General features: G+C 68.5%; 101 protein-coding genes, 2 tRNA genes and 1 other RNA gene (2 of these 104 cut by a window edge). 58 read left to right on the top strand and 46 right to left on the bottom strand.

Translation table 11 applies throughout. The features are described 5' to 3' along the window. Positions 1-1,747, bottom strand: partial view of an MMPL family transporter gene (locus IEY60_RS23665; RefSeq protein ID WP_189032232.1) — the 5' portion only. Its footprint begins 542 nt before the window's first position; 1,747 of the gene's 2,289 nt are visible here — the first part of the coding sequence; the start codon lies at positions 1,745-1,747; its stop codon lies beyond the left edge, outside the window. A gap of 180 nt (positions 1,748-1,927) precedes the next feature. Then, a complete protein-coding gene (locus IEY60_RS23670) occupies positions 1,928-4,222 on the bottom strand; it encodes an MMPL family transporter (protein ID WP_189032234.1) in 2,295 nt (764 codons plus the stop codon). 204 nt (positions 4,223-4,426) lie between these two features. Between IEY60_RS23670 and IEY60_RS23675 the strand changes: the two genes are divergently transcribed. From IEY60_RS23675 to tgt, 5 genes are all read left to right on the top strand, one after another. After that, positions 4,427-5,020, top strand: coding sequence for a TetR/AcrR family transcriptional regulator (locus tag IEY60_RS23675; RefSeq protein ID WP_189032236.1), 594 nt, complete (start codon positions 4,427-4,429; stop codon positions 5,018-5,020). 10 nt (positions 5,021-5,030) lie between these two features. Beyond that, positions 5,031-5,507, top strand: coding sequence for an RrF2 family transcriptional regulator (locus IEY60_RS23680; RefSeq protein WP_189032238.1), 477 nt, complete (start codon positions 5,031-5,033; stop codon positions 5,505-5,507). An 84-nt stretch (positions 5,508-5,591) separates the two neighbouring features. Continuing rightward, positions 5,592-7,325, top strand: a complete 1,734-nt coding sequence (locus IEY60_RS23685; RefSeq protein ID WP_189032240.1) for an ABC transporter ATP-binding protein — start codon at positions 5,592-5,594, stop codon at positions 7,323-7,325. Further along, complete coding sequence (locus IEY60_RS23690) at positions 7,322-9,229, top strand: ABC transporter ATP-binding protein (RefSeq protein WP_189032242.1); 1,908 nt, start codon at positions 7,322-7,324, stop codon at positions 9,227-9,229. The genes IEY60_RS23685 and IEY60_RS23690 overlap by 4 nt, the downstream gene beginning before the upstream one ends. Positions 9,230-9,277: 48 nt before the next feature. After that, positions 9,278-10,531, top strand: a complete 1,254-nt coding sequence (tgt, locus tag IEY60_RS23695; RefSeq protein ID WP_189032244.1) for a tRNA guanosine(34) transglycosylase Tgt — start codon at positions 9,278-9,280, stop codon at positions 10,529-10,531. Between the two features lie 164 nt (positions 10,532-10,695). Here the strand turns inward: tgt and IEY60_RS23700 are convergent, their stop codons facing one another. Beyond that, positions 10,696-11,469: a queuosine precursor transporter gene (locus tag IEY60_RS23700; protein ID WP_373291753.1), complete on the bottom strand. Its 774-nt coding sequence runs from the start codon at positions 11,467-11,469 to the stop codon at positions 10,696-10,698. A gap of 62 nt (positions 11,470-11,531) precedes the next feature. Here IEY60_RS23700 and IEY60_RS23705 point away from each other — a divergent pair, with 62 nt between their 5' ends. Then, a complete protein-coding gene (locus IEY60_RS23705; protein ID WP_189032246.1) occupies positions 11,532-12,092 on the top strand; it encodes a DUF4190 domain-containing protein in 561 nt (186 codons plus the stop codon). A 69-nt stretch (positions 12,093-12,161) separates the two neighbouring features. Here the strand turns inward: IEY60_RS23705 and IEY60_RS23710 are convergent, their stop codons facing one another. The 3 genes from IEY60_RS23710 to IEY60_RS23720 are packed head-to-tail and all read right to left on the bottom strand — an operon-like array spanning position 12,162 to position 14,309. Beyond that, a complete protein-coding gene (locus IEY60_RS23710; RefSeq protein WP_189032248.1) occupies positions 12,162-12,845 on the bottom strand; it encodes an RDD family protein in 684 nt (227 codons plus the stop codon). 42 nt (positions 12,846-12,887) lie between these two features. Beyond that, positions 12,888-13,817 (bottom strand): tRNA glutamyl-Q(34) synthetase GluQRS, encoded by a 930-nt coding sequence (gluQRS, locus tag IEY60_RS23715; RefSeq protein ID WP_189032250.1) that lies wholly within the window; start codon positions 13,815-13,817, stop codon positions 12,888-12,890. A 6-nt stretch (positions 13,818-13,823) separates the two neighbouring features. After that, on the bottom strand, positions 13,824-14,309 hold the full coding sequence (locus IEY60_RS23720) for a DUF309 domain-containing protein (RefSeq protein WP_189032252.1): 486 nt from the start codon (positions 14,307-14,309) through the stop codon (positions 13,824-13,826). A 419-nt stretch (positions 14,310-14,728) separates the two neighbouring features. On the opposite strand from IEY60_RS23720, the gene IEY60_RS23725 reads away from it, so the two are divergent. Next, entirely contained in the window at positions 14,729-14,938 is a 210-nt protein-coding gene (locus IEY60_RS23725) for a DUF397 domain-containing protein (protein WP_189032254.1), read from the top strand. Between the two features lie 85 nt (positions 14,939-15,023). Next, a complete protein-coding gene (locus IEY60_RS23730; protein WP_189032256.1) occupies positions 15,024-16,448 on the top strand; it encodes a WS/DGAT/MGAT family O-acyltransferase in 1,425 nt (474 codons plus the stop codon). On the opposite strand, the gene IEY60_RS23735 is transcribed toward IEY60_RS23730, so the two are convergent. Continuing rightward, positions 16,445-16,909 carry a helix-turn-helix domain-containing protein gene (locus IEY60_RS23735; RefSeq protein ID WP_189032258.1) on the bottom strand — a complete coding sequence of 155 codons (465 nt, stop codon included), beginning with the start codon at positions 16,907-16,909 and terminating at the stop codon, positions 16,445-16,447. The two genes, IEY60_RS23730 and IEY60_RS23735, sit on opposite strands and share 4 nt — an antisense overlap. A 266-nt stretch (positions 16,910-17,175) precedes the next feature. Beyond that, positions 17,176-17,820 carry a helix-turn-helix domain-containing protein gene (locus IEY60_RS23740; RefSeq protein ID WP_189032260.1) on the bottom strand — a complete coding sequence of 215 codons (645 nt, stop codon included), beginning with the start codon at positions 17,818-17,820 and terminating at the stop codon, positions 17,176-17,178. Between the two features lie 129 nt (positions 17,821-17,949). Here IEY60_RS23740 and IEY60_RS36270 point away from each other — a divergent pair, with 129 nt between their 5' ends. Further along, positions 17,950-18,081, top strand: a complete 132-nt coding sequence (locus IEY60_RS36270; RefSeq protein WP_268241490.1) for a hypothetical protein — start codon at positions 17,950-17,952, stop codon at positions 18,079-18,081. An 85-nt stretch (positions 18,082-18,166) separates the two neighbouring features. Then, a complete protein-coding gene (locus IEY60_RS23745; RefSeq protein ID WP_189032262.1) occupies positions 18,167-19,615 on the top strand; it encodes a threonine/serine exporter family protein in 1,449 nt (482 codons plus the stop codon). Between the two features lies 1 nt (position 19,616). Here IEY60_RS23745 and IEY60_RS23750 read toward each other — a convergent pair whose 3' ends face one another. After that, positions 19,617-20,042 carry a DUF5994 family protein gene (locus tag IEY60_RS23750; protein ID WP_189032264.1) on the bottom strand — a complete coding sequence of 142 codons (426 nt, stop codon included), beginning with the start codon at positions 20,040-20,042 and terminating at the stop codon, positions 19,617-19,619. A 266-nt stretch (positions 20,043-20,308) separates the two neighbouring features. Then, positions 20,309-20,396, bottom strand: a tRNA-Ser gene (locus IEY60_RS23755). Between the two features lie 135 nt (positions 20,397-20,531). Here IEY60_RS23755 and IEY60_RS23760 point away from each other — a divergent pair. From IEY60_RS23760 to IEY60_RS23770, 3 genes are all read left to right on the top strand, one after another. After that, positions 20,532-21,104 carry a TetR/AcrR family transcriptional regulator gene (locus tag IEY60_RS23760; RefSeq protein WP_189032266.1) on the top strand — a complete coding sequence of 191 codons (573 nt, stop codon included), beginning with the start codon at positions 20,532-20,534 and terminating at the stop codon, positions 21,102-21,104. A 26-nt stretch (positions 21,105-21,130) separates the two neighbouring features. Then, positions 21,131-21,225, top strand: an RNA gene (ffs, locus tag IEY60_RS23765) — signal recognition particle sRNA small type. 168 nt (positions 21,226-21,393) lie between these two features. Then, positions 21,394-22,683, top strand: coding sequence for an aspartate aminotransferase type Ic (locus tag IEY60_RS23770; protein ID WP_189032275.1), 1,290 nt, complete (start codon positions 21,394-21,396; stop codon positions 22,681-22,683). Positions 22,684-22,865: 182 nt separating this feature from the next. On the opposite strand, the gene IEY60_RS23775 is transcribed toward IEY60_RS23770, so the two are convergent. Further along, positions 22,866-23,708 (bottom strand): methyltransferase domain-containing protein, encoded by an 843-nt coding sequence (locus tag IEY60_RS23775; protein ID WP_373291754.1) that lies wholly within the window; start codon positions 23,706-23,708, stop codon positions 22,866-22,868. Positions 23,709-23,748: 40 nt separating this feature from the next. Here IEY60_RS23775 and IEY60_RS23780 point away from each other — a divergent pair, with 40 nt between their 5' ends. The 3 genes from IEY60_RS23780 (at position 23,749) to IEY60_RS23790 (ending at position 26,766) form a co-directional block, all read left to right on the top strand. Continuing rightward, the gene (locus IEY60_RS23780) at positions 23,749-24,336 is read left to right on the top strand and encodes an HhH-GPD-type base excision DNA repair protein (RefSeq protein WP_189032277.1); all 588 of its coding nucleotides are present in this window, start codon (positions 23,749-23,751) and stop codon (positions 24,334-24,336) included. 97 nt (positions 24,337-24,433) lie between these two features. Next, positions 24,434-25,144: a DUF8020 domain-containing protein gene (locus tag IEY60_RS23785; RefSeq protein ID WP_189032279.1), complete on the top strand. Its 711-nt coding sequence runs from the start codon at positions 24,434-24,436 to the stop codon at positions 25,142-25,144. Positions 25,145-25,485: 341 nt separating this feature from the next. Continuing rightward, positions 25,486-26,766 carry an ROK family transcriptional regulator gene (locus IEY60_RS23790; protein ID WP_189032281.1) on the top strand — a complete coding sequence of 427 codons (1,281 nt, stop codon included), beginning with the start codon at positions 25,486-25,488 and terminating at the stop codon, positions 26,764-26,766. A 43-nt stretch (positions 26,767-26,809) separates the two neighbouring features. On the opposite strand, the gene IEY60_RS23795 is transcribed toward IEY60_RS23790, so the two are convergent. Further along, positions 26,810-28,435 carry a DUF2207 family protein gene (locus IEY60_RS23795; RefSeq protein ID WP_189032283.1) on the bottom strand — a complete coding sequence of 542 codons (1,626 nt, stop codon included), beginning with the start codon at positions 28,433-28,435 and terminating at the stop codon, positions 26,810-26,812. A gap of 278 nt (positions 28,436-28,713) precedes the next feature. Between IEY60_RS23795 and IEY60_RS23800 the strand changes: the two genes are divergently transcribed. Next, entirely contained in the window at positions 28,714-29,625 is a 912-nt protein-coding gene (locus tag IEY60_RS23800) for a neutral zinc metallopeptidase (protein ID WP_189032285.1), read from the top strand. Between the two features lie 3 nt (positions 29,626-29,628). Here the strand turns inward: IEY60_RS23800 and IEY60_RS23805 are convergent, their stop codons facing one another. After that, the gene (locus tag IEY60_RS23805; protein WP_189032287.1) at positions 29,629-30,909 is read right to left on the bottom strand and encodes an ammonium transporter; all 1,281 of its coding nucleotides are present in this window, start codon (positions 30,907-30,909) and stop codon (positions 29,629-29,631) included. Between the two features lie 77 nt (positions 30,910-30,986). Beyond that, entirely contained in the window at positions 30,987-31,811 is an 825-nt protein-coding gene (locus IEY60_RS23810) for a hypothetical protein (protein WP_189032289.1), read from the bottom strand. A gap of 440 nt (positions 31,812-32,251) precedes the next feature. On the opposite strand from IEY60_RS23810, the gene IEY60_RS23815 reads away from it, so the two are divergent. The 3 genes from IEY60_RS23815 to IEY60_RS23825 all read left to right on the top strand — a co-directional run bounded on the left by IEY60_RS23815 (position 32,252) and on the right by IEY60_RS23825 (position 38,554). Beyond that, positions 32,252-34,954 (top strand): DNA polymerase III subunit gamma and tau, encoded by a 2,703-nt coding sequence (locus IEY60_RS23815; RefSeq protein WP_189032291.1) that lies wholly within the window; start codon positions 32,252-32,254, stop codon positions 34,952-34,954. Positions 34,955-35,143: 189 nt separating this feature from the next. Continuing rightward, positions 35,144-36,358 carry an acetyl-CoA C-acetyltransferase gene (locus IEY60_RS23820; RefSeq protein ID WP_189032293.1) on the top strand — a complete coding sequence of 405 codons (1,215 nt, stop codon included), beginning with the start codon at positions 35,144-35,146 and terminating at the stop codon, positions 36,356-36,358. A gap of 39 nt (positions 36,359-36,397) precedes the next feature. After that, the gene (locus IEY60_RS23825; RefSeq protein ID WP_189032295.1) at positions 36,398-38,554 is read left to right on the top strand and encodes a 3-hydroxyacyl-CoA dehydrogenase NAD-binding domain-containing protein; all 2,157 of its coding nucleotides are present in this window, start codon (positions 36,398-36,400) and stop codon (positions 38,552-38,554) included. 68 nt (positions 38,555-38,622) lie between these two features. On the opposite strand, the gene IEY60_RS23830 is transcribed toward IEY60_RS23825, so the two are convergent. Then, a complete protein-coding gene (locus tag IEY60_RS23830; RefSeq protein ID WP_189032304.1) occupies positions 38,623-39,987 on the bottom strand; it encodes an aminotransferase-like domain-containing protein in 1,365 nt (454 codons plus the stop codon). Positions 39,988-40,097: 110 nt separating this feature from the next. Between IEY60_RS23830 and IEY60_RS23835 the strand changes: the two genes are divergently transcribed. The 8 genes from IEY60_RS23835 (at position 40,098) to IEY60_RS23870 (ending at position 51,545) form a co-directional block, all read left to right on the top strand. Beyond that, the gene (locus tag IEY60_RS23835) at positions 40,098-40,946 is read left to right on the top strand and encodes a nitrilase-related carbon-nitrogen hydrolase (RefSeq protein ID WP_189032306.1); all 849 of its coding nucleotides are present in this window, start codon (positions 40,098-40,100) and stop codon (positions 40,944-40,946) included. Between the two features lie 16 nt (positions 40,947-40,962). Then, positions 40,963-42,384 (top strand): dihydropyrimidinase, encoded by a 1,422-nt coding sequence (hydA, locus tag IEY60_RS23840; RefSeq protein WP_189032308.1) that lies wholly within the window; start codon positions 40,963-40,965, stop codon positions 42,382-42,384. A gap of 9 nt (positions 42,385-42,393) precedes the next feature. Continuing rightward, positions 42,394-43,419, top strand: a complete 1,026-nt coding sequence (locus IEY60_RS23845; protein ID WP_189032310.1) for a TIGR03842 family LLM class F420-dependent oxidoreductase — start codon at positions 42,394-42,396, stop codon at positions 43,417-43,419. Next, positions 43,416-44,744 carry an aspartate aminotransferase family protein gene (locus IEY60_RS23850; RefSeq protein WP_189032312.1) on the top strand — a complete coding sequence of 443 codons (1,329 nt, stop codon included), beginning with the start codon at positions 43,416-43,418 and terminating at the stop codon, positions 44,742-44,744. Before IEY60_RS23845 ends, IEY60_RS23850 begins: the two co-directional genes overlap by 4 nt. Further along, on the top strand, positions 44,741-46,243 hold the full coding sequence (locus tag IEY60_RS23855) for a CoA-acylating methylmalonate-semialdehyde dehydrogenase (protein WP_189032314.1): 1,503 nt from the start codon (positions 44,741-44,743) through the stop codon (positions 46,241-46,243). The genes IEY60_RS23850 and IEY60_RS23855 overlap by 4 nt, the downstream gene beginning before the upstream one ends. 26 nt (positions 46,244-46,269) lie before the next feature. Then, positions 46,270-47,718 carry an NCS1 family nucleobase:cation symporter-1 gene (locus tag IEY60_RS23860; RefSeq protein WP_189032316.1) on the top strand — a complete coding sequence of 483 codons (1,449 nt, stop codon included), beginning with the start codon at positions 46,270-46,272 and terminating at the stop codon, positions 47,716-47,718. Positions 47,719-47,743: 25 nt separating this feature from the next. Beyond that, positions 47,744-47,851 (top strand): esterase-like activity of phytase family protein, encoded by a 108-nt coding sequence (locus IEY60_RS23865; RefSeq protein ID WP_229740063.1) that lies wholly within the window; start codon positions 47,744-47,746, stop codon positions 47,849-47,851. 145 nt (positions 47,852-47,996) lie between these two features. After that, a complete protein-coding gene (locus IEY60_RS23870) occupies positions 47,997-51,545 on the top strand; it encodes a serine/threonine-protein kinase (RefSeq protein ID WP_189032324.1) in 3,549 nt (1,182 codons plus the stop codon). A 35-nt stretch (positions 51,546-51,580) separates the two neighbouring features. On the opposite strand, the gene IEY60_RS23875 is transcribed toward IEY60_RS23870, so the two are convergent. Both IEY60_RS23875 and IEY60_RS23880 read right to left on the bottom strand, forming a co-directional pair. Further along, the gene (locus tag IEY60_RS23875) at positions 51,581-52,897 is read right to left on the bottom strand and encodes a class I SAM-dependent methyltransferase (protein WP_189032333.1); all 1,317 of its coding nucleotides are present in this window, start codon (positions 52,895-52,897) and stop codon (positions 51,581-51,583) included. After that, positions 52,894-54,330: an FAD-binding oxidoreductase gene (locus tag IEY60_RS23880; RefSeq protein ID WP_189032558.1), complete on the bottom strand. Its 1,437-nt coding sequence runs from the start codon at positions 54,328-54,330 to the stop codon at positions 52,894-52,896. The genes IEY60_RS23875 and IEY60_RS23880 overlap by 4 nt, the downstream gene beginning before the upstream one ends. Before the next feature lie 175 nt (positions 54,331-54,505). Here IEY60_RS23880 and IEY60_RS23885 point away from each other — a divergent pair, with 175 nt between their 5' ends. After that, positions 54,506-54,940 (top strand): SRPBCC family protein, encoded by a 435-nt coding sequence (locus IEY60_RS23885; protein ID WP_189032335.1) that lies wholly within the window; start codon positions 54,506-54,508, stop codon positions 54,938-54,940. A gap of 3 nt (positions 54,941-54,943) precedes the next feature. Here IEY60_RS23885 and IEY60_RS23890 read toward each other — a convergent pair whose 3' ends face one another. Genes IEY60_RS23890 through IEY60_RS23900 form a run of 3 tightly spaced genes read right to left on the bottom strand, consistent with a single transcriptional unit; the run spans position 54,944 to position 56,730 of the window. Continuing rightward, the gene (locus IEY60_RS23890) at positions 54,944-55,297 is read right to left on the bottom strand and encodes a VOC family protein (RefSeq protein ID WP_189032337.1); all 354 of its coding nucleotides are present in this window, start codon (positions 55,295-55,297) and stop codon (positions 54,944-54,946) included. Next, positions 55,294-56,124, bottom strand: coding sequence for a MerR family transcriptional regulator (locus tag IEY60_RS23895; RefSeq protein WP_189032339.1), 831 nt, complete (start codon positions 56,122-56,124; stop codon positions 55,294-55,296). Before IEY60_RS23895 ends, IEY60_RS23890 begins: the two co-directional genes overlap by 4 nt. Before the next feature lie 45 nt (positions 56,125-56,169). Continuing rightward, positions 56,170-56,730, bottom strand: coding sequence for a hypothetical protein (locus tag IEY60_RS23900; RefSeq protein ID WP_189032341.1), 561 nt, complete (start codon positions 56,728-56,730; stop codon positions 56,170-56,172). Positions 56,731-56,954: 224 nt separating this feature from the next. On the opposite strand from IEY60_RS23900, the gene IEY60_RS23905 reads away from it, so the two are divergent. After that, a complete protein-coding gene (locus IEY60_RS23905; RefSeq protein ID WP_189032343.1) occupies positions 56,955-57,299 on the top strand; it encodes a YbaB/EbfC family nucleoid-associated protein in 345 nt (114 codons plus the stop codon). Further along, positions 57,299-57,907, top strand: coding sequence for a recombination mediator RecR (recR, locus tag IEY60_RS23910; protein ID WP_189032345.1), 609 nt, complete (start codon positions 57,299-57,301; stop codon positions 57,905-57,907). The genes IEY60_RS23905 and recR overlap by 1 nt, the downstream gene beginning before the upstream one ends. Here recR and IEY60_RS23915 read toward each other — a convergent pair. Beyond that, positions 57,904-58,545: a hypothetical protein gene (locus IEY60_RS23915; protein ID WP_189032347.1), complete on the bottom strand. Its 642-nt coding sequence runs from the start codon at positions 58,543-58,545 to the stop codon at positions 57,904-57,906. The two genes, recR and IEY60_RS23915, sit on opposite strands and share 4 nt — an antisense overlap. A gap of 137 nt (positions 58,546-58,682) precedes the next feature. Here IEY60_RS23915 and IEY60_RS23920 point away from each other — a divergent pair, with 137 nt between their 5' ends. The 7 genes from IEY60_RS23920 to IEY60_RS23950 all read left to right on the top strand — a co-directional run bounded on the left by IEY60_RS23920 (position 58,683) and on the right by IEY60_RS23950 (position 69,093). Continuing rightward, positions 58,683-62,339 carry a transglutaminase family protein gene (locus tag IEY60_RS23920; RefSeq protein ID WP_189032349.1) on the top strand — a complete coding sequence of 1,219 codons (3,657 nt, stop codon included), beginning with the start codon at positions 58,683-58,685 and terminating at the stop codon, positions 62,337-62,339. A gap of 27 nt (positions 62,340-62,366) precedes the next feature. Next, positions 62,367-65,456: a circularly permuted type 2 ATP-grasp protein gene (locus tag IEY60_RS23925; protein WP_189032352.1), complete on the top strand. Its 3,090-nt coding sequence runs from the start codon at positions 62,367-62,369 to the stop codon at positions 65,454-65,456. Then, positions 65,453-66,349 carry a transglutaminase family protein gene (locus tag IEY60_RS23930; RefSeq protein ID WP_189032354.1) on the top strand — a complete coding sequence of 299 codons (897 nt, stop codon included), beginning with the start codon at positions 65,453-65,455 and terminating at the stop codon, positions 66,347-66,349. Before IEY60_RS23925 ends, IEY60_RS23930 begins: the two co-directional genes overlap by 4 nt. A 4-nt stretch (positions 66,350-66,353) precedes the next feature. Continuing rightward, on the top strand, positions 66,354-67,421 hold the full coding sequence (locus IEY60_RS23935) for a zinc-binding metallopeptidase family protein (RefSeq protein ID WP_189032358.1): 1,068 nt from the start codon (positions 66,354-66,356) through the stop codon (positions 67,419-67,421). 104 nt (positions 67,422-67,525) lie between these two features. Next, the gene (locus IEY60_RS23940; protein WP_189032362.1) at positions 67,526-68,410 is read left to right on the top strand and encodes a bile acid:sodium symporter family protein; all 885 of its coding nucleotides are present in this window, start codon (positions 67,526-67,528) and stop codon (positions 68,408-68,410) included. A 60-nt stretch (positions 68,411-68,470) separates the two neighbouring features. After that, complete coding sequence (locus IEY60_RS23945) at positions 68,471-68,722, top strand: type II toxin-antitoxin system Phd/YefM family antitoxin (protein WP_189032364.1); 252 nt, start codon at positions 68,471-68,473, stop codon at positions 68,720-68,722. Then, on the top strand, positions 68,719-69,093 hold the full coding sequence (locus IEY60_RS23950; RefSeq protein ID WP_189032366.1) for a type II toxin-antitoxin system VapC family toxin: 375 nt from the start codon (positions 68,719-68,721) through the stop codon (positions 69,091-69,093). Before IEY60_RS23945 ends, IEY60_RS23950 begins: the two co-directional genes overlap by 4 nt. A 7-nt stretch (positions 69,094-69,100) precedes the next feature. Here IEY60_RS23950 and IEY60_RS23955 read toward each other — a convergent pair whose 3' ends face one another. The 5 genes from IEY60_RS23955 to IEY60_RS23975 form a co-directional block, all read right to left on the bottom strand. After that, the gene (locus tag IEY60_RS23955; RefSeq protein ID WP_189032370.1) at positions 69,101-69,817 is read right to left on the bottom strand and encodes a type 1 glutamine amidotransferase; all 717 of its coding nucleotides are present in this window, start codon (positions 69,815-69,817) and stop codon (positions 69,101-69,103) included. Continuing rightward, positions 69,814-71,049: a MurT ligase domain-containing protein gene (locus IEY60_RS23960; protein ID WP_189032372.1), complete on the bottom strand. Its 1,236-nt coding sequence runs from the start codon at positions 71,047-71,049 to the stop codon at positions 69,814-69,816. The genes IEY60_RS23955 and IEY60_RS23960 overlap by 4 nt, the downstream gene beginning before the upstream one ends. 228 nt (positions 71,050-71,277) lie before the next feature. After that, positions 71,278-71,904, bottom strand: coding sequence for a hypothetical protein (locus tag IEY60_RS23965; protein WP_189032374.1), 627 nt, complete (start codon positions 71,902-71,904; stop codon positions 71,278-71,280). 99 nt (positions 71,905-72,003) lie between these two features. Continuing rightward, complete coding sequence (locus IEY60_RS23970) at positions 72,004-73,761, bottom strand: hydroxysqualene dehydroxylase (protein ID WP_229740065.1); 1,758 nt, start codon at positions 73,759-73,761, stop codon at positions 72,004-72,006. 189 nt (positions 73,762-73,950) lie between these two features. Beyond that, positions 73,951-74,871, bottom strand: a complete 921-nt coding sequence (locus IEY60_RS23975; RefSeq protein ID WP_189032377.1) for an EamA family transporter — start codon at positions 74,869-74,871, stop codon at positions 73,951-73,953. Between the two features lie 71 nt (positions 74,872-74,942). Between IEY60_RS23975 and IEY60_RS23980 the strand changes: the two genes are divergently transcribed. Next, a complete protein-coding gene (locus IEY60_RS23980) occupies positions 74,943-75,842 on the top strand; it encodes a LysR family transcriptional regulator (protein ID WP_189032380.1) in 900 nt (299 codons plus the stop codon). 65 nt (positions 75,843-75,907) lie between these two features. Here the strand turns inward: IEY60_RS23980 and IEY60_RS23985 are convergent, their stop codons facing one another. After that, positions 75,908-77,545 carry a MinD/ParA family ATP-binding protein gene (locus tag IEY60_RS23985; protein ID WP_189032561.1) on the bottom strand — a complete coding sequence of 546 codons (1,638 nt, stop codon included), beginning with the start codon at positions 77,543-77,545 and terminating at the stop codon, positions 75,908-75,910. A 348-nt stretch (positions 77,546-77,893) separates the two neighbouring features. Beyond that, a complete protein-coding gene (leuA, locus tag IEY60_RS23990; protein ID WP_189032382.1) occupies positions 77,894-79,693 on the bottom strand; it encodes a 2-isopropylmalate synthase in 1,800 nt (599 codons plus the stop codon). 273 nt (positions 79,694-79,966) lie between these two features. Between leuA and IEY60_RS23995 the strand changes: the two genes are divergently transcribed. The 3 genes from IEY60_RS23995 to IEY60_RS24005 all read left to right on the top strand — a co-directional run bounded on the left by IEY60_RS23995 (position 79,967) and on the right by IEY60_RS24005 (position 83,410). Then, a complete protein-coding gene (locus IEY60_RS23995) occupies positions 79,967-80,737 on the top strand; it encodes a sulfite exporter TauE/SafE family protein (RefSeq protein WP_189032383.1) in 771 nt (256 codons plus the stop codon). Between the two features lie 126 nt (positions 80,738-80,863). Next, positions 80,864-82,480, top strand: a complete 1,617-nt coding sequence (locus tag IEY60_RS24000; RefSeq protein WP_189032385.1) for a GMC oxidoreductase — start codon at positions 80,864-80,866, stop codon at positions 82,478-82,480. A 72-nt stretch (positions 82,481-82,552) separates the two neighbouring features. Further along, on the top strand, positions 82,553-83,410 hold the full coding sequence (locus IEY60_RS24005) for an ion transporter (protein WP_229740066.1): 858 nt from the start codon (positions 82,553-82,555) through the stop codon (positions 83,408-83,410). Here the strand turns inward: IEY60_RS24005 and IEY60_RS24010 are convergent. The 3 genes from IEY60_RS24010 to IEY60_RS24020 form a co-directional block, all read right to left on the bottom strand. After that, on the bottom strand, positions 83,397-84,599 hold the full coding sequence (locus IEY60_RS24010) for a low temperature requirement protein A (protein ID WP_189032387.1): 1,203 nt from the start codon (positions 84,597-84,599) through the stop codon (positions 83,397-83,399). The genes IEY60_RS24005 and IEY60_RS24010 overlap by 14 nt on opposite strands. Before the next feature lie 68 nt (positions 84,600-84,667). Further along, positions 84,668-85,126, bottom strand: a complete 459-nt coding sequence (locus tag IEY60_RS24015; RefSeq protein WP_189032389.1) for an SRPBCC family protein — start codon at positions 85,124-85,126, stop codon at positions 84,668-84,670. A gap of 98 nt (positions 85,127-85,224) precedes the next feature. Next, positions 85,225-85,797: a TetR/AcrR family transcriptional regulator gene (locus IEY60_RS24020; protein ID WP_189032391.1), complete on the bottom strand. Its 573-nt coding sequence runs from the start codon at positions 85,795-85,797 to the stop codon at positions 85,225-85,227. A 71-nt stretch (positions 85,798-85,868) separates the two neighbouring features. On the opposite strand from IEY60_RS24020, the gene IEY60_RS24025 reads away from it, so the two are divergent. From IEY60_RS24025 to IEY60_RS24035, 3 genes are all read left to right on the top strand, one after another. Beyond that, entirely contained in the window at positions 85,869-86,441 is a 573-nt protein-coding gene (locus IEY60_RS24025) for a dihydrofolate reductase family protein (RefSeq protein WP_189032393.1), read from the top strand. Between the two features lie 137 nt (positions 86,442-86,578). Then, positions 86,579-87,844, top strand: coding sequence for an aspartate kinase (locus IEY60_RS24030; protein WP_189032395.1), 1,266 nt, complete (start codon positions 86,579-86,581; stop codon positions 87,842-87,844). 3 nt (positions 87,845-87,847) lie between these two features. Then, positions 87,848-88,879 carry an aspartate-semialdehyde dehydrogenase gene (locus IEY60_RS24035; protein ID WP_189032405.1) on the top strand — a complete coding sequence of 344 codons (1,032 nt, stop codon included), beginning with the start codon at positions 87,848-87,850 and terminating at the stop codon, positions 88,877-88,879. Positions 88,880-89,060: 181 nt separating this feature from the next. Here the strand turns inward: IEY60_RS24035 and IEY60_RS24040 are convergent, their stop codons facing one another. Together IEY60_RS24040 and IEY60_RS24045 are read right to left on the bottom strand one after the other, a co-directional pair. Beyond that, positions 89,061-90,410, bottom strand: coding sequence for a serine hydrolase domain-containing protein (locus IEY60_RS24040; protein WP_189032407.1), 1,350 nt, complete (start codon positions 90,408-90,410; stop codon positions 89,061-89,063). Positions 90,411-90,485: 75 nt separating this feature from the next. Continuing rightward, positions 90,486-91,724, bottom strand: coding sequence for an APC family permease (locus IEY60_RS24045; protein WP_229740067.1), 1,239 nt, complete (start codon positions 91,722-91,724; stop codon positions 90,486-90,488). Between the two features lie 331 nt (positions 91,725-92,055). On the opposite strand from IEY60_RS24045, the gene IEY60_RS24050 reads away from it, so the two are divergent. The 3 genes from IEY60_RS24050 (at position 92,056) to IEY60_RS24060 (ending at position 95,143) form a co-directional block, all read left to right on the top strand. Then, positions 92,056-92,493, top strand: a complete 438-nt coding sequence (locus IEY60_RS24050; protein ID WP_308426123.1) for a Fur family transcriptional regulator — start codon at positions 92,056-92,058, stop codon at positions 92,491-92,493. Then, complete coding sequence (locus IEY60_RS24055) at positions 92,490-93,950, top strand: catalase (RefSeq protein WP_189032413.1); 1,461 nt, start codon at positions 92,490-92,492, stop codon at positions 93,948-93,950. Before IEY60_RS24050 ends, IEY60_RS24055 begins: the two co-directional genes overlap by 4 nt. A 527-nt stretch (positions 93,951-94,477) precedes the next feature. Continuing rightward, entirely contained in the window at positions 94,478-95,143 is a 666-nt protein-coding gene (locus IEY60_RS24060; protein WP_229740068.1) for an arsenate reductase ArsC, read from the top strand. On the opposite strand, the gene atzF is transcribed toward IEY60_RS24060, so the two are convergent. Both atzF and IEY60_RS24070 read right to left on the bottom strand, forming a co-directional pair. After that, on the bottom strand, positions 95,103-96,803 hold the full coding sequence (gene atzF / locus IEY60_RS24065; protein ID WP_189032415.1) for an allophanate hydrolase: 1,701 nt from the start codon (positions 96,801-96,803) through the stop codon (positions 95,103-95,105). The genes IEY60_RS24060 and atzF overlap by 41 nt on opposite strands. A 10-nt stretch (positions 96,804-96,813) precedes the next feature. Beyond that, entirely contained in the window at positions 96,814-97,518 is a 705-nt protein-coding gene (locus IEY60_RS24070; RefSeq protein ID WP_189032417.1) for a GntR family transcriptional regulator, read from the bottom strand. Positions 97,519-97,743: 225 nt separating this feature from the next. On the opposite strand from IEY60_RS24070, the gene IEY60_RS24075 reads away from it, so the two are divergent. Further along, positions 97,744-97,926, top strand: coding sequence for a hypothetical protein (locus IEY60_RS24075; protein ID WP_189032419.1), 183 nt, complete (start codon positions 97,744-97,746; stop codon positions 97,924-97,926). Here the strand turns inward: IEY60_RS24075 and IEY60_RS24080 are convergent. The 3 genes from IEY60_RS24080 to IEY60_RS24090 all read right to left on the bottom strand — a co-directional run bounded on the left by IEY60_RS24080 (position 97,908) and on the right by IEY60_RS24090 (position 100,667). Beyond that, positions 97,908-97,981 (bottom strand) — tRNA-Pro (locus IEY60_RS24080). The two genes, IEY60_RS24075 and IEY60_RS24080, sit on opposite strands and share 19 nt — an antisense overlap. A 64-nt stretch (positions 97,982-98,045) precedes the next feature. Continuing rightward, the gene (locus IEY60_RS36275) at positions 98,046-99,665 is read right to left on the bottom strand and encodes a DUF8017 domain-containing protein (RefSeq protein WP_189032420.1); all 1,620 of its coding nucleotides are present in this window, start codon (positions 99,663-99,665) and stop codon (positions 98,046-98,048) included. 39 nt (positions 99,666-99,704) lie between these two features. After that, positions 99,705-100,667 carry a metallophosphoesterase gene (locus IEY60_RS24090; protein ID WP_189032423.1) on the bottom strand — a complete coding sequence of 321 codons (963 nt, stop codon included), beginning with the start codon at positions 100,665-100,667 and terminating at the stop codon, positions 99,705-99,707. Positions 100,668-100,788: 121 nt separating this feature from the next. On the opposite strand from IEY60_RS24090, the gene IEY60_RS24095 reads away from it, so the two are divergent. Next, positions 100,789-101,253, top strand: coding sequence for a GatB/YqeY domain-containing protein (locus tag IEY60_RS24095; protein ID WP_189032425.1), 465 nt, complete (start codon positions 100,789-100,791; stop codon positions 101,251-101,253). Positions 101,254-101,313: 60 nt separating this feature from the next. Here IEY60_RS24095 and IEY60_RS24100 read toward each other — a convergent pair whose 3' ends face one another. Further along, positions 101,314-103,692: a penicillin-binding protein gene (locus tag IEY60_RS24100; RefSeq protein ID WP_189032427.1), complete on the bottom strand. Its 2,379-nt coding sequence runs from the start codon at positions 103,690-103,692 to the stop codon at positions 101,314-101,316. A 372-nt stretch (positions 103,693-104,064) separates the two neighbouring features. Between IEY60_RS24100 and IEY60_RS24105 the strand changes: the two genes are divergently transcribed. Beyond that, positions 104,065-104,388: a WhiB family transcriptional regulator gene (locus IEY60_RS24105; protein WP_019044565.1), complete on the top strand. Its 324-nt coding sequence runs from the start codon at positions 104,065-104,067 to the stop codon at positions 104,386-104,388. Between the two features lie 108 nt (positions 104,389-104,496). Here the strand turns inward: IEY60_RS24105 and bagB are convergent, their stop codons facing one another. After that, the gene (bagB, locus tag IEY60_RS24110; RefSeq protein WP_189032429.1) at positions 104,497-105,624 is read right to left on the bottom strand and encodes an ATPase BagB; all 1,128 of its coding nucleotides are present in this window, start codon (positions 105,622-105,624) and stop codon (positions 104,497-104,499) included. After that, positions 105,621-106,658, bottom strand: a complete 1,038-nt coding sequence (bagA, locus tag IEY60_RS24115; protein ID WP_189032431.1) for an ATPase BagA — start codon at positions 106,656-106,658, stop codon at positions 105,621-105,623. Before bagA ends, bagB begins: the two co-directional genes overlap by 4 nt. Before the next feature lie 59 nt (positions 106,659-106,717). Here bagA and sp36 point away from each other — a divergent pair, with 59 nt between their 5' ends. Genes sp36 through IEY60_RS24130 form a run of 3 tightly spaced genes read left to right on the top strand, consistent with a single transcriptional unit; the run spans position 106,718 to position 108,149 of the window. Continuing rightward, complete coding sequence (gene sp36 / locus IEY60_RS24120) at positions 106,718-106,879, top strand: Sp36 family protein (protein WP_019044568.1); 162 nt, start codon at positions 106,718-106,720, stop codon at positions 106,877-106,879. Between the two features lies 1 nt (position 106,880). Beyond that, positions 106,881-107,342: a RidA family protein gene (locus IEY60_RS24125; RefSeq protein WP_189032434.1), complete on the top strand. Its 462-nt coding sequence runs from the start codon at positions 106,881-106,883 to the stop codon at positions 107,340-107,342. A 9-nt stretch (positions 107,343-107,351) separates the two neighbouring features. Further along, positions 107,352-108,149 carry an MBL fold metallo-hydrolase gene (locus tag IEY60_RS24130; RefSeq protein ID WP_189032436.1) on the top strand — a complete coding sequence of 266 codons (798 nt, stop codon included), beginning with the start codon at positions 107,352-107,354 and terminating at the stop codon, positions 108,147-108,149. 170 nt (positions 108,150-108,319) lie between these two features. Here the strand turns inward: IEY60_RS24130 and IEY60_RS24135 are convergent, their stop codons facing one another. Together IEY60_RS24135 and IEY60_RS24140 are read right to left on the bottom strand one after the other, a co-directional pair. After that, positions 108,320-108,994 carry a Crp/Fnr family transcriptional regulator gene (locus IEY60_RS24135; RefSeq protein WP_040703546.1) on the bottom strand — a complete coding sequence of 225 codons (675 nt, stop codon included), beginning with the start codon at positions 108,992-108,994 and terminating at the stop codon, positions 108,320-108,322. Positions 108,995-109,161: 167 nt separating this feature from the next. Continuing rightward, positions 109,162-109,389, bottom strand: a complete 228-nt coding sequence (locus IEY60_RS24140) for a hypothetical protein (RefSeq protein WP_189032438.1) — start codon at positions 109,387-109,389, stop codon at positions 109,162-109,164. 182 nt (positions 109,390-109,571) lie between these two features. Here IEY60_RS24140 and nth point away from each other — a divergent pair, with 182 nt between their 5' ends. The 4 genes from nth to IEY60_RS24160 are packed head-to-tail and all read left to right on the top strand — an operon-like array spanning position 109,572 to position 112,925. Further along, a complete protein-coding gene (nth, locus tag IEY60_RS24145; protein ID WP_229740084.1) occupies positions 109,572-110,330 on the top strand; it encodes an endonuclease III in 759 nt (252 codons plus the stop codon). Next, positions 110,327-110,992 (top strand): TlpA family protein disulfide reductase, encoded by a 666-nt coding sequence (locus tag IEY60_RS24150; protein ID WP_189032440.1) that lies wholly within the window; start codon positions 110,327-110,329, stop codon positions 110,990-110,992. Before nth ends, IEY60_RS24150 begins: the two co-directional genes overlap by 4 nt. Next, positions 110,989-111,735: an NUDIX hydrolase gene (locus tag IEY60_RS24155; protein ID WP_229740070.1), complete on the top strand. Its 747-nt coding sequence runs from the start codon at positions 110,989-110,991 to the stop codon at positions 111,733-111,735. The genes IEY60_RS24150 and IEY60_RS24155 overlap by 4 nt, the downstream gene beginning before the upstream one ends. Further along, positions 111,732-112,925, top strand: a complete 1,194-nt coding sequence (locus tag IEY60_RS24160) for a MarP family serine protease (protein ID WP_189032442.1) — start codon at positions 111,732-111,734, stop codon at positions 112,923-112,925. Before IEY60_RS24155 ends, IEY60_RS24160 begins: the two co-directional genes overlap by 4 nt. Before the next feature lie 181 nt (positions 112,926-113,106). On the opposite strand, the gene IEY60_RS24165 is transcribed toward IEY60_RS24160, so the two are convergent. The 3 genes in view from IEY60_RS24165 to nhaA are tightly spaced (at most 55 nt apart) and all read right to left on the bottom strand, a layout consistent with a single transcriptional unit that may run on beyond the window. Next, positions 113,107-114,093, bottom strand: coding sequence for an alpha/beta fold hydrolase (locus IEY60_RS24165; protein ID WP_189032444.1), 987 nt, complete (start codon positions 114,091-114,093; stop codon positions 113,107-113,109). Positions 114,094-114,148: 55 nt separating this feature from the next. Further along, positions 114,149-114,637 carry a phage holin family protein gene (locus IEY60_RS24170; RefSeq protein ID WP_189032446.1) on the bottom strand — a complete coding sequence of 163 codons (489 nt, stop codon included), beginning with the start codon at positions 114,635-114,637 and terminating at the stop codon, positions 114,149-114,151. Between the two features lie 31 nt (positions 114,638-114,668). Continuing rightward, positions 114,669-115,343: the 3' portion of a Na+/H+ antiporter NhaA gene (nhaA, locus tag IEY60_RS24175; RefSeq protein ID WP_189032448.1), read on the bottom strand. Its footprint extends 549 nt past the window's final position; 675 of the gene's 1,224 nt are visible here — the last part of the coding sequence; its start codon lies off the right edge, out of view; it ends in the stop codon at positions 114,669-114,671.

Genomic DNA, 115,343 nt, shown 5'->3' on the forward strand with positions numbered 1-115,343 from the left:
GCGGGACCAGGATCGAACGGAACACCAGGATCAGCAGGATGAACGCGGCGCCCGCCACGATCGCCATGTAGGGGACGATCTTGCTGAGCAGCACGTGGTCGATGTCGGCGTAGATCGCGGTGGTTCCGGTGATGCCGTACGACATCTTGTACTGGTCGTTCAGCGCGGGCTCGGCGTCGCGGGCCGACTGCACCAGATCCTTGGTCGACTGCGCGTTCGGCCCGGACTTGGGGATGCCGTTGATCAGTGCGCCCGCCCCGTCCTGGCTGAGCTGCGGTTCGGTGACCAGCTCCATATCGGGATAGGACTGGAGCTTCTCGCGCAACGCGAGGAGGGCGGCTTGGCGCTGGTCGACGGGGGTGTCGCTGAGGTCGACGGCGATCTGCAGCACGCCGTTGCTGCCCTCGCCGAAGCCCTCGGTGCGCAGGTCGTAGGCCTTACGGACGGTGGTCGACTTGGGCAGGCTGTCCTCGCCGGGCAGGCCCAGATTCAGGTTGATCGCGGGCGCGGCCAGCAGACCGAGGGCGACGATCGCCAGGATCATCGTCACCGCGGGCCATTTCGCGATCACCCGCGCGAAGCGCATGCCGTTGGTGACGACAGTGTCGTCTTCTGGATCGTGCTGGGCGATTCCGGGCAGCTTCGGTTTGAACAGGTGCCTGCCGAACGCGCCGAGCAGGGCGGGCATCAGCGTGATCGCGGTGAGCACCGCGAAGGCCGCCGCGACCGCGCCGCCCAGACCCATGAAGGTCAGGAACCGCACGCCCACGATGCTCAGGCCGACCAGCGCGATGATGACGGTCAGCCCGGCGAACACCACCGCCGAACCGGCCGTGCCCAGCGCGCTACCGGCCGCTTCCTCGGGCGAATCCTGCACCGCCAGTTCGTGTTTGTATCTGGACACGATGAACAGCGCGTAGTCGATCGAGAGCGCGATGCCGATCATCGAGGCCAGGAACGTGGTGAAGCTGGGGATCGACAGCACCGAGGTGGACAGGAAGATCAGCGAGGTGGCCGCGCCGAGCCCGACGATCGCGGTGATGATCGGCACGAACGCCGCGACGATCGCGCCGAACGCCACGACCATGACCACCAGGGCCACCGCCATACCGATCATTTCCGACTTGCCGCTTGGCATCTCCTGTTCCATCGCGATCGTGCCGCTGATCTCGACCGTCAGCCCGGCGGCGCGGGCGGCGTCACCGACGCTGTAGGCGGCCTCGCGGTCGGCGGCGGTGATGTCGGCGAATTCCTTGATGGTGAACGGGACGCTGAAATACGCGACCGTGTCGGGGTCGGTCTTGTTCAGCACGTTCAGCGGCGCGCCGCTACAGGTCGACGGATCGCGCTGCGGGCCGAGGCAGCCCATCTCCTCGGTCATGGTGATCGGATTCGGGATCGGCTTGCTGTGATCGACGATGTCGAGCTGCTCCAGCCTGCCGATCATCGCGTCCAGCGCCTGCCGGTTGGCCGGATCGGTGAGCTTCTGCCCGGCCGGCGCACCGACGACATAGGTGCCGGTGACGGCATCGAAGGCGAAGGCCTCGGACATGCCGGGGAAGTGTTTGTCGAGGATTTCGGTGGCCCGCTCCGACGGCAGGTTGGGCATGCTGAAGTCGTCGGTCATCGGTTTCTGCAGCTGGGCGCCGAGGGCGCCGAGCACGAAGAAACACACCAACCAGATGGGCAGCACGATCCATTTGCGGCGAAAGGCCAGCTTGCCCCACCGGTACAGATAGACGGACACGGTTTTCTCCTCGCGGTGATCGGTGCGGAGCGCGGATCGGGAGATACAGCCGGTCGAACTAATCCTGAGTCTGGTGCCAGCTCACCGCGATATCAAGCAACCTGCCAGCCCCGGTGGGGCGAAAAACACGACGACCCCGCAATCCTGGAGTGGATTGCGGGGTCGTGCGATGCACAGAGGTCAGGCGACCGGAACCGGGTGCTTCACCGTCTCGGCGCCCTGGTTACGCAGCTGCTCGAGCTTGGAACCCTCGACGTCGATATCGGGCAGGATGCGGTCGAGCCACTTCGGGATCCACCAGGACCACTTGCCCATGATGACCAGCAACGCGGGCACGACGACCATGCGGACGATGAAGGCGTCGATCGCCACACCGGCGGCCAGCGCGAAGCCGAAGGACTTCGCGGTGACATCGGTTTCCAGGATGAACGAGCCGAACACCGAGATCATGATGATCGCCGCCGAGGTCACGACGCGAGCGCCGTGGTGGTAGCCGGAGACCATCGCGTCCTTGGGCGACTTGCCGTGCACGAATTCCTCGCGCATGCGGGTCACCAGGAACACCTGGTAGTCCATCGCCAAGCCGAACACCAAGCCGATCAACATGATCGGCAGGAAGCTGACCAGCGGCTGCGGATCCTCGATCAGGCCGAGCTTGCCCTCCTGGAAGATCAGCACGGTCGCACCGAAGGTCGCGCCCATGGAGAGCAGGAACCCGAGGGCCGCGGTGAGCGGAACCAGGATCGAGCGGAACACCAGGATCAGCAGGACGAACGCGGCGCCCGCCACGATCGCCAGGTACGGCACGATCTTGCTGAGCAGCACGTGGTCGACATCGGCGTAGATGGCGGTGGTGCCGGTGATGCCGTACTCCATGCCGTACTGGGCCTTCAGCTCGCCTTCGGCGCCGCGCGCCTCGGCGACCAGGTCCTTGGTGGCCTGGTTGTTCGGGCCCGACTTCGGCACGCCGTTGAGCATGGCGCCCTGCTTGTTCTCGCTCCACTGCGGCTCGGTGACGTAGTCCATGCCCTCGTAGGAGGCGAGCCGGTCGCGCAGCGCGCCGACCGCGGCTTCACGCTGGTCCTCGGGCACCGCGCTCAGGTCGGTGACGACCATCAGCACGCCGTTGCTGCCCTCGCCGAAGCCCTCGGTGCGCAGCTCGTAGGCCTTACGGACGGTGGAGGTCTTCGGCATCGAGTCCTCGCCGGGCAGACCCAGGTTCAGGCCGGCCGCGGGGGCGGCGAGCGCGCCGAGCACGACCACCGACAGGATCAGCGCGACCCACGGCGCCTTGCCGATCAGGCGGGCGAAACGCTGGCCGTTGGTGACCGAGCTCTCGTCCTCCGGGTCGTGCTGGGCGACCAGCGGCAGCTTCGGCTTGAACAGCGACTTGCCGAACGCGCCCATCAGCGCGGGCATCAGGGTGATCGCGGTGAGCACCGCGAAACCGGCGGCGATGGCGCCGCCGAGACCCATGAAGGTCAGGAACTGCACGCCGACGATGCCGAGCGCGCCGAGCGCGATGATGACGGTCAGACCGGCGAACACGACGGCAGAACCGGCGGTGCCGAGCGCGGTACCGGCGGCTTCCTCGGCCGAATCACGCACGGCCAGTTCGTGCTTGTAGCGCGAGACGATGAACAGCGCGTAGTCGATCGAGAGCGCGATACCGATCATCGAGGCGAGGAAGGTGGTGAAGCTGGGCACCTCCATCACCGAGGTACCGAGCATGATCAGCGAGGTCGCGGCGCCGAGGCCGACGATGGCGGTCACGATCGGCACGACCGCGGCGACGATGGCGCCGAAGGCGACCACCATCACGATCAGCGCGACGCCCATGCCGATCAGTTCGGACTTGCCGCTCGGCTGCTCCTGCTTCATCGCGACAGAACCGCTCAGCTCCACGGTCAGGCCGGCGTTGCGGGCTTCGGCGGCGACGTCGTAGGCGGCGTCACGCTCGGCGTCGGTCACATCGGTGACGGCCTTGATGCTGAACGGGACGTTCAGCACCGCGACGGTATTCGGCGCGGTCGAGCTGAGCACGTTGAGCGGCGCGCCCGAGCACTGCGACGGGTCCGGGTTGCTCAGGCAGCCCATCTTGTCGGTCAGCTCGATCGGGCTCATGAGCGGCTTCTCGTGATCGACGATCGGCAGCTCACCGAGCTTGGTGATGAAGGCATCGATCGCGGCGCGGTTGGCCGGGTCGGTCAGCTGCTGACCCTCCGGTGCGCCGATCACATAGGTGCCGGAGACGGCGTCGAACTTGAACTGTTCGGACATGCCGGGGAAGTGCTTGTCGAGGATCTCGTTGGCACGCGCCGAGGGCAGCGAGGGCATACTGAAGTCGTTGGTCATCGGCTTGCTGAGCGTCGCGCCCAGGCCGCCGAGCAGGACGAACAGCAGTAGCCAGACCGGCAACACGATCCATTTGCGGCGGAAAGCGAACTTTCCCCATCTGTACAGGTATACGGACACGAGGGTGTGCTCCTAGCGCGAAGAACTCGGGTGGGATCAGGCTCGTAGACAGCACTTGCGGGTCGTCCCCTGTTGGACCCGCCTCCACATCGTCGTTTTCTGCCTACCGTGCGGTAGGTAGAATACCGATACGGTAAGTGGAGGGGCAACCTCAATTTTTGGGGGCGCCGCCGTGGTCACACCGAATCATGGGAGGATCCCCCGATGGCTGCCCGAGACATCGCCGATACCGTCACCGCAGGTAGAAGCACCAAACAGGCGATCCGTGACGCCGCGGTCCAGCTGTTCGCGGCCAAGGGATTCGAGCAGGCGAGCCTGCGTGAGGTCGCCGATATGGTGGGAATCACAAAGGCCTCGCTCTACTACCACTACCCGTCGAAGCTCGATCTGCTGATCGCGATCATCGATCCGATCATCGATCACATGCGCGACATCGTCGAAGACATCGACGCGGTCCCGTACAACGACGAGGGCATCCGCGCGGTCCTGCGCACCTACCTGCGCGGGATGATCCGGCACCGCGACGCGGGTGCGCTCTGCGTGCGCGACACCGCCGCGATCGTCAACGCGATCGCCGATCGTTACCCCGATCTGATGGAACCGACCAGGGAACTGCGGGTGTGGCTGGCCGGTCCCGACCCGACGCAGGAGTCCCTGCTGCGCGCCGCCGCCGCGATAGAGGTGCTCGGTGTCGCGCTGCTGTCGACCGAACTGGCGCCCGGCGCCAGCGACACCATGGTGGAGAAGACCCTGCTCGACGCGGCGACCTGCGTACTGACAGCGTGCGGGACCGCGTAAGTTCGAGACCGTGCATATCACCGCCAGGGTCGATTACGCGGTGCGAACGTTGCTCGAGCTCGCCGCGGCCGACGGAGTCGTCAAGGCCGAGGCCATCGCCGCCGCAGCGCAGATCCCACCGAAGGTGCTCGAGACCGTCCTGTCCGAGCTGCGCCGCGCCGAACTCGTGCTGAGCAGGCGCGGACCCGACGGGGGCTATCGCCTCGCCAGGCCGGCGCCGGAGATCTCGGTGGCCGACGTGATCCGTGCCGTGGAATCGCCGCTGGCCTCGGTGCGCGGGCAGCGCCCCGAGGACGTGCGCTATCCCGGCGCCGCCGAACCGTTGCAGCAGGTGTGGATCGCGCTGCGGGTCAATATCAGGGCCGTGCTGGAGAACGTCTCGATCGCCGATATCGCGGCGGATCGGCTGCCGGGTTTCATCGGCGAACTCGTCGCGGATCCGGGCGCGTGGGCGCGTCGCGAGCCGCGGACACCCGCCGCGCCGTGAGTTGTCCACAGGCCGGGAACTTATCCACAGGCATGTGAAAACATCGCGTCACCGGTTACCTGCACGCGGTAGCCTGCGACCATCATGTTGATCACCCTGCTGCGGACCTATCTGGCCCCGTACCGCGCCCAGCTGGCGGGGGTCATCGTCCTCCAGCTGATCTCGGTCATCGCGATGCTCTACCTGCCCAGCCTCAATGCCGACCTGATCGACAACGGTGTCACCCAGGGCGATATCGGCTACATCTGGACCACCGGTCTGTGGATGCTCGCGGTCAGCTGTGTGCAGATCGTGGCGTCCTCGGCGTCGGTGTACTTCGGTGCGCAGGCGGCCATGGGCGCCGGCCGGGACATGCGCGGCGGCGTGCTGCACCGGGTCGAGACGTTCTCGGCCAGGGAGGTCGGCATGTTCGGCGCGCCGTCGCTGATCACCCGCTCGACCAACGACATCCAGCAGGTGCAGCTGCTCATCGTCATGTCGGTGACGATTCTGGTGATGGCCCCGATCATGTGCGTCGGCGGCATCATCATGGCGCTGCGCGAAGACCTCGGGCTGTCCTGGCTGCTGCTCATCGCGGTCCCCGCGCTGGCGCTGGCGATGGGCACGATCGTGGCGCGGATGGTGCCCGGCTTCCGGCAGATGCAGGCGCGCATCGACGACGTGAACCGGGTGCTGCGCGAGCAGATCACCGGTATCCGCGTGGTGCGGGCGTTCGTGCGGGAACGCCAGGAGATCTGGCGCTTCGGGATGGCCAACACCGCGCTCACCGACGCCTCGCTGCGCGTGGGCAAGCTGATGGCGCTGATGTTCCCGACGGTCATGCTGATCAGCAACCTCACCGCCGTCGCGGTGATCTGGTTCGGCGGGCACCACGTCGACAACGGCACCATGCAGATCGGTTCGCTCACCGCGCTGCTGTCCTACATCATGCAGATCCTGATGGCCGTCATGATGGCCTCGTTCCTGGCCATGATGGCGCCGCGCGCCGCGGTCTCGGCCGACCGGATCGGCGGCGTGCTCGAGACCGAGTCCTCGGTCCGGCCGCCGCGGCTGCCGCAGCCCTTCGCCGGTGACCCCGCCACGGTCGACATGCAGTTCGCCGAATTCGCCTTCCCCGGCGCGGAGAAGCCGGTGCTGCGCGGCATCCGCTTCCAGGTGGCTCCCGGCACCACCACCGCGATCGTCGGTTCCACCGGCTCCGGCAAGACCACCCTGATCAACCTGATCCCGCGACTGATCGACGTCACCGACGGCGCGGTCTACGTCGGCGGCACCGATGTCCGCCACCTCGACCTCGAAAGCCTGCGCGGCGGGATCGGCCTGGTGCCGCAGAAGGCGTACCTGTTCTCCGGCACCATCGCGAGCAACCTGCGTTACGGCAATCCCGACGCCACCGACGAGGAACTGTGGCATGCGCTCGAGGTCGCCCAGGCGGCCGATTTCGTGCGCGAGATGCCGCGCGGGCTCGATACCCCGGTCGCCCAGGGCGGCACCACGGTGTCCGGTGGTCAGCGGCAGCGCCTGTGCATCGCCCGCGCGCTGGTGCGCAAGCCGCGCGTCTACCTGTTCGACGATTCCTTCTCCGCGCTCGACGTCGCCACCGACGCCAGGCTGCGCGCCGCGCTGAAGCCCGAGACCGCCGACGCGTCGGTGATCATCGTCGCCCAGCGGATCGCGACCATTCGCGACGCCGACCAGATCGTCGTCCTCGAGGACGGCGCGATGGCGGGCATCGGCACCCATGAACACCTGATGCAGCGGTGTCCCGAGTACCGCGAGATCGTCGAGTCCCAGCTGAGTGTGGAGGAGGCTCGATGAGGCCAGGTGGACCCGTACCCGGCGCCCCGGGCACGAAGGCCAAATCGTTCGGTCCGTCGCTGAAGCGCCTGCTGCGCAGGCTCGCGCCGGAACGCGTCGCGGTCGGCACGATCATCGGCCTGGTGATCACCTCGGTGGTGCTCAACACGCTGGGCCCCTACCTGCTCGGCAAGGCCACCAACCTGGTCTTCGACGGCTTCGTCGGCAAGCAGCTCGATCCGCGGTTCACCAAGGACGAGACCATCCAGATGCTGCGCGACCGGGGCGAGAACACCCGCGCCGACATGCTCTCGGCGATGGACGTCATCCCCGGTACCGGCATCGATTTCGACGCCGTGGCCCGGGTACTGATGATTGTGCTCGCGCTGTACGTGGCGGCCTCGGTGTTCGGCTGGCTCCAGGGCTACCTGCTCAACATCGTCATCAACCGGACGGTCAAGCGGCTGCGCGACGAGGTGGAGAACAAGCTGCACCGCCTGCCGCTGCGCTACTTCGACACCTCGCCGCGCGGTGACGTGCTCAGCCGCGTCACCAACGACGTCGACAATGTCTCGCAGAGCCTGCAGCAGACGATGAGCCAGCTGCTCGTCTCGCTGTTCACCGTGGTCGGCATCCTGATCATGATGTTCTGGATCTCGCCGCTGCTGGCGCTGATCGCCCTGCTCACCGTGCCCGCCGCGATCGTGGTCACCGCGCAGATCGCCAAGCGGTCCAAGCCGCACTTCGTCGACCAGTGGAAATACACCGGCGCGGTGAACGCCTCGGTCGAGGAGGCCTACACCGGCCACGAGATCATCACCGCGTTCGGCCGCAGCCGCGAGGTCGGCAAGGAGTTCGACGAGCGCAACCAGAAGCTCTACGACGCCAGCTTCAAGGCGCAGTTCATCTCCGGCCTGATCATGCCCGCGATCATGTTCCTCGGGAACGTGAACTTCGTGTTCATCGCGCTGGTCGGCGGCCTGCGGGTGGCGACGGGCAACCTGTCGCTGGGCGAGGTGCAGGCCTTCATCCAGTACTCGCGCCAGTTCAGCCAGCCGCTCACCCAGATCGGCGCGATGGCCAATCTGCTGCAGTCCGGCGTCGCCTCGGCCGAGCGGATCTTCGAGATCCTCGACGCCGAGGAGCAGAGCCCCGATCCGCTGGTGGAGAACCAGCGTCCGGTCGATCGCGGCCGGGTCGAATTCGAGGCGGTGTCGTTCGGCTACGAGCCCGAGGTGCCGATCATCGAGCGGCTGTCGCTGGTCGCCGATCCAGGGCACGTGGTCGCCATCGTCGGCCCGACCGGCGCGGGCAAGACCACCCTGGTCAACCTGCTGATGCGCTTCTACGAACTCGACGCCGGCACCATCGCGATCGACGACGTGGACATCACCACCATCACCCGCGACCACCTCCGGTCCCGGATCGGCATGGTGTTGCAGGACACCTGGCTGTTCAAGGGCACGATCAGGGAGAACATCGCCTACGGCAATCCCAACGCCTCCGAACACGACATCCTCGCCGCCGCCCGCGCCGCCTACGTCGACCGGTTCGTGCATTCGCTGCCGCACGGCTACGACACGGTGATCGACGAGGAGGGCGGCGGGGTCAGCGCGGGGGAGAAGCAGTTGATCACCATCGCCCGCGCGTTCCTGGCCAAGCCGTCGATCCTGATCCTGGACGAGGCAACCAGCTCGGTCGACACCCGCACCGAACTGCTGGTCCAGCACGCGACCGCGGCCCTGCGCCGCGACCGCACCAGCTTCGTGATCGCCCATCGCCTGTCCACCATCCGCGACGCCGACCTCATCGTGGTGATGGAGAAGGGCCGCATCGTCGAGCACGGCACGCACGAGCGGCTGCTCGAGGAACGGGGCGCGTACTACCGCCTCTACAACGCGCAGTTCGCGGCGGCGGAGCTGTAGGAACAGGGTGTCCGGTGCCACGCCGGGCAGCCCTGGCACGATGGGCTGGTGGCCGATCCCAGCGAGTTCTCCTTCACCGTAGGCACCCGTCTCGACGGCGGGCGGCACGGACGTACCGGCGTCATCGGTACCCCGCACGGGGAGATCGCCACACCCGCCTTCATCCCGGTCGGCACCAAGGCCTCGGTGAAGGCGGTGCTGCCGGAGACGATGAAGGACCTGGGCGCCCAGGCGCTGCTGGCCAACGCCTACCACCTGTACCTGCAGCCGGGCGCCGACATCGTCGACGATGCCGGTGGCCTCGGCAAGTTCATGAACTGGTCCGGCCCCACCTTCACCGACAGCGGCGGCTTCCAGGTGATGTCGCTGGGCGTCGGGTTCAAGAAGGTCCTGGCGATGGAGGCCGTCGACATCCGCTCCGACGAGGTGATCGCCGAGGGCAAGGAACGCCTCGCCACCGTCGACGACGACGGCGTCACCTTCCGCTCGCACCTGGACGGTTCGAAGCACCGCTTCACCCCCGAGGTGTCGATGGGCATCCAGCATCAGCTCGGCGCCGACATCATGTTCGCCTTCGACGAGCTGACCACGCTGCTGAATACCCGTGGCTACCAGGAGAAATCGCTCCAGCGCACGCACGAATGGGCGCAGCGCTGCATCGATGAACACGAGAAGCTCACCGGCGATCGCGGTCACCGGCCCTACCAGGCGCTGTTCGCGGTGATCCAGGGCGCGCAGTACGAGGACCTGCGGCGCAAGGCTTGTCGCGAGCTCGAGGAGATTCGCGGTTCCGGCGGTACGGAATTCGACGGCTACGGCATCGGCGGCGCGCTGGAGAAGCACAATCTCGGCACCATCGTCGGCTGGTGCTGCGACGAACTGCCCGAGCACAAGCCGCGCCACATGCTCGGCATCAGCGAACCCGAGGACATGTTCGTCGCCATCGAGAACGGCGCCGACACCTTCGACTGCGTCAACCCGTCCCGGGTGGCGCGCAATGCGGCGATCTACGTCGACGAGGGCCGGTTCAACATCAACACCAGCCGCTTCCGCCGCGATTTCACTCCCATCGACGAGAACTGCGACTGCTACACCTGCGCGCACTACACCCGCGCGTACCTGCATCACCTGTTCAAGGCCAAGGAGATGCTCTCGGCCACCCTCTGCACGATCCACAACGAGCGGTTCACCGTGCGGCTGGTCGACCGAATCCGCGCGAGCATCGAGGGCGGCTACTTCGACGAGTTCAAGGCCGAGTTCCTGGGGCAGTGGAAGGGCCGGGTCAAAGCACCGGGCGCCTGATCCCAGCCCGCACGCCCGACCCCTAGGGAGGGCAGGCCGACGCAGTCGGCCGTCGCGGCCGTCCCGCCGGTCAGGTGCCGTTGCGTAGGCGACGAAGGAGCAAGCAACGGTGCCTGACCGGCGGGACACAAGGGGCCGCGACCTCGAGCGCGCCAGCGCTCCAATTAATCGTGCAGTGCGTCGACCTTCGCCGGGGCGTAGGTCGGTTCGGTCTTCTTGAGGAACGCGATCACGCGGTAGGTGATCGGCATGACGATGATCTCGACCAGCGTCTTCCACAGGAAGCCGACGATCACGTAGTTGACGAACGACTGCCAGCTGTCGATACCGATGGCGGTGGCGGCGATCGAGCAGAAGATCAGCGTGTCGGCGAACTCGCCGACCACCGTTGACCCGAGCAGCCGGGCCCACAGATGTTTCTCCTTGGTGCGTTCCTTGATCAGCACCAGGGTGGCCGAGTTCAGCAGCTGCCCGACGAAATAGCCGGCCAGGCCGGCGAGCACCAGCTGCGGCGTGGTGCCGATGACAGTGCGGAACGCCTCCTGGTTCTCGTAGAAGCCCGCGGCGGGTAGCCGGATCGCGATCGCGAAGGCGCCGACGGTCAGCAGCAGCGCGGCGAAACCGGTGTAGATGGCGTGGCGGGTGGCACGGAAGCCGTACACCTCGCTGAGCACGTCACCGAGGATGTAGGCGAGCGGGAAGAGGAAGAAGGCGCCGTCGGTCGCGATCGGCAGGATCTGCAGCGGGCCCAGCATCACCGACTTGTCGGCGAAGAACTCGACGCCCTTGGTGGCGCAGATGTTGGAGATGATCAGCGTCGCCGTGAACAGGGCGACAATTACCGGGTAGAACCCCCGCGCAACCTGGGCGAACGCCGCGTGGTCCGGCGCGGGGCGCCCAGATTCGGCAGGTTGGTCGAGCGTGTTTGCATCAGTCACGGCTTCTATCCAACCAAGGTCGGGGTGCCTCACGGGCGCGGGTTGTGGAATAGGCTGTACCAATGACGAATCCCGGCGATTCCGACGAATGGTGGAAGCAGTACGGCGGCTCCGGCGTGTCGCCGGAGTCCGGCGCGCCGGGTTCGGTGCCGCAGTACCCGCAGCAGCAGCCGTCGCAGCCTTCGAACTACCCGTCGACGCCGCAGTACCCGCAGCAGCCCGGCCAGCCGCCGTCGCAGCCGCAGTACCCCAACTACCAGCAGCCCTCCGCGCCGCAGTACCCGCAGCCGCAGCAGCCGCCCGCCTACGGCGGCTACCCGGCCGGGGGCGGATACCAGCCGTACGGCGGATTCCCGCCGCCGCAGGGCACCAACGGCCTGGCGATCGGCGCGCTGGTCTCCTCGCTGGTCGGCTTGTGCACCTGCATCGGTTCGATCGTCGGCATCGTGCTCGGCATCATGGCGCTCAACCAGATCAAGGAGCGCGGCGGTGAAGGCCGCGGTATGGCGCTGGCGGGCATCTGGATCGGCGCGATCACCATCGTGCTCGGCATCCTCTACTTCGTGTTCGTCTTCGTCCTCGGCATGTCGGGCGCTTTCGATTCGTCCACGTCCACATACTGACCCGGCAAACGAACGAACAGGGGCGCTTCCGAACTCGGAAGCGCCCCTGACGTTTTCGTCAGCTGAGAATCAGCCCTTGACGACCTGCGTGCCGCCGGCGAACTTGTCGTGCCAGCCCTGCTTGTTCGGGTCCTGCGCGATGGTGACCATGATGTAGATGGTCAGGCCGAGTCCGATCAGCGAACCGATGCACGGGATCGCGCTGACGCCGGTGAACAGGTTGCGCTTGAGCGACTGCTCGGGGGTCAGCTTCGGCGCACCACCGGGTGCGACAACGCGCAGGCCGAGCATCTTCTTGCCCAGCGTCGTGCCCTGGCTGACCTCCATGCCGACGAAGTAGCCGTACACCGCCAGCGACAGGATCGCGGAGGTGATGATCTGGCCACCGGTGCCGCCACCGACGACGAGCCCGAGAACGATCGACAGCGGGATGCCGATGATCAGGTTGTCGATGATGCGCGCGCCGATCCGGATGCCGAGGTCGGCAGCCTGCGTGCCGCCATAAGCCTGCTGGCCGTACGGATCCTGGCCGTAGGGCTGCTGGCCGTACTGGTCCTGCGGGTAGGCGGGCTGTTGCTGCTGGCCGTACGGGTCCTGGTTGTAGCCGGGCTGGGGCTGCCCATAGGGCTGCTGCTGCCCGTATCCCGGCTGCTGGCCGTAACCCGGCTGCTGCTGGCCGTAAGGGTCCTGGCCGTAGCCGCCGGGCTGACCGCCCTGCGGGTACTGGTTGGGGTCGTAACCACCGCTGGTCATAATTCGTCCTCGTCGTGATCAGTAGATCGGTCGCTGCGTACGTTACGGACATCCCTCTGGTCGGAACAACCCGATGGACTCGAGTATCCATGGTTTTTTCGGTACGCGCGTTGCGTCGAAAACTTCGCGGAGCTCTGCTGTTGTCCGTGCGGTGTAGCCGAGTGAATCCGCGATCGCCGCCACCACGTCCTCGGGCGTGTTGCCCAGCGCGCGTTGATCCGAAAGGCTCACGGCGCCGTCGCGTTTGGCCAGCCGCTTGCCCTCCTGATTGAGCACAAGCGGCACGTGTGCGTAGGCAGGCGCGGCCAGACCGAGCAGCCCGGCGAGATAGGCCTGGCGCGGTGTCGACGGCAGCAGGTCGTCACCGCGGACCACCTGGTCGACGCCCTGGGCCGCATCGTCGACGACAACGGCCAGGTTGTAGGCGGGGATGCCGTCGCCGCGGCGCAGCACCAAATCATCGACGGCGCCGAGATATCGGCCGTGCAGGAGATCGGCGATCGCGAAGTCGTCGACATCGGCGCGCAATCGCACTGCGGCGGGCCGTCCTTCGGCGCGCCGGGCCGCGCGCTGCGCGTCGCTGAGGTGACGGCAGGTGCCGGGGTAGGCGCCCATCGGTCCGTGCGGTGCCGACGCGGCCTTCTGGATTTCGCGTCTGGTGCAGAAACATTCATAGGTGCGGCCCGCCGCGGTGAGTTCGGCGATCGCCGCGTCGTAGAAAGGCAGCCGTTCGGACTGACGCACCACGGGGCCGTCCCAGTCGATGCCGATGGCGGCGAGATCGTCGAGCTGGCGTTCGGCGGCGCCGGGGCGGACCCGGTCGAGGTCGTCGATGCGGAGCAGGAACGCGCGTCCGGTCGTGCGGGCGAACAGCCAGGCCAGGATCGCGGTGCGCAGATTGCCCAGGTGCAGTTCACCCGACGGGCTCGGGGCATACCGGCCTGCGCCGGTGGGAGGGCTGGTTGGCACCAAGCCAGCTTAGGCGTGCTCTCGACGCAGCCGCGGTCGCAGCTCTTCCTCGGGGATGGTGGTCCCCGCGTCCAGTGCGGCCAGCAGCTCGGCCGCGTGCGCGATGAGCCCGGCGCGGTCCACCTCGTGCTGCTGGGCATTCGCCGGGTAGGAGCCGAGCCGATCGCTCGCGCGGCGCAGAAGAGTACCCGCGCCCTTGGCGTTTCCACGCTGGATGTGGGTGATGCCGACGGCGTATTGCGCCAGGCCCTGCCAGAGCATCCGCTCGGCTACCGGCCCGTTCTTCCACGCCGCCTCCAATACCTCGTGGGCATTGAATGCCAAACCGTCGTCCAGCAGTTGCTGAGCGAAGGTGAGAGTTTGCTGGGGCGCGAGCTCGAGGTCGTCCGGAATTCGGGCGACTCCGGCACTGCCGGGCGGCAGCGGTCTGCCGAGTCGGTCCCTTGGGCGGTCGTTACGGGCACGACCTGCGGCGTCGCGGTCACGGGAGATCATTCCCCCATGATCCACGCCTGCCTTCGATGGTGCGCATGGGACCGATGGGGCCGCGGAGAAATTGACGTATCACGGACTAATCACATGGAAGTAATGGTTGATGTGTCAGCCGGATACGGAATGGGTCCGCGCGTCCGGCAATGCTCCCGCAAACGTGAAGCTTCGCAAGCTTGGCAAACCCATATGAGAAAGCAAATTCTCATCCGCAAACTTGCGGAAGACCTGCTAGTGTTTCTTCCGCGGGGGCAGCCCCCGGAGGCGGAAACGCCTCGATGCGCTGGTTCGTGCCGGTCGGTTGCGCGCGCCGTGTGGCAGTGCTCTATGTGCCACGAAGTAACTCGTCGATCGCGCCGGATATCGGAATGTTGCAACGATTCCTGGAGTAATCCCGTTCTCGATCATGCAAAGGAGTAAGTGCCGTGGAGGTTGATGTGACGGACGCTGTGTGGCGGAAGAGCACCTACAGCGGACCCGATGGGAACTGCGTGGAAGTGGCCTTTCTCGCCGGCGGCGATGTCGCGGTCCGCGACACGAAGGACCGCGGTCGCGGTCCCGTGCTGGCCTTCGGACCGGGAGAGTGGCGAGCTTTTCTAGCCGACGTCACCGCGGGAGAGTTCGCACGCGGCTGATCCGCGCCATGCGCCTCGCGAAGGCAGCACGGGCCCCGGGTCGGTAGGACTCGGGGCCTTCTCTGTGGTGGCCTATCGTGGCCGGATGACCACGATGGCGCCACGTGACGCGACGATGTTCTGGCTGTCACGGCGGACCGTCAATGATGTGTTTCTGCTCTACTGCTTCGCCGAAACCGACACCACCACAGCCGAACTCCGCGCTTTCGTCGCGGCGCGCGCCGCGTCCATTCCGGATCTGCGGATCCGGCTGCGGGAGATACCGGGCGATCTCGACTATCCCCGGTGGGAACCCGCCGAATTCACGTCCCAGCAATTCGTGACCCATCGGCCGGACAGTCTGCGCTGGCCTTTCCTGCTCGACCGCCTCGGCGAACTTCTGGGCACCGGCGTCGACCCGACCGAATTCCCTTGGCGCATCCACGTTTTCCGTGACGTGCGCGATGCGCCGGTGGCGGCCGGGCCCGCGCTGGTCGTGGTGTTGCAGCTCTCGCACGCCCTGGCGGACGGCACCCGCGCCGCCGCCGTCGCGCGATCACTCTTCGCGCGGGCGGCGGCAGGCGAGGTTGTCCCCAGGTCTCCCGGTGTACCTGTGGACAACTCGGCAAATCGCCCGGTCGGACCTGTGAAAACTCCCGCACAGCCTGTGGATTCTTGTGGACAGATCTGTGCATGGACGGCCGGTTCGAGAGTGTCTGGCGTGCTGCGCTTTCCCTGGCAACTGTTCACCACGGTGCGGCGGGGCTACGCCGCCTACCAGGCGCAGCGGGAATTGGCGGAGCGCACGGCGGCAGGCGAGGTGCCCGCGGCCACAACCGGGTTCGCGCCCTGCCGGGTCAACCCGGCGACGCCGGTAGCCGCGCTCGATCATCGGGTGCGGCTACTGGTCGTCGACGCCGCGACGATGCGGGTACCCGGCCGAACCGTCACAGTCGTTGCCCTGACCGCCATATCGCAAGCGCTGTCGGTGTATCTCGCCGAACACGGTGACCGGCCCGAACGTCTGGGTATCGCCCTGCCGATGGCGGTGCCCGCGTCGGGCACGGCGCGCAACAACTACCGTGGCCTGTCGATCGACCTGCACATCGACGAACCCGACCTCGCCGTCCGCGCGGACCTGATCACCGCCGACCTCGCCACCCGCCGCGAGCGCGCACTGAATCCACTACTCGCCGTGCAGGATCGGGTCGGCGAGACCGTCCCGGCCACGCTGGCCGCACGTGACGTAGCGCGCGCCGACCTCGACAGCGTCCCGGACGCCCTCGACGGCAACACCGTGGTATCCAGCGTCTACCGTGGCGCGGCCGACCTCGCCTTCGCGGGCGCCCCCGTCCTGTTCACCGGCGGTTTCCCCGCCCTCGGCACCGTCATGCACCTGACCCATGGCGTCCACGGCATCGGCGAAACCATCACACTGTCAGTGCATTTCGATGCCGAGGTGCTGGCGGATCCAGATCGCTATCTGACCCTGCTCGGCGAGTCGCTGGCGGCGGTCGTCGCGGCGCACTAGTCGCGCTTGCGGCGCAATTCGATGCCGATGGTGCGCAAGGCCGAATGCAGTGCGGTCGCGGGATCGGTGCCCGCCGCTTCGCCTTCGATCAGCCCGTCGATGCGGAACGGGCAGAAGTAGCCGGTACCGGTCTGGTGTGGTCGGCCGATCTCGATGAGCGGGCGGGTGGCGCCGAGCTTGGCGGCGATCGCGTCGGCCAGCGCGGCGTCGGCGGCGCGTGGGTCCCGTCGACGGGTCGCGGGGAGGGCGGGCGCCGATTGCGCGTGCACCCGTTCGTACCAGTCGATCACTTCGGACGGCACTGCGCGCGTTCCGGTTTCGTAGTGACCGAGGGCCGCCCGGGAGTAGGGGACGCGGGTCGCCAGTGCGGCCAGGGATAGCCCGGCCTCTTCGCGGAGTTGTCGCAACCGTGCCCCGACGACGGTGGTCTCGCCGTTCCCCTGCTCGCCCCGACTGGACATGGACCCATCGTAGAGAACTGTAGACGTTTGTAGACGCTTTTTGCTGTCCAAAAGGTCTTGACGGCGACCATACTTTGCTGCGGTGGCTTCGAACACCACCATACCGCGTCACCCGTGCAGCACCGACTGGTTCGGAGGGGACAGATGGACATCTACCTGTGGATTGCTGTGGGACTGTTCGTATTCGGAGCGCTGACCCGCTACCTGCTGCTCCTGCCGCCCGCGGACAGCGGGCGGCCGAGCGTGCACGACATCCGGCGGCGCCTTCAGTCCGAACGCGAACTCCCCGGCCACGACTCCACCGTGCCGTCGGTGCGGACCAGTTCCGACAGGAGCTTCTCGGCGTCGGACTTCTCCCTGGCCAGAGCGCTCCAGCCGCGGACGACACCGTCCGCGCCGGATTTCGTCGTCCACGAGCCGACGGCATGAGCGCCCTGGGGATGCAGCGAGTAGTAGATGGTGCCGATCGGCCAGCCGACGTCCATGCCGCGAACCCAGCCGGTGAGCGCGTCACCGTCCCACACCCGCATCTCGCCCCGCATCTGCGTGGTCGGGTCGTCCTGCGCGGCAGGGGTTTCGGCGGCCGAGTCGATCAGCAGGTGGTCGCCCTCGTGCCGGATGGTCACCGGCGTTACCTCGACCTCGTCGCCGTGGTTCGCCGCTTTCTGCCAGGCTGCCCACCACCGGCCCGCCAGGTCGATCCGATTGTCGACGATGCCGGCCAATTCGGCGAGCGAGATCTGCAACGCGTCGGCCAGCCGGATCGCGACGGGCAGCGTCGGCGACTGTTCCTCGGATTCGTACCGGGTGATCTGCCGCGAGCTCACCCCGATCGCGGTGGCGAGCGCGGGCTGCGACAGCCCGAGCAACCGCCGCCGCTCCTGGATCACCTTCCCCGTCCCGGTGTTCATACAGTCATCGCCTCCATCGCCGGCCCCTACCGTCACACCCTGCTGGACACATCCGCACCAGACCCGCCGTCATCGCGCGCCGCCGCCAGGGGTCGCGAAGACCACTGGCGCAGCGCACATGCCGACTGCGTGGCCGATTCTCCCATCTCTTCGCTCCAGCAGGCCCGTTTCGTGCTGACTCAGCACGACGGGTGTGGTCCGCGCTGCCTGCAGCACCTGGCGGCCACGGCCTACAGCACCGGCCTGATCGAGGACATCTGAGCTGACCGCGCCGTGACAACGCGACACGTTGACGAACTCGTTGCGAGATGACGAACGTGCCACGAACGCCGTTACCGTCGATGGTATGAGTGCGGACCCAGCGGTGGAAGGCGACGGCGGCACTACCACCGAACGCCCAGGTCTGCGCCAGCGATGGCGGTTACGCAGGCCCTTCGTCCTGCCCTCACAGCGCGCCACCGCCGACAACATCACCGCAGCGCCCACCCCGCTGCAGCCGATCGACCTCACCGACGACGCCGAGGTGTCGCAGGTGCTCGACCTGGCGGTGCGGGTGGGTGAGGTGGTGCTGTCGGCGGGCACCGGTGTCGTGGACACCTCGGCCCAGGTGCGCTTCATCGCCTCCACCTACGGCCTGGACAAATGCGATATCGACGTCACCTTCGACGCGATCCGCATCTGGGCCGACCGCGGACCCCGGCTGCCACCCGCCAGCGATATGCGGATCGTGAAGTACCGCTCGCTCGACTTCACCCGGCTGGCCGCGGTCGACCGCCTGACCCGCCGGATCCGCACCCAGGTCGTCCCCGTCGACCAGGCGCACGCCGCGCTCGACGAGATCGTCTCGTCGCGGCACCCGTATCCACGATGGGTGTCCACGGCGGGCTGGTCGCTGCTGGCGGCCGCGATCGCGGTGCTGCTCGGCGGTGGCTTCCTGCTCGCCGCCATCAGCTTCGCGACGACCGCGCTGATCGACGTGGTCAACCGGGCGCTGCATCAGCTCGGCCTGCCGATCTTCTTCCAGCACATGATCGGTGGTGTCATCGCCGCCGCGCCCGCCATCGCGCTGGCCGCGTTGAGCGATCACTGGCGGGCCGACGCCGCGCTGATCGTCGCCGCGGGCATCACCGTGCTGCTCAGTGGGCAGCAGCTGGTCGGTTCGGTGCAGGACGCCATCACCGGCGCACCCATCACCGCGGCGGCCCGCATGCTCGAGGTGGTGATGATGACCGGCGGCATCGTCGCCGGTATCGGTCTGGCGTTGCGGATTTCGACGATGCTCGGGATCGCGGTGCCGGAGATCGCGGCGAGCGCGGGTCGCGACACCGAGTATCTGGCGATCAAGTTGAGTGCCGGTGCGGTGGCGGCGATCGCCTTCGCGATGGCCTGTTATGCCGAGCGCCGTGCCCTGTTCGCGGCCGGGCTCAGCGGTGCGGCGGGCACCGTGGCCTTCCTCGTCACACAGGACATCGGGTTCGGACCGGTCGTCGCCTCCGGCATGGCGGCCACGCTGGTCGGCCTGGCCGGTGGTCTGATGGCGCGCCGGGCGCTGACGCCACCGCTGGTCGTCGCGGTCGCGGGCATCACGCCGCTGCTGCCGGGTCTGAAGGTGTATCGCGGACTGTATGCCCTGCTGGAGGATGAAACGCTGCTCGGTTTCGGGCAGATCCTCGGCGCGTTCGGTGTCGGGTGCGCGCTGGCGGCGGGCGTTGTCCTGGGCGAGTGGTTCGACCGATTGCTGAGCCGCCGCGGTGCGCCACGCGACTTCGACCCGACCTACACCAGCGATCGATGAACTAAGTCTGGACGAGGGTGCGCGGCCCGTCGGCCGCGGATTCGGCGGGCGCGGGATCCTGGATGCGCGGTTTGCCTGCCGCCCACCGCATCTGGCTGCGGGCTGCGGGCGCCTCGGTCGCCGCCGGGATGACCAGCAGCGCCAGCGCGGCGCCGTTGCTGCCGACCACGTGCATGATGCGCGAGGCCTGCTCGCCCTTGGCGTCGTCGGCGGAATCGACGGCGTTCCAGTCGAATCCGAGACGGGCCAGCTTGCCGATGCGCGGCGATACCGCGTGCACCAGCTGGTGCAGCTCGGTCATCGGCTGATCGGTGCGGGGCCACCAGGCGCCGTCGATCGGGCCGGTGACGGCATGGCGGTCACGCAGCATCAGCCGGATCGGCCCGGTCGCGTCGCGACCGATGCTCGTGTCAGGTGCTGTATTCACTACGAATGGTGTCTTTCTAAGTCTGGGGGGCGCGGTCGGAAAAATATCGACCGGCGCACGCCGTCCGTTTACGGGACGGGCACTGGGGTTGGGTACCCACTCCATTGTGTCGGCACGCGCACATCTCCTGACGTGGCGGCGACACCGGCGGTGGGCGTGGTGGGGGTCTCCCGCACTGTCGGGGCTCACTCTACGGAAGCCCACCGACAGATCCACCGATTAAAACGAACAGGGCCCTAACCGGCGAACCGATCAGGGCCCTGCTGTGGCGGAGGATAGGGGATTTGAACCCCTGAGGGCGTTAACCCAACCCGCGTTCCAGGCGAGCGCCATAGGCCACTAGGCGAATCCTCCGTGGAGCAGCATAGCGGTCCTGGTGCCCCGGTGTAAAAACGGGGCGGGTCGGTCAGGCCGGTTCCGTGGACTATACGGATACGTACACTGGGGGCTCGGGCCGCTCGGGTGGCGGTCGAAGCCGAGCGATATGAGGTGGAACACGTCGTGGGCGTCGCGCGAACTCCCCGGTCGAGATGGGTCGAGGAAGGCCTGCAAGTCCTTGCCTCCTCGGGCGTCGACGCGGTCCGTGTAGAGGCGCTGGCCAAGCGGATCGGCGTCACCAAGGGCGGGTTCTACGGCTATTTCGCCGACCGCGACGCGCTCCTGATCGCCATGCTCGAGGCGTGGGAGAGCGAGGCCGTCGACCAGGTGATCGAGCAGGTCGAGCACGCGGGTGTCGACCCGAAGACCAAGGCGCGGCTGGCCGGCGTGCTCACCTTCTCCAGCAACCGGCTGCTGCCGATCGACCTCGCCGTCCGCGACTGGGCCCGCCGCGACGACGACGTCGCCGAACGCCTGCGCCGGGTCGACAATCGGCGAATGGCGCTGCTGCGCGAGACGATCGGTGAATTCTGCGATGATCCCGACGAGGTGGAAGCCCGCAGCCTGCTCGCCTTCTGCGCGGTGATCGGCGGCCACTTCCTCGCCGCCGACCACGAGGGCCGAACCCGCGTCCAGGTCATGGCCCGTGCCGCTGACCTGCTGTTCGCACCCTCGGATCGCTAGTCGGCCCGACAGCCGCTACACTGGCCGACGGATCCCGCGCGGCGCGCATCCTGTGAACTCCCCCAGGGCCGGAAGGCAGCAAGGGTCAACGGGCTCTGCCGGGTGCGCGGGGTCCCCTTAAATTTCTGGGGACCCCCGCCTGATCGATCCGCCTACGCACCTTCGCAGTGTGCGAGCCTCATCCGGCCCCGGATACCCCACCGATTCCGAGCAACCGCCGGGTAACGTTGCGGGTGTCGGCACGCGCAGCGTGCACCCCCCACCTTGCTGCTTCGAAAGGCTGCCCAGGATGCCCCGGCAAACGCAGATCGGTTTGATGAGCCACGCGGAACTCGTGTCCGAGCACGAGTCCCAGACCGCGAATTACGCGAAGCTCGAGACCGAGAAGCTCACGCTGGATCTCACCCGAGGTAAGCCCTCGCCGGAACAACTCGACTTGTCCGCGTCCCTACTGGCGTTACCCGGTGACGGCGATTTCCGCGACGGGTCCGGCACCGACTGCCGTAACTACGGCGGCCTCAACGGCCTGCCCGAACTGCGCGCCATCTTCGGCGAGCTGCTCGGCATCCCGGTCGAGCAGCTGATCGCGGGCAACAACGCCAGCCTCGAGCTCATGCACGACAACATCGTCTTCGCCATGCTCTACGGCACCCCGGATTCCCCGCGCCGCTGGGCCGCGGAGGAGACGATCAAGTGGCTGTGCCCCGCCCCCGGCTACGACCGGCACTTCGCGATCACCGAGGCGCTCGGCATCGAGATGATCACCATCCCGATGAACAACGACGGCCCCGACACCAGGGCCATCGCGGCGCTGCTGGCAAACGACCCGCAGATCAAGGGCCTGTGGGCGGTGCCGAACTACGCCAACCCGACCGGCGCCGTCTTCTCCGAAGAGGTTGTCCGCGAGCTGGTTACGATGCCTGCCGCCGCGCCGGACTTCCGGCTGTTCTGGGACAACGCCTACGCGGTGCACCCGCTGACCGACACCGCGGCGCCGGTGCTCGACGTCCTCGGCATGGCCGCGGCGGCGGGTAACCCGAACCGCCCGCTGGTGTTCGCCTCCACGTCCAAGATCACCTTCGCCGGCGCGGGCGTGAGCTTCTTCGGCGCGTCGAAGGCGAACCTGGACTGGTACCTGTCGCACGCGGCGAAGAAGAGCATCGGCCCCGACAAGCTCAACCAGCTGCGGCACCTGCGCTTCTTCACCGACGCCGAGGGCGTGCGCGAGCACATGCAGAAGCACCGCAGGCTGCTCGAGCCGAAGTTCGCGCTGGTCCGCCGCGTCCTGGAGGATCGCCTCGGCGCCTCCAAGGTCGCGTCGTGGACCGAGCCCAAGGGCGGCTACTTCATCAGCCTCGACGTGCTCGAGGGCACGGCGGCCCGGGTGATCGCGCTGGCCAAGGACGCGGGCATCGCCCTGACCGCCGCGGGCTCGGCGTTCCCGTACGGCAACGACCCCGAGGACAAGAACATCCGCATCGCCCCCTCCTTCCCGCAGCTGCCGGAGCTGGAGAAGGCGATGGACGGCCTGGCGACCTGTGTGCTGCTCGCGGCCACGGAGAAGCTGCTCGAGCAGTAATCCTGGAGCGCTGGCGCGCTCGAGTCGGCGGCCCCTTGTGTCCCGCCGGTCAGACACCGTTGCTTGCTCCTTCGTCGCCTGCGCAACGGCGCCTGACCGGCGGGACGGCCGCCGACGGCCGACTGCGTCGGCCTGCCCCTCCTCGAGGTCGGGGCGTGTCGGCTGAGTTCGGCGCTCCGGTATTACCTCTTGTGCGCCAGGACCCCGAACATGGTGACCGAGATGTGGACGTCACCGCGATCGGCGCCCGCCTGCAGGTCGGCGACCAGCTGATCCCGCTCGGCGGCGGTGATCGTCCCGCGCAGCACGGCCAGCTCGGCGATCCGGCTGACCAGCGCGCCGGCACCGACGCTGCGGTCCTGCACCAGCGCGTGCGAACCGATCTCGTCGACGACCAGTCCGGCACTGCTGAGCAGACCGCCCAGCCTGCGCCCGGACAGCGGGTTTGTGGTGGAGGAGATCAGGGTGTCGATCACCGCGCCGACCACCCGGGGATCGCCCGGATGCACGATCGCCGTCTTCCAGTCGCTGTCGACCACCACCGCGCGGCCACCCGGCCGCAGCACCCTGGCGATCTCGGCCGCGGCGCGCGCGGGCGCGGTCAGATGCTGGAACACCCGTTCGCAGAGCACCGCGTCGAAGGTGTCGTTGCCGAACGGCAGTCCGTAGGCGTCACCGGTGGCGAAGGTCGCGGCCGAGCCACGCTCCTCGGCCCTGCGCTTGGCCGAGGCGATCAGATTCGGATCGGGTTCGACGCCGACGGCGGTGCCGGTGGGCCCGACGGCGTCGGCGAAGACGAACACCTCCGAGCCGGTCCCGGATCCGATATCGAGGGCACTCTCACCCGGCTGCAAGCCGAGCGCGTCGTGGCTCCAGGCCCGTAGCCTGCGCATCCCGGGCTGGGTGACCTCCAGGTCATGAGCGTCGATCAGTTGGTCCTTGCCCGCTTGATCGAAGCGGTCAGGGCGTGGGGTGTAGTCGGTCATACTTACCGCCATCATGGGAACCTCGGTCCTGGTGAGCATGGACTCAGAGGCTATAGGTGAATTGTGTCACGATGAATGTATGACTCGTACGCTGTGTCTCGCTCAGGACCCCGAGGCCGACGAACTTCTGAGCACCGACGATTTCGCGTTGCTGCTGGGAATGCTGCTCGATCAGCAGTATCCGATGGAGCACGCGTTTCGCGGGCCGCGCAAACTCGCGGAGCGCATGGACGGATTCGATCTGCGCCGGATCGCCGACGCCGATCCGGCCGAATTCGAGGAGCTCGCCGCGACGCCGCCCGCCATCCACCGCTATGGGCGGTCGATGGCGCGGCGCGCGCAGGCGCTGGCCCAGTACGTGATCGAGCACTACGACGGCGTGCCTGCCAACATCTGGACCGAGGGCGAGCCCGACGGCAAGGAGGTCCTGCGCCGGTTGCAGGACCTGCCCGGATTCGGCGCGCAGAAGGCGAAGATCTTCCTCGCGCTGCTCGGCAAGCAACGTGACGTGCATCCCGACGGCTGGCGGAAAGCGGCCGGATCCTATGGCGACGAAGGCTCGCGTCGCTCGGTCGCCGATGTGGTCGACGCCGAAACACTCGCCGAAGTAAGGGAATTCAAGAAGCAGGCGAAAGCCGCCGCGAAAGCAGCCGGGGCGAATTCCTAGTTTCGATCTGCCTGCGTTTTTCCCTCGTCACCAGCGTGTGTTTGCTCGAAGCTTGCTTCTCGAACAGCTCAACGACAGATGAGGGATTGGCAGTTTTATGAAGATGAGGAAGCTCGCCGTTGTTGCGGCGCTCCTGACCATGGCAACCGGTGTTGCCGCGGGCACCGCCGTCGCGGCGCCGGCCCCGCAGGCTGCCGCGCCGATCAATTTCACGGCCGAGGAGGTCGACGGGAAGTCGGTCATCAGCACCGACGCGGGCTCGCTGGTCGTCGAGGAGGGCGCGTTCAAGGTGAAGGCGGCCGACGGCACCACCGTCGCGGCCACTCCGCTGTCGTTCCGGCTCGACGAATTCGAGCTGCCGATCGCGGCCGAGATCGCGGGCAACACCGCGACCCTGACCCCGCAGCTCGACCCGGCCAAGGCGGTCTACAAGCCCGTCGCCCTGCCCTTCGAGGACAAGGCGCCGTTCAAGTCCGAGTACGACCGTGAGGTCGCGGCTTGGTCGCGTCTGACCTCCACCATCTCCACCGGTGCGGCGGTCGGCACCCTCGTCGGCGGTCTCGCCGGCGGAGCGGTGGGTTGCGTCCTCGGCGGCATCGTCGGCGCGACCGTCGCCTCGGCCACCATCATCGGCCTGTTCGGTCCGTTCCTGCCCGCCGCCGCCGTCGGTTGCATCGGTGGCATCCTGGCCATCGGCGCGCTCGGCACCCTGGCCGGTCAGATCTTCATCACCGCCCCCGTGGCGATCGGTGCGGCGATCCAGTACTTCACCACCATCAACGCACCCTTCACCGCGCCGGCCAAGTAGCCGGGCAACGCGCGAGCGCCCCATCCGGTCCGCCGGGTGGGGCGCTTTTGCGCTGCCGCGCCAGGGTGTTGACCTGGGGAAATGGTGTGCCGCGCGGCACAATCCGCCGGTTCGGCTTGGACGGGTCCGGATTCGGTGTTAATTTGATTGTTATGTCCGGCAACCATATCCTCGCCAAGCGGGTCACCTATGTGACCGCCGCGCTGGGTCTGCGGTTGCCGTTGACGCGTGAACTTTGTCGTTCCTGATGCTGCAGCTGGGCCGTCTCCGGCTCGCGAGCTGCCACGCCACACGTGTCGGCAATTCCGTTGGGACAACGGGATTTCAGCAAGGAACTTCATATGTCTACTCCCATCATCGATCGCCCCATCGCCAGGGTGGCCGCCGGTCGTCCCCGGGTTTCGCGCCCCGTCGTCGCCCCTGAGCTGCGCCGCAGCGACAACCCCGCCGCCGCCGTGCTGCGGACCGCCGCCTCCGGGCCGGTATCCCGCGACAATGCCGCGCGGGCAACCGGTTTGAGCATCGCCACCGTGAATCGGCAAGTGGCGTCGCTGCTTGCGGCGGGGCTGCTGCGGGAGCGTCCCGATCTGACCGCCGCCGGCGCGGTCGGGCGGCCCCGGGTGCCGTTCGAGATCGACCACGAGGCGTACCTGACGCTGGGTATCCACGTCGGCGCCGCCGCGACCAAGATCGTCGCGGCCGACCTGCGCGGACGCATTCTCGGTGGCCTCGCCATCGCGACGCCGCAGACCGGACAGGAGTTCGCGGTCACCACCGTCGCGCGCAGCGCCAAGGCGTTCCTGCAGCGCTGGCATCGGCGCACACCGCTGTGGGCCGGCGTCGCCATCGGCGGGCGCGTCGATCCGCACACCGGGGTGGTCGACCATCCCAAGCTGGACTGGAAGGGCGCGCCGATCGGTCAGGTCCTCGGCGATGTGCTGGAACTGCCGGTGTCGGTGGCGCCGCACGTCGAGGCGATGGCCGCCTCGGAACTGCTGCTGCCGACCTTCGACGCGCGCAGGCCCGAACCCGACACCGAACTGCCGGCCACCCAGCACGGCAGCAGCCTCTACTTCTACGTCCGCGAGACCGCGGGCATCGCCGTCACCCTCGACGGCCGGGTACACACCCCGAGCAACGGTCCCGGCTCCATCGCGCACCTGCCCACCGGCTCGGACGTGCAGTGCACCTGCGGTCGACGTGGCTGCTTGGAAGTGACCGTCGGCGACCGGGCCCTGCAGGCCCGTGCGGTCGGCCGCGGCATCATCCCGGCGCACAACGGAACCGCGGGCACGACCATCGCCGACCTCTACCGCGCCGCGGAATCCGGGTCAGAGGGCGCTCGCGAGCTGCTCGCGGAGCGGGCGACGATGCTCGGCCAGACCGTCGCCCTGGTCCGCGACATGCTCAACCCCGACCGCGTCGTGCTCGGCGGCCAGGCCTTCACCGGCTACCGCCCCGCGCTGCCGCACGTGGCGAGGGCGTTCACCCAGAGCACCCAGCTGCCGCCCACCGACATCCGGATCAGCGGATTCGGCGGCAAGGTGCAGGAATTCGCCGCGGTGGTCACCTCGCTGAGCGCCCTGTACGCGGACCCGCTGGCGGCCATCCGCAGGATCTAGCAGGCGGTTCGCGAGCCCTCGAGTGGGCTCGCGAACCGTCCGCTCAGCGGGGGTTGAAAGCGCCTTCCAACGCGGTGATGAAGAAGGGGAACTGGCCTGCGAAACGGTGCAGGTTGCGGTCGCGGTCGTAACCGGCGAACCAGTACAGGCCGGGCTGGGAGTCGGCCGAGGGATCCATGTCGCGGAAGGCGCGGATCCAGTTGTCGGCGCGGCCGCTGATCACCGTGTACGGCAGGGCGCGGGAGAAGACCGTCTCCTGATCGATCGGCGGGATCTGTTCGCGGGTAACGGCATCCAGCCCGCGCTGCATGGCCCGGACGCGCCCGGCGACGGTGTCGCCGAGGGTGGTCCTGGTCGGCAGATAGTTGGGCAGCAGGACCGCCGCGCCACCGGCCAGGGCGATCGCGACGCCGACCAGCGCGTGCCCGGAGGTGAGCGCGAGGGTGACCGTGGCGATCACCCCGAGCGCGATCAGGGCGATGCCGATCCAGCGGGGGAGCGCGCGCTGCTTCGGGTCGGCGAAGGCGCCGGTGGCGACCGCGTCGGCGCGCATGGCGGCGCGGACCGGCTCGAGCTGCATGCGGCCGGGTGCGCGGAGTTCGCGGACGGCGACGGTGTCGGTGCCCTCGGGCAGCAGCATGTCGTAGACGGTGCGCTCGTAGTCGCGCAGCTGGTCGTCGGGTGCGTTGACCCGGCTGATCCGCCAGTCGTCCTCGCCGCGCGCGTTCACCGGCGTGATCCACAGGTAGCGCCGGACGGCGAGATCGACGACGGTCGCGGCGATGTCGACCGGGTCGACGTGCTCGTCGAGCAACAGGCCCGCCTCGCCGGGCAGTACGCCGTCGGGCGAGGTGAAGTCGACCCGGCCGCCCTGCTGGACAAGGGGTTCGAACGCGTCGCTGCCCGCGAACGCCGCGGCGGCCCGCTTCCTGGCCAGCAGCACGTAGGCGATCATGCCCGCCAGTGCCAGCAGCAGCGCGCCGAAGGCGGCGAACACGGGCGCGGTGAAGGCGAAGAACCCGTTCGCATCGCCGCCGCGCACATCGGCATTGGCAGGCACGGTGCCGGGCGGCAGCTGCAGAGTGAGATCGATCGCGTCACCCTTACGCAGATCGCGCTGGCTCAGGTACAGCACGCCGTCGGGTTCGGTGTGCACATCGGCGCACGGCTTCGCGTTGCCCGCCGGTCCGAGTTTGCAGTCGACGATGCCCATTTGATAGCTGGGGCTGATCACCGAGACGTCGAGCGCGGCGATATCGGCATTGAGCACGCCGAGCCAGTGGAACACCTGGGTGCCCGGTGCGTCGGAGACGGTGTTGTGCAGCGAGTAGGTGAACTTGGATTCACCCGGCTTCGCCTCGACGACGAACTGATCGTCGACCGTGGTCGCGGTGCCGGCGCCGCTCGCGGTGACGTCGGTGACCTTGAAAACGCGTTCGACGTCGTCACCGACCTTGAGGCGCAAGGGAAGTGCCATCGTGAAATTGCCGTCGGCGGGCACACCGACCGTCTCGGTGACCTCGAGCACACCGGCTTCGGTCAGCGTGAGGTCGGCGGTGATCGTGACGCCGATCGGCGCGGGCTCCGTGTGGGCTACCGGCGCGGCCGCGAGCACACCCGCCGCAGCGAGCAGCAGCGCGCCTGCGGCGCCCCCCCGAAAAGTCAGCATGGCTGCTTACTCTAGACAGCTTGCTATCCTGCGTCAGCGGCTGTCGGCGACGAACTAGACGAGGGGGTACGGGGGACGTGACCCAACCACCGTACGGTTATGGCCCGGTCGGCCCAGGTGGACGACCTGTTCCGCCGCCCCCTGGCTATGGCCAGCCGCCGGGATATCGACCACAGCCCGGATATGGCCCGCCCGGTTATCAACAGCCCCAGGGTTATCCACAGGGTTATGGACCGCGGCAGGGCTACGGCCCGCCGTCGGGCTACCGTCCGCCGCCGATGCCCTACGGCCCGCCCGGCCGCCCGACCCCGCCGCCGCGTAAGCGCCGCGGCGGCCTGACCTCGCTGTTTCTCGTGATCGTCTTCCTGGTGGTCGGCGGCCTGGTGAAGTTCGCCGTCAACACCGGAATCGATGTCGGGATCGGCGCCATCGGTCCGAAGCCGAGCACCACCTACGAGCCGCAGCCCGGCACCGCACCGGCGGCGACCAGCGACAACCCGCTGCTCACCGACGCCGACGGCACCCTGGTTCCGGCGTCCTGCGACTACGCGCCGTGGAGCACGCAGGTCGACAAGGCGCGCGCGTTCTTCGAATCGGCTGCCCGCTGCCTGGAATCGGCGTGGAAACCGCTGCTGGCCGAGAACAATCTGCCGTTCGAGTCGCCGACGCTGAGCGTCACCGCGACCACCGCGGGCATCACCACCCCGTGCACCGGCTCGACGAGCAATTTCGCCGCCTTCTACTGCGCCGCGAACAAGACCATCTACATGCCGATCAGCCAGCTGCAGACCGACCAGTTCCGCGACAACTGGGTGGTGTACCTGTCGGTGTTCGCGCACGAGTACGGCCACCACGTGCAGGCCCAGTCGGGCATCCTGCGCAAGGCCAACAGCGAACGCGTCGACGCGGGTGCCCGCTCACCCAAGGGCCTCGAGCTCTCCCGCCGAGTCGAGTTGCAGGCCAACTGCTTCGACGGCATGTTCATCGCCTCGTCGAAGGGCGGCGGTTCGCTGTCGGCCGCGCAGGTCACCGTCGCCACCAAAGACTCCTACGGCCGCGGTGACGGGCCAGGTGACATGCGCGACCACGGCACTTCCGAGCACGGTGGTCAGTGGTTCGAGGCAGGCCTCGACCACAACCTCACCCCCAAGTGCAACACCTTCACGGCAGGCGCGAGCGAAGTCAGTTAGCGGTCAGTGCCCGCCGTAGTGGCCTTCGCCGAAGCGGCGGGGTGAACTGCCGTGCACGCCTTCGGCATACGCGGTCTCGGCGTGCAGGGCGAAGTCGATGCCCGCGGTTTCGTCTTCCTTGCTGACGCGGAAGCCGATCACCTTGTCGATGCCCTTGCCGATCACGAACGACACCGTGAACGCGTAGGCCGCGACTACGAGTACCGCGACGATCTGCTTGCCGAGCTGGGCGAAGCCGCCGCCGTAGAGCAGGCCGTTCACGCCGCCGGTCATCACCTCGGTGGCGAGCAGGCCGATCAGGATCGTGCCGACGATGCCGCCGACGAAGTGCACGCCGACCACGTCGAGCGAATCGTCATAGCCCGCCTTGTGTTTCCAGCCGACCGCGAACGAACACACGACGCCTGCGGCCAGGCCGACGATCACCGAACCGAGCGTGTTGATCACGCCGCAGGACGGGGTGATCGCGACCAGACCGGCGACGGCGCCCGAGGCCGCGCCGAAGGTGGTCGGCCTGCCGTCGCGGAGCTGCTCGACGATCAGCCAGCCGAGCATGCCGAGGCTGCCGGCGACGAGGGTGTTGAGGAAGACCGCGGCCGCGGTGCCGGTGGCGCCGAGTGCGGAACCGGCGTTGAACCCGAACCAGCCGAACCACAGCAGACCGGCGCCGAGCAGCACGAACGGCAGGTTGTGCGGGCGCATCGCGTCGATGTTGAAGCCGATGCGCGGGCCGAGCACCAGGGCAAGAGCCAGGGCCGAAGCGCCGGAGGCGATCTCCACCACCAGGCCGCCCGCGTAGTCGAGCGCGCCGAAATCGAGCAGCCAGCCGTCGGGTCCCCACACCCAGTGCGCGATGGGCGCGTACACCGCCAGCGTCCACAGCGGGACGAAGACCATCCAGCCCGCGAACTTGGCGCGGTCGGCGATCGCGCCGGAGACCAGCGCGGCGGTGAGGATCGCGAAGGTCAGCTGGAAGGTGACGAACAGCAGTTCCGGGATCGAGCCGCGCACGGAGCCGGGATCGATCCCGGCCAGGCCTGCGTGCTCGAGGTTGCCGATGAGGCCGCCGCCGGCATCGTCACCGAAGGCCAGGCTGTACCCGGCGACCAGCCAGACGACGGTGACCAGCGGGATCGCGATGAAGCTCATCATCAGCATGTTCAGCACGCCGGTGGAGCGCACCATCCCGCCGTAGAAAACGGCCAGCGCCGGCGTCATCAACAGCACCATGGCGGTAGCCGCGAGTAGCCAGGCGGTGGCCGCAGGATCGATCGTTGCGGGCACGGTAACTCCTTCCACGCGTGATTGCGTTGCAAGGAAATTACCGAATGCTCACCACCTGGGCTGGTGTCGGCCGGGTTCTAGCTCCGGTTCTCCTTCGCCAGCGCCCTGGTACCGCGCTTACCGGGAACGGGCAGGTCATCGCCGTCGGCCAGCCATTCGGCGGTGATCAGCCAGCGCCGCTGGGCGTGCGCGTCGGCCACGTCGAAGAAGACCCGCCTGCCGCGGTCGTCGCGCGCGTCGCGGGCGAGTGCGGCCCAGCTCGGCGGCCTGCCCCGCTCGGCCGTGTGCTCGAAGACGAAACCCGCGACCAGCTTCCCGATCATGTTGACCGGCTTCTGCGACACCCGGTTGCCGTATTTGATGGTGTGCCAGCGGCGGGCCGGGCACAGCGAACCGGGACTCGCGTTCGAGGCGATCCAGCCCGCGCGCTGCGCCCGCTCGATCAGCCACAGATGCTTGACCGCCGACGGCGCGATCTCGCCGACCCGCTCGGCGATGAGCTCGGTGATCTCGGCGTCGGCGAGGATGTCGCGCCTGGTCGGGCCGATGCCGTGCTCGGACCAGTGCGCGGCGGCGAGCCTGGCCAGGATGCGGCCGAACTCGTCGATGCTGCGCTGCGCGCGCCTGCCGAGGCGTTCGATCCGCTCGGCCTCGCGGCGCATCTCGTTCTGCGCGGTGAGGGTGCGGATCGCCGCCATCGTCGGCACCTGCCCGCGTTCGAGCAGTTGCAGGATGGCCGCGGCGGTCGCCGGGTCCGCCGCGGCGGCGACGGGCAGCGAATCGCGCTTTATGTCGAAGTCCTGAGGGCTGATCGCCCTGCTCAGCAGGCCGACAGCGGCATGGTCGCCTGCGAAGTCGGTGTGGGCGAGCCAGGCGGTTGCGATGTCATCACACGACAGCACGGTGAAACGTTCCTCCGGTCGGCGGTGGGGGAGCGATACGGTGCGCGAAGGTTGTGCCCCGGCCGGGATGAGGGACCGGCCGGGGTCACCAACCTGATGAAGGTTTGGCCACCGAAGTTGCCGAGATCCACGGTAGCCAGCGGCTTGCGCCGATGTCACGACCATTGACTGTTTCGTTACATCTGGAAAGTGCGGCTCAACCGGGGAGTGAGTACGCATTCCGGCCGCAACCAGGATCGACCGCCGATACTGGCGGGAATCGCCGCGTGACGGGCAGTCGTTAACTCGGCCGTTGCGCTCGGCCGACCGGGTTTGCCCGCCTTGTCCCAACCTGTACTTGAACTGTGATTCATGTCACAATTTTGCGGCGAACTCGGGGAGGCGTGGCCACGCGTCGGCCGCTCATCCACCTGTCGGTGGGCGGCGGTAGCCTGTGGGCCGTGGCTCTGTACCGGAAGTATCGACCGGCGACGTTCGCTGAGGTAGTGGGTCAGGAGCATGTCACCGACCCGCTGAGTACGGCGCTGGATACCGGACGGATCAGCCATGCGTATCTGTTCTCCGGTCCGCGCGGCTGCGGTAAGACCTCCTCCGCGCGTATCCTCGCACGCTCGCTGAACTGTGTCGACGGCCCGACCTCGACGCCGTGCGGTGTCTGCGCCTCGTGTGTGGCGCTGGGCCCCGGCGGTGCGGGCAATCTCGACGTCATCGAGCTCGACGCGGCCAGTCACGGTGGCGTCGACGACACCCGTGAGCTGCGCGATCGCGCGTTCTACGCGCCCGCCGAGTCGCGGTATCGGGTGTTCATCGTCGACGAGGCGCACATGGTCACCACGGCGGGCTTCAACGCGCTGCTCAAGATCGTCGAGGAGCCGCCGGCCCACCTGATCTTCATCTTCGCCACCACCGAGCCGGACAAGGTGCTGCCGACCATTCGTTCGCGCACGCACCACTATCCGTTCCGGCTGCTGCCGCCCGCCACTATGCGCGGCCTGCTCGGCAAGATCTGCGAGCAGGAGCACGTGCCGGTGGAGGAGGCGGTGTATCCGCTGGTCATCCGGGCCGGTGGTGGTTCGCCGCGCGACAGTCTGAGCGTGCTCGACCAGCTGCTGGCCGGCGCCGGGCCCGACGGCGTCACCTATCCGCGCGCGGTCTCGCTGCTCGGCGTCACCGATGTGGCATTGATCGACGACGCGATCGACGCGCTGGCCGCCGACGACGGCGCCGCGCTGTTCCGCACGATCGACAGCGTCATGGAAGCGGGCCACGACCCGCGCCGCTTCGCCGTCGACCTGCTCGAGCGCCTGCGCGACCTGATCCTGCTGCGCGCTGTCCCCGACGCCGCCGAGCGCGGCCTGGTCTCCGGCCCCGGCGACGTCCTGGAACGCATGCGCGACCAGGCCGAACGCCTCGGTCCCGCCACCCTCACCCGCTACGCCGAGCTCCTGCACGAGGGCCTCGGCGAAATGCGCGGCGCCACCGCCCCCCGCCTCCTGCTCGAGGTCATCTGCGCCCGCATGCTCCTGCCCTCGGTCTCCGACACCGAGTCCGCGACCTTGCAGCGCCTGGAACGCCTGGAGCGCGGATTCGCGGGCGGCGCCATTCCCGCCGCCCCCGCGCGTCCCGGCCCCGCCGCCGGTGAACCGCCCGCCGAGCGTGCCTCCGCACCGGCTCAGCGCCCGGCAGCCGGTGGCGAGAGCCGCCGTCGCGGTGCGGAACTCCTCGCGGCGGCCAAGGCCGAAAAGGCCGCGGCCGCAGGCGGACCGGGGGCGTCCGAGCCGACCCGTGAACGTCCCGCGGCTGCCGTAGGCAACCCCGCTGTCGCAGCCGAGCCTGCTGTGCAGACCCCATCGGCCCCGCCTGCGCAGCACGATGCGCCGGTTGCGCAGCGGAACGTGCCGCCCACCCAGCAGAACGTGCCGGGTTCGCAGCAGGGCGCGCCTGCCGAGCAGCCGAACCCATCTTCCGAGCGGCAGAGCGCGGCTGCCGCGCAACAGAACCCACTGGACTCGCAGCAGAATCCGCCGACCACTCAGCCCGCGCGCGGGGCGGCCGCACAGTCTGTCGACGGCGCGGCATCGGACAGCTCTGTCTCTCAGGCATCTTCGGTGGCAGAAGAGGGAGCCGGTCCTGCGGGTGACGCGGTGTCGTCCGCTGGGCGGCCGATCGACGCCCAGGCCCGGGTCGCGGCCGACGCGGACGGCGGGCGGCCGGCAGGCGACACGGCCGTGCCCGCGTCGCGAGTTGTCGATCCGGGCACCCCGCACTCTGATGAGACGCACGCCGGTGGCTCGGAAACCTCGGCGCCGCATGTCGATTCGCCCGCACAGCCTCCGTCCGCCGCCCCGCAGGCCTCCGCCGCTTCCAGGGAAGCCGCAGGCCCGCGGACGGTCGGAGCCCCGCAGACCCCGCCGCCCTCGGAAGCGCCTGCCGCTCCGCACGTAGCAGCGGCACCGCAGGCGCCTGCCGCCCCGGCCGAAGATCTCGTCGCGCTCGTCGACGGGGCGTGGGCGGAGATCAAGGGGAAGGTGCGGGAGTTCGGGCCGACCTTGCAGGCGTTGTTGTCGGGGGCGGCGGTGTCGCGGGCCGAGGGCGACGTGATCGTGTTCGCGCATCAGAGTCCGCCGTTGGCGCAGCGGTTGTCCGATCCGCGCAATATCGAGGCGGTGCGGTCGGCCGTGCGCGCGGTGCTCGGGCGCGAGCTGGATGTGCGCTGGGAGACGGGGGCGCCCGCGCCGCGTCCGGCGGCGAAGGTGGTGAGCGCGCCTGCGCGGGGTGAGGGCAAGCCGGCCGGGCGGCCGAAGTTCTCGCGGCCCAGTCAGGCCAACGGGAATCAGGCGAGTGCGTCGGGGCAGGCCAAGCCGATGTCCGACGACGACATTCCGCCGCCCGACTTCCCCGACCTACCCGACGACCCGGGTCCGGAGGAGGGGTACGGATCGGATTCGGCCCGGTCCGGTGGCGATTCCGGGCGCGGTGGCAGGCCGGGTGACGCGGTGCTGGCGCCGCCGACGCCGGAAGAGGAGCAGGAGATGCTGGCCGCCGCGGCGGAGCCGGTGGCGCCCGGTGACCGGCAGGACCCGGACGAGGTCGCTCTGGCGTTGCTGCGCAGCGAGCTCGGAGCGAAGAGTCTGGATGGTTGACAGCCACCCGCCGGACCACGTTAAGTTAACCGGAGTTCGCACACCACGGTAGTATGAACGGGTGGCCGGAAACGCCGGATGGGCATGGTTCTATGCTCCGCTGGTGCTTGCCGGGATTTGTACGGCGTCGAGACGATTGGTCGTGGCGTTCGTGCGGCCACCGCACCCCAAGGAAGGAAACACTCCGATATGACCACAGAGGCCTACATCTACGAGGCCATCCGCACTCCGCGCGGCCGCGGCAAGAAGAACGGCTCGCTGCACTCGGTCAAGCCGATCGATCTGACTGTTGGTCTGATCCAGGAGCTGCGTGGCCGCTTCCCCAACCTCGACGAGGACCAGATCTCGGACCTCATCCTCGGTGTCGTCACCCCCGTCGGTGACCAGGGCATGGACATCGCCCGCACCGCGGTCACCATCGCGGGTCTGCCCGACACCGTCGGTGGCTTCCAGCTCAACCGCTTCTGTGCTTCCGGCCTCGAGGCCGTGAACCTGGCTGCGCAGAAGGTTCGCTCCGGCTTCGACGACCTCGTCATCGCCGGTGGCGTCGAGTCGATGTCGCGCGTGCCGATGGGCTCCGACGGCGGCCCCTGGGCCCTGGACCCGGCCACCAACTACGACGGCTACTTCGTGCCGCAGGGCATCTCGGCCGACCTGATCGCCACCATCGAGGGCTTCTCCCGCGATGACGTCGACGCCTACGCCGTGCGTTCGCAGGAGCTGGCCGCCGCGGCCACCACCGGTGGTTACTTCGCCAAGTCGATCGTTCCGGTCAAGGACCAGAACGGCCTCGTCGTGCTCGACAACGACGAGCACATGCGTCCCGGCACCACCGCCGCCGACCTCGGCAAGCTGAACCCCTCCTTCGCCGGCATCGGTGAGATGGGTGGCTTCGACGCCGTCGCGCTGCAGAAGTTCACCTACATCGAGAAGATCAACCACGTCCACCACGGTGGCAACAGCTCGGGCATCGTCGACGGCGCCGCCCTGGTGCTGATCGGTTCCGAGGAGGCGGGCAAGAACTCGGGCCTGACCCCGAAGGCTCGCGTCGTCGCGACCGCTACCTCCGGCGCCGACTCGACCATCATGCTGACCGGCCCCACCCCGGCCGCGAAGAAGGCCCTGGCCAAGGCCGGCCTGACGATCGAGGACATGGACCTCGTCGAGATCAACGAGGCGTTCGCCTCCGTGGTGCTGAAGTTCCAGAAGGACCTCAACATCCCGGACGAGAAGCTGAACGTCAACGGTGGCGCGATCGCCATGGGCCACCCGCTGGGTGCCACCGGCGCGATGATCACCGGCACCGTGGTCGACGAGCTGGAGCGCCGCAACGCGCGCTACGGCCTGGTCACCCTGTGCATCGGCGGCGGCATGGGTGTCGCCACCATCATCGAGCGCGTCTGATCCCCGGCCGAAACTTCTCATAGGAGAGAACGAAAAACTATGACTGACAACATCATCGGCTGGGAGAAGGACGCCGACGGCGTGGTCGTCCTCACCATCGACGACCCCAGCCAGGGCGCCAACACCATGAACGACGCGTACATCACCTCGATGGCCGCGACCGTGGACCGCCTGGAGGCCGAGAAGGACGACATCACCGGTGTCGTCATCACCTCCGGCAAGAAGACCTTCTTCGCCGGCGGCGACCTGAAGAACATGATGCAGGTCGGCCCGGACAACGCGGCCGAGGTCGTGGCGATGCTCGACGGCGTCAAGGCCCCGCTGCGCCGCCTGGAGCAGCTCGGCAAGCCGGTCGTGGCCGCCATCAACGGCGCCGCCCTCGGCGGTGGCCTGGAGATCGCGCTGGCGACCCACTACCGCGTCGCGGCCGACGTCAAGGGTTCGGCCATCGGCCTGCCCGAGGTCTCCCTGGGCCTGCTGCCCGGCGGCGGCGGCGTGACCCGCACCGTGCGCATGCTCGGCCTGCAGAACGCGCTGATGCAGGTGCTGCTGCAGGGTCAGCGTCACCGCGTCACCAAGGCCAAGGAAATCGGCCTGATCGACGAGGTCGTTTCCTCCGTCGAGGAGCTGCTGCCCGCCGCCAAGGCGTGGATCGCGGCCAACCCCGAGGCTGCGCAGCCGTGGGACAAGAAGGGCTACCGGATCCCCGGCGGCACCCCGTCCACCCCGGCCTTCGCGGCGAACCTGCCCGCGTTCCCGGCCAACCTGCGCAAGCAGATCAAGGGCACCAACATGCCCGCCCCGCGCGCCATCATGGCCGCGGCGGTCGAGGGCGCGCAGGTCGACATCGACAACGCGCTGACCATCGAGGGTCGCTACTTCACGCACCTGCTGACCGGCCCGGTCGCGAAGAACATGATCCAGGCGTTCTTCTTCGACCTGAACCACATCAACGGCGGCGGCTCGCGTCCGTCGGTCGCGGATGTGCCGAAGCGTGAGATCAAGAAGATCGGTGTCATCGGCGCGGGCATGATGGGCGCGGGCATCGCCTACGTCTCGGCCAAGGCCGGCTACGAGGTCGTCCTCAAGGACGTCAAGATCGAGGCCGCCGAGAAGGGCAAGGCGTACTCGGAGGCCATCGAGGCCAAGGCGCTCTCCCGTGGCAAGACCACCCCGGAGAAGTCGGCCGAGCTGCTGGCTCGCATCACCCCGACCGCGGACGCCGCCGACTTCAAGGGCGTCGACTTCGTGATCGAGGCCGTGTTCGAGAACCCCGAGCTCAAGAACAAGGTCTTCCAGGAGATCGAGGACATCGTCGATCCCGACGCGCTGCTGGGCTCGAACACCTCGACCCTGCCGATCACCCTGCTCTCGGAGGGCGTCAAGCGCTCCGAGGACTTCATCGGTATCCACTTCTTCTCCCCCGTGGACAAGATGCCGCTGGTGGAGATCATCAAGGGCAAGAACACCTCCGACGAGGCGCTGGCCCGGGTGTACGACTACACCCTCGCCATCAAGAAGACCCCGATCGTCGTCAACGACAGCCGTGGCTTCTTCACCTCGCGCGTGATCGGCACCTTCATCAACGAGGCCATCTCCATGGTCGCCGAGGGCATCGACCCGGCCACCATCGAGCAGGCGGGCCTGCAGGCCGGCTACCCGGCCGCGCCGCTGAAGCTGTCGGACGAGCTGAACTTCACCACCATGCAGAAGATCTACAAGGAGACCTCCGAGGCCATCCTTGCTGCCGGTGGCGAGCTCAACGCCGCGTCCGCGAAGACCGCTCAGGTCATCGACACGATGGTCAACGACCAGGGCCGCACCGGCAAGCTGGGCGGCGCTGGCTTCTACGACTACGTCGACGGCAAGGCCACCGGCCTGTGGGACGAGCTGCGCTCGATCTACAACTCGCAGCGTGAGCTCCCGGAGGGTGTCACCTTCCAGGACCTCAAGGACCGCATGATGTTCGCCGAGGCCATCGAGACCCAGAAGTGCTTCGACGAAGGCGTGCTCACCAGCACCGCCGACGCGAACATCGGCTCGATCTTCGGCATCGGCTTCCCGGCCTGGTCGGGCGGCTCGCACCAGTTCATCGTGGGCTACCCCGGCGGCCAGGAGGCCTTCGTGGCCCGCGCCGACGAGCTGGCGAAGAAGTTCGGCCCGCGCTTCGAGGTCCCGGCCTCCCTGCGCAAGTAAGCAGTACCCGGCTGCGGCCGGATCGGAAGCCCGTCACCGTCTCGGTGGCGGGCTTCCGTCGTTCGCGCTCAGTGTGTGCCGTCGCCGAGCGAGAAGTACTCGGCCTGGCGGGGGCGCGCGGCCATGGCGAGGACGGCGGCCACCTCGTCGACGGCGTCGGTCAGCGGTGCGATGGTGACGCGCACCGCCTCGGGGTGTCCGCGATCGGCGGCGAAGAACGGTCCGCCCGGTGCGACCCGAATGCCGTTGGCCGCCAGGTGGACCAGGGCGCTGCGCTCGTCGGCGACGGGGAGCCACGCGTTGAGGCCCTGGCCGTCCGCGACCCGCACACCGTGGGCGCCGAGCGCGGTGACCAGGGCCCGGCGCCGGGCCTGGTACTGGTCGCGAGCGAATTCGACAGTGCGGGTGACGGTCTCGTCGCGCAGCATTTCGTGCAGGAGTCGCTGCAGGATGCGCGGTGTCCAGCCGGGTCCGAGTACCCGGGTGGCGACGATCCGGTCGATGACCTCCTCCGGGCCCGACAGCGCCGCGATCCGCAGATCCGGCCCGTGCGATTTGGAGTAGCTGCGCACGTGCAGCACCTGGTCGGGCAGCCAGCGCCCGAGACTGACATCGGGGGCAGGCACCACCGGACCCGAGTGGTCGTCCTCGATGACCATGCACCGGTGTTCGCCGCGACGCAGGATGTCGGCCAGTTCCGCGGCGCGGTCGGCGCTCATCGACGCGCCGGTCGGGTTCTGCGCACGCGGTTGCAGGACTGCCGCGGTGGCCCCGGTAGCCAGTGCGCGGGCGAATTCGGTGGGCAGCAGCCCCTGTTCGTCCATGCCGACCGGGACGGTCTCGGCGCCGATGGAGTCGAGGTAGTCGAGGATGTACGGGAAGGTGGGGTCCTCCACGATCACCCGGTCGCCGAAGCGGACGACCGCCTGCAGACTGCGGGCGACGGCGTCCATGGCCCCGTCGACCACGGTGAGCGCTCCGGACTTGGTCGGCCAGTCGGCCTGGAGTAGCCGACCGAGCTCGGGTACCACCGGCGCCTGGTGGTAGTCGGTGGTCTCGGCGCCGGTGGCCAGCCGGGACAGGAGCGTGCCGATCTCGGGGAGCAGCAGCGGGTCGGGGGTGCCCAGCGAGAGGTCGAGCCGCGCCGAGGTGGCGCCCTTGGTCATACCGTCGGTGCGGGAGGTGGGTCGTGGCCGGTGTCCGCTCTCGGCGACGAAGGTGCCGCTGCGCCCCCGGGAAACGACGAGCCCGGCCTGGGCCAGTGCCCGCCAGCCGTGGCTGACGGTCGCCGGACTCACGCCCAGACGGCTTGACAGCTCCCGCACCGTCGGCAGCCGATCACCCGGACGTAGCTCTCCGCTGGTGATCAGGCGGGCGATGGCCCCGGCGATCCCGGCAGGCGTCGGGTCATCGATCTGAATCCGGTCGTTCATTTCCACTTCTCGATCTCGATGCGAGATTTACACTTCCGGCACTGACTGAAATATTCAGGAAATGTTTACCGTCGAAGATAACATAACCAACTTCGGTAGGAGATCGACAGGTGACGACAATCAAGGCAGCCATCACCCAGGCCACGTGGACCGGCGACAAGAAGTCGATGCTCACCAAGCACGAGGGCTTCGTCGAGGAGGCCGCGGCCGCTGGAGTGCAGGTCATCTGCTTCCAGGAACTGTTCTACGGGCCGTATTTCGGCAATGTGCAGGACAAGAAGTACTACGAATACGCCGAATCGGTGCCGGGCCCGACAACGGAGCGTTTCGCCGAACTGGCGCGGGCGCATCAGATGGTGATCGTGCTCCCCGTGTACGAGGAAGAGCAGCCAGGGGTGCTGTACAACACCGCGGCGGTGATCGATGCCGACGGCAGCTACCTGGGCAAATACCGCAAGCATCACATTCCGAACCTGCCGGGTTTCTGGGAGAAGTTCTACTTCCGCCCCGGCAATCTCGGCTATCCGGTGTTCGACACCGCGGTCGGCAAGATCGGCGTCTACATCTGCTACGACCGCCATTTCCCGGAGGGCTGGCGCGCCTACGGCCTCGGCGGCGCCCAACTGGTGTTCAACCCCTCCGCCACCAAACCCGGTCTGTCGAACCGGCTCTGGGAACTCGAACAGCCGGCCGCCGCCGCGGCGAACCAGTACTTCGTCGCCGCGAACAACCGGATCGGCACCGAGACAGCCGAATTCGGCGACGACGCGGTGACCTTCTACGGCAGTTCGTATTTCGTCGATCCACGCGGCAACTTCGTCGGCGATATCGCCTCCACCGGCACCGACGAGCTGGTGATCCGCGACATCGACCTGGATGTGGTGCGCGAAGTGCGCGGAGACTGGCAGTTCTACCGCGACCGCCGCCCCGATTCCTACGACGCCATCGTGGCGCCCTGAGCACGGGAGGGTAGGCATGGCAACGACTTTGATCACCGGCGGAACCGTCGTCTCCGCCACCGGGCGTGGCGCGGCCGACGTGCTGGTCGACGGTGAACGCATCGTCGCGCTGCTCGAACCCGGCAGCACCGTGCTCGGCGCGAACCTCGCCGAGACCGTCGACACGGTCGTCGACGCGAGCGGCAAGTACGTCATCCCCGGCGGTATCGACGCGCACACGCACATGTCGATGCCGTTCGGCGGCACCACCGCCGCCGACGACTTCGAGACCGGCACCAGGGCCGCCGCCTGGGGCGGCACCACCATGATCATCGACTTCGCGGTGCAGAAGTTCGGTGAGCGGGTGCCGGAGAGCCTGCAGACCTGGCACGAGATGGCCGCCGGGCAGTGCGCCGTCGACTACTCGTTCCACCAGATCATCGGCGAGGTGAACAAGGAGTCGCTGGCGGAGCTGCGGCGACTGCCCGACGAGGGCATCACCAGCTACAAGCTGTTCATGGCCTACCCCGGCGTGTTCTACAGCGACGACGCGCAGATCCTGCGGGCCATGCAGACCGGCGCCGACACCGGGCTGCTCACCATGATGCACGCCGAGAACGGTCCGGCCATCGACGTGCTCGTCGAACAGCTGCTCGCCCAGGGCAAGACCGATCCGTACTACCACGGAGTGGCCAGGGCCTGGCAGCTCGAGGAGGAGGCCACGCACCGCGCGATCATGCTCGCCGACCTCACCGGCGCGCCGCTGTACGTGGTGCACGTCTCGGCGAAACAGGCGGTGGCGCAGCTGGCCGCGGCCCGCGATCGTGGCCGCAACGTCTTCGGCGAGACCTGTCCGCAGTATCTGTATCTCTCGCTGGAGGACAACCTCGGCGCGCCGGGCTTCGAAGGCGCGAAATGGGTGTGCTCGACGCCGCTGCGCTCGCGGGAGGAGGACCACCAGAACCAGGTGTGGCAGGCGTTGCGCACCAACGACCTGCAGATGGTGTCCACCGATCACTGCCCGTTCTGCATGAAGGGGCAGAAGGACATGGGGATCGGTGATTTCTCCAAGATTCCCAACGGGATCGGCTCGGTGGAACACCGGATGGACCTGATGTATCAGGGCGTGGTGGAGGGCCGGATCACCCTGGAGCGCTGGGTCGAGATCACCTCGACCACCCCGGCCCGGATGTTCGGCCTCTACGGCCGCAAGGGCGTTCTCGCCCCTGGCGCCGATGCCGACATCGTGGTCTACGACCCGGACGGCCACACCTCCATCGGGATGGGCAAGACCCACCACATGAACATGGACCATTCGGCCTGGGAGGGCTACGAGATCGACGGCCACGTCGACGTGGTGCTCTCCCGCGGCAAGGTCCTGGTGGCCGACGGCGAATACCGGGGCCGCAAGGGCGACGGGAAGTTCGTGCGCCGTGACCCGTGTCAGTACCTGATCTGAGGAGACGCCATGGAATTCGGAGCGGTACTTCAGTGCAATCCACCGGCCGCGCGCACCCTGCAGCTGGCGAAACTGGCCGAGGCGTACGGCTTCAGCCACCTGTGGACCTTCGACTCGCATCTGCTGTGGCAGGAGCCGTACGTGCTCTACAGCCAGATCCTGCACGAGACGAAGCGGATCACGGTGGGACCCATGGTGACCAACCCGGCGACTCGGGACTGGACCGTCACCGCCTCGCTGTACGCGACGCTGAACCAGATGTACGGCAACCGCACGATCTGCGGGATCGGACGCGGCGATTCGGCGGTGCGCGTTGGTGGCGGGAAGCCGACCACGCTGGCCGTCCTGCGTGAATCGGTCCACGTGATCCGCGAACTGGCGAACTCGCGCCCGGTCGAATACAACGGCAGCACACTGCAATTCCCCTGGAGCACCGGCTCGGCCCTCGAGGTCTGGGTCGCCGCGTACGGGCCGAAGGCGCTGGCGCTGACCGGCGAGGTCGCCGACGGCTACATCCTGCAACTGGCCGATCTCGATATCGCCGAGTGGATGATCGGGACCGTCAGGTCCGCGGCGAAAGCCGCTGGACGAGATCCGGATTCGATCAAGATCTGTGTCGCCGCGCCGATGTACATCGGCACCGATCGCGCCCACATGCGTGAGCAGTGCCGCTGGTTCGGCGGCATGGTCGGCAATCACGTCGCCGACATCGTCGCCAGGTACGGGACCGGCGGCGGCGTTCCGAAAGCGCTGACCGACTACATCGCCGATCGGCACGGCTACGACTACAACGAGCACGGCCGGGCCGGAAACACCCACGCCGACTTCGTCTCCGACGAGATCGTGGAGCGCTTCTGCGTGCTCGGCACCCCCGAGGAGCACATCGCGAAACTGCGGGCCCTCGCCGATCTCGGCGTCGACCAGTTCGCGGGCTATCTGCAACACGACAACAAGGAGGAGACCTTGCGTGTCTACGGCGAGACGGTGATCCCGCGGCTGCGCGAGGCTGTCACCGCGACGACGGTGTCGGCATGACCGGGGCGACGGTCGGCGTCGACCTGGACGCACGCGCCTACGAACTCGATCGCGCCCACGTGTTCCACTCGTGGTCGGCGCAGGCGAGCCTGGATCCGATGGTGCTGGCCGGTGGCCGCGGCTGCCGGGTGTGGGACCACGCGGGCCGCGAGTACCTCGACTTCGCCAGTCAGATGGTGAATGTCAATATCGGACACCAGCATCCGGTGGTCACGGCCGCGATCGCCGAGCAGGCCGCCCGCCTGACCACCATCGGTCCCGCGGTGGCGAATCTGCAGCGCGGCGAGGCGGCGGCGCGGATCACCGAGCGCGCTCCGGACGGCATGAACAAGGTGTTCTTCACCAACGGCGGCGCCGACGCCGTCGAGAACGCGATCCGGATGGCGCGCCTGCACACCGGTCGCGACAAGGTGCTCTCGGCCTACCGGTCCTATCACGGCAATACCGGTGCGGCGGTGGTCGCCACCGGCGACTGGCGCCGGATGCCGAACGAGTACGCGCGCGGCCACGTCCACTATTTCGGCCCCTACCTGTATCGCAGCGAGTTCTGGGCGCAGACGCCGGAACAGGAGAGCGAACGCGCGCTGCGGCACCTGGAACGGGTGGTACAGGCCGAGGGGCCGCAGACCGTCGCGGCGATCCTGGTGGAGAGCGTGCCCGGCACCGCGGGCATCCTCGTGCCGCCGCCCGGCTATCTGGCCGGGGTGCGCGCCATCGCCGACCGCTACGGCGTCGTGCTGATCCTCGACGAGGTGATGTGCGGATTCGGTCGCACCGGACGGTGGTTCGCGTTCGACGGCTACGACGTCACCCCCGACCTGATCACCTTCGCCAAGGGCGTGAACTCCGGGTACGTGCCGGTCGGCGGCGTGGTGATCTCCGATGCCATCGCCGCCACCTTCGACGACCGGGTCTTCCCCGGCGGCCTGACCTACAGCGGGCATCCGCTGGCGGCCGCCTCGATCGTGGCCGCACTCGACACCATGGCCGCCGAGGGCATCGTCGACAACGCCGAGCGGATCGGGCGCACGGTGATCGGCCCCGCGCTGGACAAGCTCGCCGCCGAGCATCCGATCGTCGGCGAGGTGCGGGGCGAAGGCGTGTTCTGGGCGATCGAGCTGGTCGCCGACCAGGCGACCCGCGAGCCGGTCGACGCCGCCACCATCGCGCGGATCAAGGCCGGGCTGGCCGCCAGGGGCGTGCTGGTGTTCGGCGCCGACAACCGGATTCATTTCGTCCCGCCCTGCGTGGTCACCGAGGCCGAGGTCGCCGAGGCCGTCGCCGCGCTGAGTGAAGTACTGGCCAACCCTTTGGAGATCCGATGACGCATCCCACCGACACACTCGAGCACTGGGTCGACGGCAAGCCGTGGACCGGTGAATCCACCCGTACCGCACCGGTATTCGACCCCGCCCTCGGCGTGCCGCGCCGTACGGTACGGATGGCGACGGCCGCCGATGTCGACGCCGCGGTCAAGGCCGCCGCGGCCGCGCTGCCCGGCTGGCGCGATTCCTCGATCGCCACCAGGCACCGTTTCCTGCTGAACTTCCGCGAACTGCTCAATGCCCGCAAGGACGCGCTGGCCGAGATCCTCACCGCCGAACACGGCAAGGTGCTCGCCGACGCGGCAGGGGAGATCGCGCGCGGGCTCGAGGTGGTGGAGTTCGCGCTGTCGATGCCGCACCTGCTCAAGGGCGAGTTCAGCCAGAACGCCTCGACCGGGGTCGATGTGTACTCGGTGCGCGAACCGGTGGGCGTGGTCGGCATCATCAGCCCGTTCAACTTCCCGGCCATGGTGCCGCTGTGGTTCTTCCCGATCGCCATCGCGGCGGGCAACACCGTCGTGCTCAAGCCGAGCGAGAAGGATCCGTCGGCGGCGAACTGGCTGGCCGAGGTCGCCGCCGACGCCGGGCTCCCGGCCGGGGTGCTCAATGTGGTGCACGGCGACAAGGAGGCCGTGGACGCGCTGCTCACCCATCCCGAGGTCGGGGCCATCTCGTTCGTCGGCTCGACGCCGATCGCCGAGTACGTGTACCGGACCGCGAGCGCTGACGGCAAGCGCGTGCAGGCCCTCGGCGGGGCGAAGAACCACATGCTGGTGCTGCCCGACGCCGACCTCGATCTGGCCGCCGACGCCGCCGTCAACGCCGGATTCGGGTCGGCGGGCGAGCGGTGCATGGCGGTGAGCGTGGTGCTGGCCACCGAGTCCGTCGCCGACGACCTGGTGGCGCGCATCGCCGAGCGGATGAAGGACCTGCGCACCGGCGACGGCCGCCGCGGCTGCGACATGGGCCCGCTGATCACCCGCGAACACCGCGACAAGGTGGCCGGCTACCTCGACACCGCCGTCGCCGACGCGGCGACGCTGGTGGTCGACGGGCGCGAGTCGAGCTTCGACGGCGACCCGAACGGCTTCTGGCTCGGCCCCACCCTGATCGACCGGGTGCCGGTGAGCTCGGCGGTGTACCGCGACGAGATCTTCGGCCCTGTCCTGTCGGTGGTGCGGGTCGAGGGGTTCGAACAGGCCGTCGAGCTGATCAACGCCTCGCCCTACGGCAACGGCACCGCCATCTTCACCAACGACGGCGGGGCAGCGCGGCGCTTCCAGCGGCAGGTGAACGTGGGCATGATCGGCGTCAACGTGCCGATCCCGGTTCCGGTGGCCTACCACAGTTTCGGCGGCTGGAAGGCGTCGCTGTTCGGCGACGCGAAAGCCTACGGCCCCAACGGTTTCGCCTTCTTCACCCAGGAGAAGGCGATCACCTCCCGCTGGCTCGATCCGAGCCACGGCGGCATCGACCTCGGTTTTCCGCGGAACAGTTAGCACGATCGAAGTACGAAGGACATCCGATGACAGAAACTCGGGTACGGCGGTCCGATGACGCGCCGGGCGGTTCCACGCTGGTCAACGACGACTTGGCACCAACTACCAAGGAGACGGCGACCTGGCGTACCTGGGACATCTTCTGCCTCTGGATGACCTCGGCGCACAGCATCGCCAGCTACGGCTTCGCCGTCGGCATGCTCGCCCTCGGCATGACCGGTTGGCAGACGATGCTCGCGCTGTTCGCCGGTGTGCTGCTGCTGTGGCTGGGCAGCAACCTGATCGGCGTCGCGGGGCAGAAGGTCGGGGTGCCGTTCCCGGTCTTCGCCCGCGGCGCGTTCGGGGTGTTCGGCGCCAATATCCCCGCGTTGCTGCGGGCCCTGGTCGCGGTGTTCTGGTACGGCATCCAGACCTACCTGGCCTCGACCGCGCTGATGGTCCTGCTGCTGCGGGTGGCGCCCGGCCTCGAATCGCTGACCGGCAACGACGTCCTCGGCCTCTCCACGCTGGGCTGGATCGCGTTCCTGGTGCTGTGGACCGTGCAGCTGGCCATCATCAACTACGGCATGGAGGTGGTGCGCAAGGCCTCCGACTTCGCCGGGCCCGCGGTCTGGATCGGGATGATCGCGCTGGCGATCTGGATTCTCGGCAAGGCCGACTGGAGCATCGATTTCAACGCGCGCGCCGGGGAACCGCTCAGCGGCGGCGCGACTGTCGCGACCTTCGTCGGCGTGGCGTTCCTGATGGTGGCGTTCATGGCGGGACCGCTGGTGAACTACGCCGACTTCGCGCGCTTCTCGCCCAGCCGTAAGGCCGTCCTGCGCGGCAACGCCTGGGGCATCCCGTTCAACGAGACCGCGTTCGTGGTGCTGTCCATCGTGATCGCGCTGGCCACCCTGAAGGTGTACGGCAAGGTGCTCGCCGACCCGGTGGCGCTGGTCGCCGATATCGACAGCGACGTGATCGTGGTGATTGCCGCCGTGCTGTTCGCCACCGCGACCGTCGGCATCAACGTGGTGCTGAACTTCGTCTCGCCCGCCTACGACATCTCCAACGCGGCGCCGAAGTACATCTCGTTCCGCACGGGTGGCGTGATCACCGCCCTGCTGTCGATCGTGGTGCTGCCGTGGAAGCTGTGGGAGAACCAGAACTTCATCATCTACTTCCTCGGCGGCGTCGGCGCCCTGATGGGGCCGGTGTTCGGCATCCTGGTGGTGGACTACTACCTGGTGCGCCGCCAGCGCACCGTCCTGGCCGACCTCTACAGCGACCAGCCCACCGGAAGCTATTGGTACACCCGCGGATTCAACCCCAAGGCGCTGATCGCCCTCGGCATCGCCGGTCCGGTCGCGGTGGTCGTCGCCCTCGCCCCCGACTCCGGCAACATCACCGCCCTGTCCTGGCCGGTCGGCGCCGCCCTCGGCGCCCTGATCATGTACGCCCTCAACGCCCGCCGGTCATCCACCCCGCACTGACCGGAAACGCCGCGGCGTGGAAGCGATGACGTGGCGGCGGCTGCCCTCCGGCGAGCGCACGCTGGTGCTGGTCGCGGACAACAACTTCGCCGCGGCGCAGCGCACGCAGGTCATCGCCCTCGCGGTGCGATGAACGGCGGGTAACCGATGCCGCCACAGCATCGAATCTCCACCCGATAGATGCCGGATCGCGCTAGCTTGGATATGTACGGATTGTTCGGGGGTCCGTATGCCGACTGAAACGCCGGTGACGCCGATTCGCTTCGAGGGGTGGTCACATGGAACCGGAGCCGACCCGTATACAGCGCGGGCCGTCCGAGTCGTCACCGGTGGGGACCAGTACCCAGCGGGCCAAGGTGCCGGGGGAGATCGACGAGGCGGCTGTCGCCGAGCTCGGTGCCATGGGGCTGACGGGGGCCAAGGAGATCGGGCGCGGCGGATTCGGCGTGGTGTACCGGTGTTTGCAGCCCGCATTGGACCGGGTTGTCGCGGTGAAGGTGCTGTCCTCGGAGATCGATCAGGAGAGCCGGGAACGGTTCCTGCGCGAGGAACAGGCGATGGGCAGGCTGTCCGGGCATCCGAACATCGTCGACATCCTGCAGGTCGACGTGACCGCGACCGGGCTGCCGCTGATCGTCATGCCGTACTGCTCGCGCGGTTCGCTCGAACGTCTCATCCACGATCGCGGACCGTTGACCTGGGCCGATACCCTGCGCGCCGGGGTGAAGCTGGCGGCGGCGATCGAGTCGGCGCACCGGGCCGGGATCCTGCACCGCGATGTGAAGCCGGCGAACGTGCTGATCAGCGGATACGGCGAACCGCAGCTCACCGACTTCGGCATCGCCCGCATTCCCGGCGGCTTCCAGACCTCGAGCAGCATGATCACCGGTTCGCCCGCGTTCACCGCGCCCGAGGTGCTCAAAGGTCATGAACCGACTGTTCGGTCTGATATATACGGCCTCGGCGCGACCCTGTTCGCCCTGCTGACCGGCCACGCCGCCTTCGAGCGGCAGGCGGGGGAGAAGGTGGTCGCGCAGTTCCTGCGGATCACCACCCAGCCGGTGCCGGATCTGCGCGCCATGGACATTCCCGCCGACGTCGCCGCGGTGATCGAACAGGCCATGTCACCCGACCCGGACGACCGCCCCGCCTCGGCCTACGAATTCGGCGAGATGCTGCGCCAGGTGCAGCGCGCGCACGGCCAGATGCCCGACGAGATGGCCCTGCTCGACACCACAGCGGAAACCGCCGAGGCGGACACCCCGGAATCGCTGAAAGCCGTCACCGCCCGCCGCAGCTGGCCCCTGACCTTGCAGCCCGTCGGCTCCGCTGTACCGCTGCGCAGTGGCAACACCGGCACCTTTCCACCGACCGCGGCAACGAAGTTCCGGCCGCCGACGCCGGCCCGCGAGCCCCTCCCGCGACAGCGCCTGCTCGACGTGCTGCGCGCCGGTGGCCGTCGCAGGCTCGCCCTGGTCCACGCGCCCGCCGGGTTCGGCAAGAGCACCGTCGCCGCCCAGTGGCGGGCCGACCTGGTCGCCCGCGACATCCCGGTCGCCTGGCTCGGTATCAACCAGGACGACGACAGCGAGATCTGGTTCCTCGCCCACCTGATCGAGGCCATCCGCCGGGTCCGCCCCGACGTGGGCGCGGGCCTGGAGCAGGTGCTCGAGGAGCGCCCCGCCGACGCCGCCGCGTTCGTGATCGCGACCCTGATCGATGAGATCCACGCCAGCGACCGCAGCGTGGTGGTCGTCGTCGACGACTGGCATCGGGTCAGCGACCCCGGCGTGCACCGCGCGATGGCGACCCTGCTCGACAACGGCTGTCACCATGTGCGTTTCGTGGTGACCAGCCGTGACCAGTCCGGGCTGCCGATCAGCAGGCTGCGGGTCCGCGACGAGCTGGTCGAGCTCGGCGCGGCGGAGCTGCGGCTCACCGAGGCCGAGACGCGCCAGATCCTGGTGGAGCGCCACGGTTTCGCGCTCACCGACGAGCAGGTCGAGCAGATCCACACCGCCACCGAGGGCTGGCCCGCCGCGATCCAGCTGGTGAGCCTGACCCTGCGCGGCAAGGCCGACCCGGCTCAGCTGCTCGGTCAGCTCGCCGAGGGCGGGCACGGGATGCGGGAGTACCTGGCCGAGAACGTCCTGGACAGCATGGATCCGGAGCTGCTGGAGTTCCTGATGGCGATCTCGGTGGTCGAACGGGTCAACGGCTCGCTGGCCTCGCTGCTCGCCGATGTCCCCGACGGCGCGTCGATGCTCGAACAAGCCGAGCAGCGCGAGTTGTTCGTGCACCGGATCGAGCACGACCCGGAGTGGTACCGGATGCAACCGCTGTTCGCCGAGCACCTGCGCACCCGGCTCGAACGCATGCACCCCGGACGCGCGAAGCTGCTGCACCGCAAGGCTGCTCGCTGGTACGCCGAGCACAACCTGCTGCGCAAGTCGGTCGACCACGCGCTGGCCGCGACCGATCTCAAGCTCGCAGGCGACCTGCTCGAGAGCGGCGGCATGGATCTGATCGACCGCTCCCGGCTGGCGACCCTGCTAGGCAGCGTGTCCAAACTGCCGGTGCAACAGGTCGCGTCACGGTCCAAGCTGCTGATGGCGGTCGCGCGGGCCAATATGAACCTCCAGCAAACCAGCACGGCACGCTCGGCGCTGGGCAGGCTGTCGAATCTGCTCGCCCGCGGTGGCGGCGAGCCGGAGCTGGCCGAACAACTGGGTGCGGCAACGGTGCTCGACGCCGCCGACCGGGTGGCGCACGATGACACCGCTGAGGTGGCCGACCACCTCGCGGACCTGCTGGCCGACCCGGGCGAGCTGCCCGCGTGGATCGTCTCGACCGCAGCCAACTTGATCTCGTTCGTCCGGATCTGCGAATTCGACTTCGTGGGTGTGACGGAGATGCAGGACTGGGCCGCGGACTATCACGTGCAGTCGAAGGACCCGCTCGGCGCGGTCTTCGGGCTCTGCTGCCGTGGTGCCGCCGCCTATGAGCAACTCGACATCGCCACCGCCACCGAGTGTTTCGAGCTGGCCTACGAGAAGGCACGAGACGGGGCAGGCCCGCGTTCGGACGCCGCGCGCGTCGCCGCGGCGCTGCTCGGCGAAGTGGCCTACCGGCGTGGCGATCTGGCGCTGGCGGACCGGCTGCTTGACAAGAGCCATGAACTGGTCACCCGGGTCGGCCCGGTCGACTTCCTGGTCGCGACCTTCGTGATCGGGGCGCGGGTGAAGGCCGCGCTCGGCGACCAGTACACGGCGGCGGCGCGCCTGGACGAGGGCACGCGGGTGGCCGCGGAGAACGGCCTGGCCCGGCTCGACGCGCAGGTGCGGGCCGAGCGGTCCCGGCTCGGCCTGCCCACCGGCGACGGCGCCGACCGGTTCGCCGCCGAGCTGTCCGGCAACGGCAAGCGGCGCAAGTCCGGGGCCGCCGTGCTCATCGCGGAGGCCCGCGAGATCGCCGAGATCAGGGCACTGCTGGCCGAGCAGCGCCTGCGCGCCGACGATCGGGCCGCCAGGCACGCCAGGGTGCTCTACGCGCGCCTGCTCGATCAGTCCCGGCCGCGTGCGGGTTTGGACGCGACGCTGCTGCTGGCGGAGTGCCTGGCGACGGCGGGCTGGGTCGGCGAGGCCACCGGGCTGGTGCTGCCGGTGCTGCGCACCTGCGCCGACCTCGGCTGGACCCGGCCGCTGCTCGACGCAGGTCCCGGCGTCGTCGGGCTGCTGCACGTGCTGCGCACGCAAGCCCATGACGCGCACCATCATCCGGTGCTCGACGGGGTGCCGAGCGACTTCCTCGACGAGCTGCTCGCCTGAGCCCGGGTGCGCGCGCACCCGAGCTCAGGCGCGAACTACGGCTGCCACCAGGGGCGCAGCGGCACGGTCCAGGCGCCGTCGGAACCCAGCTTCACCCCGAGCACGTGATGCAGCTGCACCACATTGCGCTGGAACCCGAGCCTGCACCCGGCCATGTACAGACCCCACACCTTCGCGGTGCCCTCGCCGACCTCGGCGACGCAGGCGTCCCAGTTCTCGACCAGGTTCTTGCACCATTCGTGCAGGGTCAGCGCGTAGTGCTCGCGCAGGTTCTCCTCGTGCAGTACTTCCAGGCCGATGTTCTGGATGTCGGAGATGATGCGGCCCGAGCCGATCAGCTCGCCGTCCGGGAACACGTAGCGGTCGATGAAATCGCCCGCCTTGGTGGTGCGGGTGTTGTCCGGCCGGGTGATGCAGTGGTTGAGGAACAGGCCGCCGTCGCGCAGCTTGTCCTTGATGTAGCCGAAGTAGAACGGGTAGTTGTGCACACCGATGTGCTCGGTGAGGCCGATGGAGGACACCGCGTCGAATTCGCCCTCGGGGATGTCGCGGTAGTCGCTGTGCCTGACCTCGGCCAGCTCGCTCAGGCCCTCCTCGGCGATCTTCTGCTGCGCCCAGGCGGCCTGCTCGGCCGAGAGCGTCGCGCCGATGACCTTCACGCCGCGCCGGGCCGCGTAGCGGACCATGCCGCCCCAGCCACAGCCGATGTCGAGCAGCCGGTCGCCTTCCTTCAGCCGCAGCTTCTCGAAGATCAGCCGGTACTTGTTCTCCTGGGCCTGCTCGAGGGTCCAGTCCGGCTCGCCGTAGACCGCACAGGTGTAGGTCATCGACGGGCCGAGGACGTACTCGTAGAACTTGTTCGAGACGTCGTAGTGGTGATGGATGGCCTCGGCGTCGCGAGTCTTGGAGTGGCGCAGGCCTTCCAGCGCGATCCGGCGCCAGCGGGGCAGCGTCTCCTGCGGCGGCGGCGCGATCGGCTTGAGCCGTTCCCAGCCCAGCGAGCGCGCGATGGTCACCAGCGACAGCGCCGACGGGCGATGGAACTTCATCGCCTGCATGGCCTTCAAGATGTCGTACGGGTCGCCGGGGTGCACGCCTTCGGTGACCATGTCGCCGGCGATGTAGGCGCGCGCCATGCCCAGGTCGCCGGGCGCCGAGGCCAGGTAGTTGATGCCGCGTGGCGTCTTGATCTCGAGGGTGTAGGGCGAGGTCTCCGGGCCTGTCGCGCTGCCGTCGTAGGCCTTCAGGCGGATCGGGATCTCACCGTCGATGAGTGTCTCGAACACCTCGGCAATGCTGAGCCGGGTTCCCAGCTCGGCGAATACCTCGGATCGGTCCTTGAATGTCGTCACTTGCGTTGCACCGCCTTCGAATACAGATTCAGCAGTCGTTGGTCCGGGTCGTAACGGTTCTTCAGTGCGGCATACGTCTCGCCGCCGTACAGCTCGGCGAATTCGTCCTCGGCGTAGTAGGAATCCGAGTACAGCGACTTGTGCCCGTCGAATTCGGACACGATCTTCTCGATCGCGCGGTTGGCCGCCCCCTCCGGTTGACCCGGCTTGCTCGGGACTGCCGACCAGAATCCGACATTGACGTAGGTGCGCCGTGGTTCGAGCGGGTACAGCGGCCACGGACGATCGCCCGCCGGGTCGCCCGCGTTCTCCCGCAACCGCAACGGGCACAACCAGATCGGCTCGATCGGTATTTCCTTCAGGAACCATTCGACGAAGTCGGCGGTGCGGTGCACCGGCACCTCGATGTCCTGGACGACCCGTTCCTGCGGCGGATTGCCCTTGCGGGCCTCCAGGCGGTCGCCGATGTGGTACTTGCGGTCGAGGGCGACGAGCTTCCAGTAGAAACTGCTGCGGCGCAGCGATTTCGGCCAGAAGCGGCGGATCTTGGGGTTCTGGGTGCCGAAGGCGCGCGAGCACCAGAACCAGTCGGTGTCCCAGCGCCACAGGTAGTCGTGGATGGTCAGCCGGTCCGGTTTCACCCCGTTGGGGTGCTGGATGGACCGGTAGTAGATGTCCATGCCGGTGTAGTCGCTGACCGGGCCCGGCTCGTCGGTCTGCCTGCCCAGGGTCAGGTAGCTCTCGGTCGCGGTGAACACGACGCCGTCGAGATAGTCGACCTGCTCGCCGTCGTAGCTGCGCTCGGTGACGATGCGCTCGAGCTCGGCTTCCAGTTCGCGCAGGTCGTGGAAGCGCACGTGGCGCAGCGCGACATAGGGCTTGACGGGTTCGAGCTCGATCTTCAACCGGACCGTGTAACCCAGGGTGCCGTAGGAGTTGGGGAAGCCCTTGAACAGATCGGCACGGTCGCCGTCCGGCTTGACGGTGATGATCTCGCCGGAACCGGTCAGCACGTCCATTTCCAGCACGGATTCGTGCGGCAGGCCGTTGCGGAACGAGGTCGACTCGATGCCGAGACCGGTGACCGCGCCACCCAGGGTGATGGTCTTGAGCTGCGGAACCACCAGCGGCGCCAGACCGTAGGGGAGGGTCGCCGCGACCAGGTCTTCGTAGGTGGTCATGCCCGCGACGTCCGCGGTTCTGGACTTCGGGTCGACGGCGATCACCTGCCCGAGACCCGACACGTCGAGGCCGGGCGCGGTGGTCGCCGCCCTGGCCCGGAACAAGTTCGACGTCTTCTTCGCCAACCGGACGACGGCGCCGGGTGGAATGGCGCGATAGCTTGCCAGCAGTCGCTCCACACCCGCTCGGTGCGCGGCATATCCAGACTCGCGTGCGGCCGGTTCGTGGCCGGCCCTACCCAAAAGACTCACTGCCACGGGTTCGACGCTAGTACGACCGTGCCGCTCGAGCTACCAGATACTCGCACGTGACGACGAAATGTCACGCACATGTTTCTCTCTCCCCCAACCTGGTCGGGCGATCCGTTGGCGCGCAGTGCAGGATGTAACCAGGTCGAGACATCGCACCCCCGACAAGGAGTCAACAGTGGGACAGGTCAGCGCCAGCAGTTCGGTCGTCGTCGCCGCGGATCCGCAGCGCACGCTCGAAGCGATCGGTGACTACGAGACGATCCGTCCGCGCATCCTCTCCTCGCACTACCGCGACTACAAGGTCGTCGAGGGCGGCAAGGGCGCGGGCACCGTGGTGGAGTGGACGTTGCAGGCCACCGAGAAGCGTTCGCGCAACGTGCGCGCGAACGTCACCGTGTCGGACTCGATCCTCACCGAGCGCGATGCCAACTCCTCGATGGTCAACACCTGGACCGTCACCCCGGACGGCGCCGGCTCGCAGGTCACCCTCCGCACCACCTGGCAGGGCGCAGGCGGTGTGTCGGGCATCTTCGAGGGCATCTTCGCCCCGCTCGGCCTGAAGAAGATCCAGGCCGAGGTGCTCGCGAACCTGGCGCGCGAGCTCGCCTGAGTCCTACTCCTTGCCGATGTCGAAGAGGTTTCCTTCGGGGTCGGCGAGGGTCACCCACTGCTGGCCGTACTCGTCGAAGTCGCCGATGTGCTTGGCGCCCAAGCTGATCGCGCGCTCGACGTAGTCGCGCCACTGGACGGAGTGGAAGTCCAGGTGCACGACGTTCTTGCCCGGCGTCTTGTCGGGCACCTGGATGAACATCAGCACCGGCGAGGCGCCGGAGGTCTGGCCGACGGTGGCGAAGTACGCCGAGGCCTCCGGGTCGACGGGCCGGTCGAGCAGCTGGGCGTAGAACTCGGCCAGCGCGTCGGCCGAGTTCTGGCAGTCGAACGTGACATTGCCAAGGGCGAGGGTCATCGAGATTCTCCTTCGGTGATCGGCCAGCACACCTCGGTGCGGTAGTCGGCCGGGTTATCGGTGAGGTCGGGTCCGACGAGATAGCGCTCGCGGACCGGTTCGTCGGGAAGAACTGTGTCGTGCTCGGCGACGTGGCTGCCCAGCGCGCCGTAGGTGCGGTCGAAGTCCTCGAACGCGCCGGTGTGCACGGCGACGGCGAAGCGGCGGGCCGGGAATTCGGTGATCGCCAGCCCGTCCGGCGGGGTGAGTTCGGCGCCCGGCGGCAGCGGTACGTACGCGGTGACCGTGCCGGTGTGCTCGGCGAAGAACTCCGTCGAATAAGTGGCGCCGGCAACACCTCCCGGTGTCACACCCGCGCCGAGCAGGCTCACATACAGCTGTTCGAACGCGACGCCGCACCACTGCGCGATCGCGCCGCGTTCGACCCGCTCGGTGCGGGTGAGCGCGGTGAACGCGGGCTCGACCCGGTAGTCGACGCGCAGCGGCGGCGCGGGCGCGGTGAGCAGCGCGCGCAGCGACGCGACGACCTCTCGGGTCCGCTGTAATTCGGCTTCCATCCTGGTCAGGTGCGCGCGCAGGGTCGCGTCGCGGTCGGCCGGGTCGGCGGCGGCGAGCACGGTGCGGATCTGCGGCAGCGGCATGTCCAGGTCGCGGAGTCGGCGGATCAGGTGCGCCGTCTCCACCTGGTCGGTGGAGTAGCGGCGGTACCCGGTGCCCGCGTCCACCGCGACCGGCTCCAGCAGCTCGATCTCGTGGTAGTAGCGCAGCGTCTTGACGCTCAGATGGGTGAGGCGGGCGAACTCGCCGATCGCCACGGTGGCTGTCATGAGAATCAGCCAACACCCTCCAGTGAGGGGAGGGTCAAGAACGACTCACGCGGGCGCGAGAATGAACGCGGTGATCAGCGGCCACTCGCCCTCGCGCCACCACGAATAGCCGAACCAGACGCCCGGGGTGATCTCGCGGATCTCGTCGTAGATCTGCGGTGTCGGTGACGGGGCGTAGTTCAGGGCCCAGGCGGGACGGCCGTCGAGGATGGACTGCGTCTGGTAGACGTCGGCGGGGAACGCCTCGGTACCGACGACCCGGTTGGTCAGGGTGCCGCCGTCGGGGCCGGTGCGGAACACCTTGCCGGTCCACAGGGCAGGCGCCACCGCGACCAGCTGCGGCGGGCGGGTCACCCAGCCGTTGGTGACACCCGTCGGCACGGCGCCCGCCTGCGCGTCGCGGTAGATCTGATCCTGCTGGGTGACATTGCAGCGAGTGCGCAGCGAATCGAGGGTCGCCGCGGAATTGCCAGGATCGACAACGCAGCCGTTCCCGTAGTCGACGACCTCCGCGGCGGGCTCGGCCGACGCGGTGACCGGTGCTAGAACGAGCAGGCCGACGGCTGACGCCGAGGCGGTGATCAGGGACGCGCGGATGACACTCATCTGTTCTCCCTAGAATTGCTGAACCTGGATCCGACCCCGATCGATCCTAGGCCGGAGGCCCATCGCCGGATCTGTTGCGGGCAGGCAGCAATCAAGCTGTTACCAGGAAGGTCACGGATAACGGCACGGTCGGTATGCGCCACCGCGGTGGCGGGTGTGGGAGTATCCCGGCGGCGCGTGAGGACTACGCTTGACGCGGACGAAACTTCTGGAGAGGACGTGCTGTGCAACCCGGTGACGGTCAGTTCGATATGCAGGCCCTGCTCGCGCAAGCCCAGCAGATGCAGCAGGCGGTGATGCAGGCTCAGGCCGAGCTCGCCGAGTCCGAGGTGCAGGGGCAGGCCGGCGGTGGTCTGGTCCAGGCGACCATCAAGGTCAGCGGTGAGGTCATCGCGCTGACGATCGACCCGAAGATCGTCGACCCCACCGATGTCGACGGCCTGCAGGACCTGGTGATCGGCGCGATCAACGACGCCATGGCCAACGCGCAGAAGCTGGCCGCCGAGCGGCTCGGCCCGCTCTCGCAGGGCCTCGGCGGCGGTTCGATGCCCGGTCTGCCTGATTTCTGATGTATGAGGGGCCGGTTCAGGATCTGATCGACGAGCTGGGCAAACTGCCCGGCGTCGGTCCGAAGAGCGCACAGCGCATCGCTTTTCACCTGCTGCAGGTGGAACCGCCGGAGATCGACCGGTTGCAGGCCGCGCTGCAGAAGGTGCGCGACGGCGTGCAGTTCTGCGTCTCGTGCGGCACCGTGGCCGACGGTGAGCTGTGCCGGATCTGTGCCGACCCGCGCCGCGACCGCACGATGATCTGTGTGGTCGAGGAACCCAAGGACGTGCAGGCGATCGAGCGCACCCGCGAGTTCCGTGGTCGCTACCACGTGCTCGGTGGTGCGCTCGATCCGCTCAGCGGCATCGGCCCCGATCAGCTGCGGATCAGGGAACTGCTGACCCGCATCGGCAACCAGGACGACGGCGTCGACGTCAGCGAGGTGATCATCGCGACCGACCCGAACACCGAGGGCGAGGCGACGGCCACCTATCTGGTGCGCATGCTGCGCGATTTCCCCGGGCTCACCGTCACCCGGCTGGCCTCGGGTCTGCCGATGGGCGGCGATCTGGAGTTCGCCGACGAGCTGACCCTTGGCCGCGCGCTGTCGGGCAGGCGGGCGCTCTAGAACTCCACGCGGGTCCAGCGCACCTCGGCACCCGCGTCGGGGTTCTCGGTGGTCCAGTCCCAGATGATGCGGGCGACCTGCGCCGGATCCTCGACGGTGGTGCCGAAGTGCTTGTCGGGCGAGCCGTCGCGGTATTCGACGGTGTAGGGGCCGGTGGGGTCGCGATAGGTCTGGATGTAGCGCTGCTCGCCGCGTTCGACGATCAGGTACGGGTTCGGGTCGGCCAGCCCGGCGACCCACTGGTGCGCCAATTCCTCGGTGAGATAAGGGAATTCGCCCGCGCCGCCGTGGGTGACGGCGACCGGGACGTGCCCGGCCGGGTCGATCAGCCAGCTCAGCTGCGGGTCGTAGACGGCGTAGCCGCGCGGGGTGGCGAGATCGAAGAGCAGGGTGCGGACGAAGCCGATCGCGTCGTACGGCGACGGGATGTAGAGCGTGGTCCCGTTCGCGCCGCCGACGGATTCCACGCTCAGGAACGAGTCGTCCACCGGCAGTTCGTTGTTGCGGGCGTTCAACTCGGCCGCGATCTCGGCGATCGCGTCGGACTCCGGCTGACCTTCCTGGGCGGCCAGGTACGCGTCCACCTCGTCGACGGAGGTGGCGACGCCGGACGGCAAGAGGATGTGGTCGTAGCTCACCCGGCCCAGCCTACGGGGCGGTCGGTTCGCGCTGGTCGGCCAGGCATTGTTGCCTGGGGGTTTCGACCCGGTGCCCGTCGGGAAACTCCGGTTTCGTCAGGCCACGGTGCACCGGTGGGGTGTGGTCAACTGGGTGCATGGGCATCAAGGTGTCGCTCGAGCACCGGACCGCGTACTCCTTCGATCGTCTCGTCGACGTGCATCCGCACGAGGTGCGCCTACGGCCAGCGCCGCATTCGCGCACGCCGATCGAGGCATACTCGCTGGAGGTGTCGCCGCCTGGTCACTATGTGAACTGGCAGCAGGACGCGTTCGGCAATTTCGTTGCGCGGCTGGTGTTCCCGGAACCGACTCGGGAGTTGTCGATCACCGTGGGGTTGATCGCCGACCTCGAGGTGGTCAACCCGTTCGACTTCTTCGTCGAGGACTACGCCGAGCACTTCCCGTTCGCCTATCCCGAGGCGCTGGCCGCCGACCTGGAGCCGTATCTGCGCCCGGTCGACGAGGCCGAGCCGGGTTCGGGGCCGGGGGAGTTGCTGCGCGACTGGGTGCGGGTGCATCGCGCGCAGGGCCGTATCCGTTCCATCGACTACCTGGTCGAACTCAATTACGCCCTGCGCAACACCGTCGACTACACGGTGCGGATGGAACCGGGCGTGCAGACCCCCGACGACACGCTGCGCCGGAAGCTCGGCTCCTGCCGTGATTCGGCGTGGCTGCTCGTGGCCATCCTGCGCGAACTCGGCCTGGCCGCGCGCTTCGTCTCCGGCTACCTGGTGCAGCTCACCGCGGACACGCCCGCGCTGGACGGACCGTCCGGGCCGAGCGCCGACTTCACCGACCTGCACGCCTGGACCGAGGTGTATCTGCCGGGCGCCGGCTGGATCGGGATGGACCCCACCTCCGGCCTGTTCGCCGGCGAGGGGCACATCCCGCTCGCCGCGACCCCGCACCCCGGCGCCGCCGCACCGATCACCGGCGCGACCGGGATCACCGAGGCCACGCTCGAATTCAGCAATGTGGTGCGGCGGGTGCACGAGGACCCGCGAGTCACCCTGCCCTACACCGATTCCCAGTGGGAGCGGATCACCGCGTCCGGCGCGGCCGTCGACAAGCGGATGGCCGCCGCCGATGTGGGCCTGACGATGGGTGGCGAGCCGACCTTCGTCTCCATCGACGACCAGATGAGCGCCCAGTGGACCACCGACGCCGACGGGCCGCACAAACGCGAACGCGCCGTCGACCTGGCCGACCGCCTGCGCGCGATCTACGCGCCCACCGGGCTGGTGCAGTACCGCCAGGGCAAGTGGTATCCGGGAGAACCGTTGCCGCGCTGGGAGATCGCCATCGCCTGGCGGGCGGACGGTGAGCCGGTGTGGAAGCGCCAAGACCTGCTGACCGACCCGTGGACCCCGGTCGCGCGACGCTATCCCGTGGATGATTCGAGCGTCATCGAGACGGTCGCCCCGCCGCTGAACGAGGCAATCGCGCCGGACCCCGCCGAATCGGACGGCTTCGCCGCAGGCGCCGTCGTCAGCGAGACCGGCGGCTCGCCACTGGGTGGGGCAACCAGTGAGCTGGACTCGGTCGGCTCGGCGGCACCTGATGGCGATCTGGCCACACCGGCCCAGCCGCTGCACACGGCGGCGACGCGTACGGCTGACACGCAGCCGCTCAACGCGTCGGCAGGTGTTCTGCCGCAGTCGCATCCGACTGCCGATGCGGACTCTGCCCGATCTCTGATCGCCCACATCGCGGGCACGCTCGGGTTGCCCGACGCCCAGGTGCGTCCCGCCTTCGAGGACCCGCTGGCCAGGCTCGCCGCCACCGTGACCGCGCCGTTTGGCGAGCCGCCTGCGGCCGACCTCGATCCGGTCGAGGATTCTCCCGAGGCTCGCCAGGCTTTGCTCGGCAGGCTCGACGAATCTGTCAACGAGCCGACCGCCTATGTGCTGCCTCTGCACCGCAGGGCCGACGGTGCGGGTTGGGCCAGTGCCGATTGGCAGTTGCGGCGCGGTCGTGACGAGGACGGCGGTCCCGGGCGGATCGTTCTGACCGACGGTGATTCGCCCGCGGGACTGCGACTTCCGCTGAATTCGGTGTCCTGGCATACCCCGCCGCCGATTCCGGAAGCCGATCCGCTGTTCCAAGGTCCGCTGCGGCTGCCGCGCGAGGAACCGCCCGCCGTGCTCGAACCGGCGGACTTCACCCCGACCACCGCGCTCGTGGCCGAGGTGCGGGCGGGGCGGTTACATGTGTTCCTGCCGCCGGTCGGCGAGCTCGACGACTTCCTCGATCTGATCGCCAAGGTGGAGGAGGCCGCGGTCGCGCTCGATCAGCCGGTGGTGCTGGAGGGGTACGCGCCCCCGAATGATGCTCGGCTGCACACCTTCTCGGTGACGCCCGATCCCGGCGTGATCGAGGTGAACATCATGCCGACCAGCTCGTTCGCCGAACAGGCCGACGTGCTGGGCACCCTCTACGAGCAGGCCAGGCTGGCCAGGTTGAGCACCGAGTCGTTCGACGTGGACGGCACGCACGGTGGCACCGGCGGCGGTAACCACATCACCCTGGGCGGGGTCACGCCAGCGCGCTCGCCGCTACTGCGCCGGCCCGATCTGCTGGTGTCGATGCTGACCTACTGGCAGCGTCATCCGGCGCTGTCGTACCTGTTCGCGGGCCGATTCGTCGGCCCGACCTCACAGGCTCCGCGCGCCGACGAGGGGCGCGAGGGCGCGCTGTACGAACTCGAGATCGCCTTCGCCGAGATCGCCCGGCTGACCGCCGCACAGGCAGCCGACGGGACGTCCGAAATCCGCTCGGCCCCATGGCATATCGACCGCGCCCTGCGGCATCTGCTGACCGATCTCACCGGCAACACCCACCGCGCCGAGTTCTGCATCGACAAGCTCTACAGTCCCGATTCCGCGCGCGGCAGGCTGGGCCTGCTGGAACTGCGCGGCTTCGAGATGCCGCCGCATTTCCAGATGGCGATGGTGCAGTCGCTGCTGGTGCGCGGCCTGGTCGCGATGTTCTGGGACAAGCCCTACCGCGCACCCCTGCTGCGGCACGGCGACAACCTGCACGGCCGCTACCTGCTGCCGCACTTCCTGATGAGCGATATCGCCGAGGTCGCCGCCGACCTGCGCGCGCACGGCATCGACTTCGACACCAGCTGGCTCGACCCGTTCACCGAATTCCGTTTCCCGCGCATCGGCACCGCGATGATCGGCGACGTCGAGCTGGAACTGCGCGGCGCGATCGAACCGTGGCTGACCCTCGGTGAGCAGACCACCGGCCAGGGCACGGCACGCTATGTCGACTCCTCGGTGGAGCGGTTGCAGGTGCGGGTGGTCGGCGCCGACCGCGGCCGCTACGTGGTGACCTGCAACGGCATGCCGGTACCGCTGCTGGCCACCGACAAGACCGACGTGCAGGTCGCGGGCGTGCGCTATCGCGCCTGGCAGCCGCCGAATTCGCTGCATCCGTCCATCACCGTGGACGCGCCGCTGGTGTTCGACCTCGTCGACGCCGCGACCGGGCTCTCGCACGGCGGCTGCACCTATCACGTCGTCCATCCCGGCGGCCGCGCCTTCGACGACCCGCCCGTCAACGCGGTGGCCGCGCAGTCGCGGCGCAACCGTCGCTTCGAGGCGGCGGGACATACGGTGAATCCGATGGACCCGGCCGAACTCCGTGCGAAGATCGCGGCGCAGTCGACCGATGTCGGTGCACCAGGCATCCTGGATCTACGTCGCGCGCGCACCGTGTGGGACTGGGCCGAGGGCCGGTAGGCGACAACAGGAAGCGAGGTCGGCTCGGTGACTGAGCGCGACGAGGCGCTACGGGACGGGAAGGCGCCAGGCGTGCGCGCACAGGTCGCCGAGCAGTTGGCGCGGTATCGGGCCGCGAGCAAGGCGGGGGCGCGCTACGACGAGTGCGGCAGGCCGACGCCGGGCTATTACGACGAACTGGTCGACGGACGCGGCCGGGTGCGGTCGATGTGGTCGGAGCTCTCGGCCGACTTCGTCGACCAGGGCATCAGCGGACTCGGCCGGATCGATCACCGGGTGCGCAGGCAGATCGAGGACGACGGCGTCACCTACACCGAGGTCGGGGTCGGTGACGACGCCGCGACGCCCATGCCGTGGCGGCTCGACCCGATCCCGCTGCTGGTCTCCGCCGACGACTGGACCCGCCTGGAAAACGGTCTGGTGCATCGCTCGCTGGTGCTCGACGAGGTGCTCACCGATGTCTACGGCCCGCGCAGGCTGATCGCCTCCGGTCTGCTGCCGCCGGAGATCGTGTTCGGCAACACCGGGTATGTGCGGGCCGCGCACGGCATCACCATTCCGGGCACCCACCAGCTGTTCCTGCACGCCTGCGACATCAGCCGCTGGAGCGACGGGCAGTTCCGGGTGCTGGCCGACTGGGCGCAGGCGCCGTCGGGCGCCGGCTACGCGCTGGCCGACCGCCGCGTCGTCGCCTCGGCCATCCCCGAGGCGTTCGAGCACGCGGGCCCGCGCCCGCTCACACCGTTCGCGCGGGCCATGCGGCTGATGCTCGAGGAAGCCGCGCCCGAGCTGGCCGACGGCGAGGAACCGGTCGTCGTCGTGCTGAGCCCGGGTTCGCACTCCGAAACCGCGTTCGACCAGGCCTATCTCGCGCAGACACTCGGCTTCCCGCTGGTCGAGAGCGCCGACCTGGTCGTGCGCGACGGCGCGCTGTGGATGCGCTCGCTCGGCAGCCTGGAACGGGTCGACGTGGTGCTGCGCCGCGTCGACGCCGAGTTCTCCGATCCGCTGGACCTGCGTCCCGATTCGCGCCTCGGCGTGGTCGGGCTGGTCGAGGTGCTGCGCCGGGGCGCTGTCACGGTGGTCAACACCCTCGGCAGCGGCCTGCTGGAATCGCCCGCGCTGAGCGCGTTCCTGCCGCGGATCGCCCGTTCGGTCCTCGGCGCCGACCTGCAGCTCGACGGGATGCCCGCCTATTGGGGTGGCGACGACACCGAGCGATCGCACCTCGTCGCGCACCTCGGTGACCTGGTGATCCGTTCCGCCGTCGACGGAGCGACGATCTTCGGACCGAGCCTGGCCGCCGCCGAACGCGAAGAACTCGCCGCGCGGATCGAGGCGGAGCGGTGGAAGTGGGTCGGGCAGGAACCCGCCGAGTTCTCGGTCGCGCCCGCGGTCGAGGGGGAGGCGGGGATCGCGCCCGCGCCGGTCGGCATGCGGTTGTTCTCGCTGGCCCGGCGCGGTGGCTATACGGCCATGTCGGGTGGGCTCGGCCAGCAGCGGATGCGACTGGAACCGACCCGCAGCGTGATCAAGGTGGCGGCCAAGGATGTCTGGGTGCGCGCCGCGCCCGCGACCGCGCCCGCCGTCGGCGCCGACGCGCCGCACGAGGAGCGGCTGCGCCGGGCGGTGCCGGTGGTCGAGGCGATCAGTTCGCCGCGCGTGCTCAACGATTTGTTCTGGATGGGCCGCTACAGCGAGCGCGCCGAAGCGGTGGCCCGGTTGCTCGCGGCGACCCACGACGTCTATCAGGATTACCGCTACCGGCCCTGGCTGGAAGGCGCCGAAGCGTTGCCGATTCTGATGCGGGCGTTGTCGGTGACCACGGGCACGGTCGCGCCGGAATCGGTGCTGCCTCACGGAACCAGGCCTGTCGGCGCGCTGGTCCGGGTGGAGGCGCAAGCCGGCGATGGGCCGAGTCCCAGCACGCCGGAGAGCAGGGACACGCGGGCCGGCGAGCGCGCCGCCGCAGAGGCGGAGCGAGATGGATCGGCTGCCGCCGTGGGCGACTCCGGTGCACCGGGCGCAAGCGCGCCGATCCGGTCCTCGGACGTGGCCGATGCCGACGCGGAGGTGGATTCGGCTGCGGCGGAATCTGATTCCGACGATGCCGAGTCGGCAGCGCCGTGGGAGCGGGCGGGGACGAGTGCGCTGGCCCGTGCACTGCGCACCACTGGGAGCGCCGCCGAGCGGGGTGCGGAGCCTGCGGAGGGCGACCGTGACGATCGTGCGCGGCACGAGCAGGTGAAAGCCAGCGCGCGCCCCAAGGTTTCGGGCAAGCCTGTCAGCGCGGAGCCGAGGGTCGTCGCGGGCGCCTCGGCCGAGGGCTTCCAGTACCTGGCCACGCTCACCGGCGACCGGCATCTGCCCGGCTCGCTGTCCTACGCCGTCGACCACTACGGTTCCGCGGCGCGCGCTGTGCGCGACCAGCTCTCCGCCGACACCTGGATGGTCGTCGGCGCGGTCGATCGCGCGCTGGCCGAATTCCGCAGCGCCAGTACTGAACAGGAGACCGCGCTGTCCTCGGTCCACTCGCTGACGCTGGCCGCGCTGCTGTCGCTCTCGGGCATCGGCGCGGAATCGCTGGTGCGTGACACCGGCTGGTACGTCATGGACATCGGCAAACGCATCGAACGCGGACTCGCGCTGACCGCGCTTCTCAAAGCCGCACTGGCGCAGGCGAGTCCGCCCGAGGTGGAGCGGGTGGTCACCGATTCGGTACTCGTCGCGACCGAGTCCGCGGTGATGTACCGCCGCCGCCACCGTGGTTCGGCGCATGTCGCCGCGCTGGCCGGGCTGCTGCTGTTCGACGCGGGCAATCCGCGATCGCTGGTGTATCAGCTCGATCGGCTCGAAGCCGACTTCCAGGCGCTGCCGGGCGGTTCCGGCGCGTCCAGGTCGCAGCGACTGCTCGCCGATGCCCAGCGGATGCTGCGCCGAATCGACCCGGCCGACCTGGAAACCACCGATACCGAAGGCGTGCGCACCGAGCTGGTGGAACTGCTGGAGGGGGTGCACCTGCGGCTGCGCAAGCTGTCGGAGTCGTTCGAAGCGACCAAACTCGCTGTGCCGGTGGCGATCCAGCCGCTGTGGGGTAACACCAGGATGGTCGGATGAGCAGGCGATACCGGGTGATGCACCGCACCACCTACAGCTACTCCGACGAAGTCACCAGTTCCTACGGCCGTGCGTATCTGACCCCGCGCGAATTCGCCGGTCAGCGGTTGCTCGAGCACGACATCTACATCGACCCGGTGCCGTCGGACCGATCCGTCGGCACCGACGTCTACGGCAATACGACGACGTATTTCCATGTGACATCCGAACATCGGAAGCTCGAGGTCACCGGCGAGTCGCTCGTCGATGTCGACGGCGACCATCCGTCGACGATGCCGGGCGCCGACCTGCCGTGGGAGCAGGCAAGGCCGAGCGTCACCACCGGGCCGCTGGCCGTCGAGTTCACTCTCGACCTGCTGCCACCCGAGATCACCCCGGAGGTCGCCGCCTACGCCGCGCGGAGTTTCCCTGCGGGCAGACCGCTGCTCGACGCGGTCACCGAGCTGAACACCCGCATCCACGAGGATTTCCGGTACCGCTCCGGCTCGACGACCGTGAGCACCAGCGTCGCCGACGTCTTCGCCGCGCGCGAGGGCGTCTGCCAGGACTTCGCCCGGATCGGCGCGGCCTGCCTGCGGTCACGGGGGCTGGCAGCGCGCTACGTCTCGGGCTATCTCGCCACCGATCCGCCGCCTGGCAAGGAACGCATGGTCGGGGTCGACGCCACCCACGCGTGGGCCGCGGTCTGGCTGCCCGGCACCGACGAGACCGACCGCACCGGCCGCTGGATCGCCTTCGACCCCACCAACGACCAGTTCGCCGACGAGCGCTACGTGACCGTGGCGTGGGGGCGCGACTACCAGGATGTTCCGCCGCTGCGTGGCATCATCTATACCGACGCCAAACAGTCCACGATCACGGTCTCGGTCGATGTAGCCCCGGTGGAGGTGTAGTCCCTTGCGTGATTTCGTCTGCCCGAATTGCGGACAGCAGCTGGCTTTCGAGAACTCGGTGTGCCTGGCATGTTCGAGTCCGCTCGGATTCAGCCTGCGGGAGCGGGCGCTGGTGGTCATCGGCGATCCGCCGGGCGACGCGGCGATCGATCACGCGCGCGGCGTCGTCTGCGGTGACCGGTTTCGGTTGTGCGACAACCTGCATGTGGCGCAGTGCAATTGGCTGGTGTCGCGGTCCGACGACACCGCGGGGCCGATGCTGTGCGAGTCGTGCGCGCTCACCCGCACCCGGCCCAACGACGCCGACGCCGACGGCCTCGCCGCGTTCGCCGAGGCCGAGGCGGCCAAGCGGCGGTTGATCTTCGAGCTGGTCGAACTCGGCCTGCCGATCGTCGGCCGGGACGCCGATCCCGCGCACGGCCTCGCCTTCGATCTGCTCTCCAGCCGCACCGACGGCGTGCTCACCGGCCATATCGACGGCGTCGTGACCCTGGACCTGGCCGAGGCGAGCGACCCGCACCGCGAGCAGTTGCGGATCGAGATGGACGAGCCCTACCGGACCCTGCTCGGCCACTTCCGGCACGAGATCGGCCACTACTACTTCACCGTGCTGGTCGCCGGAGACGAAGCGCTGCAACGGTTCCGGGATCTGTTCGGCGATCCGTTCGCCGACTACCAGGAGGCGCTGAACCGGCACTATTCGCAGGGCGCGCCGCCCGGCTGGGAGGACGACTACGTCTCGTCCTACGCCACCATGCACGCCGCCGAGGACTGGGCCGAGACCTTCGCCCACTACCTGCACATCCGCGACACCCTCGACACCGCCGCCGCCTTCGGCATCGCCCCCGCCGGCGCCACCCTGGATCGGCCCCAGGTCGGGCGCGCCGGCTTCGACAAGATCATCGAACTGTGGTTGCCCCTGGCCTGGTCGCTGAACATGGTCAACCGCTCGATGGGACACGACGATCTCTATCCGTTCGTCCTGCCCGATCATGTTCTGGAGAAGATGCGCTTCGTCCACGAGCTCTGTGAACGCAGCAACGCGACACCCGAGGAATCAGTGGTCGCTTAATACCGCGATTCCACTGCGTTCTAGGTCACAGCTGTTTACCCTCACTGTTTGAGACGAACGAGTCTCAAACCCGGTGTTGCCCGGGATGCTCGATGAGGATGGCTATGAACTCACCCCTGGTTTCCGTCGGATTGCCACTGGCCTTGGCCGTGATCATGTTCGGCTTGGGACTCTCGCTCACCGTCGCCGACTTCACCCGGATCGCGAAGAGCCCGCGCATCGTCGCGATCGCCCTGCTCTGCCAGGTGATCGCGCTGCCGATCGTGGCCTTCGGGCTCGTGCTGCTGTTCGACCTGCCCGCGATCCTCGCGGTCGGCATGATGCTGCTCGCGTCCTCGCCGGGCGGCACGACCGCGAATCTGTTCAGCCACCTGTTCCGTGGCGATGTGGCGCTCAATGTGTCGCTGACCGCGGTCAACTCGGTCATCGCCGTCGTCACCGTCCCGCTGGTCACCAACTTCGCGATCGGCTACTTCGACCCAGCCGAGAGCGGTGAATCGGTCGGACTGCAGTTCGGCAAGGTGGTCCAGGTGTTCGCGATCGTGCTGGTCCCGGTCGCCGTCGGCATGCTGGTGCGCCGGGCGTCGGTCGCGTTCGCCGACCGGATGGACCGCCCGGTGCGCATCGGTTCGGCGGTGACCCTGATGCTGGTGATCGTCGGCACCCTTGCTGCCGAAGCCGGCGACCCGCCCGATTCGCTCGCCCAGGTCAGCGGGATCACCGTGCTGTTCTGCCTGATCAGCCTGACTATCGGCTACTTCCTCCCGCGCCTGCTCGGCGTCCCCGACCGCCAGGCCATCGCCTGCTCGATGGAGGTCGGCATCCATAACAGCACGATCGCCATCACCATCGCGGTCAGCGTCCTGGACAGCACCGAAATGGCTGTCCCCGCAGCCATCTACGGCATCCTCATGTTCCCCCTCGCCGCCGCCTTCGGCTACCTCATCACCCGCAAACGGTCACGGGTGGCGGTCGCCGCGGCCGAGTGAGTCCTCGGGCGCGTGGACAGGTGTGCGACACCGGACTAACCTCTTAGCTAAGGAGGCGTCATGGTAGGGAACGCGGCGGAGCAATTCAACATTCACGACGCGAAGACGAACCTGTCACGCATCATCGAGCGGGTGGAGCAGGGGGAGGAAATCGTGATCAGTCGTGCCGGAACTCCGGTCGCCAAGGTGGTGCCGTTGACTCGCCGGGTCAATCGGACCGGCCGTGGCTCACTACGCGGTCGGCTCGAGTTGTCGCCGGGCTGGGACTCGCCCGAGACCAATGCCGAAATCGCCCGCGACTTCGACGCATGAGCCTGCTGCTGGACACCCACGTCATCCTGTGGTGGCTCACCGACGATCCCACCCTGGACGCGGACCTTCGCGGACGGCTCGACCACGATCCCGACGTCTACGTCAGCTCGGCCTCGGTGTGGGAGATCGCGATGAAGCAAGCGTCGGGAAAGCTGGCCGGTCCGGCCGACCTGCCTGAACGGGTGGTCGGGAGCGGGTTCCTGCCGCTACCGATCGATGCCAGGCACACGATCGAAGCGGCCCGGCTTCCGCTGATCCACCGCGATCCGTTCGATCGGATTCTGGTGGCGCAGGCCCGGTGTGAGGAGCTGACGCTCGTCACCCGGGACCCGTACTGCCTTCGGTACGACGTGGTTTCGCTACCGTGCTGACGATCCGCTAAGCGCGGAGGCGTTCGCGGCGGAGGCGGTCTACCTCGGGGAGGTCGAGGGGGGCGAGGTCGGTGGGGGAGATGCCGAGGGCTCGGGCGATGAGGAGGTCGGCGAGTTCGGGGTTGCGGGCCAGGGCGGGACCGTGGAGGTAGGTGCCGATGACCGAGCCTTGGACCACGCCTTCGGTGCCGTCGCCCACACCGTTGCCGACGCCGCGGGTGACCTTGGCGAGGGGGGCGGCGTCGGGGCCGAGGCGGGTGCCGCCGCGGTGGTTCTCGAAGCCGGTCAGCGGGGCGGAGAGGCCGTCGAGGACGGGGGTGGTGGTGACTTCGCCGATCGCGCGGGTGGCCTGGGGGGAGGTGGTGACATCGAAGAGGCTGACGCCGTCGACCTTTTCGCCCGCCGAGGTCTCGTACCAGTTGCCGAGCACCTGGATGGCGGCGCAGATCGCGAGGACGGGGGCGCCCTTGGCGGCGGCCTGCTGCAGGCCGGGGTACTTCTGCAGGTGCCGGGTGGCCAGGCGCTGGGCGGAGTCCTCGGCGCCGCCGAGGGTGTAGATGTCGAACGAGTCCGGCACGGGGTCGGCGAGGGTGATCTCGACGATCTCGGCGTCGTAGCCGCGCATGCGCAGCCGCTGGCGCAGGACGAGGGCGTTGCCGCCGTCGCCGTAGGTGCCCATCACGTCGGGCAGGACGAGGCCGATGCGGATGGTCGACTCGCTCATGCGCGTGCCTCCAGGTCACGGTTGAGATCGCGGAACGCGGTGTAGTTGGCCAGCACCTCGACGTGCCCGGCGGGACAGGAGGCGATGGCGCGCAGCGGGTCGGGCACGAGGGTGTGCTCGACGCCCGCGTAGGTCAGGCGCACGGCGAGGTCGGTGGCACGCTCGCCGGACGCCACGACCTGCACGCCTTCGAAGTGCTCGAATCGCACGTCCCACAGCCAGGACAGGTCCTCGCCGTCGGGCACCTGCCCGTTGACCGCAATCACCAGACCGGCCGAGGTCGGCTCGATCATCGACAGCGCTTCCTGCCAGCCCGCGGGATTCTTGGCCAGCAGCAACCGCGCGTCGTGCTCGCCGACGGTGACGGTGCGGTACCGGCCCGCGATCTCGCGGACGGTGCCGGTGGCGTCGGTCGCCTTGGTCGCCTCGGCGCCCATCGCGACCGCGGCCGCGACGGCTTGGGCCGCATTGCCGCGGTTCGCCCGGCCGGGCAGCGCCAGATGCAGGGGAGCGCGGAAACCGTCGGGGCCGCACAGGTCGTCGCCCTCGAGCCACCAATCCGGTTGCGGGCGATGGAAATCGGCGCCGGTCGAGCGCCAGTTCTCGCCCTCCCAGACGATCGGCTCGCCACTGCGCGGACAGCTCGTCGCGTCGACGGCCCAGCCGCTGCCCGCCGCTACCCACACGACCTGGGGATGGTCGTAGGCGATGGAGGCCACCAGCACGTCGTCGCAGTTGGCGATGACGACGGTGTCGGGATGACGGGCCAGCCCGGCGCGCAGCTTGCGCTCGATCATGTTGATCTCGCCGACCCGGTCGAGCTGATCGCGGCTCAGGTTCAGCAGCACCACGGCCGCCGGGTCGAGCGCGTCGCTGACGTGCGGCAGATGCAGTTCGTCGACCTCGATCGCGGCCAGCGGCACACCCTGGTGCACGCTCAGCGCCGCGACGATGCCCGCGTCCATATTGGCGCCGTCGGCTTGGGTGGCGACCTGGCCGAGCGTGCCTAGCGCCGCGGTGGTCATCCTCGTGGTGGTCGACTTGCCGTTGGTGCCGGTGATCAGCACCGTCCGCCTGCCGCGCCCGAGCTGCGTCATGATCGTCGGATCGATCTTCAAGGCGATCAGGCCGCCGATCATCGAACCCTTGCCGCGGCCCGCCTTCTGCGAAGCCCACGACGCTGCCGCCGCCGCTCGCAAAGCCAGGCGCCCACGCACCGAGATGTCTGCCACGCCGCGAGTCTATGTGCGCGACGCCGCGCACCGCGTGCGGGAGCGGTGTGAGCTCCGTCAGCCCATCCGGGCCGGAGACGTGAGCCGCACCGCTTGGGACGAGCGGAACCCGTGTCAGCCCATCCGCGCCGGAGACGTGAGCCGCACCGCTTGGGACGAGCGGAACCCGTGTCAGCCCATCCGCGCCGGAGACGTGAGCCGCACCGCTTGCGACGAGCGGAACCTGCGTCAGCCCATCCGCGCGACGAGGGTGCGCACCACTTCGGCGCTGACCTCGTCGCGCCAGATCTGGAAGCGCGCGGGGTTGTCCAGGCCGCCGACCGTGGAGTCGCCGCTGACCGAGAAGGCGAAGTTGCCCCGGTAACAGGCGACCGTGGATTCGATGATCTTGCCGTAGGTGCATTCGGTGGCGCCCCACTCCGGCGCGACCGGGTCGCCGGTGAAGCGCTTCATGTCGGCGTAGTGGGCGGCGACCGCGGCTTCCTCGCCGACCGAGGAGAACGTCACGGTGATCTTGGCGTTGTCCGACGAGTCGGGGAGGTCGGGCAGATCGAAGGTGAACAGACAGCCGCCCTGCGCGATATTGCGCACGGTGTCGCCGACGATCTGCACGGTTTGCGGCGTCCGGGTGAGATTCGTGGCCTGCGGCAGGATCGCGGTGATCTCGGCATCGGTGAGCACCGCGCAGGCGTCGGGCCAATTGGCGTCGGTCGCGGGCAGCGTCGCGGTGATGGCCGTCGCGGCGGGAACCGCCTCGCCGAAGGTGATACCAGGCGGGCCGACCGGACCACAGCCGGCCAGCGCAGCCACCGCCAGGGCAATCGACCCGAGCGCACGCCATCCACGCAGACTCACCAGAAATCCCCCCGCTAACACCGTGATTCGCCACCGACGGTGGCTATTGTCGGCCTTACCCGGCGCAGAAGCAACGCGCGTTCTGGTCGTGCTGACAGGTCACATCTGAACGTCGAACATATTGGGAATTCCCCTGGCATAGCGGTCGGCGTCGATCACCCGCAGCGGCTCGAGTTCGGGGGTGCGGCGCAGCCGGAAAGTGCGGCAGCGCTGGGCCGATGACCCCGCGACGTCGAGCAGTGCGTTGACCGCGGCGCGGGCGGACTCGTTCGCGCCCTCCATCGTCGCCAGGTCGATATCGGTGCGTACGTAATCGCCTGCGAGAAACAGGTTCTCGATCGAGCCGTGGGCTTCGGGCCGCGCATCCCACGAGCCCGCGGTGTTGATGAGCAACGGATCGGCATTCGCGTTCCGGCTGCCCTGCCAGGTGATCCCCGGATCGAGAAACCAGGAATGGACGTCGGCGGGACGCAGCAGTTGTTCGCGGTCGTTCAGATGGGCGCTGAGCTGGGCCCAGACCTCCCGGAAGATCTCCTCGTGCGTGCATTCCACGGCGGGCTTGCCGTACAGCATGCCGGGGGAATTCCAGTCGGAGATGTCGACGGACAGGCAATCGGCCACCGTGCCGTCGCCGAACGACGGCAGCTTGCGCGTCCACAGCTGGTTCTGGCTGATCGAGGTGAGCGACCACGGTGAATCGACGAATGCCGCGTGCCCGCGCGAAATACGCAGCGGCGTGCGGAAATAGATCTGGATGCCGTTCATCCAGTCGACGAACAGGCGATCGGTCGCCGCCAGTTCCGGCGCCAGCTCCAGCACCTGGGGCGACCAGAGTTTCCTGACCTGTTCGACCGGCATCGCGGCGACGAAATAGTCGGCCTCGACGGTGCGGGCGCCGGCGGCATCGGTGATCCGCGCCGCGCCGATGCGCTTGTCGCGCACCTCGAGCCCCTCGACCCGGGAGCCGAGTTCGAAGCGGACGCCGAGCCCGCGCAGATGGTCGACCCACGGGTCGATCCAGGCGATATTGGTCGCGTTGTTCAGCACCCGGTCCAGGCCGCCGTCGTTGCCGAGGCCGAGCGGGTTGCCGAGGAACTGCTCGCCCATGCTGCCGATGGTGCGGGTGCTGGCCAGATTCTCCTTGGCCGCGACCATGATGCTGGTGAGCGAGCGCGAGACGATCGCGCGGAACTCGTGCGAGCGTTCATGCCCGCGCACGAAGTCCTGCCACGAGGTGTGCTCCCACTGGCCGAAGCGGCGGGCGTCGCAACTGCTGTTGAACACCAGCAGCCGGTTGGCGAAGTACGCGGCCTCCGGTGGCGGCATCTTCGACAGCGTCGAGATGGTGGCGGCCAGTGTCTCCCTGATGGCGTCGGGATTCGTCGTCGGTGCGGTGAAGCCGTCGGGCAGGGTCAGCAGGATGTCGTCGGCGTCGCGGCGGGAGAACCTGGCCTCCGGCACGGTGATCAGGTTGTTCCACACGCCGTCGCGATTGCCGGCGACCGGAATCCGGCGCATGGTGTCGGGCAGGTTCTGATAGAAGCCGGGGAAGAAGCGGAAGCCGTGCTCACCGGGCAGATCGGGCCTGCCGTCGCGGCCGGTGCCGGGCACCGCGATGCTGCGGGCCTTGCCGCCGAAGGCCCTCGCCTCGTAGACGGTGACCTCGAAACCGCGTTCGGCCAGCTCATGGGCGGCGGTCAGCCCGGCGACACCGCCACCGAGGACGGCGACCCGGCGGCCGGGGGGTGCGCCGAGCGCAACACCGGCTCCCGCCACGGCCCCCGCCGATACCACCCCTGCTGCGACCGCGCCGTGGAGAAACGTTCTTCGCGACACGGGCCACCGCTGTTGCGCCATATGCTGTTCAGCTGCCTTGTTCGAGTATTGCCTGCGATTTGCTATCACTCTAGAGCGCGGCGAAGACCTGGCTGTTGTGACCTGTGCGTCGTTCGCCCGAGCTCGAAACCGACCGGTCGCGCGGAAAACGCATCGCGCGATCGGTCACATGCTAGCCACCGCCTCGGCGATTGTGCGTCGAATTGGACGTTAGACCTGGACGAGGCTCCGCTCGGGGGCGGGCTGCGGCGTCCGCCGGGCGGTCGTCGCGGCGAACGCGCCCGCGATGACGATCACGCCGCCGATCAGCGCGGCCACCGACGGCTCCTCGTCGAACACCACCCAGGCCGCCGCGATGCCGACAACCGGCACGAGCAGCGACAACGGCGCCACCGTGCCCGCCGGATAGCGGCTCATCAGGTATGTCCACAGGCCGGATCCACACACCGTCGCGAGGATGGCGATATAGGCGAGCGCGGCCAGCGCGGGCAGGCCGTCGGCATTGGTCACTGCCGCGCCGAGCGCGCGGAAGCCGGTGCCAGGCCCCTCGACAGCCATCGACAGTGCCAGCAGCGGCAGGACGGGGACCACCGACATCCACAGCGTCAGGTGCAGTGGATCGAATCCGGGCGAATCCGCGCCCGCCTGACGCGCGCCGATATTGCCGAACGCCCAGCCGAGTCCGCCAGCCAGGGTCAGCAGCACCGGCAGCACTGTGGCATGGGCTAGCCGATCGGCGCCGATGACGACCATGCCGAGCACGGCGACCGCCAGCCCGGCCACCTGCACCGGACGCAGCCGCTCGCGCAGCAGGACCGCGCCGAGCACCACTGTGAACGGTGCCGAGGACTGCAGCACCAGCGAGGCGAGCCCGGTCGGCATGCCCGCGCGCATCGCGGTGAACAGGAAGGCGAACTGCAGGATGCCGAATCCGGTGCCGTAGAGCAGCAGCCAGCGGGTGCGCACGGCGGGACGCGGGATGAACACCAGCACCGGCACCGCGATGACGGCGAATCGCAGCGCGGCGAAGAAGAAGGGCGGGAAGTGGTCGAGGCCGATCCGGATGGCCAGGAAGTTCAGGCCCCAGAGCACGACGACGGTCAGTCCGAGCAGGCGGTCACGGGAGGTCACGCCCTCATCGTGCGGTTCGCGAAGCATCAGGACAATCGAATAAAGGTGGATTAATGAAGTAGATTTACTTCATGTTTTCGATCGACAGGCTGCGGATTCTGCGGGAACTGGCCGACCGCGGCACGGTCGCCGCCGTCGCCGAGGCGCTGTCGATGACGCCGTCCGCGGTCTCGCAGCAGTTGAAGGTGCTGGCCAGGGAAGCGGGGGTCGCGCTGCTCGAACCGGACGGGCGGCGGGTGCGGCTCACCGACGCCGGGCAGGCGCTGGTCCTGCGCGCCGACGACGTCCTCGCGGCGATGGAGCGGGCTACCGCCGAGATGGCGCACTATCGCGGCTCGCCGCGCGGGCAGGTCAGGGTGGCGTCGTTCCCGTCCGGCGCCGCGCTGCTGCTGCCGCCCGTGCTGACCGCGCTCGCGGGCAGCGGTGTCGAGATCGTCGCGGGTGACGAGGATCTGCCACCGTCGGAAGCGGCGAAACTGCTGGCCGACTACGACATCGTGCTCACCCATCGCGACGAACGCGCGCCGTCGCAGGCCGGGCCGCGGCTCGCGGCGCGGGTGCTGATGCGGGAACCGATCGACGTCGTCGTCGCGCCGACCCACCCGCTGGCGGGCCGGAGTTCGGTGCGGCCGGAGGAGCTGGCCGAGGAGACGTGGGTGAGCGTGCGCGGCGGTTTCCCCGTCGACGACGTGCTCGAATCCATCGCGACAATCACCGGCGTGCGCCCGCGGATCGCGCAGCGGCTCAACGAGTTCCGGGTGATCGAAACGCTCGTGGCCTCGGGATACGGCGTCGCGCTGATGCCGCGCTTCGCCGTGGCCCATCCCGCGCTGTCGGTGCTGCGGCTATCGGGTGTGCGGGCGGCGCGGGTGTACGACCTCGTCACCCGGCCGCAGGCGCACCGGCGCCCCGCTATCGCCGCGGTGCTCGATGCCTTCGAGGCCGCGGCGCGCGAGGTCAGCGCGAGCTGACGTACCCGCGCAGCCGCTCGGCACTCAGGCCGGCACGCCTGCGCGGCCTGGTCGATTCGGCCAGGTCAGAATTGTCCCGGCTGGTACTGCGGCTGCCCCTGGTACGGCTGCCCCTGCGGCGGGAACTGCTGTCCCTGCTGCTGACCGTGGTAGCCGAAGTCGTCGGCGACCATGGCGGCCAGCTCGAGAAGCGCGCGCCGCGTCGGCTTGCTGACCAGCTCGAGGTCGATCTCGGCGCCCTCGGCCAGGTGATCGTCGAACGGCACGATCTGCACGGCACGGGTGCGGTCGAGGAACAGCTTGCGCAGCTGGTCGAGGTCGACCGTCGACGCGCCACGCCGCGAGGCGTTCACGACGACGACCGTGCGCTCGACGAGCTTGCTGTAGCCGTGGTGGTCGAGCCAGTCCAGCGTCGCCGATGCGCTGCGCGCGCCGTCGATCGCGGGGGAGGTGACCAGCACCAGCGAGCTCGCCATGTCGAGGACACCGGACATCGCCGAGTGCATCAGACCGGTACCGCAGTCGGTGAGGATGATGTTGTAGAACGACTGCAGGATGCCGATCGCCTTGCGGTAATCGGCCTCGCTGAAGGCTTCCGACACGGCCGGATCCTGCTCGGAGGCAAGCACTTCCAGTCGGCTCGGGGCCTGCGAGGTGTGCGCGCGCACGTCCGAGTACCTGGTGATGTTCTGGTCCTCGAGCAGGTTGCGCACCGTCGAACGGGTCTGGCGCGGCACCCGGTGGGCGAGGGTGCCCAGGTCGGGGTTGGCGTCGATGGCGATGACGCGGTCACCACGCTGCGAGGCGAAGGTGGAACCGAGACCGACCGTGGTGGTGGTCTTGCCGACGCCGCCCTTGAGCGAGAGGATCGCGATCCGGTAGTCGCCACGGACCGGCTGGTTGACCCGCTCGCCCAGATCGCGGTGGACGATGTCGGCCGCCGACTCACCGGGGTTGATCACACCACCGGAGGCCTTGTGCACGGCTCGCCGCCACCCGCTGCGCGGCGCCTTGCGGGCGCGCTTGAGCAGGTTCAGGTCGTTGACCGAATGACCGGGCTGACCCGGCGCCGGCACGTGCTGCGGCTGGAACGGCTGATGCTGCTGGGGCGGCCCGCCCTGCCACTGCTGGCCGGGCGGGGGCACCAGCGGACCCGGCTGGCCCGGCTGGGGCTGGCCCGGCATCTGGCCGGGAGCCATCCCGCCCTGCATCGGCGGCTGGTACATCGGCGGCGGCGGGGGAGCCCAGCTGTAGATCGGCTCGGACTGCGGGCCCTGCGGCTGCGCGGGCTGCTCCTGACCGGGGAACTGCGGCTGCTCAGGGGCGCCGGGGTACGGCCCAGGCGCGCCCGGATAGGGCTGCTCGCCGGTCGCGTGCGGTCCGGGGTAGGGCTGCTCGGGTGCGGGCTGACCCGGCCAGGGCTGCTGCTCGGGAGCGCCGGGACCCGGCTGGCCCGGCCAGGGCTGCTCCGGCGCGTGCACCAGGGGATGCGCGCCACCGCTCTGATACGGCTCGGGCGCCCCCGGAAACCCGCTCTGGGCAAAGGGACCCGGGGCGAAACCACCGGGGTGGAAGACGGTCTGCTCGGCGAGCCCGACATTCGGCTCGGCGCCCGCCTCTGCGGGCTGCGGCTCGGCGGCCTCGCTTGCCTGCTCGGGGGCCTTCTCGGCGGGTTCGATGTCGTCGTCGGCCACCGTTTGCACGCCGGCGGGACCGGACGCAGCGTCGGCCGTATCTGCCGACGGACTCTGCAGCCAGGGCGGAGAGGTCGGATTATGGTCGTTGTTGGTCACAGTTCCCCCACTTGCTCGCTGAACGAGCAGGAAGCTCGGCGCTGAATGTGCACTAAAACGCTAGCACGGGGCTAATTTTCGCGCGCCGGGGGCGGCGGACCCGCGGACGGCGATGAACGGCAATGAGCCCAGCTCAACCAGGGGATTCGCAGCGAAGCCGACCGGTCGGCCCAGGGTTGTCCACAGGTCTCGAGTTGTCCACAGGCCGATAAGGCCGGGCCCCCACTCCTGTGGAGGCCCGGCCTTCGTAGCGAGAAACTAGCGAGCCGTGGCGCGGTTGACCGCGGAGACGACCGCGCGCAGCGAAGCGGTGGTGATCGAGGTGGCGATACCGACACCCCACACGACCTTGTCGCCGATCGCGACCTCGACGTAGGCGGCGGCCTGGGCGTCGTCACCGGCGGACATGGCGTGCTCGCTGTAGTCGAGCACCCGCACGTCGAAGCCGACGGTCGCGATCGCGTCGACGAAGGCGGCCAGCGGGCCGTTGCCGGAACCGCTGATCTCCTGCTCGACGCCGTCGACCTTCACGGTCGCCACGATCGAGTCGACGCCGCCGTCGGTCTCGGCCGCGGTCACCGTCTGCTTGATCCGCTCGAGCGGCAGGATCGGGTTCAGGTACTCGGTGGCGAAGACGTCCCACATCTCCTTGGGCGTCACCTCGCCGCCCTCACCGTCGGTGATCGCCTGGATCGCCTGCGAGAACTCGATCTGCAGCCTGCGCGGCAGCACCAGGCCGTGATCGGTCTTCATGATGTAGGCGACGCCGCCCTTGCCGGACTGCGAGTTCACCCGGATGACGGCCTCGTAGGTGCGGCCGACGTCCTTCGGGTCGATCGGCAGGTACGGGACCTCCCAGACGATGTCGGCCACGTCGGCGTCCTGCGCGTCGGCGGCGGCCTTCATCGCGTCCAGGCCCTTGTTGATGGCGTCCTGGTGGCTGCCGGAGAACGCGGTGTAGACCAGGTCGCCGCCGTAGGGGTGACGCTCGGCCACGGCCAGCTGGTTGCAGTACTCGACCGTGCGGCGGATCTCGTCGATGTCGGAGAAGTTGATCTGCGGGTCGATGCCGCGGGAGAACATGTTCATGCCCAGGGTCACCAGGCAGACGTTGCCGGTGCGCTCGCCGTTGCCGAACAGGCAGCCCTCGATGCGGTCGGCGCCTGCCTGGTAGCCCAGCTCCGCGGCGGCCACGGCGGTGCCGCGGTCGTTGTGCGGGTGCAGCGACAGCACGATGGAATCGCGGCGGGCCAGGTTGCGGTGCATCCACTCGATCGAGTCGGCGTAGACGTTCGGCGTGGCCATCTCGACGGTCGCGGGCAGGTTGATGATCAGCGGCTTCTCGGGGGTCGGCGCGATGATCTCGGAGACCGCGTCGCAGACCTCACGGGCGTAATCCAGCTCGGTGCCGGTGTAGGACTCCGGGCTGTACTCGTAGCGCCACGCGGTGTCGGGGTAGCGCTTCTCGATCTCCAGGCACAGCGCGGCGGCGTCGGTGGCGATCTTCTTCACCGCGTCGCGCTCGGCGCGGAAAACCACGCGACGCTGCAGGATCGAGGTGGAGTTGTAGAAGTGCACAATCACGTTCGGGGCGCCGTTGCACGCCTCGAAGGTGCGCTCGATCAGCTCGGGGCGGCACTGGGTCAGCACCTGGATGGTGACGTCGGCGGGGATGGCGCCGTCTTCGATGATCTCGCGGACGAAGTCGAAATCGGTCTGGCTCGCGGCCGGGAAGCCGACCTCGATCTCCTTGTAACCCATCCGGACCAGCAGGTCGAACATGCGGCGCTTGCGGGCCGGGCTCATCGGGTCGATGAGGGCCTGGTTGCCGTCGCGCAGGTCGACGGCACACCAGGCGGGCGCGCGGTCGATGATCTTGTCGGGCCAGGTACGGTCGGGCACCGAGATGGGCTCGACCTCTTCGGCGTAGGGCCGGTACCGGAACGACGGCATCGACGAGTTCTTCTGGTGGTTCCATGCGGGCTGGTCGGCCGGAGCGGGTTTACCGGGGGCCGTAATGGTGCGCGAAGCGGATACGAATGCGTCAGCCGAGGACATGCAAGTTTCTCCGTGGGGTGTGGTGGATTCCCTGGTGGGAGCGGGTCGACCGGCGCGTTGGAACCCCGCGACGGGAGCCGGTCCGTATCAGAACCCGTCGCGGCGGCCGAGAAGAAGTACCCGCTGCATGATCCCCCGAGCTTACCGTGTGCCCCGCCCCGCCGGTAAGCGGCCTGGGGAAACTGGCCAGTAGCCGGGAGCCGGTACCGTTTCGAGCGAATCGCACGCTTGTACGGGCCATCGCGTCCGACGAGACGTCACAAAGGAACTCGGATGACCTGGTTACAGCAAGTGGCCATTTTCGCGGCGGGCATCGCCGCGGGTGGCATCAATACGATCGTCGGCTCCGGCACCCTGATCACCTTCCCCGCGCTGCTGGCGTTCGGCGTGCCGCCGGTGACGGCGAACGTGTCCAACACGATCGGCCTGGTTCCCGGCTCGATCAGCGGGGTCATCGGCTACCGGCGCGAACTGGAAGGGCAGCGGTCGCGACTGCTGCAGCTGGGCACCGCCTCGCTGCTCGGTGGCATCACCGGCGCGATCCTGCTGCTCACCATGCCCGCCGAGGCCTTCAAGGCGATCGTCCCGGTCCTGATCATCGCCGCGCTGATCCTGGTGGTCGTCCAGCCGCGCCTGGCGGCCTGGGTGAAGGCGCGCAGAGAAGGCGGGGATACCGCGGCGCCCGCGCACGGCGGGCCGATCCTGCTGGTCGCGGTGTTCGGCACCGGGATCTACGGCGGGTATTTCGGCGCGGCGCAGGGCGTGCTGCTGCTCGGGCTGCTCGGTGTGTTCGTGCACGAGGACATCCAGCGGCTCAACGCGGTGAAGAACGTGCTGGCGCTGATCGTCAACGCGGTGTCGGCGGCCATCTTCATCGCCATCGCCGAGGTGAACTGGCAGGCCGTCGCGCTGATCGCGGTCGGCTCGATCATCGGCGGTCAGCTGGGTGCGAAGGTCGGCCGCAAGCTGTCGCCGAACGTGCTGCGCGCGGTGATCGTCATCGTCGGCACCATCGCCGTTGTCCGCCTGTTGACGGCGGGCTGAGCAGAGAACGCTCATGCGGCGGCTGCCGCCGTTGTGACGACCACCAAAGGCCGCTCACTCGAACACCATTGGTGTTTCACTCGCGGTATCCTGCGCTCGGCCATGCGTGATGAGGGAGGTGGCCTGGTGCACAGACGTGCCTTTTTCAAGGCAGCGGGACTGGCGACGTTTGCCGGTGCCGTGGGGACAACGCTGACGAACCCGGTGGCGACGGCTGATCCGCGGGAAGCGATGTTCCAGACCTGGGTGCCGGAGATCTTCGCACCGATCCCGGACGCACCGGCGCATACGCAGGCCATCGTCATCGGCTCCGGTTTCGGCGCTGCCGTCACCGCGCTGCGGCTGGCCGAGGCCGGGATCGCCAACACCGTGCTCGAGCGCGGCTCACGCTGGCCCAACGACCCGTGGCGCGAGATCTTCACCGGCGACGACCTGCCCGACGGCCGCGGCTTCTGGCATCGGACCAGCTTCACCGGCGTCACCAAGGTGCCGATGAGTTTCGGTTCGTTCGGCGGCGTTCTCGACGTCACCGAGTACCCGGGGATCGATGTGTGGCGCGCGGCGGCGGTCGGCGGCGGCTCGGTGATCTTCAGCGGCGCGATGGTGGCGCCCGAGCGCAAGCTGTTCGACCACGTCTTCGGCGGCGTCGTCGACTACGGCGAGCTCGAGGCCGTCTACTACCCGCGGGTGCGCGAGATGCTGCGCCTGGACCCGATGCCCGCCGACATCTACAACGCCTCCCCGTTCGCGCACTCGCGCGCCTGGGACGACCAGGTGCGCGCGGCCGGCTACCAGCCGGTGCCCAACGATTCGATCTTCACCTGGGACGTGCTGCGCAGCGAGCTCGCCGGCACGTCCCGCGCCTCGGCCACCGCCGCCCGCTCCAATCTGGGCAATTCCAACGGCGCCAAGTTCGACCTGAACCAGAACTACCTGCGCTACGCCGCCCAGACCGGCAAGTCCCAGGTGTATCCGGGCCACCGGGTCGACAGCATCGCCCAGGAGGCGAGCGGCAAGTTCGTGGTCACCGTGACGAAACTGGCACCGTCGGGTCATGTCTTCGGCACCCGCACGCTGACCTGCGACCAGCTGTTCCTCGGCGCCGGTTCCATCGGCACGTCCGAGCTGCTGGTCCGCGCCCAGGCGACCGGCGCGCTGCCCAACCTCAACGAGCACATCGGCGACGGCTGGGGCACCAACGGTGACGTGGTGCTCGCCCGGGGCGCCAGCAGCGTGGCAGGCCACGGCCAGGGCGTGCCGAGCGCGAGCCGGATCTTCGATGCCGCCACCGTCCCGCTGACCCTGGAGAACTGGTACATCCCCGGCATCCCGTTCGAGACCGGCGCGCTGGCCTCGCTGGGCATGGTGCTCGATTCGACCAGGACCCGCTTCGGTTACCACGCCGCGTCGGGCGGGGTCGGGCTGAGCTGGCCGACGGCCACCCAGCACGTCGTCGCGAGCGCGGCCCGCGCGGTCGACCACCGGATCGCCGAGCGCGCTGGGGCCATCACCGAATACGGCGCGCTCGGCTACGACGCGAATGCCCAGTTCACCGCGCACCCGCTCGGCGGCGCCGTGCTCGGCAAGGCCACCGATGCCTTCGGCCGCGTGCACGGGCACCCCGGCCTCTACGTGATGGACGGCGCGGCGATCCCGGGCAGCACCGCGACGGTCAACCCGTCGCTGACGATCACCGCGCTCGCCGAACGCAATATCGCCGCGATCGTCGCCGACGGCCGCTGAACACTCGCCGACACCACGGCGCGCGATCCGGCAGGCGCGCGCCGCTCGGGCCGTTACCCTCGGCAGGGGACGATGGCGTTCGAAGGGAGCACACTGGTGGCCTCACCGGGCATCGAGCGGGTCGAGGCACTGCCGGACGTGCGCTCCAAGACTCCGTCGCTACGCACCGATCTGTTCATGCTGGTCCTGGCGATCATCTCGGTGGTCCTGGTCGTCTGGATCACCTTCTTCCCGGTCTCGGACGCGACCTATCGCGCGATCGTGATCACCGACTGGACGATCTGCGCGATCTTCCTGATCGAGTTCCTGTGGCGCTGGCGGCGCGCGGGCTGGCCGTGGTCGTTCCCGTTCGTCTACTGGTACGAAGTGCTCGGCATGATCCCGGTGACCAGCCCGATCTTCCGTAGCTTCCGGCTGCTGCGGATCGTGGTGATCCTGATCCGGCTCGGCCGGGTCGCCGACCGGGCGCTCGGTGAGCGGGTCACCGCGTCGATCGTGAACCGGTTCGTCGGCACCATCGTCGACGTCATCAAGCGCCCGATGACCATCGCGATCCTGGACGAGGTCTCCAAGGTCCTGCGCGCAGGCCACTACACCAAGAACATCGCCGCGGCGCTGGAGGAGAACCACGCCGAGGTCGACCAGATGATCGTCGACCTGATCAAGAACGATCCGCAGACCGGCAAGCTGCGCTATCTCCCGTTCCACGACGACATCATCCGGCTCGTCGCCGACACCGTGTACCGGATGCTGCGCCAACTGCTCGACGACCCGCGCACCGACGAACTCGTCGCCGACATGCTGCGGGAGAACCTGGACCAGATCAACGACGCGGTCCGCGCAGGCGTGCGGGTACCGCCGTCGCACCGGGGGGCGACGCCCGCCGAGCACAGCGTGCGCCACCACCTCGGTCAGATCAAGCGTGCCTGATCTCGTCGCGCGGCTGGGCGTAGCGCACGGTCTCGAAGATCACCAGCAGGGCCAGCACCGCGCAGAGCACGGTGAGTGAGGCCAGCGCGGGCAGATTCGTCGCCACCGGGATCAGCGCGACGAGGACCACCGCGGTGACCACCCTGGCGATCGACACCGAGTGGGTCGCGTAGTACTTCGCCGCGACGACGCCGAGCAGGAACAGCGCGGGCCCGACGAAGAGCGCGGCGAGCGGAATGCCGTGCAGCGCGTCGGTCAGCTTGTGATGCGATTCGTCGCCCACGTAGTACAGCACCTTCTTCAACCCGAGCGAGAGCGCGATGACACCGGCGATCGTCGGGAAATGCCCGTAGGTGTAGCTGCGCTGCGCGATCTTGATCTGGTGCGCGCCCCTGGCGTGGGCGAAGGCGTGCTCGATCGATATCGCCGCGACGTCGAAGTACAGCCACCACAGCAGGCCCGACACCGCGAGCCCGAGCATCGAGCCCAGCGCGATCGGCCACGAGATCGGCAGACCCGCCACCCCGATGCCGATCGAGACGATGGACTCACCGAGCGCGATGATGACGATCAGGCCGTAGCGCTCGGCGAAATGCGAGGCCGAGTTGATCCGCCAGTCGGTGCCCGCGAACCAGGTCCAGACCATGTCGCTGACGATCGCGGCGAGCCACAGCACGATCTGGGTGAGGCCATCGGTCATCGCGGCGACGACGAGCAGCGAGGTGCCGAGGGTGATCGAGCCGAGCGCCCAGCGCAGCACCTGCCCGCGCAGCTGGGAGTCCTCGGCGCTGATCACCCAGAAGATCGAGACGTGCACGAGCCGCACCACGAGGTAGGCGATGGCGAAGACCAGCGGGCCGAACCATCCTCCGCTCAGATCCTCGAACGCCTCGGGGATGGTCAGCGCCGCGATGAACGCGCCGCCCATCGCGACGAACATCGCCATCCTGGCCATGCCCTCGTCGGCCCGCACGACATTGCCGAGCCAGGAATAGGCGATCCACAGCCACCACATCAGCGCGAGGACCAGCGCGGCGCGGATCACGTTCGTCGGGGTGGGATCGTCGGCGGCCAGTGCGGTGACCATGGTGAAGGCGAAGACGATCACGAGGTCGAAGAACAGTTCGAGCTGGGTTACCGAGGCGCCTTCGGCCACCTGCTGGAACCGAACCCGTCGAGTACCGATCATGCCGCTCATCGTCGCACCCGGACTCGTCGTCCGCGCGGAACGAGCGATCGCTTTCGCCGTCGGCGCAACTAGCCGATGGCGTAACCCTCGACATGGGGGAACTGCTCGGCGAAGTCGATGAAGTTGTCCACACCCTGCTGGTTCACCTTGCGGAGATTCCGGTTGAACAGCAGGCCGGGGATGGGCAGCGGGTACCGGAATTCGACGTGGAGGTCGACCTCGGTGCCCTCCGGGCCCTCGAACAGCTCGTACGAGGCGCCGCCTTTCGAGCCGCGGCTGCTGTCGACGACCTCCCAGGACACCCGGTGGGGTTCCCAGGTGTATTCGAGGACTTGCGCGTCCGAGTCGCCCATGAAGTGCGCGGTCACGAACACCCGGCGCGGTCTGCCGTCGGGATCGAGGGGGCCGATGCGCACGTCGCTGAAGGACGGGGACCACTCCGCCATTCGATCGACGGCGAGTAGGGCATCCATGACCTGATCGATGGGGGCATCAACGGTGAAGCGGATGTCGATCTTCGAGCGCATCTTTGTCTATCCTCCGAACCCCCGCTGTCTTCGCGCCCGATTGTGCACAGCTGTACCAGTGATCGTCAACACGTCTATGGTCTGGACAAATGACCGGGTCAGCCGCTTATTGCCCGCTCGACGGCGGTTTCGATCAGTTCCATGCTCTGTTGCTCGGTGAAAATTCCGGGCAGGGTGAGGTGTTCGACGATCAGCCAGTTCAGCGCCAGATACAGCAGGAGTACCGACGCCTCGTCCCCCGGCTGGCCGGACGCCAGGTGGTTGCGGACGTTGAAGTCGAGGTCGGCGCGGACCCGCTCGGTGAGCACCTCGCGCAGCTCGGGACGCCGGGTGGCTTCCAGCCGCAATTCGAGCAGCGCGAGGTAGGCGGTGCGGTGCGATTCGAGCCGGCTGACGACCTCCTTCATCAGCCCCTTGATGTTCTCGACCGTCTTCGGGCCCTCGCTGACCAGCGCCATCGTCTCCTCGGTCGGCTGGACCACCTCGTAGAAGCGCGTGCCCGCCTGGGTGAGCAGCTCGTCGCGGCTGGTGAAGTAGTTGGACGCGGTGCCGACGGGCACCCCTGCCTGTTTGTCCACCGCGCGAAAGGTGAGGCCTCGCGCGCCTTCGCCTGCCAGCACCTCGATCGCCGCGTCGAGCAGAGCTTGCCGTCGCTCGGGATTAGTTCGCACTTGACACCACTCCGTCTGTAGTACTACGTTCAAACCACTTCATTCAGAGTACAACAACCTAGGCGGTACCCATGCGAAAGCTTGTCTACTACATCGGTGTCTCGCTCGACGGCTACATCGCGGGTCCCGGCGGGGAGGTCGACTTCTATCCGACGCCGCAGAATTACATGGAATGGATGATGGCCGAGTTCCCCGATGCCATTCCGACCCATCTCCGGGCGCACTTCGGCATGGACCCCGAGCTGCCAGCCAAGAACTGGGACACGGTGCTGATGGGTCGCGGCACCTACATCCTGCCGGGCGAGCACGTCGAGAGCCCGTTCTCGCACCTGAAGCAGTACGTCGTCTCGTCCTCGCTCGCACAGGCCGATCACCCCGGCGTCGAGATCGTCGCCGGCGATCCCGCGGAGCTGGTCCGCGAACTCAAGAAGCAGGAAGGCAGCGACATCTGGCTGTGTGGCGGCGGGAAGCTGGCCGGTCAGCTCATCGACGAGATCGACGAGATCGTCATCAAGAGCTATCCGGTCATCGCGGGCGAGGGCGTACACGCGTTCACCGGCGTCTTCAAACCGACATCCTTCACGCCGGTGCAGCGCAAGGAATTCGACAACGGCACGCAGGTCACCTGGTTCGTCCGGGCCTGATTCCCGCGGCTATCCACAGGTGACAAGCCTGTGTCGTTTTCCACAGGCTGGGGAGGTAGCGGCAAAACCGGTGGACCTGGGCCGGTAGTCTAGGTCGCTGATACCAAGCCTGATTGTCGATCGTGAAGGACCTAGCCGTGGCTCTCGTTGTTCAGAAGTACGGAGGATCCTCGGTGGCCACCGCCGAGCGGATCCGGCGCGTCGCTGAACGGATCGTGGAGACCAAGAAGCAGGGCCACGACGTCGTCGTGGTCTGCTCGGCCATGGGTGACACGACCGACGAGCTGCTCGATCTCGCGGAGCAGGTGGCCCCCGCGCCGCCTGCTCGCGAGATGGACATGCTGCTCACCTCCGGTGAGCGCATCTCGAACGCGCTGGTGGCCATGGCGATTCATTCGCTCGGCGCCGAGGCGCGCTCGTTCACCGGCTCGCAGGCCGGTGTGATCACCACCGGCGCGCACGGCAACGCCAAGATCATCGACGTCACCCCGGGCCGCCTGCAGGAGGCGCTGGCCGAGGGGCAGATCGTGCTCGTCGCCGGCTTCCAGGGCGTCAGCCAGGACAGCAAGGACGTCACCACGCTGGGCCGCGGCGGTTCCGACACCACCGCCGTCGCGCTGGCCGCCGCGCTGAAAGCCGATGTCTGCGAGATCTACACCGACGTCGACGGCATCTTCAGCGCCGACCCGCGCATCGTGGGCGACGCGCAGAAGCTCGACAACATCTCCTACGAGGAGATGCTGGAGATGGCGGCCTGCGGCTCGAAGGTGCTGATGCTGCGCTGCGTGGAGTACGCGCGCCGCTACAACGTTCCCGTTCATGTTCGGTCGTCCTACACCGACAAGATCGGCACCACTGTTTTCGGATCGATGGAGGACATTCCCGTGGAGCAGGCAATCCTGACCGGCGTCGCGCACGACCGCAGCGAGGCCAAGGTGACCGTCGTCGCCCTGCCGGACGAGCCGGGCTACGCGGCCAAGGTGTTCCGCGCGGTCGCCGACGCCGAGATCAACATCGACATGGTGCTGCAGAACATCTCCAAGGTCGACACGGGCAAAACCGACATCACCTTCACCCTGCCCAAGACCGACGGCGCCCGCGCGGTCGAGATGCTGACCAAGCGCCAGGAGGAGATCGGCTTCGCGCAGGTCCTCTACGACGACCACATCGGCAAGGTCTCCCTGGTCGGTGCGGGCATGAAGTCGCATCCCGGCGTCACCGCCACCTTCTGTGAGGCGCTGGCCAACGCCGGCGTGAACATCGACCTGATCTCCACCTCGGAGATCCGGATCTCGGTTCTGGTGCGCGACACCGAACTCGACGAGGCAGTGCAGGTCCTGCACAAGGCCTTCGATCTCGGCGGCGAAGAGGCCGCCGTCGTCCACGGCGGAACGGGGCGTTAAGCGATGGGTGTACGGGTAGGAGTCGTCGGCGCGACCGGTCAGGTCGGCGCCGTCATGCGCAAGCTGCTCGAAGAGCGCAACTTCCCGGCCGACGAGGTGCGGTTCTTCGCGTCCGCGCGCTCGGCCGGTAAGACGCTGCCGTGGCGCGGCGGCGAGATCGTCGTCGAGGACACCGAGACCGCCGATCCGTCGGGTCTCGACATCGCGCTGTTCTCGGCCGGCGCCACCATGTCGCGCGTGCAGGCCCCGCGTTTCGCGGCCGTCGGCGTCACCGTGATCGACAACTCCTCGGCGTGGCGCAAGGATCCCGATGTGCCGCTGGTCGTCTCGGAGGTCAACCCCGAGGCCACCCGCAACCTGCCCAAGGGCATCATCGCGAACCCGAACTGCACCACCATGGCCGCGATGCCGGTGCTCAAGCCGCTGCACGACGTGGCCGGCCTGCAGCGCCTGATCGTGTCGTCGTACCAGGCTGTTTCGGGCTCCGGCCTGGCCGGTGTGGAGGAGCTCGCCTCGCAGATCCGCGCGGTGGCCGACGACGCCGAGAAGCTGGTGCACGACGGCAGCGCAGTCGAGTTCCCCGCGCCGAACAAGTACGTCGCCCCGATCGCGTTCGACGTGATCCCGCTCGCGGGTTCGCTCGTCGACGACGGCTCCGGCGAGACCGACGAGGACCAGAAGCTGCGCAACGAGAGTCGCAAGATTCTCGGCCTGCCCGACCTGCTGGTCAGCGGCACCTGCGTGCGCGTGCCGGTCTTCACCGGCCACTCGCTGTCGATCAATGCCGAGTTCGCCGAACCGCTTTCGGTGCTGCAGGCCAAGGAACTGCTGGCCAAGGCGCCGGGCGTGCGCCTGGTCGACGTGCCGACCCCGCTGGCCGCCGCGGGCCAGGACGAATCCCTGGTCGGCCGTATCCGCCAGGATCCGGGCGTTCCGAGCGGTCGCGGTCTGGCGCTGTTCATCTCCGGCGACAACCTGCGTAAGGGCGCCGCGCTCAACACCATTCAGATCGCGGAAGTGCTGCTGAACAACTGAGTTTTTGGAGCGCTGGCGCGCTCGAGGTCGCGGCCCCTCCTGTCCCGCCGGTCAGGCACCGTTGCTTGCTCCTTCGTCGCCTACGCAACGGCGCCTGACCGGCGGGACGGCCGCGACGGCCGACTTCGTCGGCCTGCCCCTCCTAGAGGTCGGGGCGAGCGGGGCCGGGATTGCTTACCAGCTAACGGATTCCCGGGGTACGTGGATCGTCGCCGACGCAGGCCAGGATCGCGCACCCCGGCGGAATGCTGGCGAACGGCGCGGCCAGTGGCTGGTTCAGGCAGCTGAAGACGGTGCAGCCGGGATAGGCGCCGGGGCCGATCCCGAACACCGCCAGCAGGATGTCGCGGTCGACGAGCGTGGCCGGATCGAACTGCACCGGTGGCTCCACATACGGCTGTGCTACAGGCGCTTTCGTGTCGGTGAACGCGGTGAACAACCGCCGGAAGAACTCGTGCGGCAGTTCCTCGGTATGCGCGATCACCCCGGCGGGCCCGTACTTGGTCTCGTTGCCGAACGTGCCGGTCCACATCACCGTCAGGTCCAGGCTCGGCATGAAGAAGATATTCTGCAGGCCGAGGCCCGACATGAAAAAGGTGTCTTCGGGCAGGAAGTCCGGCGACTCGGCGCAGCCCGCACCCACCCAGAACAGATAGCCGTAGCAGCTGTTCTGCGGTGACGGTGTGCGGGCTTTGCGCAGGTAGCCGGACGAGAGGAGCCGGGAATCGCCCCAGCGGCCGTCGTTGGCGACGAGCAGCCCGAGCTTGGCCAGGTCGTTGGGCGGCAGCAGCAGATGCGCGTAACCGTAGGTGTGGCCGGAACGGTCGCGCGCCCAGTAGTAGTCGCCGCGTTCGATGCCGAGCGGGTCGAACAGCTCGCGCTGCGCGAACTGCTGCAGCGGTTCGCCGACGGCCAGCTCGATCACATACGACAGCAGGTCGACATTGCGCTGGCTGTAGCTGAATGTGGTGCCGGGCGGGTTGGTCAGCTCCACGGCCAGCGCCTGCACGGCACTGTTCGGGTCGACCGGGATCACCGCGGTGACGCCCTCGGTGAGCACCCCGGTCTTCATGCCGGAGGTCTCGGTGAGCAGGTTCTCCACCGTGATCGAGCGGTGCGCCGCATCGCCGAGGCCCGCGGGCAGGTAGTGATCGATCGGCGCATCGATCACGAGTTTGCCCTGATCGGAGGCGATTCCGGCGAGCAACGACACCACCGATTTGGTGACGCTCCAGATGTTCCACGCGACATTGCCGGTCTCGTCGTTGCGCAGCCCTTCTCCGACCAGGCAGTTGTGCCGGAACACCTGCACATTCAACCGGTTGCGGCTGGCCGCGAACTGCAGTGCCGCTTCGACTTTCGCCGAGTCGAGGCCGACCTGTTCGGGGCGGGCGCGTTCGAGCTCGCGTGCCGAGGTGACCGCACAGGTCGTCGATGTGTCAGGGGCGGCGGTCGCGGGCCCGGCGAACAGACTCGCCGAACCCAAGGTGGCCACCATCGTTCCCGCGAAAAAACCCCTGATCAGCCCCATACGGCCGAGAGTAGCCCGCGCCGAGTTCCGTAACCCGTAAAGCGGGGCCGCCCGAGCCCCTAATCGCGGGTATGTTCATCTACCCGTAAAACCCCGAACCACATACACTGCCGCGCCGACAGCCAGCACGCCGAGCCCGGCCAGCACCGAGCCGATGGGCAACGAGAACCCGACGACGACGCATCCGAGCGCACCGAGCACGGGAACCCAGCGTGGCGGCCTGCGTTCGGCCGCGGTGAGGGTGGCCGCCGACAGATTCGCGACCAGGTAGTAGCCGAGTACGGCGAACGAGGAGAACCCGATCGCCGCGCGCAGGTCCATCGTCGCCGCCAGTACCGCGACGACGACGCCCACCGCGAGCTCGGCGCGATGCGGCACGGCGTACCGGGGATGCACCGCGGCGAGCGCGCGCGGCAGATGCCCGTCGCGCGCCATGGCCAGCGTCGTCCGTGACACACCGAGGATCAGCGCCATCAGCGACCCCGCGGCGGCGAGCACCGCGCCCGCCCGCACCACCGGCGCGAGCCATCCAGCGCCCGCGGCCTCGACGACCTGTGCGAGCGGATCACGCGCCGCCGCGAGTCCGCCGGAACCCAGCGTGAGCAGCGCGGCCACCGCGACCAGCGTGTACACCGCCAGCGCCCCCGCCAGCGCGAGCATGATCGCCCGCGGAATCGTGCGCTCGGGATCGCGCACCTCCTCACCGAGCGTGGCGATCCGCGCATACCCGGCGAACGCGAAGAACAGCAGCCCCGCCGCCTGCAACACGCCGTACGGGCCGATCTCCCCATCGAGAACCGTCGCCGCCGACCGATTCCCGCCGAACCCGGCCACCACCACCGCGGCGAGCACCGCGAGCACCAGCCCTACGATCACCCGCGTCGCCAGCGCCGACTTCTGTACTCCCACATAGTTGATCCCGGTCACCACGACCACCGCCCCCACCGCCACCGCGTGCGCCTGCTCCGGCCACGCGTAACTGCCCACCGTCAACGCCATCGCCGCACACGACGCCGTCTTCCCGACGACGAACCCCCACCCCGCCAGATACCCCCAGAACGCCCCCAGCCGCTGCCGCCCGTACACATATGTCCCACCCGACACCGGATACAGCGCGGCCAACCGCGCCGACGACATCGCATTGCAATACGCGACCACCGCCGCCACCCCCAACGCCACCAGCAGCCACGACCCCGCCACCCCCGCCGCGGGCCCCAATGCCGCGAACACCCCGGCGCCCACCATCGCACCGAGCCCGATCACCACCGAGTCCCATAATCCCAGCCCACGCCGTAACCGCGCTTCCGAAGCCATACCCCCATCCTCGAGCATCGCCGGGCGCTGTGCGAGTCGTGCCGTGACATGACAAACGCCGCCAGGTCGATGAGGGAGACCTGGCGGCGTTCGAGTCGAAGGACCGTCTCTCCGGACGGCCCGTCAGGGGTGTCGACGCCCCACAAGCGCCTCTCGGCGAGTGGTCGCTCGTAGCGACAAAGGGGTGAGGCCCGGGGCTGTTCGGACGCCGACAGTGGTGTTCAACCGAGTCGCCCGGCGAGCTATTCCACGGGCTCGGTGTGATCCGCGCAACGATGCTTGATTCTCTCCATTTCTTGACTAATTCCAGAAAAAGAGGAGAGTGGATGTCGTGCACACCGAGGAGATCGACGCTCGCCGCCTGTTGCGTGATGCGGGACTGCGGGTTACCGCGCCCCGGATCGCGGTATTGGATGCCGTTGCCGCGCAGCCGCATTCGGATGCGGAGGCGATCGCCGCCGTGGCCAGGACAACGCTGGGCACGGTGTCGACGCAGGCGGTGTACGACGTGCTCAATGCCTGCGTGCGGGTGGGAATCCTGCGGCGGATCGAACCGGCGGGCTCACCGGCCCGGTTCGAGACGCGGACCGGAGACAATCACCATCACCTGGTGTGCCGAAGTTGTGGGGCGGTGGCCGACACCGAATGCGTCGTCGGCGCCGCGCCCTGTCTGCAGCCCGCGGACGATCATGGCTTCGCGATCGACGAGGCCGAGGTCGTCTTCTGGGGGTTGTGCCCCGACTGTCGAAACCAGGAGGACGCGAAATGACCAAGCCGACCACCACGAACACCGGTAGTGCCGTCGAGAGCGACGACGAATCGCTGTCCGCCGGAACCCAGGGACCGGTGCTGCTGCACGACCACTACCTGATCGAGAAGCTGGCCCAGTTCAACCGCGAGCGGGTCCCGGAGCGGATCGTGCACGCCAAGGGCTCCGGCGCCTACGGCGAGCTGGTGGTGACCGGCGATGTCAGCCGCTACACCAAGGCCAAGCTGTTCCAGCCGGGCGCGCGCACCGAATCGCTGGTCCGGTTCTCGACCGTGGCCGGCGAACAGGGCAGCCCCGACACCTGGCGTGACCCGCGCGGTTTCGCGGTGAAGTTCTACACCGAGGACGGCAACTACGACCTCGTCGGCAACAACACCCCGGTCTTCTTCATCAAGGACGCGATGAAGTTCCCCGACTTCATCCGCTCGCAGAAGCGTCTGCCCGGCAGCGGCCTGCGCGACCACAACATGCAGTGGGATTTCTGGACGCTGCGCCCGGAGTCGGCGCACCAGGTGACCTGGCTGATGGGCGACCGCGGCCTGCCGAGGACCTACCGGCACATGGACGGTTTCGGCTCGCACACCTACCAGTGGATCAACGCCGAGGGCGAGCGGTTTTGGGTGAAGTACCACTTCAAGACCGACCAGGGCATCGAGTTCCTGACCCAGGCCGAGGCCGACACCCTCGCCGGTACCGACCCCGACTACCACCGCAAGGACCTGTGGGACGCGATCGAGCGCGGCGATTTCCCGAGCTGGACGCTGAAGGTCCAGATCATGCCGGTCGCCGAGGCCGAGGCCTACCGCTTCAACCCGTTCGACCTGACCAAAGTGTGGTCGCAGCAGGACTATCCGCTGATCGAGGTCGGCAAGTGGACGCTGAACCGCAATCCGGGCAACTTCTTCGTCGATATCGAGCAGGCCGCGTTCGAGCCGTCCAACATCGTCCCCGGCATCGGCTTCTCGCCGGACAAGATGCTGCTCGGCCGCGTCTTCGCCTACGCCGACGCGCACCGCTACCGGATCGGCACCAACTACGCGCAGCTGCCGCCGAACCAGGCCAAGGCGGCCGAGGTGAACTCCTACTCGAAGGAGGGCGCCATGCGGTACCAGTACAACCCCGCCGACGTGCCGGTCTACGCGCCGAATTCCTTCGGCGGCCCGCACGCCGACCCCTCGAAGGCGGGCGACGGCGGGCTGTGGGAGTTCGATCCGTCGATGGTGCGGGCAGGCTACATCCAGCACGCCGAGGACGGCGACTTCACCCAGGCTGGCACGCTGGTGCGTGAGGTACTCGACGACGCCGCCCGCGCGCGCCTGGTCGACAACATCGTCGGCCACGTGCTCGCCGGTGTCAGCGAGCCGGTGCTGAGCCGGGTGTTCGAGTACTGGCGCAATGTCGACGCCGAGCTCGGCAAGCGGGTCGAGGAAGGGGTGCGGGCCGGCCGGGAGGGCTGATCCGGAAGCGAGTAGTAGACACCGAGGCAGGTACGCCGCAAGGCATACCTGCCTCGTGTCGTGTCCGCAGGAAATAGGTTGGCGCGGAAGCGGTTCGGCGTCCGCGCCGTCGATGTCGTATCGGTCAGAAGTTGCTGAACCAGTACAGCAGGCTGGCCAGCACCCAGACGATCAAGGTCTCCATCGTCGTTCTCCATCTTGTCGGTACTTCCATCATGGCCGAAGAAACGGCCTGTGCTGACAAGTTGTTCTTAAGAACCTCTCGAGACGGACATCGCATCCTTTCTGCAGACACCGGAACAACCGGGTCCGACCGGTCTCGAGGGGTGATCAGTCGGACCCGGCGGTGCAGACCAGAAGGTGGCTCTTCCAGACGCTGAAGACGCACTGCCGACGGTAACCACACCGAAGGACTGGGCCAGAAACGTTCCGATCCGTGTCGCGGGGTACAACGACCGGGCTGGTCCGACGAGGGGTGACCGGCCCGGTCGTTTGCGTTCGACGGCATCCGCCGTCAGGGTTGGGGGGTGGTCGAAATTGCCGAGCACCAAGAAGCGCTGGATCGTGCCGAGGTACGGCTGCGCGAAGAGTTCGCGACGATGTTCGAGCTGGAGACGATCCATCGTTTCCTGCATTCCTCCTACGACGACTTCGCCGCGAGGGCGACGGTGACCCTGTATCTCCCGCTGCTGGCGGAACGTTTCGGCAGGCAGCGCCTGCAGGCACTGGCCAAGGTCGAAGGCAAGGTCGCCAAGCCGCGCCCGACGGTGCTGTTCCTGTGCACCCACAACGCGGGCCGGTCACAGATGGCGCTCGGCTTCTTCGAGGACCTGGCGCTGGGCCGCGCGGTCGCCTGGTCGGGCGGGTCGGTGCCCGGCGAGCAGCTCAATCCGGCCGCGGTGGCGGCGATGGCGGAGGTGGGCGTCGACATCTCGCGCGAGTATCCGAAGCCGTGGACCGACGAGATCATCCGGGCGGCCGACGTGATCGTCACGATGGGCTGTGGCGACACCTGTCCGCTGGTGCCCGGCGTGCGCTACGTGGAATGGATCATCGACGACCCGGCCGGTCTGGAACTGGAGCAGGTGCGGCCCATCCGCGACGACATCGGCCGCCGCGTGACGGGCCTGCTCGCCGAGCTGGGCATCCCCGTCAGTCCCGCAGATACGCCGTCCAGCCCCCGTGCCCGGTGATGTCGGTGGCGGCGACGGCGGCGTCGTAGCTGCAGGCGAAGCCGACCACCGAGCGTCCGTCGGACAGCTCGATGCTGGTCAGCGCCATCGGCGGCGGCAGTTCGGCGAGGAAGCGGCCGAGTCCGCCGGGGGAGACCAGGAACAGCTCGCCGCGGATCGGTGCGCCGAGGCCGTCGCCGTGACGCACGAGACCCGGCTTCGGCGGGGTGGTGTCGAGCGCGGTGAGGCGGTAGGCGTCGCTGGTGGTGATCTCGCCCGCGAACCGGGCGCCGAGCTGTTCGAGTTGCCAGTACAGTGGCTGGCCGCGCAGGTGCGCGCCGAAAACTGCCAGTGGCACACCGGTTTCCACGAGTAGCGGGGATTCGGTGCCGGTGAGGCGGGCGGCGAGGTCGACGGCGAGCTGGTCGGCGAAGGCGGGGACGACCACCATCACGCCGAACGGTAGGCCGTCGGCGGTGGGTGCGCCGGGGACGGCGACGGCGGCGAGGTCGAGCAGGTTGCAGAAGTTGGTGTAGGTGCCGAGACGGCGGTTGATCGTCAGCGGATCGGCGGTGACCTCGGCGATCGAGGGATGCTCGGTGGTGGTCGGCAGCAGAAGTCCGTCGTAGCCGGCCAGCAGTGCGGTGGCGCGGGTCTCGGCCAGTGTGTCGAGGTCGGCGACGAAGGCGTGGGCGTCGAGATTCTTTGCCGCGCTGATGATCCCGGCGACGGTCGGGTCGAGTCCCGCGGCGCCCTTGTCGACGAACTCGCCGACGGCCGCGTACCGCTCGGCGACGATCGCGCCGTCGTAGAGCAGGCGGGCGGCGTCGAGCAGCGGCGAGATATCGATCTCGTGCACCTCGACACCCTGATCACGCAGGCCCGCAACAGTTTCGGTGAAGGCGACGCGGTAGGGATCGCTCAGCGGGGCGAGGTCATCGGGGCGCGGGATCGCCACCCTCGGCGTGGACGACGCGGCCAGGCGCACGTCGGCCGGCCAGACGCGGCTGCGCGGATCGCGGGAATCGGGGCCGGCCATGATCTTCGCGGCGGTGACGGCCAGGTCGAGGTCGGCGGCGAACACGGTGACCGCGTCGTAGTCGGCGCACGCGGGGACGACACCGTGCGCGGGGATCACCCCGAGGCTCGCCTTGATGCCGACGATGCCGTGCAGGGCGGCGGGCACCCGGCCCGAGCCCGCAGTGTCGGTGCCGATCGCGAGGTCGGCGATGCCGAGGGCGACGGCGGCCGCCGAACCGGAACTCGAACCGCCGGAGATCAATTCGGGGTGGAGTGCGTTGCGGACCGCGCCGTAGGGGCTGCGGGTGCCGACCAGGCCGGTGGCGAACTGGTCGAGGTTGGTCTTGCCGAGCACCAGCGCACCCGCCGCCACCAGCCGTGCCACCGCGGTGGCTGTTTCGGTGGCCGGATAGGCGAATTCGGGGCAGGCGGCGGTGGTCGGCAGGCCCGCTACGTCGACGTTGTCCTTCACGGCGAGGAGCAGTCCCGCCAGCGGTAGGACTGCACCCTCGGCGACGCGACGATCCAGTTCCGTTGCCTCGGATGTGAGTTCGGACTGCGGCCGCAGCGTGATCCAGACCTCGGGCCGATCCACCTCGTCGATTCGCGCGTAGGCCGCCGCGACCCGGGCTGTCGTGGTGCCAGGTAGTCCTGCTGACATGGCCGTCTCCTCAATCGTTCATGGACATGGCGGCGACGGCTCGCGAGATGCGCTCCAGCACGACATCCAGCGAATCGCCGATGTGGGTGTGCAGGAGTTGCTGCGCCAGGACGAGATCGCCGGCGAGGACGGCGTCGAGGATGCCGAGGTGCTCGCTGATGGTGGTCTCGATGCGGTTGTTGATCATGAAGTCGTGCATGCGGACATGCCGGATCCGGGAGTTCACCGCGACCAGCGCGCGCACCATCTCGGCATTGCCCGCCGCCGTCAGCAGGGCGACGTGGAATTCTTCGTCGACCACGACGAACCCCGGCTCCTGGGCGGGCGGATCGGCCTGCAGGGCGAGCCAGCGCTGCCGTTCGGCGCGCAGCAACTGTTCGTCATGGGTGAGCCGTGGGTCGGTGCGCACCCGGGTCATGCCGCCCAGCTCCAGCGTCAGCCGCAGTTCGTACAGGTCGCGGATGCGGGCCACGCTCGGCCGGACCGGGCTGAACCCGAACTCCTCGCGTTCCAGCAGACCGTCGGAGCACAGCATCGTCAGCGCTTCGCGCACCGGCGTGCGGGAGATGCCGAATCGGCTCGACAGCTTCGGTTCGGTGAGCCGCTCGCCGAACCGGATGTCACCGTTCATCAACTCGCCGCGCAGCGTCGAGTACACGACGTCCCGCAGCGGCCTGCCCGGGCCGTCATCCGGTGCATCCACCCTTGTCGACATGGGTGTATACGCTATCGACCGGGAATTTCTATCAAGTGACAGAAAGTAAGCGGCAGGTTATCGGGTCCTCACAGCGGCTCTGTCTCACGATCACCGTGCTGTCGCGGAGAGCACTTCTCAACGCCTTTCGAACACGCAGGGAACGCCACGCGACACAGTCGGCGCGCAGTCTTTTGTTCGAGGCCGCCGCCGCGCTCCCACTCCGCTCACCCGGAAGGCGAACCCATGAACGACTCCGCCGCCATCCTGGCCCTGATCCTCGGCTTGCTCTCGGTCATCGCCGTCACCGTCTGGTGGCCGAACCCCCTCGACCGCGAAGCACCCCAGACATACGAGGAGCCCCTGACCAGTGAACTGGTCAGGGGCTCCTCTGTGTCTCAACCAACACGTCGGGGTGACAGGATTTGAACCTGCGACCTCTTCGTCCCGAACGAAGCGCGCTACCAAGCTGCGCCACACCCCGTGAGGCGAACCTGAAGTAGCTTACAACGAGGTGATGTGGATTGTTAAACCGGCTGGTCAGGGGGTTAGTTCAGGGCGCGGATGGAGCTGAAGATGCGCTTGGCGGTGGCGGGATCGATGGCGTCGGCGACGCCGGTGTCGGCGATCATCACCATGACGAAGCTGCCGTCCTTGGCGCCTTTGAACGCGTAGGTGTAGATGGAGAAGGTGGGGGCGCAGCCGGGCTTGGGGTTGGGGACGGTGCCGGTGGTCTCGGTGAACATGCCCTCGGTCTTGCCGTCGATCGACTTCAGCGGCTGGGCGGGGCCGGGGGTGCCGGTGGAGCCCTTGTAGGCCAGGGGAGCGGCCTTGGTGCCGAGTTCGGCGCCGGCCGCGGCGTGGTCGGCCTGCTTGGAGCCGGTGAGCAGCGACATGGTGCGGGTGGAGCCGGGGCAGTAGTCGCGACCGTCGGTGGCGTAGCCCTTGCCGACGACGGAGTCACCGGGCGGTTCGCCGACGCCGCCGATGGTGGTCTCGGTGGCGACCTTCCAGCTCGGCGGGACGTCGTAGGCGGCGCCGCGGTCGGGCGAGGCGACCACCTGGTAGCCCTCGATGAGCGGCTTGCGGTCGGATGCGGCACCCGATGGTGACGGGGTGGTGGAACTGGGCTTGGGCTTGCTCGACGAGGGCGGTGCGCCGGTGGTGGTGAGGGCGCTGACCATCGACGGGGTGGTGCCCCCGCCCGCGGTGGTCGTGGAGTCGTCGCCGCGGGTCAGCGCGACCGCGGTGACAGCGCCGCCCACCAGCAGGGCCGCGGCGAGACCCGCGGCCACCCAGATCGCCGCCTTACCGCCGGATTTCGGGCCAGGCGGGATCGGCTGACCGTAGGGCTGCTGACCGTAGGGCTGGTTGCCGAACTGTTTGAGCGGCGGGATCTCCCCGTACTGCTGCTGCGGCTGTTGCCACGTCGCCCCGCCCAGCACCGTCGGATCGGACTGGCCCCACTGCTGAGCTGGATTCGGCTGTCCCGCAGCGGGATTCCACGGCTGCTGGTTAGGCGCCTGACCCGCACCCCATTGCGGCTGGCTCGGCGGCGCGCCCCACTGCTGGCCCGGAACCTGCTGACCGGCAGGAGGATTCGAATCCGGCCACGGCGCGTTCGGGGCGCCTACCTGAGTGGGATCGGCCTGTCCTGGCAGCCACGGTTGAGGCGGACTAGGCGGCGCAGCTGGAGGATTCGAACCCGGCCAGGGCGCAGCGGGATTGTGCTGCTGCGTCGGATCGGCCTGCCCGGCGGGGGCATGTGGGTCAGGCCAGGGCGCAGCGGGATTGCGCAGCTGGGTCGCGTCGGCCTGGCCGGGCTGCCACGGCTGAGGCGAACCGGGTTGTCCCGCAGGAGGATTACCCGCGTCCCACTGCTGCGGACCCGCCGGCGTCCACGGCGTCGGATCGGGTAGGCCCGGCATGGGTCCCGATCCGTCCCAGCGCAGGGTCGGCGGGAGCCCGGTGCTGCCGGGAGTCCACACCGCGGTCGGGTCGGGCGCACCCGGATTCGGCTGTCCCGCAGCGGGATCCCCCTGCGCGGGCGCGCCCGGCGGCGGGTTCACCGCGTCGGGACGCTGCCATTGCGCGTCGGGCTGGTGCGGCGCACCGGACCCGCTGAAAATGGTCGGGTCGTTGCGTCGGTCGTCGGATCCACTGCTCACGGTCATTCCCCTACTGACAAGAGTCGTTCGGGGCAGACCCTAGCGGGCGACGGCCTCCGATGCCGACACGCCGTGGCCGGTGTCGGCCGACGGCCGCTTCGGCGGGGCGCCGACCAGCGTCAGCAGGGTGGCTTCCGGGCGGCAGCAGAATCGGTAGGGCGCCCACGGGGAGGTGCCGATGCCCGCCGAGACGTGCAGCTGGGTGTGCTCGCCCCACTGGGAGGCGCCCTTCACCCGGGACTTGTCGATGCCGCAGTTGGTCACCAGCGCGCCGTAACCGGGCACGACCAGCTGTCCACCGTGTGTGTGACCGGCCAGGACCAGGTCGTAACCGTCCTCGGCGAACCGGTCGAGCACCCGCGGCTCCGGCGAGTGGGTGACACCGATGCTCAGTTGCGCGAGCTGGTTCGGCGCACCCGCGACGGTGTCGTAGCGATCGCGCTGCAGATGCGGGTCGTCGACACCCGCGCTGGCGATGCGGATGCCGGCCACCTCGAGGTCGCGGCGCGTGTGGGTCAGGTCGAGCCAGCCGCGTTCGGTGAACGCCGCGCGCAGATCCTGCCAGGGCAGCGGGTCACCGTAAACGCGGCGATGATCCTTCTTGAAATACTTCAGCGGATTCTTCGGCACCGGCGCGAAATAGTCGTTGGAACCGAACACGAACAGGCCGGGACGGGCCAGCAGCGCACCGAGGGATTGCACAACGGCGGGCACGGCCTTGGGGTGGGAAAGATTGTCGCCGGTATTCACGACCAGGTCGGGTTCGAGCCGGTCGAGTTCGCGCAGCCACTGCTGTTTGAGCTGCTGGCCCGGCATCATGTGCAGGTCGCTGACGTGCAGAATGCGCAAGGTCGGCGAGCCGGGCGCGAGCACCGGCATGGTCGCTTCGCGCAGGACGAACGCGTTCCGTTCGATCAGCGTGGCGTATCCGATGCCGGCGACGGCGGCCCCGGCGGCTCCCAACGCGGTTCGGCGGACAGCGGACGTCGAGATAACGGGCATTTGCCCAGCATAGGCGACCCCCTCCCGGAACGGCGCGTGTGTTTCCGCACAAACGGTCGGAATTTCAGCCGCGATGAAAATGTGATGGGACTCGAGAGGCCGAACAGCTAGCGTGAGGCGCATGTCGGAACTGAAATCGCAACTGCGCGCGGATATGACCGCCGCACTGAAAGCCAAGGACACTCTGCGCCTGTCGACCCTGCGGATGCTGCTCGCCGCGATCCAGAACGCCGAGGTCTCCGGAGCGCAGGCGAAGGAACTCTCCGATGCCGAGGTCATCTCCGTATTGCAGAAGGAAGCCAAGAAGCGCAACGAGTCGGCCGTGATCTACGAGCAGAACGGGCGTGGCGAACTGGCCGCGAACGAGCGCGCCGAGGAAGAGATCATCGAGCACTACCTGCCGACCCAGCTGACCGAGGCCGAGGTAGCCCAGGTCGCCGACACCGCGATCGCGCAGGTCGCCGAGGAGATCGGCGAGCGGCCGGGGATGAAGCAGATGGGTCAGGTCATGAAGGCGGCCACCGCGCTCGCCGAGGGCAAGGCCGACGGTTCGCGGCTGTCGGCCGCGGTCAAAGCGCGCCTGTAGACCTGCGCGAGAAACGAACAGGGCCGCCGTCCGAAGTGGACGGCGGCCCTGTTTTCGCAATTACCGCGGCACCGGGATCGGGATCGGTGGCAGACGCGGGATCTGCGGGAGGCCGGGGATCACCGGCGCCGGCGCGGAAGGCGGCGGCGTGGTCGGCGCGGGCACCCGGACCGAGCCGTCACTGATGTAGATCGTGACGACCGAGCCGGGAATCGCCGAACCGTTGGGCGAACTGCCCATCACGGTGCCCTTGGCCTGCGAGCCGGGACTGGTCACCGCGGACACCTGGAACCCGGCGCCGGACAGGATCGAGGTTGCCTCGCCCTGCGACTTGCCCGCCACGTCGGGGACCTGGGAGTTGTTCGCGCCGCGGACGTACTTGTCGTCCACCGGCGGCAGGGCCGGCGGTGGGAACCGGTCGAGTACCGGCTTGATGGCGTTGAACCAGGTGCGGGCAGGCTCGTTACCGCCGAACAGACCGGCGGCGTTGCTGGCGCCACAGTTGCGCAGCGGGAACGAGCAGATCTCGCCGGGGGTCGGGCTGTCGCCGTAGACGTAGACCGACGATGCCAGCGAGTTGGTGAAGCCGAGGAACGCCGAGGAACGGTGGCTCTCGGTGGTGCCCGTCTTGCCCGACATCGGGGCCGCCCAGCCCGCGGCACGCGCCGCGGCGGCAGCGGTACCACTGGTGTCGTCCTTGCTCATCGCGTTGGCGAGGGTGTTGGCCAGACCGGGGTCGACCACCTGCTCGCACGCCTGCTGGGTGAGCGGAACGGTCTTACCGGCGCGGTCGACGACCTCCTTGATGGGCGACGGCGGGCACCACTTGCCGCCCGAGCCGAGTGTGGCGGCCACATTCGACAGTTCGAGCGGGTTGATCGCGAACGGGCCGAGGGTGAACGAGCCCATGTTGTTGTTCTTGATGTGGTCGGCCAGGCTCGTGTTGCCGTGCCCGGAAGTGCCCGGCTCGGTGTAGGCCCGCATGCCGAGGCGGACAGCCATGTCGACCGCGGCCGCGACGCCGACGTCCTGGATCATCTTCACGAAGGTGGTGTTGGGCGAGGTCGCGAGTGCGTCGGTCACCGACATCGACCCCGGGTAGGCGCCCGCGTTCTTGACACACCACGAGTCGGCCGGGCAGCCCGGCGAGTTCGAGTAGCCCATGCCCCTGGCGGCGTAGGTGCCTGGCACGTCCACCTGGGCGGCGATACCGAGGCCCTTCTCCATCGCGGCGGCTGTGGTGAACAGCTTGAAGATCGAGCCTGCACCGTCACCGGCCAGCGAGTACGGCTGGCCGAGCAGCGTCTCGTTGGCGTCGCGGTTGAGGCCGTAGGTGCGGCTCGACGCCATCGCGAGGACGGGGTGCGATTCCTGACCGGGTGCGATCACCGACATGACCTCGGCGATGTTGTCGAGGTTGGGGTCGGCCTGCTCGTTCACCGAACGCTTCACCGATTCCTGCAACACCGGATCGAGGCTGGTCTTGATCAGGTAGCCACCCTTGTCGACCTGCTCCCGGCTGATGCCCGCCTCGGCCAGGTACTGCAGCGCGTAGTCACAGAAGAAGCCCTTGTCCTGGGCCGCGATGCAGCCGCGCGGCAGGCCCTTGGGCTCCGGCAGCACGCCGAGCGGTTCGGACTTGGCCTTGCGGAATTCCTCGGCGCGGTGCGGGATGTTCTGGATCAGGGTGTCGAGCACGGTGTTGCGGCGGTCGGTGACGCCCTGGACGTTGGTGTAGGGGTTCAGCTTGGAGCTGGACTGCACCATGCCGGCCAGCATCGCCGACTGGGTCATGGTCAGCTCGGCGGCGTCGACGCCGAAGTAGGTCTGCGCCGCGTCCTGGATGCCGTAGGAACCGTTGCCGAAAGGCACCAGATTCAGGTAGCGGGTGAGGATCTCGTCCTTGCTCAGCTCGCGGTCCAGCGTGAGCGCCATCCTGATCTCGCGCAGCTTGCGCGCGGGGGTGGTCTCGATCGCGGCGCGGCGTTCGGCGTCGGTCTTGGCGACGACGAGCAGGTTGAAGTTCTTCACGTACTGCTGGTCGAGCGTGGAGGCGCCCTGCTGCACCTCGCCGGAGGAGGTGTTGGTCAGGAACGCGCGCAGCGTGCCCTGCCAGTCGACGCCCTTGTGGTCGGCGAAGCGCTTGTCCTCGATGGACACGATCGCCAGCTTCATGTTGTTGGAGATGCGATCGCTCGGCACCTCGAAGCGGCGTTGCTCGTATAGCCAGGCGATGGGCGCACCGCTCGCGTCGACCATGGTCGAGACGGCCGGGACCGTGCCCTCCACCAGTTCGGCTGAGACGTTGTCGACGGCATCGGCGGCTCGGTTGGAGATGAACCCGAATCCACCGGCCAAGGGGAACAACAGCCCGGCGACTAGCACGGAGGCCAGCGCGCAGCTGCCGGCCAGCCTCGCGAGCGTTTGAGTGATCGGCACCTGCCCAGAGTAAGGGGTGGGGTGGCGGCCTTCACGGTTGTGCTGCTCGACGGGGAATGTCCGGCCGGCGCCAGGGGGATTGCTCGGGCGTGTCAACAAAATGATCACATCGGCGTGTCGCGCCCGGCCACGCCGGTGAACAGCGGGACTAGCCGGTCGGAGACCGATTTGAATGGACGGCCGTACCAAAAAATCGGGGGCTGGTCTTGCGCAAGCGCCATACCTTTACCTAGATTGAGAACCCAGTGTGATAGAGCTAACACTCAAAGTGGAATGTGGTGCGGACCGCAGCGGTAGTTGGGTTGCTGTGATCCGCGCTCGCGATTCTGGAGCGCCGCACAACGGTGTTCGGACTGCAAAGGGGCACATCAAATGCACATCACAACCCCCATCGCTCGACTGGATGTAGAGCAGGCCGAGGCAAGGATCGCTTGGGTTGCCCAGGCGCGATGCAAGGAAGTGGACCCTGATCAGCTGTTCGTTCGTGGTGCGGCGCAGCGCAAGGCGGCGACGATCTGCCGTCATTGCCCGGTGTTGATGCAGTGTGGTGCCGATGCGCTGGACAACCGGGTCGAGTTCGGAGTGTGGGGCGGGATGACCGAGCGGCAGCGGCGCGCGCTGCTCAAGCAGCATCCCGATGTGACGTCGTGGGCCGACTTCTTCCAGGCGCAGCGACAGCATCAGGTGGCGATCTAGCAGGCGAGACCGGACCGATATCACAACGGCGCCGAGACCGCTGGGTTTGCGGAATCGGCGCCGTTGACCGGTGTTACGAGAATGTAAGCAATAGCTTAAGCGTCTGATTCAGGCGGAGGCGGGCTTGCCCGCCAGTTGGTCGCCGACCGCGCGCAACGCGTCCAGGTCGGAGACCTCGAACGGCAACGCGGTGACCGAAACGATCGGAACCCGCGGATGGGCGCCGGTGAAGCGATGCAGCAACCGCTGCTCCCGCTTCGCCGTCGCCACCCGCTCGGCGTGGATGCGCAGCACCGACGCGGTGAGCGGGTCCGATTCAGCCAGCTGATCGGCAGCGGTCAGCGCGTGATCACCGGACAGCCCCGACAACGCGGGGTGCGTCCGGTTCAGCACGAGACCGGCCAGTGGCATCTGCTCGGTGGAGAGCCGGTCGACGAAGAACGACGCCTCGCGCAGCGCGTCGGGCTCGGGCGCGGCGACCACCAGGAAGTGGGTGCCCGGCTTCGACAGCATCGCGAAGGTCCGTTCCGCCCGTTCCTGGAAACCGCCGAACAGCGACTCCAGCGACTGCAGGAACGTCGAGGCGTCCTTGAGCATCTGACCGCCGACGATGGTCGACACGCCACGCATCGCCAGGCTCATCGCGCCGGTGACGAACCGGCCGACACCGCGGCCGGGCGCCATGATCAGCCGGATCATCTTGCCGTTGAGGAAGGTTCCGAGCCGCTTGGGTGCGTCGAGGAAGTCCAGCGCGTTGCGCGAGGGCGGAGTGTCGACCACGATCAGGTCCCACTCCTTGTGCCCGGCCAGCTGACCGAGCTTCTCCATCGCCATGTACTCCTGCGTGCCGCCGAAGGACGAGGCGACCGTCTGATAGATCGGGTTGGCGAAGATCTGCTCCGCCTTCTCCACGCTGGTGTGCTCGAGCACCATGTCGTCGAAGGTGCGGCGCATGTTCAGCATCATCGCGTGCAGCTGGCCTGGCACCTCGGGACCGAGCTCGACCCGCTGCGGCGTGTTGTCCAGGTCGGCAACGCCCAGCGACTGGGCCAGCCTGCGCGCCGGATCGATGGTCAGCACCACGACCTTGCGGCCTGCCTCGGCGGCCCGCAGCGCGATCGCGGCCGCGGTGGTGGTCTTGCCGACGCCGCCGGAACCGCAGCAGACGATCACCCTCGCCGTCGGATCGGCGATGATCTCGGAGACATCCAGCGGGGTGGTCACTTGCTCGCTCATCGCACTCCCTGCGCGGATAGCTGTTCGGCCAGTTCGTAGAGTCCGCCCAGGTCCATGCCTTCGCCGAGCGCGGGCAGGTGCAGCTGGGGAACGTCGACCTGCGCCAGTTCCGCCGCGCTCTCGTCCTGCGCGGTCAGCATGGTGGCGTGGTCGACGGTCTCGGTGAGCAAACCGGCGAAATCCTCGTCGGGCAGGGTGATCCCGGCCTTGGCCAGGCTCGAGGCGATGTCGGCGGTGTCGAGTTCGCCGCGCACGGCCAGGTCGCGTTCGGCTGGGTCGAGCTGAGACTTGGCCGCCCGGTTGACGATCACCGTGCCGATCCGCAGATCGTTGGCGGCGAGCTCGGCGACCGCGTCGGCGGTCTCCTGCACCGGCAGGGCCTCGAGCAGCGTCACCAGGTGGATCATCGTCTGATCGGAATGCAGCAGCTTGGACACGCCCTCGGCCTGCGAGGCGATCGGGCCGCCCTTGGCGATCTCGGCCATGGCCTGGGTGACGTCGAGGAAACTGGCGATCCGGCCGGTCGGCGGAGCGTCGACGACGATGTCGTCGTAGGCGGGCCTGCCGTCCTTGCCGACGCGCACCGCGCACTCCTTGATCTTGCCGGTGAGGATCACATCGCGCAGGCCCGGCGCGATGGTGGTGACGAACTCGATGGCGCCCATCCGGCGCATCGCCCGGCCCGCGAAGCCGAGGTTGTAGAACATGTCGAGGTATTCGAGGAACGCGTGCTCGATGTCGAGGGCGAGCGCGAAGACCTCGCCGCCGCCGTCGGCGCTGGCGATCTGGGTCTCGGTGGGTGGCAGCGGCGGCCGGTCGAACAGCTGCGCGATGGACTGACGGCTCTCCACTTCGACCAGCAGCACCCTGCGTCCACCTGCGGCGAGGGCGAGGGCCAGTGCGGCCGAAACGGTCGACTTGCCGGTGCCTCCCTTGCCGGTCACGTAGTGCAAGCGGGCTTTGGCCGCGCGCTGTGGCCATCCGGTCGACGGTCCGGGAACCGACGAAACCGGCTCTGCTGTTGGTGCTCCCACGTCGCCGAGCCTATAACCCGTTTCTCGGCGGCGTTCGGGGTGAGCCCTAAACTCACACCATGAGTGAAGTCACCCTGTGGGAGTACGCGACCGTGCCGCTGTTGACGCACGCGACCAAGCAGATCCTCGATCAGTGGGGCGCCGACGGCTGGGAGCTGGTCACGGTGCTGCCCGGCCCGACCGGCGAACAGCACGTCGCCTACCTGAAGCGGCAGAAGTAGCGTGGCCACCGCGTGGAAGGACGCGCTCGATCGGCTCGGGGTCACCCTGCCGCCGGTCGCCGCCCCCGTCGCGGCCTACATCCCGGCCGTGCGCACCGGATCGCTGGTGTACACCTCCGGCCAGCTGCCCTTCGTCGACGGTGAGCTGTCGGCGGTCGGCAAGGTCGGGGCCGAGGTCGATGTGGAGCAGGCCAAGGAGGCCGCGCGGCTGTGCGCGCTGAACGCGCTGGCCGCCGTGCACGATCTGGTCGGGCTCGACCAGGTGGTGCGGATCGTCAAGGTCGTCGGATTCGTCAACTCCGCACCGGGATTCACCGATCAGCCGATCGTGATCAACGGCGCGTCGGAATTCCTGGGCGAGGTGTTCGGCGAGGCAGGCGTGCACGCGCGCTCCGCGGTGGGCGTCTCGGAACTGCCGAAGAACACACCCGTCGAGGTGGAATTGATCGTCGAGGTCGGATAGGCAGCCGTCATGGCACTGGAACATCCCGCGTACGGCCAGGTCAGGGCGGTCACGCCGACGGCGTCGGTGCTGCTGGCCGACAATCCGTCACAGATGACGCTCGACGGCACCAACACCTGGCTGCTGCGCGGACCCGGAAGTGACGACTACGTCGTCGTCGACCCGGGGCCGAAGGACAAGAAGCACATCGCCGCCATCGTCGAGGCGACCGGCGGCCGGATCGCGCTGACCCTGATCACCCATCATCACCCCGACCACACCGGCGGCATCGATCACCTGGTGAAAGCCACCGGGACGCCGGTGCGGTCGGTGGATCCGAAGTATCTGCGCGGCGAGGTGACCGCGCTGGCCGCCGACGAGGTCATCGAGGTGGCCGGCCTGCGGATCACCGTGCTGGCCACCCCCGGCCACACCGTCGACTCGGTGAGTTTCCTGCTCGACGACGCGATCGTCACCGGTGACACGGTGCTCGGCGAGGGCACCACCGTGCTCGCGTCGACCGCGGGTGCGCTGGCCGAGTTCCTGTCCTCGCTGGAGCTGCTGCTCGAGCGCGGCGCGGGCAAGGCACTGCTGCCCGCGCACGGTACCGACCATGCCGATGCGGCGCCGGTGGTGCAGTACTACCTGAACCACCGCCGCGAACGGCTCGAGCAGATCCGGGTGGCCCTGATCGAATTAGGGCAGGAAGCAGGCGCTTTCGAGGTTGTCCGCAAGGTGTACGCCGATGTGGACAAGCGCCTATGGCCCGCCGCGCGCAGCTCGGTGAAGGCACAACTGGAATATCTACGGGCAGAACGCGGGTCCTGAGCCCGGTCCGAGAGCCGGCGTGCATCGATCAGCACGTCGGCTCCCGGCATGCGTGGTAGGCCGCGGAAACAACGACGGCACGCCGGAACCACGGTGGTGCGGACGAGGCCCTCTTCCTCCGGAGCCGCACCGGTGGTCCCGGCGTGCCGAGACGTCGACGAACTACTCGATCAGCGAGCGCGACGTGCCAGGCGCTCGGAATCCGAGATCAGGACGCTCTTGCCCTCGAGGCGCAGCCACCCGCGATGGGCGAAGTCGGCCAGCGCCTTGTTGACGGTTTCCCGGGAAGCGCCGACCAGCTGGGCGATCTCTTCCTGGGTCAGGTCGTGGGTCACGCGCAGCGCGCCCGCTTCCTGGGTGCCGAAGCGCTGTGCGAGCTGCAGCAGCGCCTTGGCGACGCGGCCGGGCACGTCGGTGAAGATGAGGTCGGCGAGGTTGTTGTTGGTGCGGCGAAGGCGTCGTGCCAGCACGCGCAGCAGCTGCTCAGCGATCTCGGGGCGCTGATCGATCCACGACTTGAGTGCGTCGCGGTCCATCGTGACGGCGCGGACCTCGGTGACCGTGGTTGCGGTCGAGGTACGCGGGCCCGGGTCGAAGATCGACAGTTCACCGAACATGTCGGACGGACCCATGATGGTCAGCAGGTTTTCCCGGCCGTCGGGTGAGCGACGACCGATCTTCACCTTGCCCGTCGTGATGATGTACAGCCGATCGCCGGGTTCGCCCTCGTTGAAGATGACGTGGCCGCGCGGAAAATCTACGGGCTGCAGCTGCTTGGCGAGCGCGGCCACCGCGGTGGGCTCGACGCCTTGGAAGATGCCTGCTCTGGCGAGGGCCTCGTCCACGAATGTGCTCCTTATGGGATATGGCTTGCGAACCTGGTCGAGCGAATCGACCAACAGCGCAGTCTACGCGGCATCACGGCAGCACAGTGACAGACACCACGTAAAGTGTGGATTGCGCGATCTGCGCACACCGTGAACGGGCGGGTCCGCCCGCGGGAATCGATCGATCAGCTGGCGCGGGCGACATCCATTTCGGAGTCACGTGACCGGCGCTTGCGCATCCGCGCGACCGCGGCGGGCAGGCCGAGCTTCGTCAGCTCTTTCACTTCGGCGTTGCTGGCGTTGTCCAGGTACTGCTGAACCTCTTCGTCGGGTTCGAGAAGCTTTCGGAGCCGATTCTCGACCCGCTCCATCCCCAGCGCGAACAGCATCAACAGCACTGGGAAGAGCACCACAGCGAGTCCTTGCATGACAGGCAGTAAACACCGTCCAGGTCTCAGATGGAACACAGCGGGCAAACTGAGCGCCCAATGTTGTCGTAGTGGTTCCGTATGGTGGACAGGTGCCCGTTTCCCCCGCCACCGCCGCCGCAGACGACGCCGCCCCGGCCACGGAAACGGCCGCGGTTCCCACCGGCATCTCCGCAGCCCGCAAGCGCAAGAACCGCGCGATAGCTGCGGAAACGCGGACCGGACTGGTCCGGCGGGCCCGCCGGATGAACCGGACGCTCGGCGCGGCTTTCCCCGACGCGCACTGCGAGCTGGACTTCACCACGCCGCTGGAATTGGCGGTGGCGACGATCCTGTCCGCCCAGTGCACCGACGTCCGCGTGAACCTCACCACTCCCGTGCTGTTCGCGAAGTATCGCAGCGCGCGCGACTACGCCGAGGCCAACCGTGCCGAGCTGGAGGAATACATCCGGCCGACGGGGTTCTACCGGAACAAGGCCAGTTCGCTCATGGGGCTCGGGCAGGCGCTCGTCACCGGATTCGACGGTGAGTTGCCTCACACGATGGGCGAATTGGTGAAGCTGCCCGGCATCGGGCGCAAAACTGCCAACGTCATCCTCGGCAATGCCTTCGGTGTGCCCGGTATCACGGTCGACACCCACTTCGGCCGGCTGGTCCGCCGCTGGAAGTGGACCGAGGACGAAGATCCGGTCAAGGTCGAACACTCGGTCGGCGAGCTGATCGAGCGCAAGGAGTGGACGATGCTCTCGCATCGGGTGATCTTTCACGGTCGCCGGGTGTGTCATGCGCGCAAACCGGCCTGCGGGGCCTGCGTGCTCGCCAACGACTGCCCGTCGTTCGGGCTCGGGCCGACCGATCCGGCCGTCGCGGCCGCGCTGATCAAGGGGCCGGAGCGCGAGCACCTGCTCGATATGGTCGGCCTGTGAGTGATTCCGCCGAACCGTCGCTGTCGCGACGGCCCGCCTTGCGCTGGGCGCTGGCCGCGCTGATCGTCGTCGTCGCGGCGGCGGTCGCGCTGTGGCCGCGCGGTGGTTCCGAGACCACGGGCCCGGCGCAGACGGCGAAGCAACCGGCGGTGGCGGTGGCCTCGCCCGAGCAGCGCGCGGCCGCTGGCCTGGTCGCGTGTCCGACGCCCGCCCCGGGCGCGACCGGCTCCGGCCCGCTGGCCGGAATCACCCTGACCTGCCTCGCCGACGGCGCGCCGTTCGACGTCGCCGCCGCGCTGGCGGGCAAGCCCGCGCTGCTCAATCTCTGGGCGTACTGGTGCGGCCCGTGTGCCGTCGAGCTGCCCCACCTGCAGGAATTCGCGCAGCGCGCGGGCTCTGAGCTCACCGTGCTGACCGTGCACAGCGATCCCGACGAGGTGAAGGCGCTGGCCCGCCTGAGTGGCCTCGACATCACGCTGCCCGGTGTGGCCGACCCGCAGACGAGCGTGCGCACCGCCGTCGGGGCGCCCGCGGTGCTCCCGGTGTCGGTGCTCGTGCGCGCGGACGGCACGATTGCCGGCGTCGAGGTACGCACGTTCGCCGATGTCGCCGACATCGCCGACACGGTGGCCGAGGAACTCGGCGTTCGGATCGCGGTATGACGAAGGACGTTGTGATGAACGGTGTGATGCGGTTGGACGAGTCCGGCCTTCCGACCTGGCTGCGCGCCGCGATCCGGCACGGCGGTCCCGATGCCGACGACACCCTCGCCACCTCCCGCGCCCTGCGCCGCGCGATGTCGATCACCGGCAAGCCGCGGCAGGCCGCGGTGCTCGTGCTGTTCGGCGGCTCACCCGAACCCGACCCCGACGCACCGGGCGGCCTGCCCGCCGACGCCGATGTGCTGCTCACCCAGCGCGCCTCGACCATGCGCCAGCACCGTGGCCAGGTCGCGTTCCCCGGTGGCGCCGAGGACCCCGGCGACGACGGTCCGGTCGGCACCGCCCTGCGCGAGGCCGCCGAGGAGACCGGCCTCGACCCCGCGGGTGTGCAGCCCTTCGCGCTCCTGCCGAAACTGTTCGTGCCGCCGTCGAAGTTCGACGTGACCCCGGTGCTCGGCTACTGGCGGGCACCCAGCGCGGTCGGCGTCGTCGATTCGGCCGAAACCGAGCGTGTCGTCCGTGTTCCGCTGACCGAATTGCTCGATCCGGCACACAGATTCATGGTGCGTGGCAGTCTCGGCTACCAGAGCCCTGCGTTCCAGGTCGACGGCATGCTCGTCTGGGGGCTCACCGGCGGTATCCTCGCCGGAATCATCAAAACGGCTGGGTGGGAACGAGACTGGGATCGGGGCGACGTGCGTGACTTGGAGAGCTCGTTGGCTGCGGTCGGAATGACCCTGTGAGCCCCTCTGTATGGCTCGATATCGCGGTGGTATTGATCGCGCTGGTCGCGGCGTCCACCGGCTGGCGGCAAGGCGCGGTGGCGTCGGCGCTGGCGTTCTTCGGCGTCGCGCTCGGCGCGGTCGCCGGCATTCTGATCGCGCCGCACATCCTCAAACATCTCAGTGAGGGACGCAGCCGGGTACTCGGCGGCATCCTGCTGATCGTGCTGCTGGTGATCGTCGGCGAGGTCGCGGGCATGGTGCTCGGCCGGGCCGCGCGCAGCGGCATGCGGCATCCCGTCGCGCGCAGTGTGGACAGCGTCATCGGCGCGGTGCTGCAGGCGGCGACCGTGCTGGTCGCGGCCTGGCTGCTCGCGCTGCCACTGGCCACCGCTTCCCAGCCCGGTGTCGCGGCGGCCATCAACGGGTCGCGCGTGCTCGCCGACGTCAACGCGGTGGCCCCGAGCTGGCTGCGCAAGCTACCCAACGAGTTCTCCAGGCTGCTCAACACCTCCGGGCTGCCGGACGTCATCGGGCCGTTCGGCCGGGCGCCGATCGCCGCCGTGGAACCGCCGGACGCGAGCGTGCTCGCCAGCCCGGTCGCCGCCTCGCTGCAGCAGAGCGTGCTGCGCATCCGCGGCGTCGCGCCGAGCTGCCAGCGTGCGCTGGAAGGCTCCGGTTTCGTCGTCGCGCCCGAACGCGTGATGACCAACGCGCACGTCGTCGCCGGCACGAACAGCGTGTCGGTCGACACCGCGCGCGGCGCGATGGAGGCCACCGTGGTGCTGTTCGACCCGTCCAAGGACATCGCGGTCCTCGCGGTGCCCGGACTGACCGCGCCGGTCGTGCCGCAGGCGCCCGAAGCGGCGACCCCGGGCGAGAGCGCGATCGTGCTGGGCTACCCGGGCGGCGGGCCGTACACGGCCAGCGCCGCGCGTGTCCGCGAGACCCTCGACCTCACCGGCCCCACCATCCACCGCGACGGCACCGTCGAGCGTGAGGTGTACACCGTCCGCGGCCAGGTTCGTGCTGGCAACTCGGGCGGACCGCTGGTCGACACCGAGGGTCAGGTCCTCGGCGTGGTCTTCGGCGCCGCGGTCACCGACGACGACACCGGCTACGTACTGACCCTGCGTGAGGTCGGCGCCGAACTGTCCGCCGCGCAGACGAGCAGTGCCGCAGTTCCCACGGGCGCCTGCGTGCTCAGTTAGTTGGAGCGCTGGCGCGCTCGAGTTCGCGGCCCCTTGGTCCCGTCGGTCAGGCACCGTTGCTTGCTCCTTCGTCGCCTACGCAACGGCACCTGACCGACGGGACGGCCGCGAACCGCCGCTGCGCGGCGGCCCCTCCTCGAAGTCGGGGCGTGGTGGTTGCGTCGCCAGGACGGTGTCTGACCTACGGCGAGACGCGACCGTCTTTCGGTGACCCGTTGACCCCGTTCTGCTCACGCCAGCGGGTGGTCAGCACCTCGTTGACCTTGCCGGGGTTCTCCTGGTGGGCGTAGTGCCCAGCGCGTGGAATCGACACCAGGGTCCGATCCGGCGACAGTCGTGCTCCACGGTGGACCGTGGCGGGCAGCAGATAGGGGTCGTGTTCCCCGCGCAGGCCGAGCACGGGGATGTCGATCGGGGTACGCATGGTCGCCATGAAGCGCTTACCATCGGGACGCCACTGGCTGCGGAAGGCCCACCGCTGGTACTCCAGCGCGCTGTGCGCGGCGCCAGGGATCCGGATAGCGGTACGCATGCGCGCCGCCGTCTCGGCGAATTCGGCCGTGCGCGACCAGGATTCGCTCACCCGCTCACCTAACAGCCGCTCCACCTCGGCGCCGTCGCGGCGGGTGAGCAGGTGCTCGGGGTAGCGCGGCAGCTGGTAGCGCAGGAAGTCCGGCAGCCAGGTGGCGCGCTGGGCGCGATCGCGCAGGACCGCGCTCTTCAGTGCCGCGGGATGCGGCGAGCTCACCACGGCGATCGAGCGGACCAGCCGGGGATGCAGCACGGCGGTGGCCCAGCAGACCAGTCCGCCCTCGGCATGGCCGACGAGCGTGGCCTCGGTGTGGCCGAGCGCCCGGATGAGGCCGGCGATGTCACCGGCGAGGGTCCAGCCGTCGTAGCCGCGCGGCGGCTTGTCGGTGTCGCCGTAGCCGCGCAGGTCGACGGCGACGGTGCGATACCCGTGGTCGGCGAGCCCGGTCAGCTGATGCCGCCACGACCACCAGAAGTCGGCGAAGCCGTGCAGCAGCAGCACCAGCGGGGCATCGGAACGGTCCGGCCCGTCGGCCTCGACGACGTGGAAGCGGATCCCGTTGGCGTGCACGTCCCGGTGCGTCCACGGTCCGTCGTAACGGACGCTGGACGGATCCGGGAATGAGTTGGACGACACGCCGATCGAGCCTAGTAGGCGGGTCCGGCCGTCGCGACCGGGCCCGCCCGGCGCGTCATCGGTTGGCCGACTTCTCCAGCGCGGGAGTGTGCTCACTGTGGGTCAGCGCGGCGGGCAGCACCTCGGCGGTCTGCTTGAGCGAGTTGATCGTCTTCTCCGGCGCCCGCAACTTGCGCACCTTGAGCCAGCCGAGCAGAGCGAGCAGCGCGGTCGCGGCCACCATCAGCACGAACACGATCAGGAACGCGGCCCAGCGGTACAGCCACACATCCAGTAGTTCGGCGAGGAAGAAGAAAAAGAAGAACGAGCTGAACAGCAGCACCGTCAACGCGAGAATGAAGAAGACACTGCCGGTCAGGCCCTTGCGGACCTCGGCGGTGACCTCGGCCTTGGCCAGCGCGACCTCGGCGCGCACGAGGGTCGACATCTGTTCGGTCGCATCGCGGACGAGGCTGCCGATGCTCGCCGATCCGGGCGGGTTGGCGTCGGTCAACGGGATGGAAGTGACCGTGCGACCGTCATTTCCGCCTTGGGTGTAACTCACTTCGTCGACCCTTCTCCCTGTCCTGGCACTACTAGGCCTCACTGTCCGGTTGTAACTCGTCCGCGTCGCGGCGCGCCTGGTGCACACGTCCTCGGCGCAACAGTAGCGCCGATCCGAGCAGCGATGCTGCCATGGAGGTCACCAGGACGGCGGCCTTCGCCAGATCGATGGCGTCGTCACCGACATCGGCCAGCGCGAGTTCCGCCACCAGCAGGCTAACGGTGAACCCGATCGCACCGAGTACCGACAGGGCGAACATGTCGCGATATTCCAGCCCCGCCGGTCGTTTCGCCACGCCGAAGCGGATCGCCAGCCAGCTGATTCCGAAGATGCCGATCGTCTTGCCGAGCAGCAGCCCGAGGATGATCGCCAGCGAAAGCCGGTCGGTGAACAGCGAGCCGAACACCGCGCCGTCGAGCGGGACCCCGGAGGCGAACAACGCGAACAGCGGCACGCAGACCCCGGCCGAGATCGGCTGCACGACATGCTCGAGATGGGTGGCTGGCGCGATCTTCTCGCCGGGGTCCTTGCGCACCCTGGTCGACAACCCGAGCGCGACACCGGCCAGCGTCGGATGGATGCCCGCTTCGTGCAGCGCGTACCAGCAGACCAGCGCGACCGGAATGTAGAACAGCGGAGTGTGCAGCCGCTGCCGCTGCGCGAGCGCCCAGGCCGCGCAGCAGGCGATGGCGACGCCGAGCCACAG

Origin of the sequence: Nocardia rhizosphaerihabitans (genome assembly GCF_014646295.1) — a bacterium.
In the GTDB taxonomy this organism is placed as follows: domain Bacteria; phylum Actinomycetota; class Actinomycetes; order Mycobacteriales; family Mycobacteriaceae; genus Nocardia; species Nocardia rhizosphaerihabitans.

Excerpts from the sequence above, each read along its gene's own strand:
- IEY60_RS23865 (WP_229740063.1), top strand. The coding sequence starts at position 47,744 with ATGACGTGGCGGCGGCTGCCCTCCGGCGAGCGCACGCTGGTGCTGGTC.
- IEY60_RS23850 (WP_189032312.1), top strand. The coding sequence starts at position 43,416 with ATGACCGGGGCGACGGTCGGCGTCGACCTGGACGCACGCGCCTACGAA.
- hydA (WP_189032308.1), top strand. The coding sequence starts at position 40,963 with ATGGCAACGACTTTGATCACCGGCGGAACCGTCGTCTCCGCCACCGGG.
- IEY60_RS23780 (WP_189032277.1), top strand. The coding sequence starts at position 23,749 with ATGACTCGTACGCTGTGTCTCGCTCAGGACCCCGAGGCCGACGAACTT.
- IEY60_RS23785 (WP_189032279.1), top strand. The coding sequence starts at position 24,434 with ATGAAGATGAGGAAGCTCGCCGTTGTTGCGGCGCTCCTGACCATGGCA.
- IEY60_RS23845 (WP_189032310.1), top strand. The coding sequence starts at position 42,394 with ATGGAATTCGGAGCGGTACTTCAGTGCAATCCACCGGCCGCGCGCACC.
- IEY60_RS24130 (WP_189032436.1), top strand. The coding sequence starts at position 107,352 with ATGGCACTGGAACATCCCGCGTACGGCCAGGTCAGGGCGGTCACGCCG.
- IEY60_RS24070 (WP_189032417.1), bottom strand. The coding sequence starts at position 97,518 with ATGTCGACAAGGGTGGATGCACCGGATGACGGCCCGGGCAGGCCGCTG.
- IEY60_RS23690 (WP_189032242.1), top strand. The coding sequence starts at position 7,322 with ATGAGGCCAGGTGGACCCGTACCCGGCGCCCCGGGCACGAAGGCCAAA.
- IEY60_RS23860 (WP_189032316.1), top strand. The coding sequence starts at position 46,270 with ATGACAGAAACTCGGGTACGGCGGTCCGATGACGCGCCGGGCGGTTCC.
- IEY60_RS24040 (WP_189032407.1), bottom strand. The coding sequence starts at position 90,410 with ATGGGGCTGATCAGGGGTTTTTTCGCGGGAACGATGGTGGCCACCTTG.
- sp36 (WP_019044568.1), top strand. The coding sequence starts at position 106,718 with ATGAGTGAAGTCACCCTGTGGGAGTACGCGACCGTGCCGCTGTTGACG.
- IEY60_RS23800 (WP_189032285.1), top strand. The coding sequence starts at position 28,714 with ATGCCCTACGGCCCGCCCGGCCGCCCGACCCCGCCGCCGCGTAAGCGC.
- IEY60_RS23710 (WP_189032248.1), bottom strand. The coding sequence starts at position 12,845 with ATGACCAGCGGTGGTTACGACCCCAACCAGTACCCGCAGGGCGGTCAG.
- IEY60_RS24075 (WP_189032419.1), top strand. The coding sequence starts at position 97,744 with ATGAACGACTCCGCCGCCATCCTGGCCCTGATCCTCGGCTTGCTCTCG.
- IEY60_RS24025 (WP_189032393.1), top strand. The coding sequence starts at position 85,869 with ATGCGAAAGCTTGTCTACTACATCGGTGTCTCGCTCGACGGCTACATC.
- IEY60_RS23775 (WP_373291754.1), bottom strand. The coding sequence starts at position 23,708 with ATGCTCACCAGGACCGAGGTTCCCATGATGGCGGTAAGTATGACCGAC.
- IEY60_RS23730 (WP_189032256.1), top strand. The coding sequence starts at position 15,024 with ATGACCACGATGGCGCCACGTGACGCGACGATGTTCTGGCTGTCACGG.
- IEY60_RS23705 (WP_189032246.1), top strand. The coding sequence starts at position 11,532 with ATGACGAATCCCGGCGATTCCGACGAATGGTGGAAGCAGTACGGCGGC.
- IEY60_RS24005 (WP_229740066.1), top strand. The coding sequence starts at position 82,553 with ATGGCGTTCGAAGGGAGCACACTGGTGGCCTCACCGGGCATCGAGCGG.
- IEY60_RS24015 (WP_189032389.1), bottom strand. The coding sequence starts at position 85,126 with ATGCGCTCGAAGATCGACATCCGCTTCACCGTTGATGCCCCCATCGAT.
- IEY60_RS23940 (WP_189032362.1), top strand. The coding sequence starts at position 67,526 with ATGAACTCACCCCTGGTTTCCGTCGGATTGCCACTGGCCTTGGCCGTG.
- IEY60_RS23920 (WP_189032349.1), top strand. The coding sequence starts at position 58,683 with ATGGGCATCAAGGTGTCGCTCGAGCACCGGACCGCGTACTCCTTCGAT.
- IEY60_RS23770 (WP_189032275.1), top strand. The coding sequence starts at position 21,394 with ATGCCCCGGCAAACGCAGATCGGTTTGATGAGCCACGCGGAACTCGTG.
- IEY60_RS23795 (WP_189032283.1), bottom strand. The coding sequence starts at position 28,435 with ATGCTGACTTTTCGGGGGGGCGCCGCAGGCGCGCTGCTGCTCGCTGCG.
- IEY60_RS23825 (WP_189032295.1), top strand. The coding sequence starts at position 36,398 with ATGACTGACAACATCATCGGCTGGGAGAAGGACGCCGACGGCGTGGTC.
- IEY60_RS23675 (WP_189032236.1), top strand. The coding sequence starts at position 4,427 with ATGGCTGCCCGAGACATCGCCGATACCGTCACCGCAGGTAGAAGCACC.
- IEY60_RS23980 (WP_189032380.1), top strand. The coding sequence starts at position 74,943 with ATGTTTTCGATCGACAGGCTGCGGATTCTGCGGGAACTGGCCGACCGC.
- IEY60_RS23745 (WP_189032262.1), top strand. The coding sequence starts at position 18,167 with ATGAGTGCGGACCCAGCGGTGGAAGGCGACGGCGGCACTACCACCGAA.
- atzF (WP_189032415.1), bottom strand. The coding sequence starts at position 96,803 with ATGTCAGCAGGACTACCTGGCACCACGACAGCCCGGGTCGCGGCGGCC.
- IEY60_RS23895 (WP_189032339.1), bottom strand. The coding sequence starts at position 56,124 with ATGACAGCCACCGTGGCGATCGGCGAGTTCGCCCGCCTCACCCATCTG.
- recR (WP_189032345.1), top strand. The coding sequence starts at position 57,299 with ATGTATGAGGGGCCGGTTCAGGATCTGATCGACGAGCTGGGCAAACTG.
- bagB (WP_189032429.1), bottom strand. The coding sequence starts at position 105,624 with ATGAGCGAGCAAGTGACCACCCCGCTGGATGTCTCCGAGATCATCGCC.
- IEY60_RS23930 (WP_189032354.1), top strand. The coding sequence starts at position 65,453 with ATGAGCAGGCGATACCGGGTGATGCACCGCACCACCTACAGCTACTCC.
- IEY60_RS23870 (WP_189032324.1), top strand. The coding sequence starts at position 47,997 with ATGGAACCGGAGCCGACCCGTATACAGCGCGGGCCGTCCGAGTCGTCA.
- IEY60_RS24045 (WP_229740067.1), bottom strand. The coding sequence starts at position 91,724 with ATGGCTTCGGAAGCGCGGTTACGGCGTGGGCTGGGATTATGGGACTCG.
- IEY60_RS23855 (WP_189032314.1), top strand. The coding sequence starts at position 44,741 with ATGACGCATCCCACCGACACACTCGAGCACTGGGTCGACGGCAAGCCG.
- IEY60_RS24155 (WP_229740070.1), top strand. The coding sequence starts at position 110,989 with ATGACGAAGGACGTTGTGATGAACGGTGTGATGCGGTTGGACGAGTCC.
- IEY60_RS23685 (WP_189032240.1), top strand. The coding sequence starts at position 5,592 with ATGTTGATCACCCTGCTGCGGACCTATCTGGCCCCGTACCGCGCCCAG.
- IEY60_RS23830 (WP_189032304.1), bottom strand. The coding sequence starts at position 39,987 with ATGAACGACCGGATTCAGATCGATGACCCGACGCCTGCCGGGATCGCC.
- IEY60_RS23970 (WP_229740065.1), bottom strand. The coding sequence starts at position 73,761 with ATGGCGCAACAGCGGTGGCCCGTGTCGCGAAGAACGTTTCTCCACGGC.
- IEY60_RS24010 (WP_189032387.1), bottom strand. The coding sequence starts at position 84,599 with ATGATCGGTACTCGACGGGTTCGGTTCCAGCAGGTGGCCGAAGGCGCC.
- IEY60_RS24095 (WP_189032425.1), top strand. The coding sequence starts at position 100,789 with ATGTCGGAACTGAAATCGCAACTGCGCGCGGATATGACCGCCGCACTG.
- IEY60_RS23890 (WP_189032337.1), bottom strand. The coding sequence starts at position 55,297 with ATGACCCTCGCCCTTGGCAATGTCACGTTCGACTGCCAGAACTCGGCC.
- leuA (WP_189032382.1), bottom strand. The coding sequence starts at position 79,693 with ATGTCCTCGGCTGACGCATTCGTATCCGCTTCGCGCACCATTACGGCC.
- IEY60_RS24035 (WP_189032405.1), top strand. The coding sequence starts at position 87,848 with ATGGGTGTACGGGTAGGAGTCGTCGGCGCGACCGGTCAGGTCGGCGCC.
- IEY60_RS23820 (WP_189032293.1), top strand. The coding sequence starts at position 35,144 with ATGACCACAGAGGCCTACATCTACGAGGCCATCCGCACTCCGCGCGGC.
- IEY60_RS23735 (WP_189032258.1), bottom strand. The coding sequence starts at position 16,909 with ATGTCCAGTCGGGGCGAGCAGGGGAACGGCGAGACCACCGTCGTCGGG.
- IEY60_RS23955 (WP_189032370.1), bottom strand. The coding sequence starts at position 69,817 with ATGAGCGAGTCGACCATCCGCATCGGCCTCGTCCTGCCCGACGTGATG.
- IEY60_RS23720 (WP_189032252.1), bottom strand. The coding sequence starts at position 14,309 with ATGATCTCCCGTGACCGCGACGCCGCAGGTCGTGCCCGTAACGACCGC.
- IEY60_RS23900 (WP_189032341.1), bottom strand. The coding sequence starts at position 56,730 with ATGAGTGTCATCCGCGCGTCCCTGATCACCGCCTCGGCGTCAGCCGTC.
- IEY60_RS24055 (WP_189032413.1), top strand. The coding sequence starts at position 92,490 with ATGACCAAGCCGACCACCACGAACACCGGTAGTGCCGTCGAGAGCGAC.
- IEY60_RS23950 (WP_189032366.1), top strand. The coding sequence starts at position 68,719 with ATGAGCCTGCTGCTGGACACCCACGTCATCCTGTGGTGGCTCACCGAC.
- IEY60_RS23945 (WP_189032364.1), top strand. The coding sequence starts at position 68,471 with ATGGTAGGGAACGCGGCGGAGCAATTCAACATTCACGACGCGAAGACG.
- IEY60_RS23995 (WP_189032383.1), top strand. The coding sequence starts at position 79,967 with ATGACCTGGTTACAGCAAGTGGCCATTTTCGCGGCGGGCATCGCCGCG.
- IEY60_RS24105 (WP_019044565.1), top strand. The coding sequence starts at position 104,065 with ATGCACATCACAACCCCCATCGCTCGACTGGATGTAGAGCAGGCCGAG.
- IEY60_RS23740 (WP_189032260.1), bottom strand. The coding sequence starts at position 17,820 with ATGAACACCGGGACGGGGAAGGTGATCCAGGAGCGGCGGCGGTTGCTC.
- IEY60_RS24090 (WP_189032423.1), bottom strand. The coding sequence starts at position 100,667 with ATGCCCGTTATCTCGACGTCCGCTGTCCGCCGAACCGCGTTGGGAGCC.
- IEY60_RS23790 (WP_189032281.1), top strand. The coding sequence starts at position 25,486 with ATGTCTACTCCCATCATCGATCGCCCCATCGCCAGGGTGGCCGCCGGT.